Source organism: Streptomyces sp. NBC_00385 (genome assembly GCF_035917155.1).
Taxonomy (GTDB): domain Bacteria; phylum Actinomycetota; class Actinomycetes; order Streptomycetales; family Streptomycetaceae; genus Streptomyces; species Streptomyces poriferorum.
This window is the reverse complement of the sequence record NZ_CP107951.1, coordinates 7,460,493-7,575,177: the sequence shown is the minus strand read 5'-3', so window position 1 is coordinate 7,575,177 and position 114,685 is coordinate 7,460,493. Positions and strand designations below refer to the sequence as shown.

Annotated in this window: 97 protein-coding genes, 3 rRNA genes, 2 pseudogenes and 1 riboswitch (2 of these 103 only partly in view); of the genes and pseudogenes, 33 read left to right on the top strand and 69 right to left on the bottom strand. The window is 70.2% G+C overall.

The features are described from left to right. Both OG959_RS33765 and OG959_RS33760 read right to left on the bottom strand, forming a co-directional pair. Positions 1-776, bottom strand: the 5' portion of a protein-coding gene (locus OG959_RS33765; protein WP_326664577.1) for an SDR family NAD(P)-dependent oxidoreductase. It extends 19 nt beyond the left edge of the window; the window shows 776 of its 795 coding nt (coding positions 1-776); the start codon lies at positions 774-776; its stop codon lies off the left edge, out of view. 105 nt (positions 777-881) lie between these two features. Further along, positions 882-2,447, bottom strand: coding sequence for an FAD-dependent oxidoreductase (locus OG959_RS33760; RefSeq protein WP_326664575.1), 1,566 nt, complete (start codon positions 2,445-2,447; stop codon positions 882-884). Positions 2,448-2,623: 176 nt separating this feature from the next. Between OG959_RS33760 and OG959_RS33755 the strand changes: the two genes are divergently transcribed. Then, positions 2,624-3,235 carry a TetR family transcriptional regulator gene (locus OG959_RS33755; protein WP_326664573.1) on the top strand — a complete coding sequence of 204 codons (612 nt, stop codon included), beginning with the start codon at positions 2,624-2,626 and terminating at the stop codon, positions 3,233-3,235. Between the two features lie 39 nt (positions 3,236-3,274). Here the strand turns inward: OG959_RS33755 and OG959_RS33750 are convergent, their stop codons facing one another. The 15 genes from OG959_RS33750 to OG959_RS33680 all read right to left on the bottom strand — a co-directional run bounded on the left by OG959_RS33750 (position 3,275) and on the right by OG959_RS33680 (position 19,304). Beyond that, a complete protein-coding gene (locus OG959_RS33750) occupies positions 3,275-4,216 on the bottom strand; it encodes a 3-oxoacyl-ACP reductase (protein ID WP_326664571.1) in 942 nt (313 codons plus the stop codon). Between the two features lie 98 nt (positions 4,217-4,314). Next, positions 4,315-5,130: a 2-keto-4-pentenoate hydratase gene (locus tag OG959_RS33745; RefSeq protein WP_326664570.1), complete on the bottom strand. Its 816-nt coding sequence runs from the start codon at positions 5,128-5,130 to the stop codon at positions 4,315-4,317. Beyond that, on the bottom strand, positions 5,123-5,980 hold the full coding sequence (locus OG959_RS33740; RefSeq protein WP_326664568.1) for a MaoC/PaaZ C-terminal domain-containing protein: 858 nt from the start codon (positions 5,978-5,980) through the stop codon (positions 5,123-5,125). Before OG959_RS33740 ends, OG959_RS33745 begins: the two co-directional genes overlap by 8 nt. Next, a complete protein-coding gene (locus OG959_RS33735) occupies positions 5,977-7,158 on the bottom strand; it encodes a lipid-transfer protein (protein WP_326664566.1) in 1,182 nt (393 codons plus the stop codon). Before OG959_RS33735 ends, OG959_RS33740 begins: the two co-directional genes overlap by 4 nt. Continuing rightward, complete coding sequence (locus tag OG959_RS33730) at positions 7,155-7,601, bottom strand: MaoC family dehydratase (RefSeq protein WP_326664565.1); 447 nt, start codon at positions 7,599-7,601, stop codon at positions 7,155-7,157. Before OG959_RS33730 ends, OG959_RS33735 begins: the two co-directional genes overlap by 4 nt. After that, positions 7,598-8,716 (bottom strand): acyl-CoA dehydrogenase family protein, encoded by a 1,119-nt coding sequence (locus OG959_RS33725; RefSeq protein ID WP_326664563.1) that lies wholly within the window; start codon positions 8,714-8,716, stop codon positions 7,598-7,600. Before OG959_RS33725 ends, OG959_RS33730 begins: the two co-directional genes overlap by 4 nt. Then, complete coding sequence (locus OG959_RS33720) at positions 8,716-9,684, bottom strand: bifunctional MaoC family dehydratase N-terminal/OB-fold nucleic acid binding domain-containing protein (protein ID WP_326664561.1); 969 nt, start codon at positions 9,682-9,684, stop codon at positions 8,716-8,718. Before OG959_RS33720 ends, OG959_RS33725 begins: the two co-directional genes overlap by 1 nt. Continuing rightward, positions 9,681-10,847, bottom strand: coding sequence for an acyl-CoA dehydrogenase family protein (locus OG959_RS33715; protein ID WP_326664559.1), 1,167 nt, complete (start codon positions 10,845-10,847; stop codon positions 9,681-9,683). The genes OG959_RS33720 and OG959_RS33715 overlap by 4 nt, the downstream gene beginning before the upstream one ends. Before the next feature lie 43 nt (positions 10,848-10,890). After that, positions 10,891-12,546, bottom strand: a complete 1,656-nt coding sequence (locus tag OG959_RS33710; RefSeq protein ID WP_326664557.1) for an AMP-binding protein — start codon at positions 12,544-12,546, stop codon at positions 10,891-10,893. Positions 12,547-12,753: 207 nt separating this feature from the next. Next, a complete protein-coding gene (locus OG959_RS33705; RefSeq protein WP_326664556.1) occupies positions 12,754-13,515 on the bottom strand; it encodes an SDR family NAD(P)-dependent oxidoreductase in 762 nt (253 codons plus the stop codon). 13 nt (positions 13,516-13,528) lie between these two features. Beyond that, complete coding sequence (locus OG959_RS33700) at positions 13,529-14,176, bottom strand: PaaI family thioesterase (RefSeq protein ID WP_326664554.1); 648 nt, start codon at positions 14,174-14,176, stop codon at positions 13,529-13,531. Continuing rightward, the gene (locus tag OG959_RS33695) at positions 14,173-15,063 is read right to left on the bottom strand and encodes a MaoC/PaaZ C-terminal domain-containing protein (protein WP_326664553.1); all 891 of its coding nucleotides are present in this window, start codon (positions 15,061-15,063) and stop codon (positions 14,173-14,175) included. Before OG959_RS33695 ends, OG959_RS33700 begins: the two co-directional genes overlap by 4 nt. A gap of 2 nt (positions 15,064-15,065) precedes the next feature. Continuing rightward, positions 15,066-17,252 carry an acyl-CoA dehydrogenase gene (locus tag OG959_RS33690; RefSeq protein ID WP_326664552.1) on the bottom strand — a complete coding sequence of 729 codons (2,187 nt, stop codon included), beginning with the start codon at positions 17,250-17,252 and terminating at the stop codon, positions 15,066-15,068. A gap of 10 nt (positions 17,253-17,262) precedes the next feature. After that, positions 17,263-18,423, bottom strand: a complete 1,161-nt coding sequence (locus OG959_RS33685) for a steroid 3-ketoacyl-CoA thiolase (RefSeq protein ID WP_326664551.1) — start codon at positions 18,421-18,423, stop codon at positions 17,263-17,265. Positions 18,424-18,557: 134 nt separating this feature from the next. Then, the gene (locus OG959_RS33680) at positions 18,558-19,304 is read right to left on the bottom strand and encodes an SDR family NAD(P)-dependent oxidoreductase (protein ID WP_326664550.1); all 747 of its coding nucleotides are present in this window, start codon (positions 19,302-19,304) and stop codon (positions 18,558-18,560) included. Between the two features lie 218 nt (positions 19,305-19,522). Here OG959_RS33680 and OG959_RS33675 point away from each other — a divergent pair, with 218 nt between their 5' ends. Both OG959_RS33675 and OG959_RS33670 read left to right on the top strand, forming a co-directional pair. Continuing rightward, a complete protein-coding gene (locus tag OG959_RS33675) occupies positions 19,523-20,686 on the top strand; it encodes a Rieske 2Fe-2S domain-containing protein (RefSeq protein ID WP_326664549.1) in 1,164 nt (387 codons plus the stop codon). Further along, on the top strand, positions 20,686-20,940 hold the full coding sequence (locus OG959_RS33670; protein ID WP_326664547.1) for a ferredoxin: 255 nt from the start codon (positions 20,686-20,688) through the stop codon (positions 20,938-20,940). Before OG959_RS33675 ends, OG959_RS33670 begins: the two co-directional genes overlap by 1 nt. Positions 20,941-21,014: 74 nt before the next feature. Here OG959_RS33670 and OG959_RS33665 read toward each other — a convergent pair whose 3' ends face one another. From OG959_RS33665 to OG959_RS33630, 8 genes are read right to left on the bottom strand one after another with little or no spacing between them, the layout of a single operon-like run. Then, positions 21,015-22,496, bottom strand: coding sequence for an FAD-dependent oxidoreductase (locus OG959_RS33665; protein WP_326664545.1), 1,482 nt, complete (start codon positions 22,494-22,496; stop codon positions 21,015-21,017). Next, a complete protein-coding gene (locus tag OG959_RS33660; protein ID WP_326664543.1) occupies positions 22,493-23,410 on the bottom strand; it encodes a VOC family protein in 918 nt (305 codons plus the stop codon). The genes OG959_RS33665 and OG959_RS33660 overlap by 4 nt, the downstream gene beginning before the upstream one ends. Before the next feature lie 41 nt (positions 23,411-23,451). Beyond that, positions 23,452-24,636 (bottom strand): acyl-CoA dehydrogenase family protein, encoded by a 1,185-nt coding sequence (locus OG959_RS33655; protein WP_326664541.1) that lies wholly within the window; start codon positions 24,634-24,636, stop codon positions 23,452-23,454. 8 nt (positions 24,637-24,644) lie between these two features. Continuing rightward, positions 24,645-25,700: a 4-hydroxy-2-oxovalerate aldolase gene (gene dmpG / locus OG959_RS33650; RefSeq protein ID WP_326664539.1), complete on the bottom strand. Its 1,056-nt coding sequence runs from the start codon at positions 25,698-25,700 to the stop codon at positions 24,645-24,647. A gap of 28 nt (positions 25,701-25,728) precedes the next feature. Then, entirely contained in the window at positions 25,729-26,637 is a 909-nt protein-coding gene (locus tag OG959_RS33645) for an acetaldehyde dehydrogenase (acetylating) (RefSeq protein ID WP_326664537.1), read from the bottom strand. A 57-nt stretch (positions 26,638-26,694) separates the two neighbouring features. Further along, positions 26,695-27,729: a ferredoxin--NADP reductase gene (locus OG959_RS33640; RefSeq protein WP_326664535.1), complete on the bottom strand. Its 1,035-nt coding sequence runs from the start codon at positions 27,727-27,729 to the stop codon at positions 26,695-26,697. Continuing rightward, on the bottom strand, positions 27,726-29,423 hold the full coding sequence (locus OG959_RS33635; RefSeq protein WP_326664534.1) for an FAD-binding protein: 1,698 nt from the start codon (positions 29,421-29,423) through the stop codon (positions 27,726-27,728). Before OG959_RS33635 ends, OG959_RS33640 begins: the two co-directional genes overlap by 4 nt. Next, positions 29,420-30,289, bottom strand: a complete 870-nt coding sequence (locus tag OG959_RS33630) for an alpha/beta fold hydrolase (RefSeq protein WP_326664533.1) — start codon at positions 30,287-30,289, stop codon at positions 29,420-29,422. The genes OG959_RS33635 and OG959_RS33630 overlap by 4 nt, the downstream gene beginning before the upstream one ends. 318 nt (positions 30,290-30,607) lie before the next feature. On the opposite strand from OG959_RS33630, the gene OG959_RS33625 reads away from it, so the two are divergent. After that, a complete protein-coding gene (locus OG959_RS33625; protein WP_326664531.1) occupies positions 30,608-31,171 on the top strand; it encodes a flavin reductase family protein in 564 nt (187 codons plus the stop codon). A gap of 60 nt (positions 31,172-31,231) precedes the next feature. Here the strand turns inward: OG959_RS33625 and OG959_RS33620 are convergent, their stop codons facing one another. After that, positions 31,232-32,062: an IclR family transcriptional regulator gene (locus tag OG959_RS33620; protein WP_442805763.1), complete on the bottom strand. Its 831-nt coding sequence runs from the start codon at positions 32,060-32,062 to the stop codon at positions 31,232-31,234. Between the two features lie 248 nt (positions 32,063-32,310). Here OG959_RS33620 and OG959_RS33615 point away from each other — a divergent pair, with 248 nt between their 5' ends. The 4 genes from OG959_RS33615 (at position 32,311) to OG959_RS33600 (ending at position 37,561) form a co-directional block, all read left to right on the top strand. Then, complete coding sequence (locus OG959_RS33615; RefSeq protein ID WP_326664527.1) at positions 32,311-32,919, top strand: acyl-CoA-like ligand-binding transcription factor; 609 nt, start codon at positions 32,311-32,313, stop codon at positions 32,917-32,919. Between the two features lie 138 nt (positions 32,920-33,057). Further along, on the top strand, positions 33,058-34,665 hold the full coding sequence (locus OG959_RS33610; protein WP_326664525.1) for an MDR family MFS transporter: 1,608 nt from the start codon (positions 33,058-33,060) through the stop codon (positions 34,663-34,665). 200 nt (positions 34,666-34,865) lie between these two features. Then, on the top strand, positions 34,866-37,031 hold the full coding sequence (locus OG959_RS33605) for a S9 family peptidase (protein WP_326664523.1): 2,166 nt from the start codon (positions 34,866-34,868) through the stop codon (positions 37,029-37,031). Between the two features lie 74 nt (positions 37,032-37,105). Beyond that, positions 37,106-37,561, top strand: coding sequence for a Rieske (2Fe-2S) protein (locus OG959_RS33600; RefSeq protein ID WP_326664521.1), 456 nt, complete (start codon positions 37,106-37,108; stop codon positions 37,559-37,561). 21 nt (positions 37,562-37,582) lie between these two features. Here OG959_RS33600 and OG959_RS33595 read toward each other — a convergent pair whose 3' ends face one another. Further along, a complete protein-coding gene (locus OG959_RS33595) occupies positions 37,583-38,233 on the bottom strand; it encodes a cysteine hydrolase (RefSeq protein ID WP_326664519.1) in 651 nt (216 codons plus the stop codon). Positions 38,234-38,346: 113 nt separating this feature from the next. On the opposite strand from OG959_RS33595, the gene OG959_RS33590 reads away from it, so the two are divergent. Continuing rightward, complete coding sequence (locus OG959_RS33590; RefSeq protein WP_326664517.1) at positions 38,347-38,814, top strand: pyridoxamine 5'-phosphate oxidase family protein; 468 nt, start codon at positions 38,347-38,349, stop codon at positions 38,812-38,814. 9 nt (positions 38,815-38,823) lie between these two features. On the opposite strand, the gene OG959_RS33585 is transcribed toward OG959_RS33590, so the two are convergent. Further along, a complete protein-coding gene (locus OG959_RS33585; protein WP_326664515.1) occupies positions 38,824-39,744 on the bottom strand; it encodes a LysR family transcriptional regulator in 921 nt (306 codons plus the stop codon). 74 nt (positions 39,745-39,818) lie between these two features. Between OG959_RS33585 and OG959_RS33580 the strand changes: the two genes are divergently transcribed. Continuing rightward, positions 39,819-40,841 carry a DMT family transporter gene (locus tag OG959_RS33580; protein WP_326664513.1) on the top strand — a complete coding sequence of 341 codons (1,023 nt, stop codon included), beginning with the start codon at positions 39,819-39,821 and terminating at the stop codon, positions 40,839-40,841. Position 40,842: 1 nt separating this feature from the next. On the opposite strand, the gene OG959_RS33575 is transcribed toward OG959_RS33580, so the two are convergent. Then, a complete protein-coding gene (locus OG959_RS33575) occupies positions 40,843-42,174 on the bottom strand; it encodes an aminotransferase class I/II-fold pyridoxal phosphate-dependent enzyme (protein ID WP_326664511.1) in 1,332 nt (443 codons plus the stop codon). A 35-nt stretch (positions 42,175-42,209) separates the two neighbouring features. On the opposite strand from OG959_RS33575, the gene OG959_RS33570 reads away from it, so the two are divergent. Continuing rightward, positions 42,210-42,905 (top strand): pyridoxamine 5'-phosphate oxidase family protein, encoded by a 696-nt coding sequence (locus OG959_RS33570; protein ID WP_326664509.1) that lies wholly within the window; start codon positions 42,210-42,212, stop codon positions 42,903-42,905. Positions 42,906-42,965: 60 nt separating this feature from the next. Here the strand turns inward: OG959_RS33570 and OG959_RS33565 are convergent, their stop codons facing one another. From OG959_RS33565 to OG959_RS33555, 3 genes are all read right to left on the bottom strand, one after another. Then, positions 42,966-43,922 (bottom strand): DMT family transporter, encoded by a 957-nt coding sequence (locus OG959_RS33565; protein WP_326664507.1) that lies wholly within the window; start codon positions 43,920-43,922, stop codon positions 42,966-42,968. A gap of 157 nt (positions 43,923-44,079) precedes the next feature. After that, positions 44,080-45,129, bottom strand: a complete 1,050-nt coding sequence (locus OG959_RS33560; RefSeq protein ID WP_326664505.1) for an EamA family transporter — start codon at positions 45,127-45,129, stop codon at positions 44,080-44,082. 99 nt (positions 45,130-45,228) lie between these two features. After that, the gene (locus tag OG959_RS33555) at positions 45,229-45,762 is read right to left on the bottom strand and encodes a Clp protease N-terminal domain-containing protein (protein ID WP_326664503.1); all 534 of its coding nucleotides are present in this window, start codon (positions 45,760-45,762) and stop codon (positions 45,229-45,231) included. A gap of 244 nt (positions 45,763-46,006) precedes the next feature. Here OG959_RS33555 and OG959_RS33550 point away from each other — a divergent pair, with 244 nt between their 5' ends. Then, positions 46,007-46,219, top strand: a complete 213-nt coding sequence (locus tag OG959_RS33550) for a hypothetical protein (RefSeq protein ID WP_326664501.1) — start codon at positions 46,007-46,009, stop codon at positions 46,217-46,219. A 61-nt stretch (positions 46,220-46,280) separates the two neighbouring features. Beyond that, the gene (locus OG959_RS33545; protein WP_326664499.1) at positions 46,281-46,712 is read left to right on the top strand and encodes a type II toxin-antitoxin system Rv0910 family toxin; all 432 of its coding nucleotides are present in this window, start codon (positions 46,281-46,283) and stop codon (positions 46,710-46,712) included. Between the two features lie 105 nt (positions 46,713-46,817). Here OG959_RS33545 and OG959_RS33540 read toward each other — a convergent pair whose 3' ends face one another. Next, entirely contained in the window at positions 46,818-47,456 is a 639-nt protein-coding gene (locus OG959_RS33540; RefSeq protein ID WP_326664497.1) for a PadR family transcriptional regulator, read from the bottom strand. 1,014 nt (positions 47,457-48,470) lie between these two features. Here OG959_RS33540 and OG959_RS33535 point away from each other — a divergent pair. From OG959_RS33535 to OG959_RS33525, 3 genes are all read left to right on the top strand, one after another. Then, a complete protein-coding gene (locus OG959_RS33535) occupies positions 48,471-49,322 on the top strand; it encodes a class I SAM-dependent methyltransferase (protein WP_326664495.1) in 852 nt (283 codons plus the stop codon). Positions 49,323-49,429: 107 nt separating this feature from the next. After that, a complete protein-coding gene (locus OG959_RS33530) occupies positions 49,430-50,491 on the top strand; it encodes a phosphotransferase (protein WP_326664493.1) in 1,062 nt (353 codons plus the stop codon). Positions 50,492-50,621: 130 nt separating this feature from the next. Then, entirely contained in the window at positions 50,622-51,443 is an 822-nt protein-coding gene (locus OG959_RS33525) for a PhzF family phenazine biosynthesis protein (RefSeq protein ID WP_326664491.1), read from the top strand. Between the two features lie 119 nt (positions 51,444-51,562). On the opposite strand, the gene OG959_RS33520 is transcribed toward OG959_RS33525, so the two are convergent. Next, on the bottom strand, positions 51,563-52,342 hold the full coding sequence (locus OG959_RS33520) for a CPBP family intramembrane glutamic endopeptidase (protein WP_326664489.1): 780 nt from the start codon (positions 52,340-52,342) through the stop codon (positions 51,563-51,565). A 184-nt stretch (positions 52,343-52,526) separates the two neighbouring features. On the opposite strand from OG959_RS33520, the gene OG959_RS33515 reads away from it, so the two are divergent. Then, complete coding sequence (locus OG959_RS33515) at positions 52,527-54,314, top strand: substrate-binding and VWA domain-containing protein (protein ID WP_326664487.1); 1,788 nt, start codon at positions 52,527-52,529, stop codon at positions 54,312-54,314. A 111-nt stretch (positions 54,315-54,425) separates the two neighbouring features. Here the strand turns inward: OG959_RS33515 and OG959_RS33510 are convergent, their stop codons facing one another. Further along, positions 54,426-55,931, bottom strand: coding sequence for a glutamate-cysteine ligase family protein (locus tag OG959_RS33510; RefSeq protein ID WP_326664485.1), 1,506 nt, complete (start codon positions 55,929-55,931; stop codon positions 54,426-54,428). Positions 55,932-56,412: 481 nt separating this feature from the next. Between OG959_RS33510 and OG959_RS33505 the strand changes: the two genes are divergently transcribed. Together OG959_RS33505 and OG959_RS33500 are read left to right on the top strand one after the other, a co-directional pair. Next, complete coding sequence (locus OG959_RS33505) at positions 56,413-57,006, top strand: hypothetical protein (RefSeq protein ID WP_326664483.1); 594 nt, start codon at positions 56,413-56,415, stop codon at positions 57,004-57,006. A gap of 322 nt (positions 57,007-57,328) precedes the next feature. Continuing rightward, entirely contained in the window at positions 57,329-57,535 is a 207-nt protein-coding gene (locus OG959_RS33500; protein WP_148015119.1) for a DUF5999 family protein, read from the top strand. An 82-nt stretch (positions 57,536-57,617) separates the two neighbouring features. On the opposite strand, the gene gcvP is transcribed toward OG959_RS33500, so the two are convergent. Continuing rightward, positions 57,618-60,503 (bottom strand): aminomethyl-transferring glycine dehydrogenase, encoded by a 2,886-nt coding sequence (gene gcvP, locus OG959_RS33495; protein WP_326664480.1) that lies wholly within the window; start codon positions 60,501-60,503, stop codon positions 57,618-57,620. 193 nt (positions 60,504-60,696) lie between these two features. After that, a riboswitch (glycine riboswitch) is annotated at positions 60,697-60,794 on the bottom strand. A 113-nt stretch (positions 60,795-60,907) separates the two neighbouring features. Here gcvP and OG959_RS33490 point away from each other — a divergent pair. After that, on the top strand, positions 60,908-61,279 hold the full coding sequence (locus OG959_RS33490; protein WP_326664478.1) for a PRC-barrel domain-containing protein: 372 nt from the start codon (positions 60,908-60,910) through the stop codon (positions 61,277-61,279). On the opposite strand, the gene OG959_RS33485 is transcribed toward OG959_RS33490, so the two are convergent. The 13 genes from OG959_RS33485 to OG959_RS33425 form a co-directional block, all read right to left on the bottom strand. Further along, complete coding sequence (locus OG959_RS33485) at positions 61,201-62,664, bottom strand: DNA polymerase IV (protein WP_326664477.1); 1,464 nt, start codon at positions 62,662-62,664, stop codon at positions 61,201-61,203. The genes OG959_RS33490 and OG959_RS33485 overlap by 79 nt on opposite strands. A gap of 93 nt (positions 62,665-62,757) precedes the next feature. Further along, positions 62,758-63,375: a MerR family transcriptional regulator gene (locus OG959_RS33480; protein ID WP_326664475.1), complete on the bottom strand. Its 618-nt coding sequence runs from the start codon at positions 63,373-63,375 to the stop codon at positions 62,758-62,760. A 167-nt stretch (positions 63,376-63,542) separates the two neighbouring features. Further along, positions 63,543-64,016, bottom strand: coding sequence for a bifunctional nuclease family protein (locus OG959_RS33475; protein WP_006123076.1), 474 nt, complete (start codon positions 64,014-64,016; stop codon positions 63,543-63,545). A gap of 53 nt (positions 64,017-64,069) precedes the next feature. Continuing rightward, a complete protein-coding gene (ftsR, locus tag OG959_RS33470) occupies positions 64,070-64,813 on the bottom strand; it encodes a transcriptional regulator FtsR (protein WP_326664473.1) in 744 nt (247 codons plus the stop codon). A 41-nt stretch (positions 64,814-64,854) separates the two neighbouring features. Continuing rightward, positions 64,855-65,643 carry an FHA domain-containing protein gene (locus tag OG959_RS33465; protein WP_326664471.1) on the bottom strand — a complete coding sequence of 263 codons (789 nt, stop codon included), beginning with the start codon at positions 65,641-65,643 and terminating at the stop codon, positions 64,855-64,857. Positions 65,644-65,833: 190 nt separating this feature from the next. Continuing rightward, positions 65,834-66,622 (bottom strand): DUF881 domain-containing protein, encoded by a 789-nt coding sequence (locus tag OG959_RS33460; protein WP_326664469.1) that lies wholly within the window; start codon positions 66,620-66,622, stop codon positions 65,834-65,836. Between the two features lie 5 nt (positions 66,623-66,627). Then, positions 66,628-66,960 (bottom strand): small basic family protein, encoded by a 333-nt coding sequence (locus OG959_RS33455; RefSeq protein ID WP_003970459.1) that lies wholly within the window; start codon positions 66,958-66,960, stop codon positions 66,628-66,630. Next, entirely contained in the window at positions 66,957-67,880 is a 924-nt protein-coding gene (locus OG959_RS33450) for a DUF881 domain-containing protein (RefSeq protein ID WP_326664467.1), read from the bottom strand. Before OG959_RS33450 ends, OG959_RS33455 begins: the two co-directional genes overlap by 4 nt. Before the next feature lie 153 nt (positions 67,881-68,033). Continuing rightward, a complete protein-coding gene (locus tag OG959_RS33445; RefSeq protein ID WP_326664466.1) occupies positions 68,034-70,529 on the bottom strand; it encodes a mannose-1-phosphate guanyltransferase in 2,496 nt (831 codons plus the stop codon). A 113-nt stretch (positions 70,530-70,642) separates the two neighbouring features. Further along, the gene (locus OG959_RS33440; protein ID WP_266776362.1) at positions 70,643-71,251 is read right to left on the bottom strand and encodes a CDP-alcohol phosphatidyltransferase family protein; all 609 of its coding nucleotides are present in this window, start codon (positions 71,249-71,251) and stop codon (positions 70,643-70,645) included. Positions 71,252-71,399: 148 nt separating this feature from the next. Continuing rightward, positions 71,400-71,516, bottom strand: a 5S ribosomal RNA gene (gene rrf, locus OG959_RS33435). Between the two features lie 79 nt (positions 71,517-71,595). Beyond that, a 23S ribosomal RNA gene (locus OG959_RS33430) occupies positions 71,596-74,720 on the bottom strand. Positions 74,721-75,021: 301 nt separating this feature from the next. Continuing rightward, positions 75,022-76,547 (bottom strand): 16S ribosomal RNA (locus OG959_RS33425). The 16S, 23S and 5S rRNA genes sit together here, the layout of an rRNA operon. A 701-nt stretch (positions 76,548-77,248) precedes the next feature. Here OG959_RS33425 and OG959_RS33420 point away from each other — a divergent pair. Both OG959_RS33420 and ptsP read left to right on the top strand, forming a co-directional pair. Then, positions 77,249-77,698 (top strand): PTS sugar transporter subunit IIA, encoded by a 450-nt coding sequence (locus OG959_RS33420; protein WP_326664463.1) that lies wholly within the window; start codon positions 77,249-77,251, stop codon positions 77,696-77,698. A gap of 76 nt (positions 77,699-77,774) precedes the next feature. Further along, a complete protein-coding gene (gene ptsP, locus OG959_RS33415; RefSeq protein ID WP_326664462.1) occupies positions 77,775-79,445 on the top strand; it encodes a phosphoenolpyruvate--protein phosphotransferase in 1,671 nt (556 codons plus the stop codon). 77 nt (positions 79,446-79,522) lie between these two features. On the opposite strand, the gene OG959_RS33410 is transcribed toward ptsP, so the two are convergent. Further along, entirely contained in the window at positions 79,523-80,440 is a 918-nt protein-coding gene (locus tag OG959_RS33410) for a hypothetical protein (RefSeq protein ID WP_326664461.1), read from the bottom strand. A 67-nt stretch (positions 80,441-80,507) separates the two neighbouring features. Beyond that, complete coding sequence (locus OG959_RS33405) at positions 80,508-82,484, bottom strand: acetoacetate--CoA ligase (protein ID WP_326664460.1); 1,977 nt, start codon at positions 82,482-82,484, stop codon at positions 80,508-80,510. A 250-nt stretch (positions 82,485-82,734) separates the two neighbouring features. On the opposite strand from OG959_RS33405, the gene OG959_RS33400 reads away from it, so the two are divergent. After that, positions 82,735-85,086: a glycoside hydrolase family 31 protein gene (locus OG959_RS33400; RefSeq protein ID WP_326664459.1), complete on the top strand. Its 2,352-nt coding sequence runs from the start codon at positions 82,735-82,737 to the stop codon at positions 85,084-85,086. A gap of 16 nt (positions 85,087-85,102) precedes the next feature. Here the strand turns inward: OG959_RS33400 and OG959_RS33395 are convergent, their stop codons facing one another. Continuing rightward, positions 85,103-85,627: an NUDIX domain-containing protein gene (locus OG959_RS33395; RefSeq protein WP_326666786.1), complete on the bottom strand. Its 525-nt coding sequence runs from the start codon at positions 85,625-85,627 to the stop codon at positions 85,103-85,105. Between the two features lie 87 nt (positions 85,628-85,714). On the opposite strand from OG959_RS33395, the gene OG959_RS33390 reads away from it, so the two are divergent. Together OG959_RS33390 and OG959_RS33385 are read left to right on the top strand one after the other, a co-directional pair. Then, on the top strand, positions 85,715-86,521 hold the full coding sequence (locus OG959_RS33390) for a M15 family metallopeptidase (RefSeq protein WP_326664458.1): 807 nt from the start codon (positions 85,715-85,717) through the stop codon (positions 86,519-86,521). Between the two features lie 129 nt (positions 86,522-86,650). Then, positions 86,651-86,845 (top strand): annotated as a pseudogene (locus tag OG959_RS33385) (Mpo1-like protein); the annotation flags it as partial. Positions 86,846-87,007: 162 nt separating this feature from the next. Here OG959_RS33385 and OG959_RS33380 read toward each other — a convergent pair. After that, a complete protein-coding gene (locus tag OG959_RS33380; RefSeq protein ID WP_326664457.1) occupies positions 87,008-87,235 on the bottom strand; it encodes a hypothetical protein in 228 nt (75 codons plus the stop codon). Positions 87,236-87,384: 149 nt separating this feature from the next. Between OG959_RS33380 and OG959_RS33375 the strand changes: the two genes are divergently transcribed. After that, on the top strand, positions 87,385-87,654 hold the full coding sequence (locus tag OG959_RS33375) for a GntR family transcriptional regulator (protein WP_326664456.1): 270 nt from the start codon (positions 87,385-87,387) through the stop codon (positions 87,652-87,654). Positions 87,655-87,938: 284 nt separating this feature from the next. On the opposite strand, the gene OG959_RS33370 is transcribed toward OG959_RS33375, so the two are convergent. The 6 genes from OG959_RS33370 to OG959_RS33350 all read right to left on the bottom strand — a co-directional run bounded on the left by OG959_RS33370 (position 87,939) and on the right by OG959_RS33350 (position 94,781). Next, positions 87,939-92,687, bottom strand: coding sequence for a peptidoglycan DD-metalloendopeptidase family protein (locus tag OG959_RS33370; RefSeq protein ID WP_326664455.1), 4,749 nt, complete (start codon positions 92,685-92,687; stop codon positions 87,939-87,941). Next, positions 92,674-92,949 (bottom strand): hypothetical protein, encoded by a 276-nt coding sequence (locus tag OG959_RS33365; RefSeq protein WP_326664454.1) that lies wholly within the window; start codon positions 92,947-92,949, stop codon positions 92,674-92,676. Before OG959_RS33365 ends, OG959_RS33370 begins: the two co-directional genes overlap by 14 nt. 78 nt (positions 92,950-93,027) lie before the next feature. Beyond that, positions 93,028-93,303, bottom strand: coding sequence for a hypothetical protein (locus OG959_RS33360; RefSeq protein WP_326664453.1), 276 nt, complete (start codon positions 93,301-93,303; stop codon positions 93,028-93,030). A gap of 377 nt (positions 93,304-93,680) precedes the next feature. Next, the gene (locus tag OG959_RS33355; RefSeq protein WP_326664452.1) at positions 93,681-93,890 is read right to left on the bottom strand and encodes a hypothetical protein; all 210 of its coding nucleotides are present in this window, start codon (positions 93,888-93,890) and stop codon (positions 93,681-93,683) included. A gap of 74 nt (positions 93,891-93,964) precedes the next feature. Further along, the gene (locus OG959_RS38780) at positions 93,965-94,423 is read right to left on the bottom strand and encodes a phage terminase small subunit (protein WP_442805681.1); all 459 of its coding nucleotides are present in this window, start codon (positions 94,421-94,423) and stop codon (positions 93,965-93,967) included. 25 nt (positions 94,424-94,448) lie between these two features. Continuing rightward, positions 94,449-94,781, bottom strand: coding sequence for an HNH endonuclease (locus tag OG959_RS33350; protein WP_326664451.1), 333 nt, complete (start codon positions 94,779-94,781; stop codon positions 94,449-94,451). A 212-nt stretch (positions 94,782-94,993) separates the two neighbouring features. Here OG959_RS33350 and OG959_RS33345 point away from each other — a divergent pair, with 212 nt between their 5' ends. Continuing rightward, positions 94,994-95,209, top strand: a complete 216-nt coding sequence (locus OG959_RS33345) for a hypothetical protein (RefSeq protein WP_326664449.1) — start codon at positions 94,994-94,996, stop codon at positions 95,207-95,209. A 39-nt stretch (positions 95,210-95,248) separates the two neighbouring features. On the opposite strand, the gene OG959_RS33340 is transcribed toward OG959_RS33345, so the two are convergent. The 5 genes from OG959_RS33340 to OG959_RS33320 form a co-directional block, all read right to left on the bottom strand. Then, positions 95,249-95,488 carry a hypothetical protein gene (locus OG959_RS33340; RefSeq protein ID WP_326664447.1) on the bottom strand — a complete coding sequence of 80 codons (240 nt, stop codon included), beginning with the start codon at positions 95,486-95,488 and terminating at the stop codon, positions 95,249-95,251. Further along, positions 95,485-95,865, bottom strand: a complete 381-nt coding sequence (locus OG959_RS33335) for a hypothetical protein (protein ID WP_326664445.1) — start codon at positions 95,863-95,865, stop codon at positions 95,485-95,487. Before OG959_RS33335 ends, OG959_RS33340 begins: the two co-directional genes overlap by 4 nt. 11 nt (positions 95,866-95,876) lie before the next feature. After that, positions 95,877-96,758 carry a hypothetical protein gene (locus OG959_RS33330; protein WP_326664443.1) on the bottom strand — a complete coding sequence of 294 codons (882 nt, stop codon included), beginning with the start codon at positions 96,756-96,758 and terminating at the stop codon, positions 95,877-95,879. Positions 96,759-98,175: 1,417 nt separating this feature from the next. After that, entirely contained in the window at positions 98,176-98,742 is a 567-nt protein-coding gene (locus OG959_RS33325) for a hypothetical protein (protein ID WP_326664441.1), read from the bottom strand. Between the two features lie 108 nt (positions 98,743-98,850). Beyond that, positions 98,851-100,401 carry a recombinase family protein gene (locus tag OG959_RS33320; RefSeq protein ID WP_326664440.1) on the bottom strand — a complete coding sequence of 517 codons (1,551 nt, stop codon included), beginning with the start codon at positions 100,399-100,401 and terminating at the stop codon, positions 98,851-98,853. A 48-nt stretch (positions 100,402-100,449) separates the two neighbouring features. Here OG959_RS33320 and OG959_RS33315 point away from each other — a divergent pair. The 5 genes and pseudogenes from OG959_RS33315 to glpK form a co-directional block, all read left to right on the top strand. Then, positions 100,450-100,614: pseudogene (locus OG959_RS33315) on the top strand (Mpo1-like protein); the annotation flags it as partial. A gap of 48 nt (positions 100,615-100,662) precedes the next feature. Then, the gene (locus OG959_RS33310; RefSeq protein WP_326664438.1) at positions 100,663-101,142 is read left to right on the top strand and encodes a Zn-ribbon domain-containing OB-fold protein; all 480 of its coding nucleotides are present in this window, start codon (positions 100,663-100,665) and stop codon (positions 101,140-101,142) included. Beyond that, positions 101,139-102,329 (top strand): lipid-transfer protein, encoded by a 1,191-nt coding sequence (locus tag OG959_RS33305; RefSeq protein WP_326664436.1) that lies wholly within the window; start codon positions 101,139-101,141, stop codon positions 102,327-102,329. The genes OG959_RS33310 and OG959_RS33305 overlap by 4 nt, the downstream gene beginning before the upstream one ends. 225 nt (positions 102,330-102,554) lie before the next feature. Further along, positions 102,555-103,316: an MIP/aquaporin family protein gene (locus OG959_RS33300; protein WP_219568144.1), complete on the top strand. Its 762-nt coding sequence runs from the start codon at positions 102,555-102,557 to the stop codon at positions 103,314-103,316. Positions 103,317-103,353: 37 nt separating this feature from the next. Beyond that, positions 103,354-104,853 (top strand): glycerol kinase GlpK, encoded by a 1,500-nt coding sequence (glpK, locus tag OG959_RS33295; RefSeq protein WP_326664434.1) that lies wholly within the window; start codon positions 103,354-103,356, stop codon positions 104,851-104,853. Between the two features lie 119 nt (positions 104,854-104,972). Here glpK and OG959_RS33290 read toward each other — a convergent pair whose 3' ends face one another. Genes OG959_RS33290 through OG959_RS33275 form a run of 4 tightly spaced genes read right to left on the bottom strand, consistent with a single transcriptional unit; the run spans position 104,973 to position 109,340 of the window. Continuing rightward, positions 104,973-105,578 (bottom strand): GTP-binding protein, encoded by a 606-nt coding sequence (locus OG959_RS33290; protein WP_148016379.1) that lies wholly within the window; start codon positions 105,576-105,578, stop codon positions 104,973-104,975. Further along, a complete protein-coding gene (locus OG959_RS33285) occupies positions 105,559-105,981 on the bottom strand; it encodes a DUF742 domain-containing protein (protein WP_326664433.1) in 423 nt (140 codons plus the stop codon). Before OG959_RS33285 ends, OG959_RS33290 begins: the two co-directional genes overlap by 20 nt. A gap of 9 nt (positions 105,982-105,990) precedes the next feature. Next, complete coding sequence (locus OG959_RS33280) at positions 105,991-106,434, bottom strand: roadblock/LC7 domain-containing protein (RefSeq protein WP_326664432.1); 444 nt, start codon at positions 106,432-106,434, stop codon at positions 105,991-105,993. After that, positions 106,431-109,340 (bottom strand): sensor histidine kinase, encoded by a 2,910-nt coding sequence (locus OG959_RS33275; RefSeq protein WP_326664431.1) that lies wholly within the window; start codon positions 109,338-109,340, stop codon positions 106,431-106,433. The genes OG959_RS33280 and OG959_RS33275 overlap by 4 nt, the downstream gene beginning before the upstream one ends. Positions 109,341-109,743: 403 nt before the next feature. Here OG959_RS33275 and OG959_RS33270 point away from each other — a divergent pair, with 403 nt between their 5' ends. Further along, a complete protein-coding gene (locus OG959_RS33270) occupies positions 109,744-110,238 on the top strand; it encodes a hypothetical protein (protein ID WP_326664430.1) in 495 nt (164 codons plus the stop codon). Positions 110,239-110,382: 144 nt separating this feature from the next. On the opposite strand, the gene OG959_RS33265 is transcribed toward OG959_RS33270, so the two are convergent. Beyond that, positions 110,383-114,685: the 3' portion of a hypothetical protein gene (locus OG959_RS33265; RefSeq protein ID WP_326664429.1), read on the bottom strand. It continues 497 nt past the right edge of the window; 4,303 of the gene's 4,800 nt are visible here — the last part of the coding sequence; the start codon falls outside the window, past its right edge; it ends in the stop codon at positions 110,383-110,385.

Sequence of the window (114,685 nt, the reverse complement as noted above, 5' to 3'; positions counted from 1 at the left end):
ATCTTCTTGGAGGCCTCGTGTGCGGCGAGGGCGAGTTCGGCCCGGGGGAAGCCGCTGCGCTTCTCGGCGGCCGCCGCATTGCCGCCGGCCACCAGAACGGGGCCGTCGGCGAGGTGTTCCAGCCCTTCCCGGGCGACGTCGTCCGGTTCCGCGACCCGCAGACCGGGCAGGTCCATACGCAGCCCGGCGCGCTCCATCGCGGGGGTCCGGGTCACTCCGAGGACGAGTTCCAGGACGTGCACACCGTGCGGCCGCAGTTCCAGCCACAGACCCTCGGCGAAGACCCGGCTGAAGGCCTTGGCCGCCGAGTAGATGCTGATCTGCGCCTGACCCAGGTATCCGGAGAGCGAGCCGACCAGCATGATGCCGCCCCGGCCGCGCTCCTTCATCAGGGCGCCGAAGTGGTGGGTGAGGGCCAGTTGCGCGGTGATGTTGAGGTCGAGGACGCCCTGGACGCGGGCCAGGTCGCCGGTGACGAACTCGTGGCCGTAGCTGTTGGCTCCCGCGTTGAAGATCAGCAGACCGACCTCGAGACCGTCGGTGACCGCACGGACCGCGGCGAGGGCCCCGGGGTCGAGCAGGTCCAGTTCGAGTGTGCGCACCTCGACGCCCTTGGCGCGCACCTTCTCGGCGGTCTCGTTCAGGGGGCCCGGCTTGCGGGCGATCAGCACCAGGTTGATCCCGGCGTCCGCGAGCCGGCCGGCGAACGAGGCGCCGACCCCCTCGGAACCGCCGGCGACGACCGCCCAGGGCCCGTACACGTTCTTGTCGGTCATCGAGTACCTCTCTTGTCCTGGCCGCCGCGGTGCCGCGACCGTAAGGCGCCCCGCCGGGGCGCGCCCCGGGCATCCCACTGGCCGGGATGCCCGGGTCCGGGCCGCTCAGACGGCGTCGCCGGGCTGCCCTGCCATGTGCCGGACGGCCAGGGATGCGAAGACCATGGCGGTGCCGATGGGGATACCGGGGCCGGGATAGACGCCACCGGTGAACGAGGCGCTGGTGTTCCCGGCGGCGTACAGGCCGGCCAGCGGGCGGCCGTCGGTGTCCAGGACGCGGGCGTCCACGTCCGTGCGCAGACCGCCCTTGGTGCCGAGGTCGGCGAGGACCACCCGGGCCGCGTAGTACGGCGGCCGGTCGAGCGGGACCAGGCACGGGTTGGGTCCGGGGGCGTTCTTCCTGTCGGCGAAGAACAGGTCGTACGGGTCCTCGCCGCGGTGGTGGTCCTCGTCGGTCCCCGCCGCCGCGAAGGCGTTGAACCGGCCGACGGTGTCCGCCAGGGTGTCGGACTCCACGCCGATGAGCGAGGCGAGCTCCGGCAGCGATTCCGCCCGGACCCAGGTGCCGGCCGCCAGATGGTCCGCCGGGTCGGCGGGAGGGACCGTGATGGCGGGCAGGGCGCCGCCCTCGCGGGAGTCGAAGATCAGGTGGACGGGTGCGTCCGAGCCCGCGTGGGCGGCGATGGCACGGCCCATGCGGTCGTACGGCAGTGACTCGTTGGCGAACCGCCGGCCCGAGCCGTCCACCATCAGGCCGCCGCGCAGACCGAGGGTGAACGCGGCCGAGCCGTCCGGCAGTTCGGTCCCCGGGCACCACCAGGCCTCGCCCATGAGGCCGGTGGCGGCACCGGCCGCGAGGGCGGCGCGCAGCAGCTCGCCGGTGTTGGTGCCGCGGGGCGCCATGCTCCGGGCGGCCCCGCCGGGCAATCTGTGCTCGGTGCGCAGGGCGTCGTCGCCCTCGAAGCCGCCGGCGGCCAGCAGCACGCCGCGGCGGGCCCTGATCCGGACCGTGCCGTGCGGGGTGCGTGCTTCGACGCCGGTGACCCGGCCGTCCTCGGTGACGAGAGCGGTGACGTGGTGCTCGGTGCGGACGAGCGCGTTTCCGGTGCGGGTGGCGGCGAGCAGGAGGCGTCCGATCAGGGCGCGGCCCGCGGTCAGCGGCGCGCCGGCGGGGTGCCCCCGGCCCGCACGGTCCCGGTCGATCGCCGGACGGACCAGGGGCAGGAGCGCGCCGAGCAGCTCCGGGTCCAGGTCCAGCGGAACGAAGGAGCGCCCGGCGCCCATCCGGCCGGGGGCGGCCACGTAGTCGGGGAAGGCGCGCCACTCGAACTCGATCGCCGGATCGCGTTCGAGCCGGCTCACCAGTTCGGGGGCGTGGCGCAGGAAGGCGGTCCTGCGGGGCGCTTCGGCGTCTGCGGTGAGCGCGCGCAGATAGGTGTCGGCCGCTTCGGTGGAGTCGCCGAGCCCGGCGCGTTCCTGCACCTGGGTCCCGGGCAGCCAGCAGGCGGCTCCTGAGTAGGCTGAGGTGCCGCCGAGCAGCGCCGTCCGTTCCAGTACGACGGTGTCGAGGCCGTCGCCCGCGGCCACCAGGGCCCCGGTCATCGCTCCCGCCCCGGATCCGACGACGATCACGTCGTGGGTGGCGTCCCAGTCCTGCCGGCCGTCCTGCATGGGATGACCCCTCCTGCCGCTCGGTGGTGTGCGTCCTCAGCAGACCCGTTCGGGGCCGGGATTCGCGGGTCCGGTCCCGCTGAGCGGTACGGCGGCGCGAGCGCACCTGACGCGTGGCCGGGCCCGGCGTATTGTCTGTGCAGCTGTAGACACCACCGAGCTCCGGGAGAGAGTGCGTGCCCAGAATCGCCGAGGCCAGGGCCGGGGCCGAGCCCAGTTCGCCCCGGCAGCGCGCACGCCGTCAGAGCATCCTGAAGGTGGCGGCGGACATCGCCGCCACGACGGGTCTCGAACGGGTGCAGATGCAGGAGGTCGCCAAGTCGGCCGGCGTCGCCATCGCCACCCTGTACCGGTACTTCCCGTCGAAGACCCATCTGTTCACCGCGCTGATGGCCGACCAGATCGAGGGATTCGCGGCCCGGGTGCCCGATCGCCCGGCAGGCACCTCGCCCGAGGACGCCGTCTTCGAGACGCTGGGCAGCGCGACGCGCAATCTGCTGCGCAGGCCGGCCCTCGCCACGGCGATGATCCAGTCGGCCAACGCGGCCCGTGCCTCGACGGTCCCGGACCTGGCGCGGATCGACTCGGGGTTCATCGATCTGCTGGTGCGGGCCTGGGGCGTGGAGGAGCCCACGGATCACCACATCACCCGTCTGCGGCTGCTGGTCCTGCTCTGGTACGGGGTGCTGCAGTCACGGCTCAACGAGCGGCTCACCCCGCAGGAGGCCGACGCCGATCTGCGGATGGCCTGCCACCTCCTGCTCGCCCCGGAGACGGACGCCGGCTGACCCGCCTCGCCGGCGGGGCCGGCCGGGCGCGCCCGCGGTTCAGCGGGTCTGCTGCGTCCCCGTCGTATCGAGTGCGGCGACGCCGTAGGCGGCGTAGGTCCGGTGCGGGTCGCGGCCGCGGAAGTACCCCGTCAGCTGCTCGTCGAGTTCGGCCGGTGTGAAGGTGCCGTCCGCTGCGGTGAACTTCTGCTCCACGGTGGGCGGGGCGAGCAGCGCGACCATGTCGCCGTAAACGACGAAGACCTGCCCGTTGATCTCGTCGGCGGCCGGTGATGCCAGGTGCCCGACGAGGGTGGCGACGCGCTCGGGGGCCATGATGTCGAGGCCTCCCGGTGCGGTCGCGCCCTCGCCGAAGGCCTCGGCCGTCATAGCGGTGCGGGCCCGGGGGCAGATCGCGTTGGCGCGTACGCCGTAGCGGGCCAGGCCCTGCGCGGTGGCGAGGGTCAGCGCGGTGATGCCCGCCTTGGCGGCGGAGTAGTTCGGCTGGCCGGGGGACCCGAACAGGAAGGCCTCGGACGAGGTGTTGACCACGCGCCCGTAGACCGGGGCGCCGGAGGCCTTGCTCGCCGCGCGCCAGTGGACGGCCGCGGCGCGGGAGACCGCGGCGTGCCCCTTGAGGTGGATCCGCAGGACGTCGTCCCAGTCCGACTCGGTGAGGTTGAACAGCATCCTGTCGCGGAGGACGCCCGCGTTGTTGACGACGATGTCGAGGCTGCCGAAGCTCTCCACGGCGGCCTCGACCAGCCGGTCGCCCATGGACCATTCCCCGACGTCTCCGGTCACCGCCACGGCCCCGGTGCCGAGCGACTTGATCTCCGCTGCCACGTCGTCGGCCGCCGGGCCGATGTCGTTCACCACCACGTTGGCACCGAGCGCCGCGAGTGCCAGTGCCTCGGCGCGGCCGAGCCCCGCTCCTGCACCGGTGACGACGGCGGTGCGCCCCTGAAGGGTCTTCGCCGAGGGGGTGTGCGTCGCGCTCATGCTGCCTCATTCCGTGTTCCGTCGATCCGCTGGATACGCGGGCGCACCCCGGGGAACTGCCGCCGGGGTGCGCCACACACAGAAAACTAGTATTGATTTCAGTTCTTGGCCGGGACGTGTCCCGTTGAGTGGGCGAAGGCGACGGAGACGGACCCGAGACCCTCGAAGTCGGCCCGGTAGGTCTCCCCGGGCCGCACGTCGACGGCCTTGGTGCACGACCCCGGCAGGATCACGTGACCGGCCTCCAGCCGCACCCCGAAGGACGCGACCTTGCGGGCCAGCCAGGCCACGGCCTCGGTGGGGTCCCCGAGCACCGCGCTGGTGTTGCCCCGCGCGATCTCCTCACCGTCCCGGTGCAGGACCGCCTCGATGCCGGCCGGGTTCAGGTCGGCCGGCCGCACCCGGGCCGAGCCGAGGACCACCCCGGCGGACGACGCGTTGTCGGCGATGGTGTCGGCGAGCCCGATCCGCCAGTCCTTGATCCGGCTGTCGATGAGTTCGAGGCTCGGGACGATGTACTCGGTGGCTGCCAGGACGTCCTCGGTGGTGCACTCCTCCCCCGGCAGACTCCGGCCGAGTACGTAGCCGATCTCGACCTCGATCCGGGGGTAGCAGTAGCGGTCCGCCTCGACGGGGGTCTCCTCGGTCAGCACCATGTCGGAGAGCAGATGGCCGTAGTCCGGCTCGTCGACGCCCATCATCCGCTGCATGACCTTCGAGGAGAGGCCGACCTTGTGCCCCCGGACGGTGCGTCCCCCGGCCAGTTGGCGGCGGATGTTGATCAGCTGGATCTCGTAGGCGTCGCTCGCGTCGATGTCCGGCCAGGTGGTGGTGAGCGGCTCCACGGGGCTGCGGTCGCACTGTGCGGCCCACAGCAGCGCGGCGGCCTCGGCGCGCCGGTCGGGTTCAGGCATCGGGGTTCTCCGTCCGGTCGGGGGTGGTGGTACGGAATCGGGCCCGGCCGCCGGTGAGCACCGCACGGCCGTCATGGGCCGTCGCCTCGAAGCGCGCTCCACGGTGGCCCGGACTTTCGCCGCCCGGCGCGTCGGCCCAGCCGGCCAGAGCGAGCCGGTCGCCGGGGAAGGCCGGTGCGGCGAACCGGGCTTCCAGTTCCACCAGTTCGGCCGGGTGCGCGCCGAGGGTGCCGGCCAGGGGCAGCAGGCTCGCGGCGAGCGTGCACAGCCCGTGCAGGAACGGCCGGTCCATCCCGGCCGCCTTCGCCGCTTCGGGGTCGATGTGCATGGCGTGCCGGTCGCCGAGCAGTCGATAGAGGGCCGCCTGCCGGGCGTGCGTGAAGACGGTGAGGGCGTGTTCGGCCGGCCGGTCCGGGCGGCGCGGGGCGGACGGGCCGCGTGCGCCGCCGAAGCCTCCGCAGCCCGGCGCGAAGATCGACCAGGTGGCGGTGAAGCGTTCGCAGGACACCTCGACGTCGAAGACGGCGGCGGCACCCTTGTCCCGGACGCCCGCGACCCGGGCCGTCGTGGTCAGCTCGCCGGCCGGCTCCAACGGGCCGTGTACGAGAAGGTGCTGGCCGCCGTGCACGGCCGTGGTGACATCGAAGGCCCCCAGCGCACCGAGCGCGTCGGGCGCCCACTGGGCCAGGGTCAGCGCGAAGGTGGGCAGCACCCGCAGCCGCTCCTCGTACACGAGGTCGAGCCGGTCGGCGGGGGCGCCGACCGCGAGCGCGTACAGGATCGCGTCCCGCTCGGTCCAGGAGACGGTACGGGTGCCGAGTTCACGGCCCTCCCACGGCGACGCGGTCATCGTTCGGCTCCCAGGATCAGACCGCTGGTGGGTACCCCGGTGCCGGCGGTGACCATGACGTGGTCGGCCTTGTCCGGCTGGTTCACCGAAGTGCCGCGGACCAGCCTGACCCCTTCGGCGACGCCGTTCATGCCGTGCAGATACGCCTCGCCGAGCTGCCCGCCATGGGTGTTGAAGGGCAGCCGGCCGCCGAGTTCCAGGTGGCCGTCGGCGATGAAGTCCTTCGCCTCCCCCGGCTTGCAGAAGCCGAGTTCCTCCAGTTGCGGAAGGACCAGTGGGGTGAAGTGGTCGTAGAGCACGGCCGCGTCGATATCGTCCGGCCCGAGACCGCTCTGCTCGTACAACTGCCGTCCGACCAGCCCCATTTCGGGGATTCCCGTGATCGTCGGCCGGTAGTAGCTGGTCATCATGTGCTGGTCGGCCCCCAGCCCCTGGGCCGCGGAGCGGATCACCGCGGGCGGGTGCGGCAGGTCGCGCGCGCGTTCCGCGGAGACGATCACCAGGGCCTGGCCGCCGTCGGTCTCCTGGCAGCAGTCCAGCAGCCGCAGCGGTTCGGCGATCCAGCGGGAGTCCCGGTGGTCCTGGAGGGTGATGGGACGGCCGTGGAACCAGGCGGCCGGATTGTTGGCCGCGTGCTTGCGGTCGACGACGGCGACCCGGCCGAAGTCGTCCGTGGTGGCGCCGAATTCATGCAGATAGCGGCGGGCGAACATCGCCACCCACTGGGCCGGGGTGCTCAGTCCGAAGGGGGTCATCCACGCGTATGCCGCCCGGTCCGCGGTGGTGTCCATGGGGCGGGCGGCCTGACCGAGCCCGTAGCGCTCGCCGGATCGTTCGTTGAACGCCCGGTAGCAGACCACCACGTCCGCGACCCCGGTGGCCACGGCCATGGCCGCCTGCTGCACGGTGGCGCAGCCGGCTCCGCCGCCGTACCCGATGCGGGAGAAGAACGTCAGGTCGCCCATGCCCGTGTTGCGCGCCACGTGGTTCTCGGCGTTGGTCTCCGCGGTGAAGGTGACAAGACCGTCCACGTCGGACGGTTTCAGGCCCGCGTCCGCGACAGCGGCGAGCACCGCCTCGCAGGCGAGCCGGAGTTCGCTGCGGCCGGAGTTCTTGGAGAACTCGGTGGCACCGATCCCGGCCACGGCCGCGGCACCCGACAGCGGTACGACGCTCATCGGTCCTCCCCCGGAAGCTGCACCGAGACGCTCCCGGTGACATGGGCACCCAGGCTGTTGGCGCCCGTGACCGCGATCTCGACGCGGCGGTCGGCGTCCGACTTCGCGGTCACCGTTCCGGTGAGCACCATCGTGTCGCCGGGGTGGTTGGGGGCGCCGAGCCTGATCCGGATGGCCTTGACCACCGAGGCGGGCCCGGCCCAGCCGGTCACGAACCGGTCGACGAGGCCGTTGCTGGTCAGGATGTTCATGAAGATGTCCTTGGAGCCGCGTTCCCGGGCCAGTTCGGGGTCGTGGTGGACGTCCTGGTAGTCGCGGCTCGCCAGGGCGGTGGCGACGATCAGGGTGCGGGTGACCGGGACCGGCAGCTCGGGGAGTACGTCGCCCACGGCCACCGACGCGTAGGTACGGGAGTGCGGGAGGGCGGGAGGGGCCGCGGTCACGAGCTCACCGCCGCGTCGGCGAGGAGGGCTCCGAGACGTTCCAGGTCGGCGCCCGCGCCGCCCAGGGTGGTGGAGATCTGCTTGCCCCACAGGAAGTGCCGGTGCACCGGGTAGTCGATGTCGACGCCGATGCCTCCGTGCACGTGCTGGACCCGGTGCACGGTGTTCAGACCCCCTTCGGTGGCCCACCACTTGGCGACCAGCGCGGCCCGGTCGGCGCAGGCCGCGTCGAAGGGTTCGGCCGTCGCGTCGACGGCCTGCCAGAGGGTGACCCGCATCGCCTCGATGTCGATGTAGCAGTCGGCGAGCTGGTGCTGAACGGCCTGGAACGTGGCGAGCGGACGCCCGAACTGCTCCCGTTCGCGCAGATGCCCGGCCGCGTGGCCCAGCGCGCCCTCGGCCACGCCGGTCTGGACGGCGGCCAGGGCGATGAAGGCGGTCCGCACGAGGTGCGCGGCGGCCCCGTCACCGGGCGTGCCGACGAGCTCCGCCGGGGCGTCGTGCAGCGTGAGGTGGGCGCTCATGTCGTGGCTGGTCGTCTCCGCGTACTCCCGGCTCACGCCCGGGGCGTCCGAGGCGACGAGGAAGACGCCCGGCCCGGCCCCCGTCGAAGCGGTCACCAGGACATGGCGCGCACCGGCGGGAGCGGGGACCACGGCCTTGACCCCGGTCACGCACCACCCCGGTCCGTCGGCGACCGCGGCCGTGCGGGGCGTCAGGGGCTCGGCGGCACCGAACTCCTCCAGGGCGACGGTCAGCCGGCCGGTGCCGTTCATGAGGTCCGGCAGCAGCCGCGACCGCTGCGCCCCGGTGCCGTACGCCGCGACGGTGAGCGCGCCGGTCAGCGCGGGCCACAACGGCAAGGGGGCCACGCACCGGCCCTGTTCCTCCAGGAGGACGCAGAGGCCCGCCGTCCCGAGGCCGGCTCCACCGTCCTGTTCGGGCAGGACCGCCGCGAGCAGCCCGGCCGTGACGAGGTCCGCCCACAGCGGTTCGTCGACGCGGCTGGCCGAGGTCTCCACCTCGCGCAGCCGCTCGGGCGTGACGCGGTCGGCGAAGATCTCGCGGGCCAGGTCGCGGACCGCTTCGAGCTCTTCTCCCAGGGAGAAATCCATCAGGGCGCCTCCGTCGGGGCGGGCCGGAACACCGGCAGGGTCAGGTCGGGGTCGGCGTCCAGCCAGTCGAGGACGACGGGCATGCCGACGGTGACCTCGTCGGGGGCGATGCCGGTCAGGTTGGTGATGAGGCGTGTGCCTTCGGCGAGTTCGACGACGGCGACGAGGTACGGCGAGTCGAACGCGGGGTGCCGCGGATGGTGGTTCACGACGAAGCTGTAGACGTGACCGCGCCCGCCGGCCTCGACCGTGTCCCACTCCAGGGAGCCGCACTCGGGGCAGCACGGCCCCGGAGGATGACGCGGCACGGAGCACGCGGCACAGCGCTGGACGAGCAGCCGGTGCTGCCGCGCGCCCTCGAAGAAGAAGGCGTTGTCCCGGTTGACGGCGGGGCGCGGGCGCAGGGCAGGGGCGGGGGACACGGCCTTCGCCGGCACGGGCCGGAATCTCAGGGTTCGCCAGCGCTGCGTCGCGACCGTCTCGCCGTGCTGATCGGTATAGGTCTTCAGGGTGGTGACGAACCGTCCGGTACCGAGCCCGGTCCTCTTCTCCGCCGAGACCGACTCGACACTCTCGCGTACGGCGATGTGGTCCCCCGGCGTCAGCTCCCGCAGGAACGTGAACTCGGAGTCGGTGGCCACCACGGAGGTGTAGCCGCCCTCGTCGAGGAGGGCGACGAGCTCGTCGAAACCACCCGGCCCCCCGGGCTGCGGGGCGGCCGTGGCCGCGTATCCGCGCATCGTCCAGGCCTGGACCATCGACGCGGGTGCGACGACCCCCGCGCGGCCGGTGGCGCGGGCCGCTTCGACGTCGGTGTACACCGGGTTGGTGTCGCCCATCGCCTCGGCCCAGTGCCGGATCATCGGCTGGTTGACCGGGTCCTGCGCCGGTGTGGGAGGCCGCAGTTCGCGCCCGGTGAACGCCCGCAGCCGCTCCTCGTACCCCGGCTGCCGGCCGTACCCGGTCATGCGCCACGCCCCTTGCGCGGCAGCCCGAGTCCCTGGGTCGCGACCATGTCGCGCAGGATCTCGTTGACGCCGCCGCCGAAGGTGTTCACGATGCCCTGCCGGGAGAGCTGTTCGACCTGCCCGGCGAGGGCGGCGCCCGGCGACTCGGGCCGGATGCGGCCGGCGGCGCCGAGGATCTGGGTCAGCCCGCGCTGGACGGCGATATGGGTCTCGGTTCCGTAGGCCTTGGCGGCTCCCGCGTCGGCTCCGGTGAGGGCGTCGCGCGCGACGGCGGACGTCATCTTCCAGTTCATCAGCCGCATCGCCTCCAGCCGGGCGTATGTGCGCGCGAACTCCTGCCGCACCCATGGAATGTCGGCGGTGCCGTTCTCCCGGGCCCACTCAAGGACCCGTTCCCACAGCTGGATCATGCGGCCGCCGAGTGCGGCGAGGCCGATGCGTTCGTGGTTCAGCTGAGCGGTGATCAGCCGCCATCCGCCGTCCACGCCGCCGACCACGTCGGTGGCGGGTACGCGCACCCCGCTGTAGTACGTCGCGGTGACGACCAGACCGCCGACGGTCCGGATGGGGCTCCAGGAGAAGCCCTCGTCGGCGGTGGGCACGATCAGGATGGAGATGCCCTTGTGCTTGGGGGCGTCCGGATCGGTGCGGGCGGCGAGCCACACGTAGTCGGCGGTGTTGGCGCCACTGGTGAAGATCTTGCTGCCGTCGACGACGTACGTGTCGCCGTCCCGGACCGCGCGGGTGGTCAGCGAGGCCAGGTCGGTGCCCGCCGCGGGCTCGGTGTAGCCGATCGCGAAGACGATGTCGCCGGAGAGGATGCCGGGCAGGAACCGCTTGCGGTGCTCCTCGGAGCCGTAGGCCATCAGGGTCGGGCCGACGGTGTTGACCGTGACGAACGGGAAGGGCAGACCGGCCCGTTGGACCTCGTCGAAGAAGACGTACTGGTCCTCCACCGACCGGCCCTGGCCGCCGTACTCGGTGGGCCAGCCGATGCCGAGCCAGCCGTCGGAACCGAGCCTCTTGACGACCTCCCGGAAGCGGTCGCCGCCCACGCCCTCCTCGCCGACGCGACGGCGTTCGTCCTCGGGCATCATGCCCGCGAAGTACGCCCGAAGTTCCCGCCGCAGCTCCTGGTGCGCGGCGCTCTCGCGCAGTTGCATGTGTGGTTCTCCTCGCTCGGTGCCGCTGAAGTCTGTCGCCGCGTCAGGGGAGGAATCGAGCACGCCCGTTGGCCAGGAACTCCGCGCGCAGCGCGGCCTTGTCCCCGCCGGTCATCGGCGCGTACGCGGGCCGGCCCCGGCCCGCCCAGCGGTACACCGGGTCGTCGGTGCGCCAGCCGTCGAGCTGCATCTCCTTCTTGCGCAGCTTGTTGGAGCCGGTGGTCGGCAGCGCGTGGGAGACACGGACGAAGCGGGGGGTTCCCTTGGTCCCCAGGTCCTCCTGGCGCTCCAGGAAGCCGGGCAGGTCCAGGTCCTCGAAGCGGGCGTCCTCGGCGATCTCGACGGCGGCCATCACCTGGTCGCCGGAGCGCGGGTCGGGTACGCCGAACACTCCGGCGGCCACGACACCGGGGTGCCTGCGCAGGACGCGTTCGGTGAGCAGGGCCGAGATGTTCTCACCGTCGACACGGATCCAGTCGCCGGAGCGGCCCGCGAAGTAGAAGTAGCCGGCTTCGTCCACGTATCCGAGGTCGCCGGTCCAGTACCAGCCGTGGCGGACGCGTTCGGCGTTCGCGGCCTCGTTCTTGTAGTAGCCCTCGAATCGGGCGGCGCCCTCGGTGTCGACGATCTCCCCGATGGCCTCCTCCGGGTTGCGCACCCGGCCGTAGGCGTCGAGTACGGCGGGCGGGCAGGTGGTCCGGTCCGCGGGGTGCACGATCCGGACGCCGTCCCGGGCGGGCATGCCGAGCGCACCCGTGGGCGCGTCGGGGACCCGCTTGAGCATGCCGGCGCCCTCGCTGGAGCCGTAGCCCTCGACGAGACGGCAGCCGAAGCGGTCCAGGAAGCGGGCCGCGTCCTCCGGGGAGGCCTCGGTGCCGAAGGCGTGGGTGAGCCGGTTGTCGGCGTCGGCCGGGGTCTCGGGGCGGGCCAGGATGTAGCCGATCGCCTTGCCGACGTAGGTGAAGAAGGTGGCCCCGAAGTGGGTCACGTCGGGGAGGAATCCGGAGGCGGAGAACTTGCGGGTGAGGGCGATCGTGGCGCCGGCACTGAGTGCGGGGGCCCACAGCGCCATCAGCGCGTTGCCGTGGAAGAGCGGCATCGGGCAGTAGCAGGTGTCCTCGCGGGTGATGTCGTACTTGGCGCTGTTGGAGGCGCCGAGCGCGGCGAGCCGGCCCTGTGAGCAGAGCGCCGCCTTGGACGTGCCGGTCGTGCCGGAGGTCAGGAGCAGCAGCATCCGCGTGGCGGCGGTGAGCTCGGCGTCCGGGGCGGGCAGCCGGGGGTGCGCGGCGAGGCGCTCCCCGTACTCCGGTGTGTCGACGACGAGGAAGCGGTCCGGGTCGACGCCGATGTCCAGTCCGTCGAGCAGGGCGGCGCCCGCCCGGTCGGTGATGATCACCTGGCAGTCGGTGTGCCGCACCTCCCGTTCCAGTTCGGCGCCGCGGCGGGTGGGGTTGATGCCGACGACGGCCGCGCCCGCGAGGGCCGCGGCTCCCAGCCAGAACACGTACTCGGGTTCGTTGTCCAGGAGTACGCCGATGTGGAACGGTCCGTCGGTCCGCAGTTTCCGGGCCCAGGCGGCGCGGGCCGCGCTCTCCTCGACGACCTCTCCCCAGGTCCAGCTCCGTTCACGGGTCAGCAGGCCCGGGTGGTCGTCCCCGGCCCTGGCGAGCAGCAGGTCGGCAATCGTCTCGTGTGGCAACGTCGGTCCCTCTCACCCGGTGGCCGGGTCTGCCGGTGTCGGTACGGGGGCGGGTCGCACGGCGCGTCCCGTGGCGGGGGCGGCGCGTCCCGTGGTGGCGGGGGCGCGTTCGGTGGTGATCGTGGCGCCCGGCGTGGCGACGCTAGCCGCGGGCGGGACGGCCCGGTCCGGGCCGTCCCGCTGACCGGGAGGGCCGTCCCCGCCCGGTCAGCCGAAGTTGGCCTGGCCCCCGTCGAGGGGCACGGTGGCGCCCGTCAGATAGCGGGCGTCCGGGCCGCACAGCATCGCCACGGCCCGGCCGATGTCCTGTTCGCAGTCGCCCACGTACCCGAGCGGGATGGACGCGCAGAACTCGGCGGCCTCCTCCGGGTGGGCGGCCTGCCAGCCCGCGTAGGCGGGCGAGACGGCGTGCGGGGCGATCGCGTTGACCCGGATGCCGTCGCGGCCCCATTCGTTGGCGGCGGTCCTGGTCAGCGAGCGCAGCGCGGACTTGGCCGCCGCGTAGGCCCCGTACGTGCTCAGGTCCCAGCGGACCATGGCGGACGTGACGAGGTTGATGACCGAGCCGCCACCGTCGCGCTTCAGATACGGATGCGCGGCCTTCATGAAGGCGAACGCCGCGAACGGGGCGCTGTTGAAGCCCCGTTGGAACTCCTCGTCGCTCAGCGAGAGGAGTGGTCCGTAGCAGCCGGAGTAGGCGTTGTTGACCAGGATGTCGAGCGAGCCGAAGCGCTCGGCGACGTCCTCCACCACGGGCGGGATGCGGTCCGTTTCGAGTACGTCGAGGACGAACGGCTCGGCCCTCGCCCCCCGCTCGCGCAGCAGTTCACAGGTCGTCTCCAGCTTCGCCGCGGTCCGTCCGAGGACGGCCACCGAGGCTCCTTCGGAGGCGAGGGCCAGGGCGATGCCCTGGCCGACGCCCTGGCCGGCGCCGGTGATGACCGCGACTCTCCCTTCGAGGTTCCCCATGGCTCTGCCCTCCTCAACTCGGCCTGGGAAGCTGCTTGTTGATGAACAGGCCTTCCGCGGTGACGCAGGTACGGCCGCCGGCCCGGATCTCGCCGACCGTACGGATCCGCGAACCCTCCACCGAGACCTGGCGCCCGATGACCGTCAGCGGCTCGAACAGCGGGGTGGGCCGCAGATAGCGCAGGGTCAGTTCCGCGGTCATCCCGGACGGGCCGCCCCAGTGGTTGGCCACTCCCAGCGTGTGGTCGAGGAGCAGCGCCGAGATCCCGCCGTGCACATGGCCGGGCGGGCCCTGGTAGGGCAGGTCGAGCGTGACGACGCCTTCGACGGAGCCGTCCTCCTTGCCGTGCAGGTGCAGCGGGGGTGCGAGGGCGTTCTCGGGGCCGGTGACGGGGTCGTGCCGGGTGACGCCCTCGCCGCGCCACATCCCGGCGAGGCGGTCCTCCATGGAGGGTGCCTTCGCGGTGAGCCCGTCGGCGACGGCGTCGAGGCGGGCGGCGATCTCGTTCATGTCGGCGCCGGTGGCGTCGCCCGCGCGCAGCAGGGCGGTGACCACCCGGCGGGCCGCGGCGACCGCCATGTCGACGCCGTCCTTGTGCGGTTCGGCGACCAGACGGGGGCCGGTGACCGGTGCGGTGCCCTCCTCGCGGGCGCTGCTCATGCCGTCACCGTCGCCGTGGCGTGGGTGAGCACGGGCGCGGCGTCGCGCTCGGGGCAGCCGGCGTGCAGGACGAGACGCTGCGTCCCGTCCTCGGCCGGTTCCTCACGCCATACGGAGGTGGTGAGGGACTCGCCGGGGACGAGGGGGCCGGCGAAGCGCACGGTGAGGCCGGTGAGCCGGGTGACGTCGCCGTCGAGGAGGCCGTCGACGAGGGCCTTGCAGACGAGGCCGTACGAGGCGAGCCCGTGCAGGATCGGCCGGTCGAAGCCCGCCGCCCGCGCGAAGTCCGGGTCGGCGTGGAGCGGGTTGAGGTCACCGTTGAGCCGGTACCACAGGGCCTGCTGGGGAGTGGTGGTGGAGGTGAGCACGGTGTCGGCGGGGCGGGCCGGCGCCGCCCACTCCTCCGCCGGGCCGGGCTCTCCGCCGAAGCCGCCCGCGCCGCGCGCCCAGATGCGGGTGGTGGACGTCCACAGCGGCTCGCCGTCGGGGCCCGTGGCGGCGGACTCCAGGACGATGAGGGCGGCCCTGCCCTTGTCCCACAGCTCGGCGACGCGCGAGGTGAGCGTCGCGGTGCCCGAGGCCGGCAGCGGCCGGTGGACCTCCAGGCCCTGGCCGGCGTGGAGCACGGCCCTCAGGTCGATGTCGACGCCGGGCAGGTGGAGGCCCGGCGGGTCCGCCTCGCCGGCCGAGACGCCGGAGCCGGCCACCATCGCGAAGGTGGGCAGCACGCCGAGACCGTTCTCGTAGGTGAGGTGCAGCTCGGGCCCGGTGGCCGCGTCGGCACCGGCGCCCAGGCTCAGGTGGTACAGGAGCACATCACGGGTGGTCCAGTGGATCTCGCGGACGGACGGGTCCGCGGTCAGCGCCTTGTCGCGGTCGATGGACATGGTCAGCCTCTCTCGGTGGGCTCGGGGTCGCGGGGCAGGCCGAGCATGCGCTCGCCGATGATGTTCAGCTGGATCTCCGTCGTGCCGCCGGCGATGGACAGACAGCGGGCGTTGAGGAACTGCCAGGTGGGGTCCAGGCGTTCGCCCTCGCCGGTGAGCGCGGCGGCGCCCTGCCACTCCATGCAGGTCTCCCAGACCCGCTGCTGGTGTTCGACGCCGAGCAGTTTGGCGACGGACGCCTCGGCGCCGGGCTGCTGCCCGGAGACGGTGCGCAGTGTGGTGCGCAGGGCGAGGACGCCACCGGTCTGGGCGTCGCAGAGGTGGCCGCCGAGCGTGGTGAGCTGTTCGTCGTCGAGGCCGTCCGACGCGGCGGCGATCTCCAGCAGGGCCTCGGCGCCGGAGCCGACCGAGTCGTGGGAGAGGGCGACGCGTTCGTTGGCGAGCGTGGTCCGGGCGAGCTTCCAGCCGGCGCCCGGGGCACCGACGAGCAACTCGTCGGGGATGAACACCCCGTCGAGGAAGACCTCGTTGAACTCGGCGTCGCCGGTGATCTGCCGAAGCGGCCGGATGTCGATCCCGGGGCTCTTCATGTCGAGGAGGAAGTAGGAGATGCCCTTGTGCTTGGGCACGTCGGCGTCGGTTCGGGCGAGCAGGACACCCCAGCCGGCGAGGTGGGCCATGGACGACCACACCTTCTGCCCGGTGATCCGCCAGCCGCCGTCCATCTTCTCGGCGCGGGTGGTGAGCCCGGCGAGGTCGGATCCCGCGCCCGGTTCACTGAACAGCTGGCACCAGACGATGTCGCCGCGCAGGCTCGGCGCGAGGAAGCGTTCCTGCTGAACCGTGTCGCCGTGGGCGATGAGCGTGGGCACCACCCAGCCACCGATGATCATGTCGACGGGGGTGAGGGCGGCGGCCTGGAGCTCCTCGGCGATGACGAGCTGGTCCACCGGTCCTGCGCCCTTGCCCCAGGGGGCCGGCAGGTGGGGCGCGGTGTAGCCGTGGTCGGCGAGGTGGGTGAGTCGGTCCTTTCCGTCCAGGGCCGCGGCGTGCCGCAGTTCGGCGCGGATGTCCTCGCGTACGCCTTCGGCCTCGGCCGGCAGCTCCACGCTCAGGGTGCGGCGGGTGCCGTCCAGGGTGAGACGGGCGACGCGGCGGCGCCAGGCGGCGGCCGGGCCCAGCGCGATCCGGAGGGTCTGGGCGCGACGCAGCGCGAGGTGCGCGTCGTGCTCCCAGGTGAAGCCGATGCCGCCGAGCACCTGGATGCAGTCCTTGGCGACGGAGAATCCCGCGTCGACAGCGACCGCCGCGGCGACCGCGGCGGCCAGCGAGGCCTCCGGCCGGTCCACGACATCGTGCGCGCGGGCGGCGTCCCAGGCACAGGCACGGGCCTGTTCGGCCTGCGCCAGCATGCGGGCGCAGCGGTGCTTGACGCCCTGGAACTGGCCGATGCGCCGGCCGAACTGCTCCCGTACTCCCGCGTATTGTGCGGCGGTGGTCACGCAACGGTCGGCGAGGCCGGCGGATTCCGCGGCGAAGAGCGTCGCGGCGAGGTCCCGCGGCACCCGAGGGTCGAGGTCCAGCAGGTCGACGGCGGGGACCGGAACCGACCGTACGGTCACGCGGGACGAGCGGCGGGTGAGGTCGTGACTGCGGACGTCGGTGGTTTCCGCGGCGGCCCGGGGTAGCACCAACCAGGTGGTCCGGCCCTCGTCGGACGCGGGCAGCACGAACACGTCGGCGAGCTGTCCGCCGATGACGAGGTCCGAGGTTCCGGTGACGGTGACGGTGCCGTCGGCGGCGCGGGTCAGGGCGAGGGTGCCGGGCGCGAGGCCCACCGCGCCCAGGGTGGTACCGGCGGCGAGCGCGGCGAGGTGCGTCCGGTGTCCGGCGGCGTGCAGGACGGCGGAGGCGAGCGTCGTCGGCAGGAACGGTCCGGGCGCTGTCGCCCGGCCCAGCTCCTCGGTGACGACGGCGAGTTCGACGAGGCCGTACCCGGCGCCGCCGTCCTCCTCCGGCAGATGCAGCCCGAGCAGGCCCTGGCCCGCCAGGCCGCTCCAGTGGGCGGGCAGGGTCTCCTTGTCGGCGTCGGCCGCCGCGCGGAGGATGTCCTCGGTGATGTGCCGGCCGGCGAAGGCGCGTACGGCGTCGCGCAGGTCGAGGTGCTCCTGGGTGAGTCCGATGGTCATGGCGCGCCCCTCAGATGCGTTCGATGACGGTGGCGGTCGCGTGCGCTCCACCGGCACACATGGTGATCAGCGCGGTGGACTTCCCGGTCCGCTCCAGTTCGTACAGGGCCTGGGTGATGAGGCGGGCCCCGGTGGAGCCGACGGCGTGACCGAGCGCGATGGCGCCGCCGTTGACGTTGACCTTGTCCATGTCCGCCTTGTGGACCTGGGCCCAGGAGAGGACGACGGAGGCGAAGGCCTCGTTGATCTCGACGAGGTCGATGTCGGCGAGGCTCATCCCGGCGGTGCGCAGGACCCTCTCGGTCGCGGCCACGGGTCCGTCGAGGTGGTAGTACGGGTCGGAACCGACCATGGCGGAGGCCACGATCCGGGCGCGGGGGCGCAGACCCTCGCGGGCGGCGCGCTCCCGGCTCATCATCAGGACGGCGGCGGCTCCGTCGCTGATCTGGGAGGAGTTCCCTGCGGTGTGGATGCCGTCGGGGAGCACGGGCCGCAGGGCGGCCAGCGCCTCGGGGGTGGTGTCGCGCAGCCCCTGGTCCCGGCTGACGCGCGCGGTCTCGCCGGTGGGCCCCCCGGCTCCCACGACGGGGGCCTGGACGTCGATGATCTGCCCGTCGAAGCGGCCCTCGGCCCAGGCGCGGGCGGCCTTCTGCTGGGAGGCGAGGCCGAGGGCGTCCGCGTCGGCCCGGGTGATGCCGCGGTTGCGGGCGATGCGCTCGGCGGCGGTGAACTGGTCAGGCATGTCCAGCGTCCAGCCCTCCGGGGCCGGGGAGCCGTTGTCCGGGGTGAGCGCGGCACCGAGGAAGACCCGGCTCATGGACTCGACACCGCAGCCGATGCCGGCCTCGATGGCGCCGGCGGCGATCAGCCCCGCGACCAGGTGTACGGCCTGCTGGGACGATCCACAGGCGCAGTCGACCGAGGTGCATGCGGTGGTGTACGGCAGTCCGGCGTGCAGCCAGGCGTTGCGGGTGACGTTGTTGGACTGCTCACCGGCCTGGGTGACACAGCCGCCGATGACCTGTTCCACGGTGCCGGGGGCGACACCGGCCCGCTCCAGCAGCCCCTTCTGTGCGAGCCCGAGAAGCTCCGCCGGGTGGAGTCCGGACAGGACACCGCGGCGCCGGCCGACCGGTGTCCGCGCGGCTTCGACGATGACGGCCTCGGTCATGGCTCTCCGTAAGGGTGTGAGGGGCCCGTTGGGCCGGGACACTGATGAACCGAAAACTAGAATTCATTCTCGAAACAAGCAAGGGGCAGTCCCGCTCAGTGGCCCGGCCCTTCCATGGGCCGGCCTCCTCCGCGTCAGATGTGGGATCCGCCGTCGGCCCGCAGCTCCGCCCCGGTGAGGTAGGCCGCGTCCCGCGAGGCGGCGAAGGCGATCACCCCGGCGATCTGCTCGGGCCGCGCGGCACCGAACGGTGCGCGGATCCGGGCGTAGTACGAGGTGTCGAGGTCCGGCGGCAGCACGTGCGGGCCGGCCAGGGGCGTGGCGACGGTGCCGGGCGACACGGGCACGACCCGGATGCCGCGGTGGGCGACCTCGGCGGCCAGGGACAGCGAGAAGCCGAGGACCGCACCCTTGGAGGCGGCGTACGCGGTCATGTACGGATTCCCGTGCGCCGCCGCCGACGACGCCACGTTGACGATGACACCGGAGCCGTCCGGGAGATGGCGCAGCGCCTCCCGGCAGAACAGGGCCGTACCCACCGTGTTGACCGCGAAGAGCCGCTCCATGTCGGCCACCGTCAGCCGGTCGATGGGTGTCGTCCGGTGGATCCCCGCCACGTTGACCAGGACGTCGAGGCCCCCGAGGCCTTCGGCCGCGGCCCGTACGCTCTCGACCACCGCGTCCTCGTCGGCGACGTCGGCCACCCGGGTCACGATCCGCCCCGGCCCGTCCGCCGCCGCCGCGGTGTCCGCCAGTCCTTCCCGCGACATGTCGACGGCGAACACGACCGCGCCTTCGGACACCAGGCGCAGCGCGGTCGCCCGCCCGATACCCGATCCCGCTCCGGTGAGCAGGACCTTCACACCGTCGAATCGGTTCATCACGGGCTCCTCGGCTGTGTCGTGCGGTGCAGGGACGGGCGGACCGTACTGGCGGCCGACAGCACCACGGAGCCCCGGTCCCACCGACCGGGACCGGCCCGCCGGCCGGCACCCGGAACGCCGGTTCCGGTCAGTGGGACTCCTCCGGCCGGGCACCGGGGAGCGGGCCTACCGTCCGGGAACCTGGAAACCATGCGTCCTTAAGGGGATGAGAGAACGTGAGCGCAGTCGAGTCAGCACCCGACGACGTCAGGGCCATCGAAGCCGCAGCGGCACCCACGCGCTTCGCACGCGGCTGGCACTGCCTCGGCCTGTCGGAGAAGTACCGGGACGGAAAGCCGCACCCGGTCCGGGCGTTCGGCCAGAAGCTCGTGGTGTTCCAGGCGGGCGACGGCACGCTCAGCGTGCTGGACGCCTACTGCCGGCACATGGGCGGTGACCTCTCGCAGGGCACCGTCAAGGGCGACGAGGTCGCCTGCCCGTTCCACGACTGGCGCTGGGGCGGCGACGGCCGCTGCAAGCAGATCCCGTACTCCAAGCGGGTGCCGCTGCGGGCCCGCACGGCGTCCTGGCCCACACTGGACCAGGACGGCATGCTCTTCGTCTGGAACGACCCCGAGGGCAATCCCCCGCCCGCCGATGTGGTCATCCCCCGGATCGAGGGCGCGACGAGCGACGAGTGGACCGACTGGCTCTGGTACGAGACCACCATCGACGCCAACTGCCGTGAAGTCGTCGACAACGTGGTGGACATGGCCCACTTCTTCTATGTCCACTACTCCTTCCCTACGTTCTTCAAGAACGTCTTCGAGGGTCACACCGCCACCCAGCACATGCGCGCGACGGGCCGACCCGACGCCCGCCCCCAGGAGCAGGACGGCAAGCCGAAGACCACCGGCAGCAACTCGCTGGCCGCGTACCACGGCCCGTCCTTCATGATCGACGACCTGACCTACCACTACGACACCGGTGACCAGCAGTCGGTACTGATCAACTGTCACTACCCGGTCGACGCCAACCGGTTCGTCCTCCAGTACGGCATCATCGTCAAGCGCTCGCCGTCGATGAAGGGCAACGCGGCAGACGAACTGGCGGCTGGCATGGCGCAGTTCATCAAGCTCGGATTCGAGCAGGACATCCAGATCTGGCAGAACAAGGCCCGGATCGACAACCCGCTGCTCTGCGAGGAGGACGGGCCCGTCTACCAACTCCGCCGTTGGTACGAGCAGTTCTACGTGGACGTGGCCGACGTCAGGCCGGAGATGACCGACCGGTTCGAGTTCGAGCTGGACACCACGCGGCCCGTCGAGGCGTGGCAGAAGGAGGTCGAGGCCAACCTCGCCCGCAAGGCCGCCGCTGCCGCCGAGGGCCGGCCGGTCTGATGCGGGTCGACAACCGCCTCGCCGACGGCGCCCCGATGCGCCCCCTGGCGTGCGACCGGTGCGCGGCGCAGGTGCTCGTACGCAAGAGCAGCTGGCAGCAGACGAGTGTGCAGTGGAACAGCGGCGCGATGGCCCTCTGCGCGGAGCGCGAGGGAGCCGGACCGGCCTTCGAGGGCTGCGGGTCACTGCGCGACACGATCCGCGAGACCGCGCTGCGGGGCACGATCGGGCTCGTGGACGGCGGCGACGTCTGAACCCGGCACGCGTCGGCGCGCAGAGGAGGCCGGGTTCGCGCCCGCAGCGCGCACCCGGCCTCCTCTGCGCGCGCTCAGCCGCCGCCCGCCGCGGCAACACCGGCCCGCCGCCCGAAGAACGTGCCGTCGCCGAGGGACGTGCCGCTGACGTATCCCTCGCCGTGGATGCCGGAGGCGGCCCGCCCCGCGGCGTACAGCCCGGGGACCGGATCACCGGACACGTCGAGCACCGCACCGTCCACGGTGGTGTGCAGCCCGCCCAGGGTGAACCCGGCGGCGCCCGTCCCGGCGCCCGCGCCGGGCCGCCCTCCCCGGTGGAATCCGGCCCTCGGGTCGACCGCCGCGAACGGGCCCTTCAACGGCCTGAGCCAGCGCGGGTCCTTGTGGAAGTACGGGTCCCGCCCTTTCGCCGCATACGTGTTGTAGGCGCCGACGGTGGACTCCAGGGCGCCCTGCGGCATCCCGAGTTCGGCCTCCAGTTCCGCCAGGGTCTCCGTGACGAACCGGGGCACCACGCCCCAGCGCTCGGGCTCCGGAATCGACTCGTAGCCCTCCTCGTCGATGATCACCCAGTAGGGGGCGGGCTGCGTCAGCACGGCGGCCACGCTGAACAGGCCGGGGTACACGTCCTCGTTGATGAAGCGCCGGCCGTGGGCGTTGACCAGCATGCCCCGGGTGACCATCGCCGGCAGCGCGGTCAGCGCCAGTTCGACCACACCCATCCGCCGGGTGGCGGCGCCGAGCGCGGCGGCCATCCGGATGCCGCTGCCGTCGTCAAGACCGTCGCTGACCTTGCCGTGGCCGATGAGGTGCGGGGCGTGGTCGGCGAGCATCTCCTCGTTGTCGGCGAACCCGCCGGTGGTCAGCACGACGCCCTTGCGGGCCCGGACGGCGAGGTCCCGGCCGTGCCGGCGTGCGGTGACCCCGACGACCCGGCCGCCGTCGTCCACGATCAGTGCCGTGGCCAGGGTGTCGGCCTGTACGGCGGCCCCCGCTTCCTGCGCCGCGGCGACCAGCTTCTCCATCACCAGCCAGCCGCCGAAGGCGTCGGTCGCGCAGCGGTGGCCGCGCGGCGCCGGGCGGGCGATCTCGTTGTACGGCCAGGCGTTCTCGCCCAGCCACATCAGCCCGTCCTTGGTGGTCGGCATCCAGGTCGGCGCGTCCCACAGGGCCGGCTCGAAGGTCAGCCCGCGGTCCACGAACCACTGGAAGTGCGCGGCACTGCCCTCGCAGTACAGGCGCAGCTTCTCCTGGTCGGCGTGCGGCCCGAGCGCGGCGTCGAGATAGGCGAACATGTCGTCCGCGCTGTCCTCGAAACCGCACGCCTGCTGGACCGGGGTCCCGCCACCGAGATACAGCTCACCGCCGGACAGCGCCGAGGACCCGCCGGGGCCCCCGGCCCGTTCCAGTACGAGGACGTCGGCGCCCGCCGCCGCGGCCTCGTACGCCGCGGCGGCTCCGGCGCATCCGAAGCCGACGACCAGCACGTCGGTCTCCGCGTCGTAGTGGCCGACGGTACCGGCGGGCACCGGTGTGACCGGCCGGGTGGCTCTCATGCGGCCGTCCCGGGCGGGGTGAACGCCGCCAGGGGTTCGGAGCCGGACCAGTCGTGGCCCCAGTAGCTGTCGGCGGTGATCTCCTCGGCGGTGTAGTGCGCCTCGTCGACGCGCATCCCGTCGTATCCGTACTCGAGGTCCCAGCCGCCCGGCGCGCGTACGTAGAACGACACCATCTTGTCGTTGGTGTGCCGGCCCAGCGTCGAGGAGAGCGAGAAGCCCTGCTTGCCCACGTTGTCGAGGGCGCGGCCGACCGCGTCCAGGCTGTCGACCTCGACCATCAGGTGCACGAGGCCGGGCGCCTCGCCGTGCGGGGCGGGGCAGACGGCGAGGCTGTGGTGGCGTTCGTTGACCCCCATGAAACGCACCCGGCGCGGCGAGCCGCCGCCGAGCCGCATCGAGCCGCGGGGCAGGAAGCCGAGCACCTCGGTGTAGAAGGCGATCGTCTCGTCGGGGCCGGTGGTGGGCAGGACGATGTGTCCCATCCCCTGACCGCCGGTGACGAACCGCTGGCCGAGCTTGGAGACCACGGGACTGTGGTCGAGGACCGGGGCGAAGAACACCTCGACGGGCACGCCCGCCGGATCCTCGAAGGTGATGCCCTCCTCGACGCCCCGGTCATCGGCCTCCTCACGGCTGAGCGGCTTCACTCCCGTACCGGAAGCCTCGACGGCGCGGCCGACGGCGGCGAGCGCGAACTGGTCCCGCACCTCCCAGCCGACCGACAGCACCCGGTCGGTTTCGCCGGGCAGGACGGCGAGCCGGGAGCGGCGCTCGTCCATGCGCAGGTACAGGCCGTCGGGGTCCGGCCCGGAGCCTTCGGCGAAGCCGAGGGCGTCCACGGCGAGTTCGCGCCAGCGCCCGATGTCAGTGGACTGGACCCGGAGATAGCCGAGTCCGCGGATCTGTGTCATGAGTGTTCCTCTCTGAACCGGTCTGCCGTCGGTCGAAGGCGTCAGATCATCGAGCGCATCGGGCCGTGCGGAGGTTCGATGCCGATCTCGGTGAGGGCGGAGGCGTGGAAGACGGATCCCGGCACATGGATGGCGTGCGTGAGACCCACGTGCGCGTCGCGCCAGAAGCGCTGGATCGGGTTGTCCAGCCGCATCGCGTTGCCGCCGGAGCGGGCGACGATCTCGTCGACGGCGCGGACGGCCCGCCAGGCGGCAGCCGCCTGGGTGCGCCGGCCGACGGCACGGCGCTCGAAGCTGATCTCCTGGCCGGCCGCGACCGCGTCGTGGATCCGGCAGATGTTGTCCAGCAGCGCCGAGCGGGCCGCCGCGATCTCGGCCGCCGCCTCGCTGATGGCGTACAGGACGTACGGGTCGTCCTTCACGGCCTGGCCGGTGATCTGCACCCGGCCGCGCTGGTAGTCGAGGTGGTGCGCGAGGGCGCCCTCGCAGATGCCGATCACGGCGGCGGTGATGCCGAGCGGGAACGCTGCGGAGAACGGCAGCCGGTAGGCGGGGTTGGTCAGCCCGGACTCGGCGGCCAGGGAACCGTCGACGACCTTGGCGTACTCGATCACGCGGTAGTCGGGTACGAACGCGTCCTTGACGATGACGTCCTTGCTGCCGGTGCCGCGGAGCCCGACGACGTCCCAGGAGTCCTCGACGATCTCGTAGTCGGCGCGGGGCAGGATGACGTGCACGGACTGCGGCGGGTTGAGCCGGTTGCCGTCCGCGTCGGCGAGGAAGCCGCCGAGGAAGATCCAGCGGCAGTGGTCGGTGCCGGAGGAGAACTGCCACCGGCCGTTGAAGACGTAGCCGCCGTCGACGGGACGCAGCACGCCCATCGGCGCGTACGGGGAGGCGATCCAGGTGTCGGGGTCCTCGCCCCAGATCTCCTCCTGGACCCGCGGGTCGGCCATCGCCATCTCCCACGGGTGGACACCGACGACACCGGTGACCCAGCCGGTCGCCCCGTCCAGGGCGGCGATCCTCATGACGGTCTCGGCGAACTCGCGCGGATGCAGTTCGAGGCCGCCGTACGTCTTCGGCTGGAGCATGCGCATCGCCCCGACGTCCCGGAGGATCTTCGCCGCCTGGTCGTCGAGCCGGCCGAGCGCCTCGTTGGCGGGTCCGAGCGCGCGGATCTCGTCGGCGCGTGCCTCGACTGCTTCGAGTACGGGATTGGACATGGCTGTTCTCACTTCCCCGAGGAGTGCTGGGCGGTCCCGGTCCGGTTCTTCGCCGCGAGGGCGACCGCGATCTCGATGAGCTGGTCCTCCTGGCCCCCGACGAGCTTGCGGCGGCCCGCCTCCATGAGGATCTCGGCGCCGGAGACCCGGTAGGTGGCGGCCTGGCGGGCGGCGTGCTTCAGGAAGCTGGAGTAGACACCCGCGTAACCCATCGTCAGCGACAGCCGGTCGAGGAGGCACTCGCCGTCCATGACGGGCCGGACGACGTCCTCGGCCGCGTCGATGATCTTCAGTACGTCGATGCCGGTACGGATCCCCAGCTTCTCGGCGACGGCCGCGAAGCCCTCGACGGGTGTGTTGCCCGCGCCCGCGCCGAAGCGGCGGGTGGAACCGTCGATCTGCTGGGCCCCGGCGCGGACGGCGAGGACCGAGTTGGCGACGCCGAGGCCGAGGTTCTCGTGGCCGTGGAAGCCGACCTGGGCGTCGTCGCCGAGCTCGGCGACCAGGGCGGCGATCCGGTCGCTGGTCTGTTCCATGATGAGGGCGCCGGCGGAGTCGACGACGTACACGCACTGGCAGCCCGCGTCGGCCATGATGCGGGCCTGCCGGGCCAGCACCTCGGGCGGCCGGCTGTGCGACATCATGAGGAACCCGACGGTCTCCAGGCCGAGTTCGCGGGCCAGGCCGAAGTGCTGGACGGAGATGTCGGCCTCGGTGCAGTGGGTGGCGATCCGGCAGATCGCGGCGCCGTTGTCCGCGGCCTCGCGGATGTCGTCCTGGAGGCCGAGCCCCGGCAGCATCAGGAAGGCGATCTTCGCCCGGCGGGCGGTCTTCACCGCGGCCTTGATGAGCTCCTGCTCCGGGGTGTGGCTGAAGCCGTAGTTGAAGGAGGACCCGCCGAGGCCGTCCCCGTGCGTGACCTCGATGACGGGCACGCCCGCGTCGTCGAGTGCGCCGACGATGGAGGTGACGTGCTCGACGGTGAACTGGTGCTGCTTGGCGTGCGATCCGTCCCTGAGGGACGAGTCGGTGACCCGGATGTCCAGGTCGGAGCTGTAGGGCATGGCTCGTGTACTCCTCGGTGAGCGGCGGTCAGGCGCCGGCGCGGCGGGCGGTGATCCGCTGGGCGAAGCCCTCGCCGACCCTGGTGGCGGCGGCGGTCATGATGTCGAGGTTTCCGGAGTACGGCGGCAAGAAGTCGCCCGCGCCCTCCACCTCGATGAAGACCGCGACGCGGGCGAGTCCGCCGCTGACCGCGGTCTCCCCGTCGAACTGCGGCTCGGCCCGCAGCCGGTAGCCGGGGACGTACCCGGCGACCTCGGCGACGGTCTCCCGGATCGACGCGGTGACCGCGTCCCGGTCCACACCGGCGGGGACGGCGCAGAAGACGGTGTCCTGCATCAGCATCGGCGGTTCGGCCGGGTTGAGGATGATGATGGCCTTGCCCTTGGCGGCGCCGCCGATCGTCTCGATGCCCCGGCCGGTGGTGAGGGTGAACTCGTCGATGTTGGCGCGGGTGCCGGGCCCGGCCGACGGTGAGGCGACGCTCGCGACGATCTCCGCGTAGGCCACCTCGGTGACCCGGGAGACGGCGTGCACGATCGGGATGGTGGCCTGGCCGCCGCAGGTGATGAGGGAGACGTTGGGCGCGTCGAGGTGCTCACCGAGGTTGACGGCCGGCACGACCGCCGGGCCGATAGCGGCGGGGGTCAGGTCGATGGCCTGGATGCCGAGCCGGGCGTACTTGGGGGCGTTGGCCCGGTGGACGTACGCGGACGTGGCCTCGAAGACCAGGTCCGGCCGCTCCTGGCCGGCCAGCAGCGCGTCGACGCCGTCGGCGCTCGCGTGCAGGCCGTGGTCGGCCGCGCGCTTGAGGCCGGGGCTCTGCTCGTCGATGCCGATCATCCAGCGCGGCTCGATGTCGGGCGAGCGCAGGAGTTTGTACATCAGGTCGGTGCCGATATTGCCGGATCCGACGATCGCGGCGGTCGCCTTGGTCACGGTTCGAACCTCATCCGGGTCGAGTGGGAACGGAGAACAGGGGCGGGAGGGGGCGGCTCAGCCGTCGTAGGTGGCCTTCAGCCGGTCGCTGAGCGGGCGCGCCTGGCAGGCGAGGATCAGACCGTCGGCGAGGTCGGCGGCGTCCAGGACCTCGTTGCGTTCCATGGCCACCTCGCCCTCGGTCAGGACACAGGCGCAGGCGCTGCAACTGCCTTCCCGGCAGGAGTACGGCGCGTCGATTCCGGCGGCGAGCAGCACGTCGAGCAGCGGCGTGTTCCGGGGCCAGTAGACGGTGTGGCTCACCCCGTCCAGCTCCACCTCGGCCGTGCTGACGGGCCCGGTGTCCGGCTCCGGTACGGGGCCGCGTTCCGCGAACGGGTCGCCGGTCAGTGAGGTGAAGCGCTCCACGGTGATCCGGCCGGGCGGTACGCCCAGGTCGGTGAGCGCGCCGGCCGCCAGGTCCATGAAAGGGCCGGGCCCGCACACGAAGGCGGGGTGCCCGGCGTACGGGCGGGCCAGCGCGCGCAGGCCGGATGCGGTGGGCCGGCCCTGGACGGACTCCAGCCAGTGCAGGACGGTGAGCCGGTCTCCGTACTCCCTTGCCAGATCGGCCAGTTCGTCGCGGAAGATGACGGACTGCTCGTCGCGGTTGGCGTAGAGGAGGGTGACCGCGCCGTTTCCCGCGTGCAGGGCGGACGCGAGGATCGACATCACGGGGGTGATGCCGCTGCCCGCGGCCAGGAGCAGGAAGTCGCCGTCGAGGGAGTCCGGGGTGAAGGTGCCCGCGGGCCGCAGCACCTCCAGGGTGTCGCCCTCGGTGACGTGGTCGCAGATCCAGTGGGAGGCGTACCCGCCCGCCGTGCGCTTGACGGTCACCTTCAGCTGCTCGTCACGCACCGGGGAGCTGCACAGCGAATAGCAGCGGGCCGCTCCGCCCGGACGCTCGGAGGGCACCCGGACGGTGAGGAACTGGCCTGGCCGGTACGCGAACCGGGCCCGCTCCCCGTCCGCCGGCTCCAGGACCAGCGAGTGCGCGTCGGCCGTCTCCCGGATCACCTTGACCACGCGCACGGTCAGCGACGCCGGGCTCATGGGGCGCCTCCGGCGGCCCCGGCCCCCGTGCGGGTGACGGCGGCCGCGTGCCGGGCCGCGAGGTAGCCGAACACGATGGCGGGGCCGATGGTCGCGCCGGGGCCGGCGTACTCGTTGCCCATGACGGCCGCGGAGGTGTTGCCGGTGGCGTACAGCCCGGCGACGGCCGAGCCGTCCTCGCGCAGCACGCGGCTGTTCTCGTCGCAGACGAGGCCGCCCTTGGTGCCGAGGTCGCCGACCTCGATGCGGATCGCGTAGTAGGGGGCCTTGTCGAGCTCGTCGAGGTTGGGGTTCTTCATCGTCGGGTCGCCGTAGTAGCGGTCGTAGGCGCTGTCGCCGCGGCCGAAGTCGGTGTCCTTGCCGGTACGGGCGAAGCCGTTGAACCGTTCGACGGTCCCGGTGAGGGCGTCCGCCGGGACGTCGATGCTCCGGGCGAGGCCGGCGAGGGTGTCTGCGCGGTGCACGGTGCCGTTCTCGTAGAACGCCTTGGGGAAGGGCATGCCGGGGAGGATCTGTGCGAACGGGTACCGGGCGCGGGCCTTGGCGTCCATGACGAACCAGGCGGTGGTGTGCCCGCCTTCGAGCTGGTCGTGGACGAAGTTGACGTAGGGAGAGGACTCGTTGGTGAACCGCCTTCCGTCGGAGGAGACGATGACCGACGGCGGGATGCACCGCTCGGAGACCAGCGGGATCGTCGCTCCGGAGGGATGGTGCACGGACGGCATCCACCAGGCGTCGTCCATGAAGTCGAGCGCGGCGCCGAGTGCCTGGCCGGCGAGGATGCCGTCGCCGACGTTCTCTACGGCTCCGGCACTGTGGTTGTCGCGGCCGCCCTCGGGCAGGTACTTCTCGCGCATCTCCCGGTTGTGGTCGAACCCGCCGGTGGCGAGGAGCACGCCGTGCCGGGCGCCGACGCGTACCGCCTTGCCGTCGCGGGTGACGACGACACCGGTGACCGTGCCCTGTGCGTCGGTGACGAGTTCGGTCATCGGGCTGCGCAGCCACACCGGTACGCCGGCTTCCTTGAGCGCCATCCGCATCCGCGCCACGAGCGCCCGGCCCCCGGTCGCCATGTGGCGCCGGCGGACCATGTTGGACGAGACGCGCCAGGCGGCGATCACGGAGGCCCAGCGTCCGCGCCAGGTCCGCTTGACCATGGCGAGGTCGCGGTAGTCCTTGGCGGTGATCCAGAGTCCGAGGGGGCCCTTGAGGCTGTTGGGCCGCTGGTGCTTCTCGTCCTCGCCGAGATTGCGGGTGTCGAAGGGCAGCGCCTCGACGGACCGGCCGCGCGGACGGCCCCCGTCGTACTCGGGGTGGTAGTCGGCGTAGCCCTTGACCCAGAAGAACCGCATCCAGCGGCTCTTCTCCAGCAGCTCCATCGCGGCGGGGCCCTGGTCGACGAAGGCGTCGAGGCGGGCGGCGGGGACCCGGTTCTCGGTGAGCAGGTCGAGGTAGCGGCGTACGGACGCACGGCTGTCGTCGTGCCCCTTGGCCTTCAGCGTGGGGTTGTTGGGGATCCAGATGCCGCCTCCGGAGATGCCGGTCGTTCCTCCGTACATCGCCCCCTTCTCGACGACGACGGTGCTCAGTCCGCTGTCGGCCGCGGTCAGGGCTGCGGCCATGCCGCCTCCGCCGCTGCCGACGACGACGAAGTCGAACTCCTCGTCCCAGGCGCCCTGGGCCGCGGCGCTCACGCCGCGTCCTTACGGGTGAGGAAGGCGAGAACCGCGCTCTCCCAGGCAGCCTTCTGCTCGATCATCACCCAGTGCCCGCAGTCCGGGAACACGTGCAGTTCCGCGTCGGGAATGGTGCGCATCGGCACGATCGACATGTCGACGGGGCTCACCCGGTCGTCGCGCCCCCAGGTGAGCAGGGTCTTCGCGCGGAGCCGGTGGAGCATGGCCCAGTAGGGCGCCGCGTCGGACGCGGCGGCCGCGGCGGACCCTGCCGCGAACGCCTCGCTTCCGTACATCAGGCGGGCACTGGCGAGCGTGTCCGGGTCGGTGGCCTGCGCCCACCGCTCCTCGATGAGCTCCTCGGTCACCAGGGAACGGTCGTACACCATCGAGTTCAGCCAGCGGACCAGGCCCTCGCGGGACGGCGCGTCGGTGAACTCGGAGAGCAGCTTGATGCCTTCGCCGGGCCCGGGGCTGAACAGGTTCCGGCCGATTCCGCCGATCGTCACGAGGCGGCGCACCCGGTCGGGGTGGGCGAGCGCGAACTGCGTGCCGATGATGCCGCCCATCGAGTTGCCGATGATGTCGACCTCCTGGAGCCCGAGCCCGTCGAGGAACCGGGTCACGGACGAGGCCGCCGTCGCCATGGGGTGGCCGTCGGCCGGGTCGCTGACCCCGAAGCCGGGGAACTCCAGGACCAGGCAGCGGAAGTGTTCGGCGAACGCCCCGAGGTTGTGCCGGTAGTTGCGCCAGCCGGTGACCCCGGGGCCGGATCCGTGCAACAACAGCAGGGGCGGGCCGTCCCCGGCCTCGTGATAGCGCAACACGCCCTGTTCGGTGGCGAGTTCACGCAGTGTGGAGTCATGGCTCAGCGCCGTCATCATCCCTGCCTCGGTTGGCCTCTGTGTCCGGTGGACCTGGTGACCCGGTGTGCCGGCCAGGGTGGTGGTCCCTCCGGGCGGCCATGGGTGCCGGGTGATCGGTTCCTGGACGGTAGCCACGGCCCGCCGGGCCACGCGGCGGGCGTCTCGGTGAGCGGGATGCGTACGGCGGCCGGGGTACGGGCGGCCTGCGGCGGCCCACGGCCCGGGGCCGTTCCACTCATCGGGAACTGCCCCCCGGCGCTTCGGCCGCTGTCCTACTTTCGGCCCCCTGCCCGGTCCCGGGCACACCACCGCCCCGTCCCCGTCGAGGTGAACCCGATGACCGCAGAGCCCCTGTCCGCGCCCGAGGCATGCGAGGAGACCGAGCCGACCCCTGCCCGGATGCGGCGCACCATGGGCACCTTCGCATCCGGGGTCACCGTGGTGACGGGGACCGACCGGGACGGAGTTCCCGCCGGCTTCGCGTGCCAGTCCTTCGCGTCGGTGTCGCTGGAACCTGCCCTGGTCCTGTTCTGCGCGGACCACCGGGGGCGGGCCTGGCCGAGGATCCGGGAGGCGGGCCGGTTCACGGTGAACATCCTCACCGAGGAGCAGACCGATCTGTGCGGCCGGTTCGGTTCGAGCAAGGGCCGCAAGTTCGAAGGGCTGGACTGGGAGGTGTCCCGCTGGGGTACGCCGTCCCTGCCCGGCGTCCTGACCCGGGTGCACGCCGATGTGTACGACGTGCACGGCGCGGGTGACCACGATGTGGTGGTGGGCCGGGTCCTGGCCCTGGAGACCGTGTCCGAGCGGCAGCCGATGCTCTTCTTCCGTGGCGGCTTCGGGGTCGCAAGCCCTGCTGCGCCCCCCGTCCCGTGGGGCTGGGGCGACCACTGGGGGTGAGAGAGGGCGGGCCCCGGCCGTATACGTCGCCTGCGCGGGGGCCCTCCGACTGCGCGCGGGCTACTGCCAGTCTCCGTACTGCTCCACCGCGAGCAGCCGGTCCATGGCCTGCGGGGACCACGTCTCCTCCGGCACCGCGGCGGGCCTGCGCGCGCCCCTGACCGGCGTCTCCGGCTCGGGGAACAGCTCGCGCGACACCTGCCGTGCCGCGTCCACGACCAGGGGTGCCACCTTCTCCAGCGGGGACCAGGCGTCTCCCACCAGCGAGATCGCGGCGATCGGCCCCTCGGGGCCGCGGACGGCGGCGGCGACACAGGCGATGTCCGGGAAGCACTCACCGCGTTCGAAGGCGAGGCCGTGGCGGCGCCGGATGCGGTTGAGTTCCTGGTGCAGGGTGCCGATGTCGGCGATGGTGCGGTGCGTCAGACGGCCGATGGACTCGGCGGCCCTGGCCTCGACGTCCTCCGGTTCGAGCCAGGCCAGCATGGCCTTGCCGAGCGCGGTCGAGTGGGCCGGCGCCCGGCCGCCCACGCGGGAGGGCACGGCAGCGGCGAAGCGGCCGCCCACCTTGTCGAGGTAGTGCACCTCCGCCCCGTCCAGGACGGCCAGGTGGACCACCAGGCCGGTCTTGATCTGCAGGTCGTGCAGCCTGGCCGCCGCGGCCTCCCGGATCCTGCCGTGCGTACCGTCCCCGCCGCCGAGGCCGAGAGCGCGGCGGCCGAGTCCGTAACCGAGGGCGGTGTGCTCGAGCCAGCGCAGCCGTACCAGCTGGTCGAGGATCCGGTGCGCCGTCGACCTGGGCAGCTGCGTGGAGCGAGCCACTTCCTCCAGCGAGAGCCGGGCCGCCCTGCCCTCGAAGACGTCCATGATCAGAGTCATGCGCTCGACCATCGACGGTGGCAGCTCGCGACGAACCGGTGTCTGCACATGGGGAGCGTCTTGGACAGCCGTCATGGGTGCCTCCAGCCACAGACTGAAATGAATTCTTGTTTTCCGGAATGTAACAGCGCCCCCCGAGCCCAGTGAAGAGATGCGCACCGCCTCTTTTGCCCGCACTCACTCCGGTGGCCGACGGGCCGCCCCGGAACGGGCGCTTTCAAATTTTGCCCAGCACGCAAAATTGCATAGCATGCACCTTCATGAGTGCCGACGACCACGCCTCCCTCGGGCTGCGCGAACGCAAGAAGCGCGCGACACGCGACGCCCTTGCCGACATGGCCCTGCGCATGGCCGCGGCCCGTGGGATCGAGCACGTGACCGTGGAAGCGGTCACCGACGCGGTCGGCGTCTCCGTACGCACGTTCTTCAACTACTTCCCGTGCCTGGAGGACGCGATCACCCGCCCGGGACACGAGAGCGCCGAGCGGACCCGTCGGGCCGTGCTGAACGCGCCGGAGCACCTCACCGCACTCGAAGCCCTCAGCGAGGCGCTCGCCCAGGAGCTCGCCCAGGTCGAGGAGGACCACGAACGCTGGGAACTCCAGATGGCGGTGCTCAGGACGAGCCCTTCCCTGCTCCCGGGGTTCCTGGCCGCCCAGGGCGCCGACGAGCGCGCCCTGGTCGCCGTCCTGGCCGAGCGTCTGGGCCAGGACCCCGAGACGGATCTCCAGCCCCGCCTGCTCGCACATGTGGCGATCGCCGCCGTGCGCGCCACCGTCGAGGTGTGGGTGGCCTCCGGCCGCACCCGCACCTTCCAGAGCCTGTACCGCGAGGCGTTCGCCTCACTGGCGACCGGCCTGAAGACCTGAGGACACGAAGTCCCGAAGGCGCGAAGGCCGTCACCGGTCACCGCAGATCCACGCCCCGCAGATCCATGCCCGCAGATCCACGCCCCACCGAACCAGTCACCACAGAACCAGTCACCAGAAAATGAGGAACGTCAGCCGATGACCGCTGCCGTCACACCCGAAGCCGGTACCGCCGGCGCGCCCGAGGGGGCCGCGCCCGGCATGACGCGCCGCCAGATACTCCAGGCCATGTCCGGCCTGATGGCGGGCATGTTCGTGGCCATCCTGGCCTCCACCGTGGTCTCCAACGCCCTGCCCAGGATCATCTCCGACCTGAACGGCAGCCAGTCCGCCTACACCTGGGTCGTCACGGCCGAACTCCTCGCCATGACGGCGACCGTCCCGATCTGGGGCAAGCTGTCCGACCTCTACGACAAGAAGCTGCTCATCCAGCTCTCGCTGTCGATGTTCGTCGTCGGCTCACTCGTCGCAGGCTTCTCGCACAGCGTCGGGCTGCTCATCGTGAGCCGCGTCGTGCAGGGCATCGGCGCGGGCGGTCTCACCGCACTCGCCCAGGTCGTGATGGCCGCGATCATCCCGCCGCGTGAACTCGGCCGCTACTCCGGCATCTTCGGCGCCGTGTTCGCCGTCGGCACCGTCGCGGGCCCGCTCATCGGAGGTGTGCTCGTGGACACCTCATGGCTGGGCTGGCGCTGGTGCTTCTTCATCGGGGTGCCGTTCGCGCTGCTGGCCATCGTGCTGCTCCAGCTGACGCTGAAACTTCCCACGGTCCGACGGGAAGTGAAGATCGACTATCTCGGCGCCGTGCTCATCATGAGCGGTGTCAGCGCCCTGCTGCTGTGGGTGACCCTCGCGGGCAACCAGTTCGACTGGGCGTCGTGGCAGACCGCCGCACTCGTCACCGGCGGAGTGGTCCTGCTGGCCACCGCGGTCCTGGTCGAGTCCAGGGTCCAGGAGCCGATCATCCCGCTGACCATCTTCCGCAACCGCACCGTGGCACTGACGACGGTGGCGAGCCTCCTCGTCGGCGTCGCCATGTTCGGCGGCACGGTGTTCCTCTCGCAGTACTTCCAGATCTCGCTCGGCAAGACGCCGACCGTCGCGGGCCTCATGAGCCTGCCGATGATCCTCGGTCTGATGGTCTCCACGACCGTCGCCGGCCAGATCATCTCCTCCCGGGGCAAGTGGAAGGGCTTCCTGATCGCGGGCGGCATCATCATGACGGCGGGCATGGGCCTGTTGTCCACGATCGGCGCGGACTCCTCGTTCGGCGTGCTCAGCCTCTACATGGTCGTGCTCGGCGTCGGCGTCGGCATGCTGATGCAGAACCTGGTGCTGGCCGCCCAGAACGACGTACCCGCTTCGGAGCTCGGTGCGGCCACCTCGGTGCTCTCGTTCTTCCGCAGCCTCGGCGGCGCGATCGGTACGAGTGCGCTGGGCGCGGTACTCGGCCACCGGGTGGCCCAGGAGATGGAGAAGGGCTTCGGCGGGGCCGCGGACAACGGGGGTGCCGGACACAGCGTTCCCGACCTCAGCACGCTCCCCGAACCGGCCCGCCAGGTGGTCGAGCACGCGTACGGCGTCGCGACCGCCGATGTCTTCCTGATCGGCGCCCCCTTCGCGCTCCTCGCGCTGGTCGCCGTGCTGTTCATCAAGGAGAAGCCGCTCAAGACGCAGAGCGGCATGGAGCGCCTCGCGGAGGAGAGCGCCGCGGCCGCGAAGTCCGCCGCAGCCCCGACGCACTGATCACCGATCACTGATCACTGATCACCGGGTCACCGGGTCACCGAGCCCCGCATCGCACGCACCTGTCGCGTGTCGGTGCGGGGCTTCGTCGCGACAGGGCGGGATTCCGCAGGGCTCCTGCCCCGCCGGAGCGGAACCTCGCACCGTATGCGGGTGGACCGGGATGGATCGAGCGTATTTCCACCTGTCATGGTGTCGCCATGAATCCCCCCTACGGCGCGACCGTCGGCGCGCCCGCGACGGCCGCGGAACGCTTCCCGCTCCAGTTCGCCCGCACCCGGCGCTTCTCGCTCGGCGTGCCCCGGCAGTTCACCGTCTCCCCCGACGGCCAGCGCGTGCTGTTCCTCCGGGGCACCTCGGGCACCGATCCCGTGAGCAGACTCTGGCTGTACGAGGACGGTGCGGAGCGGCTCCTGGCCGATCCTCTCGGGCCCGGCTTCGCGGGCGGCGCCCCGGGCGAGGCGCCGCCCGAGGAAAGGGACCGGCGGGAACGGGCCCGTGAGACGTCCTCGGGGGTGGTGTCCTACGCCACCGACTCCGCCGCGCGACTGGTGGCCTTCGCCCTCCAGGGAGTCCTCTGGGTGCTGCGTACCGAGGGCGGCGCCCCGCTCCGCATCGCGACGGCCGGACCGGTCGTCGATCCGCGCCCTTCCCCCGACGGCTCCCTGATCGCGTACGTGTCCCGGGGCGCGCTGCGGACCGTACGGGCGGACGGGACCGAAGACCGCCCGCTGGCCGGACCGGACGGCGAGCACGTGACGTACGGGCTGCCCGACTACGTCGCTCAGGAGTCGATCGGACGTTCACGCGGCTACTGGTGGTCGCCCCGCGGTGATGCGCTCCTGGTCGCCCGGGTGGACACGGCACAGGTCCGCAAGCGCTACATCGCCGATCCAGCGAACCCGGAGCGACCGCCCCGTGTGGTGGCCTATCCGGCCGCGGGCACGGCGAACGCCGAGGTCTCGCTGCATCTGATGCGCGTGTCCGGCGAGCGGACCGAGGTCCGCCTGCCCGGGGAGGCCGGCGAGGGACACCCCGAAGACGTGTGGACGGACCGGGCGTTCGAGTACGTCGTGGCGGCGGGCTGGGACGACCACGGGCCGCTCGTCACCGTACAGACACGGGACCAGCGGTCGGTCCACGTCCTGGAGGTGGACGAGGCGTCCGGCGCGGCGCGCACCTCGCACCGGACCCATGACCCCGCCTGGGTGGCCCTGCGCCCGGGCACACCGTCGCGTCTGGGCTCCGGAGCGCTCGTCGTTCCCGCGCGGCCGGGCGGCGACACCCAGGGGCTGGACATCGGCGGTGTCACGACACCGCCGGGCCTTCAGGTCCGCGAGGTGATCGGCACGGCGAACGGGCGGGTGTTCTTCACGGCGGGCGAGGAACCGACCGAGATCCATGTCTGGTCGTACGCCCGCGACGATCCCGACGACGGTTTCGTACGGGTCAGCGGCGCACCCGGCGTCCACACGGCGGCCGTCGGAGGACCGACGGTGGTCCTGGACAGCAGGACGCCGGACGGCCATACGGTGACGGTGCTGCGCGCCGGGGTGCCGACGGGCTCCGTCGCGGTCCTGGTCGAGGAACCCCTCGTCACCCCGCGGCCGCTGGCCCTGAGTCTGGGCGAGCGGGACCTGCGCAGCAGGCTCTACCTGCCCTCCTGGCACCGGCAGGGCGACGGTCCGCTGCCGGTGCTGCTCAGTCCCTACGCGGGACACGGCATGCAGGTCGTCCTGGAGGTGCGGGCCTGGTGGGTCGCGGTCGCCCAGTGGTTCGCCGAGCAGGGGTTCGCCGTGCTGGTCACCGATGGACGGGGCACCCCAGGGCGTGGTGAGGCGTGGGAGAAGTCGGTGCACGGCGACCGCCTCACGGCCGTCCTGGAGGACCAGATCGACGCCTTGCACGCGGCGGCTGCCCGTTACCCGGACCTCGACCTGACCCGGGTGGCGATGCGCGGCTGGTCGTTCAGCGGGTACCTGGCGGCGGCGGCCGTGCTGAGGCACCCGGAGGTCTTCCACGCGGCGGTGGCGGGTGCGGCCCCTGCCGACCGGCGGCTCTACGACACCCATTGGGAGGAACGCTTCCTGGGTCACCCGGACGTGCGGCCCGAGAACTACACCCGCAATTCGCTCCTGGAAGAGGCGGCGGCACTGACCCGGCCGCTCATGCTCGTGCACGGTCTTGCCGATGACAATGTGGCCGTGGCGCACACGCTGCGGCTCTCCGCAGCGCTGCTCGCGGCGGGCAGGCCGCACACGGTTCTGCCGCTGTCGGGCGCCGGCCATCTGGTCGGCCAGGAGCAGACCGCGAGCAACCTGTTGCTGCTGGAGCGGGACTTCCTGAGGAAGTCCCTGGACCTTTGAACACGGATCACCGGCTGCCCGTACCCCTGGACGAAGCGTCGGATCCATGAACACCGCAGAGAGGGAGCGCCCGTATGAGCGCATCGCAGGACCACGAGGCCCGTATCGGGCGCCGGACCGTCGTCACGGCGGCCGGCGCCGTCTCGGTGGCTGCCGTACTGACCGCGTGCGGCAGCTCGAAGGAGTCGTCCGGATCCGATGCCGTCAAGCAGACCAACGGCAGCGGGGCCGCGAGCGGGGGCGCCGTTCTCGCGAAGACCACCGACATCCCGGAGGGCGGTGGCGCGATCTTCAAGGACGAGGGGGTCGTGGTCACCCAGCCCACGGCCGGTGAGTTCAAGGCGTTCTCCTCGAAGTGCACGCACGCGGGATGCACCGTCTCGACCGTGTCCGACGGCACCATCAACTGCCCGTGTCACGGCAGCAGGTTCGACGTGGCGACGGGCGACGTCAAGGCGGGTCCTGCCACCACACCGCTGCCCGCCACCGAGATCACGGTCGAGGGCGACTCGATCAGCCTGGCGTCGTAGCCCGGCCGCCCTGCCGTCGCCTCACTTCCTTTCCCTGGTACGACCGCTCAGCCAGCAGCCGAGGAGCTCGTCGGTCGTGGTCACGGTGGCGACCAGGGCGAGGGTGTTGCGGATCAGCGCGGGGGTGTAGTCGGCGGGCACCCCCGCGATGGCGTCGGACGGCACCACCGCGGTGTAGCCGAGGTTCACCGCGTCGAAGACCGCGTTGGGAATGGCCACGTTCGCCGATACGCCGGTGACGACGAGGGTCCGGCAGCCGAAGTTGCGGAGCAGGGCGTCCACGTCGGTGCCCGCTATCGGCGACAGCCCGTGCAGCCGGCGGACGACGAGGTCCTGGTCCGCCACCTCGATCGGCTCGGCGATCCGTACCGCCGTGCTGCCGGAGTGCTGCTGTACGGGGAGGCGGCCCGCGGCACGGAAGAGACGGGCGTTGCTGTTGGCGCCCCGGCCGTCCGGTCGGCGTTCGGCCACCGCGTGCAGGACCTGGACGCCCGCCTCATGGGCGGCGGAGACCAGCCGGGCGACGTTGTGCAGGGCCCCGGACGACCTGGCCTCCTTGGCCAGCTCCGGCAGCGCGCTGCCGGGGCCCACCACACCCTGCTGGCACTCCACCGTCAGCAGCACGGTGGTCGCCGGATCGGTCTGTTCGGCTAGCTGTTCCCTGCTCGGCACGGCTGCCCCTCTCGACGAACGGAACGGGCGCGCGAGGCTAACCTCCATTGCGTGATGAAGGAAGAGGCCCCATGATTCCTGACACACAGTCAGCTAACAGAAGGGGGCTTCCCATGGCCGTCAGTCAGCGGCGGGGTCGCCGGATCATGATGACGGACGAGGAGCGCGACGCCTACCTCGCCGACCAGCGCACCTGCCGGGTCGCCACCGTCGGCTCGGACGGCCGGCCGCACGTCGGCGCGCTCTGGTTCTGCTGGGACGGCACGTCGCTCTGGCTCTACTCCATCACCCGGAGCCTGCGCTGGTCGCACCTGAGCCACGACCCGAGGCTCTCCGTCGTCGTCGATGACGGAGTGGAGTACGGAGAGCTGCGCGGCATCGAGCTCTCGGGCGAGGCCGTCTTCGTCGGCGAGGCACCGCGCACCGGCGAGGCCTGCCCCGAACTCACCGTTCCCGAGAAGCTGTTCGCGGCGAAGTACTTCGGCATGGAGACGATGCCGCACGACGGCCGGCACGCCTGGATGCGGCTCACACCCGACGCCGTCACGTCCTGGGACTTCGGCAAGCTGGCCGGCCCGTGAGCACAGGGCTCAGAGGTCCCTCAGCGGATCGTCCAGCTCCCGCCCCGCCTCCCGCAACGCCGCGACCGCCGCTCTGATCGACGGGCGCCGGTCCGCGTCCGTCCGCCACACCGCGTGGACGTGCCGTCGCATCTTCTGCCGCACCGGAACCAGCCGCACCCCGTCGGGCACCGGCCCGCGGCCCAGCCGGGGCGCCACGCAGACGCCCATTCCCGCTGCGATCAGGGCGAGTTGGGTGTGGTGCTCGCCGGCGAGGTGGGCGATGCGCGGTTCGATCCCCTTGGAGCGGAGGGTGAACATCAGCCAGTCGTAACAGAACTCGCCCTCGGGCCACGACACCCAGTCGTCGTCGGCGAAGTCCTCCAGGTCGACCTTGTCGCGCTCCGCGAGCGGATGACCGGCCGGCATGGCGATGTCCGGCGCGTCGTCGAGCAGTCGCTCGCGGGCGAGGCCGCCCGGAACCGGCAGCCGCTTGTTGCTCCAGTCCAGCACCACGGCGAGATCGATGTCGCCCCTCAGTACGGCACGGATCCCGTCCTCGGGTTCCAGCTCCAGCGTACGGACCCGCAGTTCGGGATGGCCGGCGCGCAGGGCGACGAGCGTCGACGGGAAGAGCCCGCGCGCGGCGGTGGGAAACGCGCCCAGCCGGATCTCGCCCACCACCTCGCCGCGCTGGGCCTCGATGTCGGACTGGGCGAGTTCGACCTGCGAGAGGATCCGGGCCGCGTGGTCGGCGAGCAGCTGTCCCGCGTCTGTGAGCCGGATCCCGCGCCCGTTCCTGGCCAGCAGCTGCTGCCCCACCTCCCGCTCCAGCTTCGCCATCTGCTGGGAGACGGCGGACGTGGTGACGTGCAGCCCCTCGGCGGCGGCACTCACCGAACCGAGCCGGGCCAGGGCATCCAGGGTGCGCAGCCGCTCCAAGTTCAACATGTAAGCAATGCTACGCGGACACTCGCACAAAGTCTCACTTGTGCTACGAGATTGCTTTCGTCATCGTTGACCTCATGAGCGCACCGCCCGCGCCGGGGACCCCGGCCACCGTGACCCCGGGAATCAAGCAGACCGCAGCGGCGTCACCCCTCGCCGGTCCGGCGGCCCCCGCCGGCAGGCCCGCGCTGGACTGGCGGCTGCGCTTCGCGGCGCTCTCGCTCATCTGGGGCTTCAGCTTCCTCCTGATCAAGGTCGGGACCCATGGCTACGCACCGTTCCAGGTCACGCTCGGGCGGCTCCTGTCGGGGACCGCGGTCCTGGCCGTGGCCATGGCGGTGAAGCGGGAGCGACTGCCGCGCACCGCCCGGACCTGGGGCCATCTGGCCGTTGCCGCCTTCCTCCTCAACGCCCTGCCGTTCTCCCTGTTCGCGTACGCGGAACTGACCATCCCGTCGACCCTGGCCGGCATCTGCAACGCGACCTCACCGCTGTGGGGCATGGCGCTCTCCCTGGTCGCCCTGTCCGAGGACCGCCCGACCCGACGCCGCGTCGCAGGTCTCGGGCTCGGCTTTCTCGGCGTACTGACCGTGCTGGGCGCGTGGCAGGGCTTCTCCGGTCTGGACCTCGGCGGTACGGCGATGGCGCTCCTGGCCTCACTGAGCTATCCCGTCGGCTGGATCTACGTCCGCCGTACGCTGGCGGGCAGCGGTTCGTCCGCCCTTTCCCTCACCGGCAGCCAGCTCTTCCTCGGCACGGCGCAGCTCGCGCTGGTGACCCCGCTGTTCACCCCGGCACCGGACGGCTTCCCGCTGTGGCCCACCCTGTCCGTGGTCGCCCTCGGGGCGCTGGGAACGGGGCTCGCCGTACTGCTCCAGTACGGCCTGGTCACCGAGGTCGGCCCGACGACCGCGCAGATGGTCACCTACTTCATCCCGGTGATCGCCACCGCCGCCGGAGTCGCCGTGCTCGGCGAGCAGCTCAGCTGGAACACCCCGGTCGGCGCCCTCGTCGTCCTGACGGGTGCCGCGCTGACCCAGAGCAGGCCCCGCACCACCCGAGCGACGGCTCCGGGGCCGCGACGCCCGAGTCGGTCGTAGCTCAGCCGTAGCTCAGCGGGTCGGCGGGCCCCGCCGCCGCGGCCACGGCGTCCGCGAGCGGCGCGATGTCGGCGTCGGTGAGCGGCGACACGGTGAGCCGGATCCCCTGTGGCGCCGTCATCCGGAAGCGGGCGCCGGGCGCCACCGCCCAGCCCGCGTGCAGCAGCCGCGCCACGGCACCCGTCTCGTCGCTGACGGGGACCCACACGTTCATCCCGCTGCGTCCGTGCGCCTCGATGCCCCGGTCCTCCAGGGCCCGGACGAGCGCGTCCCGGCGACGGGCGTACGACCGGGCCACCTCACGGGTGTCGACCGCGCCCGTGGTCCACAGGTGCACCACCGCCCGCTGCAGCAGCCGGCTGACCCAGCCGGGTCCCAGCCGCTGCCGGCCCGAGACCCGGTCGGCGGTGACGGCGTCCCCGGTGAACACGGCGACCCGCAGGTCCGGCCCGTACGCCTTGGCGACGGAACGCACGAACGCCCAGCGGTCCGTGACACCCGCCAGGGGGTGCAGCGGCAGGTCGACGATGGCGTGCCCGTGGTCGTCCTCGATCAGGAGCACTCCGCGGTACCCGGCGAGGACCGCCCGCAGTTCGGCCGCGCGCCCGGCACCGATCGCCGCTCCGGTCGGATTCTGCGCCCGGTCGGTGATGACGACCGCGCGTGCACCAGCCCCGAGCGCCGCGTCGAGGGCGTCGGGCAGCGGGCCGTCGTCGTCGACCGCTACGGGGACCGGGCGCATGCCCAGCGCCGGGACGAGATCCAGGAGACCGCCCCAGCCGGGGTCCTCGACCGCGACCGCGTCACCGGGCCTGAGGTGCGCGACCAGCACCCTTTCGATGGCGTCCAGCGAGCCGGAGGTCGCGATCACCGGCCCGGCCGGTACGCCGTCCGCGTCGAACCCGGCGCGCGCCAGGGCGGCGAACTCCGGGTCCACGGAAGCCTGCGCGTACATCCCCGGCGCCCGCGCGTACGCCTCGGCGACCGAGGCGAAGGCCTCCCCGAGGGCGGGCAGCAGCGCCGGGTCGGGGTTCCCCTGCCCCAGGTCCCGCACACCCGGCGGCGCCTCGACCCGCACCGACCCGCGCGCGGTGCTCGCCGGCCGCGGCCGGACCCTGCTGCCCCTGCGCCCGGCCGTCTCGATCACGCCGCGCTCCCGCAGGGTGCGGTAGGCGGCTGCCACCGTATTGGGGTTCACCCCCAGCCGGCTCGCCAACTCCCTCATGGGAGGCAGCACTTGCCCGGGCGTCAGCTCACCCGAACCGACCGCCCGCTCCACACTGGCGGCAATTTCCGATGCACGCCGCCCACTGATCCGATACTCTCCTAGCACAAAAATCATTATGCACTAGTGCAATGGAGTACGCAATGCCGGAGACCGCACCCCAGCAGACCACGGCCCCGGGCCCCGCGACCGCTTACGACGCGACCGGACGCACGGTCCCGACCCGTTCCCGGGAGCGGGCCTCCTACGACCGGGAACAGGTCCACTCGATACTCGACGAGGCGTACGTCTGCCACCTCGGCTTCGTACGGGACGGCGCACCCGTCGTCCTTCCCACGCTCTTCGGCCGGGTCGGCGAGCGCCTCTACGTACACGGCTCGACCGGCTCCCGCCCGCTGCGGGCGGCGGACGGGAGCGACGAGGGGCTGGCCGTGTGTCTGACGGTGACGCATGTCGACGGGCTGGTGCTGGCCCGTTCCGCCTTCCACCACTCGCTCAACTACCGTTCCGTGGTCGTCCACGGCATGGCGCACACGGTGACCGACCCCGAGGAGCGGCGCGTCGCCCTCGACGCGATCGTCGAACAGGTCGTGCCCGGGCGGTCCAAGGACTCCCGGCCCGCCGACGACAAGGAGCTGGCGGCCACCGCCGTGATCCGGCTGGACCTGCGGGAGGTCTCAGCCAAGATCCGGACCGGTGGCCCCAACGACGACGCTCGCGACCTCGCGCTCCCCCACTGGGCCGGTGTCGTCCCCCTCGCGCCCGGCTACGCCACACCCGTTCCCGCGGACGACCTCGATCCCTCGATCGCCGTCCCGGAGTATCTGAAGGCGCTCTGACGGAGCCGCCCGGGTGCGGGGCCGCACTACGGCCCCGCACCGCCCCGCCACCTCGGTGGTTCACACCGGGACGGCCGCCTCCCGGCGGGCGTTCGCCGCGCCGCGCGTCTCGGCGAGGGCCAGCCCGACCACCGCCGTGAGCAGCAGCAGCGTCCCGGCGACCGTGGCCGGCGTGAGCTGCTCGTGGAGCACGACGACAGCGATGACCGCCGCGCTGACCGGTTCGAGCAGCATGATCACCGACACGGTGGCGGCCCGCACCACCGCGGCGCCCGCGAAGTACAGCGCGTAGGCGAGGGCGGTCGGGATCGCCGCGACGTACACGAGCAGGGTCACCACCTGCGCCAGGTGCTCGGTGTGCGGGACGAGGCCCTCGCCGGCCGCCATCGGCAGCAGCGCGACCGCGGCGATTCCGAACGCCCAGGCACTGGTCGCGAGCGCGTCACCGCCGCCACCGTCCCGCCCGAGCCAACGGGTGAGCAGGGTGATGGCGGCGTAGCCCGCTGCGGAGAGCAGGGCCAGCGCGATCCCGGCAGGCCGCACCGTGCCCGCATCGCCGCCGAGCACCAGGACGGCGAGACCGGTCAGCGCTCCGGCGACCGCGGCGATGCCGCCGAGCCCGAGCCGCTCCCCCATCGTGAGCCGGGCGCCGACCGCGATGAGGACAGGGCCCGCGCCGAGCGTGACCACGGTGCCGACCGCGAGGCCGGTGGCCTGGACGGCGGCGAAGTACGCGGTCTGGAAAACGGTGAGGCCGATACCGGTACCGACGATGCGCAGCAGTCGCCGGCGCCCGGACTCGGCGACGGCCACCGTCCGGCCGGGCCGCAGCGCGAGCGCGGCGAGCAGGAGCAGGAGGCCGCCCGCACAGCGCCAGAACGACAGGGCGAGAGGGCCGAGATCGCTGGCCCCGAAGAGCAGCGAGGCGGCGGCACCGGCCGTGCCCCAGGCCACTCCGGCGATGATCAGATAGCAAAGGCTCCGCCCGACGGGCAGGCCGGAAGCAGGGTTCGACACGTGACTTCTCCAGGGAAGAACGGGGAGGTGGTCGCTCGGCTCCGCACGCGGGCAGCGACGAACCGCTCGGGGACTGCCCGAGCCCGGTCTTCGTCTGAGTGGCTGCCCGCGCTAGGCGGCAGGCGGCGGAAGTACGGTCAAACGCATGATCGCCACCTTAGGAGGCGGCACGTCCGGCGGGCAACTCCCCCTCGGCCGCCGCCCGCTCCGCGCCCGGCCCCGAGGCGCCCGACCCCGAGGCAACGGGCCCCGAGGCGACGGGCCCCGAGGCGACGGGCCCCGAGGGCGCCTTGGGCGTGGACGACTGCGCGATGAGGGCGCCGGTCAGGACGAGCGCACCGCCGATGAGCTGCGGCGCGGCCAGGTGTTCCCCGAGCAGCACCCACGCCAGCACGGTGGCGATGACGGCTTCCAGGCAGGCGACGACACCCGCCACCGCGGGTGACAGCAGCCGCACCGAGATCACACCGGTGACATACGCGATGACGGTGGCCAGCAGCACGATCCACACGAGGAGCAGCCAGGCGGGCACCTCCGTGCCGTTCATCGCGGTGTCGCCGCCGAGCACGGACCAGTCCATGCCCCACGGGCGCGCCACGACGGTCAGGACGGCGGCTCCGATCAGCAGCCCGTAGGCGATGACACCGACCGGATGCGGCGGCTCGGCGCCGTCCGCCGCATCCGCGCTCCCCTGGTCGGAGAGGACGAAGTAGCCGACCTGGCAGCAGGCCGCACCGAGCGCGAGCAGCAGTCCGAAGGCGTCGAAGCTCAGCCCGGACCACACCTCGACCACACAGGCCAGACCGCCGACCGCGAGGACGACGCCGACGGCGGCCGCCCGGGTCACCGGGCGGCGCTGGACGAAGCGCACCCAGCCGAGGACCAGCGCCGGGGCCAGGTACTCGACGAGCAGGGCGACGCCCACCGGAATACGGGAGATCGCGGCGAAGTAGCAGGCCTGGACACCCGCGACGGCGAGGAGTCCGAATCCCAGCAGCAGCACGGGGCGGCTGCGGACCAGATCCCGATGGCGCCAGGCCACGGGCAGCATGACGAGCGCGGCGCCCGCCACCCTGAGCCACACCACGTGGAGCGGGTCCAGGCCCGCCTCGATGAGCGGCTTGGCCGCCACTCCGGAACCACCGAACGCGAAGGCCGAGGCAAGGGCGAGTCCCAGGCCGGCGCTTCTTCCCTGAGACGCGTGCATCGGCACATCATGACAGCCGGCGTCAGGAGCGTCACCCCCGTGACGCCTGACTTGGGTAACACTCCGATGTCAACGGCGCCCCTGACACGCCGGGGGCTGTCACACCTGGCCGGACGCCTCCACGATGCGGTCCGCGAGCAGCGCCGGGTCGACGCCCGCCCGCGCCAGCACCTTGACGGCCCGGCACTCCAGGTCCGCGGCCAGTGCGGCGAGCAGGTCGAGTCCGCCGGCCCTCTCGCGCCCGTACGCCTTCGCCCGGCGGGCGGCGTCCGCCATCGCGGACGCCGCTGAGGGCGACCACCCTTCGGCACCCGCGTCGGCCACCACCGGGACCGCACCCGAGTCCTCCACCGCACCCTGCCAGCGAAGCCCGTATCCGATGCTGCGCTGGACGAGGTAGCCGAGCACCCTGGCCAGCTGAGGGCCGCCGTCGAAGGCCGTACGGACGGCGGGGTCCGACTCGATGAGGGAATGCAGCAGATGAGCCGTATCGATCTGCCGATCACCGTCACGCAGGGCGCGCCTGCGCGCGCTCGTCACCACGGCGGCCAGCTCGTCGGTGAGTCCGGCGTCGTACTCAGCGCGGTGGTTCGGTGCGGGCTGCTGAGGGATCCGCGGGGTCGGGTTCTGCACACTTCCACCCCATCAGCCCGTATCGGCCGCGGCGTCCCCGGAGAGTCCCATTGCCGCATCCCACCCGAGTTGGGCACAGAGGAGCGAGACCTCCTCCTTACGGATGAGATCGGGCCGTTCCGGGGCCGGATTCCCGCAAACGGAGCGCGCCGCCTTGCCTCACGCTCCCGGAGCAACCGGAAGCCTCCCCGCACACGTCTCTCACGCCGGAACACCAAGACGGCCGCGGGAGGGGGTGCCGGAGGTGAGCTGGCTCGTCTCGCTGCCGGCACTCGACGGGCGCGACTACGTCTACCGGGTGCACGCGCCGTCCGACGCGCTGCGCGCGGATCTCTTCTGGGCGGCGTTCCACTGCCACGACGACGGACCGCATCCACGCGCCTGCGACCGGTTCGACGCGGCCCGGATCTGGCGGACCGGAACCGGTCCAACAGATCTGACGCTTCATCAGTATTGAATGTTATCGCCGCTGCGGCTACGTTCCGCGACACCGTAACCCGTCGAGAAGGGGTGGTCGCATGGCCGAAGTCAGTGCAGAAGCGCGTATCGCAGCACCGGCCGGCAAGGTCTGGGCCCAGCTGACCGACTTCAGCACGTACGGGGAGTGGAACGCCACCCACACCAGCTTCCCCAAGGGCAGCCCGGCCGACCTCGTACTGGCGGGCACGTACGAGGAGAACATGAAGCTGATGGGATTCCCCGCCGAGGTGACCTGGACGGTGTCGGAACTGGAGGACGGCCGACTGCTGACCACCACGGGGAAGGGGCCGATGGGTGTCAACCTCAGGATGAGCTACGTGCTCACGCCGGACGGGGACGCCACCACGATCCGCATCGACGGCGAGTTCACCGGGGCGGCGGTCTCCCTGATGGCCGGCAAGCTGAAGGACTCGGCCACCGCGGCCCTCATCGAGTCACTGCGCAAACTGGACGGACTGATCGTCACCTGACCCCGCACGGCACGGCCGCCACCCCACCCGTACACACCGAAGGGCCCCGCGGCAGCACCACGGGGCCCTTCGGCACATCCCTCCCCACCTCACTCACCGTCCGGCTCAGTGCTCGTCGGCGAGGATGAGGTAGAGCTTCTTCCGGGCGTCGTTGATCACCGCCAGCGCCTTCTCGCGCTGGTCGGGCGAGCCGGTCTTCCAGACCTGGCCGAACGCCTCCATCATCCCGAAACCGGCCTGCCGGACCTCGTTGAGGCTGTCCCAGTCGACGCCGCGGCCGGCTTCCTCCCAGGGCGCGTCGGCCCCCGACTCCGCTTCGGTACGACCGGCGTCGGTGAGGGTGAACAGCTTCTTGCCACCCTCGCTCGCACTGACGATCAGCCCCTCGTCCTCCAGCAGCTGCAGGGTCGGGTACACCGAGCCCGGGCTGGGCCGCCAGGCCCCGCCGCTGCGCTCGCCGATCTCCTGGATCATCTCGTAGCCGTGCATCGGCCGGTCCTTCAGCAGCGCGAGGATCGACGCACGCACGTCACCGCGGCGCGCCCTCCCCCGGCCGCCACCGCGACCCCGCCCTCCGCCGAACGGGCCGCCACCGAAGGGGCCGCCGCCGAACGGCGGGCCGAACTGCCCGAAGGCGGCGCGGCGCCCCTCGAAGTCGCCCCGCTCGTACTCACCGGGACCGAAGGGGCCGCGCCCCTGACCGTGCCCACGACCGTGTCCGTGCTCATGTCCATGTGAACGCATGACCGTTCTCCTTCTCTCATTGATCTCTTATCTATCGCTGTACTGTCGCGATGCGTCAACGATATATCGGAACCGGTCGCTTGACAAACCCCTGCGCAGAACCCGTGCCCTGTGACGGCGAATCTCGTTCGATTGCCACTGAACCTTGACCACCGGCATGTTCCTGCCACCGGCTGCCGGCGAAGCCGACTTCGGGCACCCACGCGTCCGGCTCGGCGGTGACCCGCCGGTCCCGAGCCCACGGGGCCACAAGGCCGCACGGGGAACTGCCGGTCCTCGCACCGGGCGAGGTCATACGGATCGACTCCACCCCGCTGGACGTGCCGGTCCTCCTCGACAACGGCGTCACCGGCAGAGTCGAGCTCACCGCCGTGATCGATGTCGGGACCAGGACGCCGACCGCGGCGGTGCTGCGGCCGACCACGAGAGCCGTGGCCGCCGGCGTGCTGCCGGCCCGCATCCACCGCGACCCCCACGACGTCTCCCGGATCTGGGTACGCAACCATCGCGGTGACAACGAGTGGGTCCCGGCCACCTGGAAACACCTGAACCGGGCACCGGCCCCTTCGGTGACCTGGCCTGGGACCATGCCGGCCACCAGCTGCCCCGCGCCACCGAGGCGGAGATCGCCGACGCGGTCGCGGCCCTGCTCACCCGGGCCCACAGCGGACCGAAGACCGAGCAGGGACCAGGGTCCGGCAAGCTCGACCGGCGGGTGGTGGCGGCCCGCACCAAAGCCGCAGGTCCCGTCGTCCCCATGTCCGTTGCCGGTCCTCAGAACCAGCCCGGACAGCGTTATCGCCCGTGTCCATCCGCCTGCCGAAGGGCCAAATATCTCAAACCTGAATAAAAGTGGCTGAACGAAGCAGACCCGGCTGATCCAACCGGACCACGCATCTGCCCCGTCTGCGACGGCCCGATGTTCTCGGCAGCACGCCGGACATGCTCAGACCGATGCCGCCAGAAGGCATACCGGCAGCGGAAGGCCCAACCGGCCCCGCCTAGGCTGGCGCGGTGACTGATGAGCAGAAGCGGGTGCAGCCGTCGGGAGTGTGGGCCACGGCGGTGGGGGTGGCCAGGGTGCGGGCCCTGGAGACCGAGCGGGAGAACGCGCTGTTCCGCGACCCACTGGCACAGGCCTTCGCCACCGCCGGTGGCCTATGGCCCTCCTCACCGCCGCTGCCCGATGACGAGGTTGCGCGCCGCCGTCGCCTGGCCGTGTCGCTCTCCATCGTCATCAGGACGAAGTTCCTCGACGACCTGTTGCGGCAGGCCTCCGCGTCCGGGGTCCGGCAGGTCGTGCTGCTCGGCGCCGGCATGGACAGCCGGGCCTTCCGGATCGACTGGCCCGAGGACACCCGGCTGTTCGAGGTCGACACCGCCGCGCCACTGGACTTCAAGGCTTCGGTGCTGCGCCAGGAGCGGGCCGTCGCACGCTGCGAGCGGATCACCGTCGCGGTGGATCTGCGTGAGGACTGGCCGGCCGCGCTGGCCGCCGCAGGGCACGACCCGGCGGCGCCGACCGCGTGGATCGGCGAAGGACTGCTGATCTATCTGCCCGAGGACGCGGTGGAGCTGCTGCTGGCCCGGATCAGCGCGCAGTCGGCAGCCGGCAGCCGGATGGGGCTGACGTTGGGCTCGCGCGGCGTGATCGAGCGCTTCGGCGCGGACGCCGTGCCGGGATCGGCGGCGTCCATGTGGGTCTCGGAGATGCCCGACGACCCGGTGGGCTGGCTGGCCGGGCACGGCTGGGAGGCCGACAGCCACACCCTGCGCGAGCGCGCTGCCGCCTACGGCCGCCCGATCAGCACCCCGCCGCAGCGCGAGGAGCGGCCCGGCGGGCTGATCTCGGCGGTCCGCCGGTAGAGCGCCTCCCGGCGGTCAAACCTCAGTGGCGGTTCACTGTCACAGGACAACTCGCTCCGGCGGCCGCCAGGACAGCCGCGTGCCCGGCGACGGCTACGCTCGTCGGCATGCCGAACCGTGTTCCGTTCAACGAGGCACTGCTCTCGACCGTGGGCACGCCCCAGCAGACCGAGCTCCTGGACAGCAGTCCGCGGTCGCGCGTGTGGCGGGTGCGGCTGACCGACGGACGGCTGGTGATCGTCAAACAGATCACCGGCGCCGGGGACGCGAGGGCCGACGCGGACACGCGCTTCGCGCGGGAGGCCGCCGGGCTGCGCCTGGCGGGAAGGGCCTCCGGGCGGCCCGCCGTGGCCCCCGCGGTGCTCGCCACGGACCTGCCCTCGCGGGTGCTGGTCCTCGAGCACCTGGAGGACCTCGGCAGGACGGACGACTGGATGCCGGGATACGCCGAGTCGCTCGCCCGCCTGCACGCCCTGACCGGCCCCGCCGACGCGGGCGCGCTACCGGCCTCGTCGGGGCCCACGGCCACCGACGCGGAGTCCTTCCTCACCCTGGCCGGGGCGCTCGACGTGCCCGTACCGGCCACGGTTCCCGATGAACTGGCGGGCCTCCTGGAGCGGTTGGACCCCACCCCGCACCATGCACTGCTGCACGGCGACCCCTGCCCCGGCAACGATCTGCGCACCGCCGACGGCGTCCGCTTCGTCGACTTCGAGCGGGCCTCGCTCGGCAACGGCCTGACCGAACTCGCCTACTTCCGCATCGGCTTCCCCACCTGCTGGTGCGCGATGTCGGTCACCGCGGCCCCGCTCACGGAGGTCGAGGACGTCTACCGGACCACCTGGCGCGGCCTCACCGGGACGGACGTGGCGGGCGACCTCGCCGACGCCTGCGCGGGCTGGCTGATCCAGGGCGACGCGCTCGTCGAGCGGGCCCACCGCGGAACGGCCGACCAGTTCGCACGGGTACCCGCCGAGGACTTCGAGTGGGGCTACGTCTCGGCCCGTGAGCGGCTCGTCCACCGCCTCGGCGTGGTCGCCGGCCTGACCCGCGACCACGATCACCTGCACTCCCTCGGCCGCCTCAGCTCCGCCCTGGCCGGCCGCCTGCTCGAACGCTGGCCGACGCTGCGCCCGCTGCCCGCACAGGACGCCCGCCCTTGGTACTAGGCCGCGCCCACCGGCTCACGCCCGACGGGAACGGCCTGACAGAGCGTCCACCGCAGGGACAGGTCATTCCGAGCCGCCGACCCGGAATTGGCCTTGGCCGGCGGCCTCGCCGCGTCCCTACCGTCGGACCATGAGGATTCGTATCGTCGACGCGTTCACCGACCGCCCCTTCTCCGGCAACCCCGCAGGTGTCCTGCTCCTGGGCCCGGAGGGCTTCCCCGATGACAGCCGTCTCCAGCAGATCGCCTCGGAGCTGAACCTCTCCGAGACCGCGTTCGCCCATCCGCTGCCGCCGGGCGGCACCGCCGACTGGGCGCTGCGCTGGTTCACCCCGTCCACCGAGGTCGACATGTGTGGCCACGCCACCCTGGCCACGGCCCACGTCCTGCACACCACCTCGACCGCGAGCGGCACGGTGCGCTTCGCCGCCCGGTGCGGGGTCCTCACCTCGACCGCGGACCCGGACGGCTCGATCGCACTCGATTTCCCGACCGCCGCCCTGACCCCCGAAGTCCCGCCGGCCGGACTGGCCGCCGCCCTCGGCGCGGAGCCCGTATCCGTGCACGACACGGGCCCGCACATCGGCGATCTCCTCGTGGAACTGGCCGACGAGGCGACCGTACGGGGCCTCTCACCGGACTTCGCGGCGCTGACCGCCCACTCACGGCGCGGTGTCATCGCGACGGCCGCCGCCGCCTCACCGGACTGCGGCTACGACTTCGTGTCCCGCGGCTTCTTCCCCGCCGTGGGCATCGACGAGGATCCGGTGACGGGCAGCGCCCACACCGCCCTCGCGCCGTTCTGGTCGGCCCGGCTCGGCCGCGACGAACTGACCGGCCTCCAGGCGTCCGCCCGATCGGGTCTGGTCCACACGTCGCTGCGCGGGGACCGCACCCTGCTGACAGGCAGTGCCGTGACGGTCGTGGACGGCGAGCTGCTCGTCACCCTGTGACGGCGATGGACGACGCGAGGGGTGTGCGGACGTCCCGCACACTCCTCGCCCCACACACCCCGGACCTCCCACACACCCCGGACCTCCCGCACACCCCTGACCCCCCACCCGCCCCGGCCTCACGGGGTCGGCAGCCAGTCCACCTTCCCGGCGAGCAGCGCGTACCCGACGAACGCACCGATGTCGAGCAGGGCATGCGCGGCGACCAGCGGCCCCACGCGCTGCCAGCGGCGGTACAGCAGCACGAAGACGACGCCCATCACCATGTTGCCGATGAAGCCGCCGATTCCCTGGTACAGGTGGTACGAGCCGCGCAGGACCGAACTCGCCGCCAGCGCGGCCATCGGGGTCCACCCCAACTGCCCCAGCCGGCGCAGCAGATACCCGACGACGATCACTTCCTCCACCACGGAGTTCTGGATCGCCGACAGGATGAGCACCGGGAACTTCCACCACACGTCGGGCAGCGACTCGGGGACGACCGTGAGGTTGAAACCGGCGGTGCGGGCGACCAGATAGAAGGCCAGGCCCGCACTGCCGATCCCCGCCGCCACCAGCGTCCCGCGCCCGATGTCCGACCACGGCCCGGAGCGGTCGAAGCCGATGGCGCGCAGCCCCGCCCCCTCCCTGATCAGCAGATGCGCCACCAGGGCGACCGGCACCAGCGCCGTCGTGATACCGAAGAGCTGCCAGGCGAGATCCAGCCATGGGCGCCCCGGCGCGTAGGAGCTGTTGAGCGTGGCCGCCTGATCCTTCAAACCCCCTGGTTTCGTCAAGGATCCGACAAAACTGATCAGGGCAGACACTCCGCTGGCCCCCAGCGAGAGAGCCAGAACCAACACCGTTTCGGACCGCAAGATCCGTCGTGACACGGCCTCCTGGGGAAAAGATTCAGCCACACGCCCCGCCTCCACCTGTACACCTGCCCTCAGTTGTGCATTCACGTCCCATGCCGCTCCCCGCCCCGCTAGGGTCTCGAATACAGGTACGAAGATCATGCGCGACAGGCCGGGGGACGAGCACCATTGCCGATGGTGTGGTCCCCCTTTTCCTTGTTCATCCTCAAGGAGGGGCACCACCGACATGGGACGTCACAGCTTGCCGGACGACTACGCCACGGATGGAAGCGGGGACCGTCCACCGCGCCGCCGTCGTACCGTAGCCATCGCCACCATGCTCGTTCTCGCCGTGGCAGCGGGAACGGCGGTCGCGGCCCAGGGCGGCCTGCTGTCGTTCTCGAAGTCCTGCGAGGACACCGCCGTGCACCTGTCCATGATGACCTCGCCGGACATCGCCCCCGCCGTGCGTGCCGTCGCCGACAAGGCACGCAAGGACAACCTGAGATCCGACGGTCACTGCGTGGACGTGGACGTGGTGGCCCGCGACTCGTACAAGGTCGCGGACGCCCTCGCCCGCGGCACCCGGGCACCGGATTACCAGATGTGGCTCCCCGACTCCGACCTCTGGCTGAACCGGGCCAAGGGCCTGGGAGACGCCATCCCGATCACTCCGGGCGACTCCGTCGCCTCGTCACCCGTCACGCTCGCGATGGTGCCCTCCGCGGCCAAATCCCTCGGCTGGCCCGAGAAGAAGTACTCCTGGGCCGAACTGACGGCCGCGGCCATGGAGTCCGACAAGGTACGCCTGGGCTCGGCCGACCCCGCACGCAGCGCCACGGGCCTGCTGGCGCTGACGAGCATCGGGATCTCCTCCGACAAACTGGGCGGGGACAGCGACACGAGGGCCGCGGCCACGGCCAAGCTGCTCGCCCAGCGGATGTCGGACGGCGACACCCAGGTCGTGGAGACCCTGCCCCAGGACAGTTCCGGAGCGGAACAGGGAAATCCGGCCCGGAACCAGGCGGTGCTCCTCTCCGAGCAGGCCGCGTTCGCCCACAACGCCGAGTCGACGGGCGGCAGCAAGCTCGACCTCTTCTACCCGAAGGACGGCGCTCCGCTCCTCAACTACCCGTTCACCCTGGTCAACGAGGAGGAGCAGACGACGGACGAGAGCCGGGCCGCGCTGCGCTTCATGACGCTGCTGTCCGAGGACGCCTCCCAGCTCACGCTGCAGGAGCACGGCTTCCGGACCGTCGACGGCACCGCGGACGAGACACTGGTCGCCTCGGCCGGCGGCAAGTCGCCCCAGCCGTACGCCACATCGCCGGGGGCCGCCCCCTCGGACGAGACGCTGCAGGAGACGCTCGGCATGTGGACGATCACCGTCCAGAGCGCACGGCTCACCACGGTCGTCGACGCCTCGGGGTCGATGGCCACGATCGTCCCGGGCCGCAACCAGTCGCGGATGGACGTCACCAAGGCGTCCCTGATCCAGGCTCTCAACCAGTTCACGCCGAACGACGAGATCGGTCTCTGGGAGTTCGCCACCACGCTCGACGGCGACAAGGACTACCGCCGACTGGTGGAGACCAGCCGGCTCGGCGACGCGGCCAAGGGCGGGGGCACGCACCGTGACAAGCTCGCTGCGGCGTTCTCCTCGCTCAAGCCCGTGCCCGACGGGGCCACGGGCCTCTACGACACCGCGCTGGCCGCTTACAAGGAGGCGCAGCGTACGTACGTGAAGGGCAAGTTCAACGCCGTCGTGATCCTCACCGACGGCTCGAACCAGGACGACCGCTCCATCTCGCGCTCCGCCCTGATCGCCGAGCTCAAGAAGATCACCGACCCGGACCGCCCGGTTCCGCTGCTCGCCATCGCGGTCGGCCCCGACGCCGACCGCGAAGAGGTGAACGAGATAGCGAAGGTGACCGGTGGCGGCGGCTATCAGGTCAGCGACCCGGCGGAGATCCAGGCGGTGATCCTGCAGGCCGTCATGACCGCGGGGCAGAGCGGTGGCGGCGCCGGGGAGTAGCGCCTGCTCCGCGCCCGCCCGGGGCACGGGCCGGGGCGACGGACGGGGCCGCGGCCGCCCGGTCCATCACGGGGGCCGGGGCGGACCGGGCGGCCGCGGCCCGGCCCCGTCTCACCGTGCGGGGAGGTCCACCGGCCAGGTGTGGACGGGCTCGCCGGCCTGCATCAGTTCGGCGTACCTCCGGGTCATGGCGGCAAGCGCCTCGGCCCGCCCCAGCCCCGCCTCCCTCGCCCGGTGATACGTGTCGGCCTGCCAGGACGCGCCGTTCGTCCGCCGCCTGCAACGCTCCTCGATGATGCCGAGGTAGTGGTCCCGGTCGGCGGGCTCGATGTTCCAGGCGTCGAGACCGGCGGCGGCCAGGGGCAGCAGTTCGTCCCGCACCAGCTTGACCGCCGGCACCCGGGTCAGTCCGCCTGAGCGGCCGGGCCTGGGCCAGAGCAGCTCGGCGTCGATGCCCTGGCGGCAGGCGGTCTCGAAGTTCTCGGCCGCGGCGGTGAAGGGCATCCTGGTCCACACCGGCCGGGATTCCTCCGCGAGCGCCCGTACGAGTCCGTAATAGAGCGCGGTGTTGGCGATCACGTCGGCGACGGTCGGTCCCGCGGGGAGGACCCGGTTCTCCACCCTCAGGTGCGGGACGCCGCCCGCCAGGCCGTAGACCGGGCGGTTCCACCGGTAGACCGTGCCGTTGTGCAGGACGAGTTCCTGCAGCCCGGGCACTCCTCCCTCGTCGAGGACCCGCAGGGGATCCTCCTCGTCGCAGATCGGCAGCAGCGGGGGAAAGTAGCGGAGGTTCTCCTCGAAGAGCTCGTAGGCCGAGTCGACCCACCGCTCGCCGAACCATGTCCTCGGCCGCACCCCCTGGTTCTGGAGTTCCGGCGGCCTGGTGTCCGTCGCCTGCTGGAAGAGCGGCGGCCTCGACTCCCTCCACAGTTCCCGGCCGAACAGGAAGGGGGAGTTGGCGCCCAGGGCCACCTGGACCGCCGCGACGGCCTGGGCCGCGTTCCACACGTCGGCGAAGCGTTCCGGAGTCACCTGCAGATGGAGCTGCACCGAGGTGCAGGCGGCCTCCGGCGTGATCGAGCCCGAGGTGCAGACCAGTCGCTCCACACCCTCGATATCGAGGGAGAAATCCTCGCCTCGCGCCGCCACCATTTGATCGTTCAGCAGCGCGTAGCGGTCGACATCGGAGAGGTTGGACCGGACCATGTCCTCGCGTCCGAGGGTGGGAAGTATTCCGATCATCATGATCCCGGCATCGACCTCGGCAGCCTTCCGGTCGGCATATCCGAGACCGGTCCTCAGCTCTTCGGCCAGTTGATCGAGAACACGGCCTGAAAGATTATGTGGAACTATGTTCACTTCGAGATTGAACATCCCCAGTTCCGTCTGGAAATCACGGCTGGCGATGCGATCCAGAACCTGCCCATTCAACATCTTCGGCATACCGTCGGCGCCGGCCAGATTCAGTTCGATCTCCATGCCCATGAGGTTGCGCGGCCGGTCGAACCTCCGCTCCGCCAGGAGCCTCCCCAGCCCCTCCAGGCACTGGTGGAGCTTCCTCCGGTACTTCTGCCGATCGGACAGGTCAAAGGCGCCCGCAACGACCTTCTCCCCCATCGAAGTATCCCTCCTCGAGTGGGCAGCCCGCGGCCCAGGCCGCTCGCGTCACGGTCGATAATGCCCAGACAGCGAGATCCATAACGCCCCGCAGACGCCGTGCACCCGCTAATCTGATGACTGAGGCCCGGGGCACATTCACTCGGCATGACGCAGTGCGCAGATTCCCTGGACGGCGCGCAGGGAAAGCACCGACACGTTTCAGCCTACCGCGGCGCGGGAAAAACCCGAGGCGGTGGCTGCGCCGCTCACACCGAATCAGCATAATCTCCGCATAATTAAGACCGGATACCGCCTTGTCGGCAATAGCCGTGGCGGCTAGTGGAAACACCGCGTGAACACGTGTCGTATAAACTCCGCGGACGAGGCAGAGAGTTGACGCACCGGCCCAGTCACCGGCCTCCTCTGGCCCCGCACGCCGACAGCGCCGTCTGCACCCGCCCACGCTCCACCGTGTCTCCGAAGTGAGAGGCGACCCACTATGCCGCTGCATGTACCCCCGGCTCCCGCGCCCGCTCTGCGCAGCGTTCTCGCGGCGCTCGGTTCACCGACCGCGGTCCGCGAGGCCCGCACCCCCGCCCTGCGGTCCGCCCAGGGACCGCTGAGCCCCGAACACCCGCTCCCCGTCCATGTGCTGGACCGCATCGGCCGGGACGGGCCGGCGCCCACGACCCGGCTCACCGGATGGCGCTTCCTGATCCGCAGTACGGAGCGGGCCGTCGCCGCGGCGGACACGATGCTCACCCCGGACGGCTGGGCCTTCTCGCACTTCTTCGAAGGCCCGTACATCGCCTCGACCGAACTCGCCCTGCGCCATGCGGAAGCGGCGGCGACGCCGTACCAGCCGAGGCTGCTGTCCATTCCCGAGCTGTACATGCTGGCGCTGTGGCTGCACGGGGACACCGGGGCCGACGCGTCCGGCGGATCCCCCGCCCCGGCCGATCTGCTGGTACCGCTGGCTCCCGCCCCACCGGGCATCGCGGCACACCGTCCGCACCGGGTCGCCGATCTGCTCCCCGTGATCACCACCCGTATCGCACCCGGCCCCGGCCCCCTCCTCGGCTCCCCCGCCTGAGCCCCGGCTCCCCCACTTGATGGCACTGTGCCCCGCCACCGGATCCGGTGGCGGGGCACAGTGCCATCAAGTGGGGGCCACACCTGCCCATCCGGACTAGCCCCATCCGGCCACCCCGAACCACCCGAAGTGACAGTGCAGTTGCCCTGAACCGTCCGGGCGGGTGATGCGTCCTCAGAGGAGTGGAAGCGCTGCTGCGAAATCCCTGCGGATCGACGTCCGTGGGGCAACACTGGGACCGGACCGATCGATACGGGGGGCGGCCATGAACACCTCTTCAAGCCGCAGGACACTCAACTCAACGCAGCGAAAGAACCCAGCCATGTGTCAGCACCAGCCAGCCTGCCCGACAGCCGACTCCGCCGACCGGGAAGCCGCCCGTCTCGTGGCGCACCACCCGGAACAGGGCTGGAGCCTGCTGTGCAACGGCGTCCTGCTCTTCGAGGACACCGGTGAGCTGCTTCCGGACGGGCAGATCATCGCCCCGCACCGGCCGCTGGGAACAGGCCGGGTGGTGAAGGCGGCCTGAACGGCCGCACGAAAGGGGCCGGCCCGGAGAGTTCTCCGCACCGGCCCCCACGCGTGTCCGCGTCACGCCCTGTGATCAGGCGTCAGTTGTCGTACTCCTCCAGCGGCGGGCAGGAGCAGACGAGGTTGCGGTCACCGAACGCGCCGTCGATCCGGCGCACCGGCGGCCAGTACTTGTCGGCGGCCGAGACCCCGGCGGGGAAGACGGCCACCTCGCGGCTGTAGCCGTGCTCCCACTCACCGCCCAGCGCGGCCGCGGTGTGCGGGGCGTTGCCCAGCGGGTTGTCGCCCGCGCTCCACTCGCCCGAGGCGACCTTCTCGATCTCACCGCGAATGGCGATCATGGTGTCGCAGAACCGGTCCAGCTCCGCGAGGTCCTCGCTCTCGGTCGGCTCGATCATGAGCGTGCCCGCGACGGGGAACGACATGGTCGGCGAGTGGAAGCCGTAGTCGATGAGGCGCTTGGCGACATCGTCGATGCTGACGCCGGTCGCCTTGGAGATGGGCCGCAGATCCACGATGCACTCGTGCGCCACCAGTCCCGCCGGGCCGTTGTACAGGATCGGGTAGTGCGGCTCCAGCCGCTTGGCGATGTAGTTGGCCGCGAGTACGGCGACCTGCGTCGCACGCTTCAGGCCCTCGCCCCCCATCAGGCGTACGTACGCCCACGAGATCGGCAGGATGCCGGCCGAGCCCCACGGAGCGGCCGAGATCGGTCCCACACCGGTCTCCGGACCGGCGGCGGGCTGCAGCGGGTGGTTCGGGAGGTACGGCGCCAGGTGCGCGCGCACCCCGACGGGACCGACGCCGGGACCGCCGCCGCCGTGCGGGATGCAGAAGGTCTTGTGCAGGTTCAGGTGCGAGACGTCGCCGCCGAAGTGTCCCGGCTTGGCGAGGCCCACCAGCGCGTTGAGGTTGGCACCGTCGACGTACACCTGACCGCCGGCGTCGTGCACCTCGGCGCAGATGTCGGCGACGTGCTCCTCGAAGACGCCGTGCGTGGACGGGTAGGTGATCATCAGCACGGCGAGCTCGTCGCGGTACTGCGCGATCTTGGCGCGCAGGTCCTCGATGTCGACCTCGCCGTCGTCGGCGGTCTTCACCACGACGACCTTCATCCCGGCCATCACGGCGCTGGCGGCGTTGGTGCCGTGCGCGGAGGACGGGATCAGACAGACGGTCCGGCCCTCGTCTCCGTTGGCACGGTGGTACGCGCGCACGGCCAGAAGCCCCGCGAACTCGCCCTGTGAGCCGGCGTTCGGCTGGATGGACACCGCGTCGTAACCGGTGACCTCGGCCAGGCGCTCCTCCAGCTCGCGGATGAGCGTCAGGAAGCCCTCGGCCTGCTCAGCCGGTGCGAACGGGTGCATCGCGCCGAACTCGGGCCAGGTGATCGACTCCATCTCGGCGGTCGCGTTCAGCTTCATGGTGCAGGAACCGAGCGGGATCATGCCGCGGTCCAGCGCGTAGTCGCGGTCGGCGAGCTTGCGCAGGTAGCGCAGCATCGCGGTCTCGGAGCGGTGCTGGTGGAAGACCGGGTGGGTCAGGAACGCGTCGGTGCGCAGCAGTCCTTCGGGCAGCGCGTCGGCGGTCGCGGCGTCCAGCGCCTCGATGTCGCCCTCGGCACCGAAGGCCGCCCAGACGGCCGCGATCTGCGCGCGGGTGGTGGTCTCGTCGCAGGCGAGAGAGACGAGGTCGCCATCGACGAGCCGCAGGTTCACACCGCGCTCACGGGCGTCGGCGACGACCGCGGAGGCCTTGCCCGGAACCCGGACGGTGAGCGTGTCGAAGTGGGCACCGGTCACCACGTCGACACCGGCGGCCCGCAGGCCCTCGGCCAGGATGGCCGCGTAACGGTGGGTGCGCCGGGCGATCGTCCGGAGCCCGTCGGGACCGTGGTAGACGGCGTACATGCCGGCCATCACGGCGAGCAGCACCTGCGCGGTGCAGATGTTGCTGGTGGCCTTCTCCCGGCGGATGTGCTGCTCGCGGGTCTGCAGGGCCAGCCGGTACGCCTTGTTGCCGTCCGCGTCCACGGAGACACCGACGAGACGGCCCGGGAGGCTGCGCGCGAACTTCTCGCGCACCGCCATGAAGCCGGCGTGCGGTCCGCCGAAGCCCATCGGCACACCGAAGCGCTGCGTGGTGCCGACGGCGATGTCCGCGCCCAGGTCCCCGGGGGACGTGAGCAGGGTGAGGGCGAGCAGATCGGCGGCCACGGTGACGATCGCGCCGAGCTCGTGGGCCTGCTCGATGACGGGCTTGATGTCCCTCACGGCTCCGGAGGCGCCCGGGTACTGCAGCAGCACGCCGAAGACGCCGCGCTCGGCGAGCTCGGCGGGGATGCCGTCGGTGAGGTCGGCGACGACGACCTCGACGCCGGTCGGCTCAGCGCGGGTCTCGATGACGGCGACGGTCTGCGGGAGGGTGTCCGCGTCGACCAGGAAGACGCCGTTCCTGACCTTGCCGACGCGCCGGGCCAGTGCCATGGCCTCGGCCGCGGCGGTGCCCTCGTCGAGCAGCGAGGCACCGGAGGTGGGCAGCCCGGTGAGCTCGGCGACCATCGTCTGGAAGTTCAGGAGGGCTTCGAGGCGCCCCTGGGAGATCTCGGGCTGGTACGGCGTGTAGGCCGTGTACCAGGCGGGGTTCTCCATCACGTTGCGGAGGATCACCGGCGGGGTGAACGTGCCGTAGTAGCCGAGCCCGATCATCGGGGCCAGGACCTGGTTGCGGTCGGCGAGCAGACGCAGCTCGGCGAGGACCTCGGCCTCGGTCCGGGCGGCCGGCAGGTTCAGGGCCTCGGCGCTCCTGATCACATCGGGCACCGCGGCGGCGGTGAGCTCGTCGAGCGAGCCGTAACCGACCTGGGCGAGCATCTTCGCCTGTGCCTCGGCATCGGGACCGATGTGGCGCTGCTCGAACGGGATTCCCTGTTCCAGCTGGGAGAGCGAAGTGCGACGGGGGGTCATGATGGAGGCCTCCTGGTCTGTCACGACCTGCGAGGGGCACCACGGCGCGGGGTGCCCGAACGGCCTCCCCCTCTGTCATCTCAACCTGAGAGCTTCACCGGTGCCCACGGGGCGCACCGGCTTTCACCGTCGGTGAGGAAGGGTTCCGGCCCGGCCGTGGCCGTGCGCAACCCTTCCTGCTTTCCAGAGTGACCTCGTCCGTGCGGTACGGGGGCCTGAGAGATTCCGGGGAGGATTTGCTCCTTCGGCGCCCTCCGGTTTTCCTCCGGAGGACTCTCCCGCACGGGGTCAGCAGCCATGGCCAGCGTACCAGCGGGGTATGCGAGGGAAATCTCGAGTGGCCGACGCCACGGATCTGCACTTCTGTAGTGCCTGTGGAGCAGCCACGACCAGTGGGAGGGACCGTGCAGACCGACATCGATCCGCGCAGCCTGATCGGCCGCAAGGCGTTCGACCGCAAGGGCACCAAGATCGGAACCGTGGACGAGGTGTATCTCGACGACGCGACGGGCGTGCCCGAATGGGCGGCCGTGCGCACCGGACTGTTCAGCCGGGACGCCTTCGTCCCGCTGGAGCCCAGCGAATTCGTCGAGGACACGCTGCGCATCCCCTTCGACCGTGCCCTGATCAAGGACGCACCCGACTTCGGGGTCGGCCGCCATCTCTCGCCGGACCAGGAGCTCCAGCTCTACCGGCACTACGGTCTGGACTCGGCGGCGCCCGCCGAGAGCGCTCCGGACCGTGACTTCGGCAAGCTGGCCGGCCAGGACGAGTAGTCCACCGGGTTCCGCACGAGCGGCAGCGGATCGGCCGGCTGCAGTTCCGGATCATCGATACGGAACGTACGGACCCGGCCGGGCGCCGATTCCGGTTCCTCGAACCGCACCGTCACCCGCCCGACCCCGCTCCCCTGCACCCAGCCGTGGCCGTAGGTCCCGTGGCGTACGTCGTGCCCGGCCGGCCAGCGCCGCGCGGCGAGCTGCTCCGGGCTCTCGTGTGCGGGTTCCTCGCTCTCCGGCCCTCCGTCGTCCGCAGCGGCGTGCCCGCCCGGCTCCGCGGTGTCCGGGAGCTCTGCGGCCATCCGCTCACCGGCTGCCTGGGCGAACAGGTCCTCCTGGGTGAAGTCGGCGAGGCCGGTGACGCCGACGCCGAGCAGCCGGACGCCCCCGGTCGTGTCCACGGCCTCCAGGAGCCGCGCAGCGGCCTCTCTGACGACCGAGGGGTCGTCCGTGGGCCCGCGGAGCGTCTCCGAGCGGGTGAGGGTGGAGAAGTCGTAACGCCGCACCTTCAGCACCACCGTGCGTCCTGACCGTCCGGCGGCCCTCAGCCGGTGGACGCAGCGGTCGGCGAGTCGCTCCACCTCGGTCCGCACCCGGACCCGGTCGTGGAGATCCGTGTCGAAGGTGTCCTCGACGGAGACCGATTTGGCGTCGCGCTCGGCGACCACCGGCCGGTCGTCGTATCCGGACGCCATGCGGTGCAGGGAGCTGCCGTGCGCCTTGCCCAGCAGCCGTACGAGCTCCGCCTCGCCCGCCTCGGCGAGGTCGTTGACGGTGGTCATTCCGGCGCGGCGCAGGTGGTCCGCGGTGGCGGGGCCGACGCCGGGCAGGGTGCGCACCGGCATGGGCGCCAGCAGCGCCCGCTCCGTGCCCGGCTCTATCAGCAGGATCCCGTTGGGCTTCGCCTCCTCGGAGGCGATCTTCGCCAGCATCTTGGAGCCCGCGAGGCCGACGGAGCCGCTGAGCCCCGTGACCGCCTCGATCGCCCCGCGCAGCTGCTCGCCGATCTCCATGGCCGAGGCCGTGTCGTCCGCCGTCCCGCCCGCCTCCAGGTCGACGAAGGCCTCGTCGAGGCTGAGTGGCTCCACCAGGGGCGAGAGGCGGCCCAGCAGCTCCATGACCTGGTCGCTCACGGTCCGGTAGAGCGTGAAGCGCGGCACCAGATAGGCCGCGTTCGGCGCCAGCCGTCTGGCCTGCGCCATCGGCATCGCCGAATGCACCCCGAAACGACGCGCCTCGTAGGAGGCGGTGGCCACGACTCCCCGGGGGCCGAGGCCGCCCACCACGACCGGCTTACCGCGCAGGCTCGGCTTCGCCGCCTGCTCCGCGGAAGCGTAGAAGGCATCCATGTCCAGATGCAGGATGGTGGGCGCGGCTCTCACATCAATCGATGGTGCCCTACGGCACTGACAGTCGCCCTGTCACAGAGGCCGGCGCACCCCGGTTTCCCGGGGCGCGGCCGCCCTCCCACCCGGTCAGCCCGCCCGGTTGCGGCGGCGGGCCAGCTCGTCGGTGGGGTTGTTGCCGATCAGCGTCTCGCCGGTGTCCACACGCTCACCGTGCAGCTGAGAGAGCGCGGCGTCCACGTCCCGCCACACCACCCCGACAGCGATGCCGAAGACGCCCTGACCCCCTTGGAGCAGCTCGACGACCTCCGCGGGCGAGGAGCACTCGTACACGGTCGCTCCGTCACTCATCAGCGTCATGCGCTCGAGGTCCTGAAAACCGCGGGCCCTCAGGTGCTGCACCGTGGTGCGGATGTTCTGAAGGGCGACCCCGGTGTCGAGGAAACGCTTCACGATCTTCAGCAGGACGACGTCCCGGAAGCTGTAGAGCCGCTGTGTGCCCGACCCGTAGGCCGGGCGGACGCTCGGCTCCACCAGGCCCGTGCGGGCCCAGTAGTCGAGCTGCCGGTAGGTGATCCCCGCTGCCGCGCATGCCGTCGGCCCTCGGTAACCGATCTCGTCGGCCGATTTCACGCCGTCCCCCGCCACCGCATCCGGCGCAGCCGGTTGCCTGATGGTGTGGCCGGCTGTACTCCCCTGCTGCGGATACGGCCCACCCACTGCCGTACCGTCGCCGCTGCTTCTCACGCCGACCTCCGTCCTTGACCTGCCCACTCGAAGGTAGGCAGTCACCCGGGGTGCGTCAACGATCGCCACACTCGGCACGCCGAGTGATAATCACCCTGAGGGTGGTTTCCCGTGACTCACAACCGGGAAAGGCTTGTCGGATGCGCTGGCGGAGCCCCCTTGGGACGTCACTGACTGTTCGTACCGAAGTCCTCCGGCGAGATCTGGTCGAGGAACTCGCGGAACTTCTCCACCTCGTCCTCCTGCTCGTCGGGAATCGCGATTCCCGCATCGTCGAGCACCCCGTCACTGCCGTAGATCGGCGTGCCGGTGCGCAGGGCGAGCGCTATGGCGTCGGAAGGCCGCGCGCTCACTTCGACTCCACTGGCGAAGACCAGCTCCGCGTAGAAGACCCCTTCTCGCAGATCCGTGATCCGGACCTCGGTGAGCTCCTGGCCCACGGCCTCGAGCACATCCTTGAAGAGATCATGGGTCAGCGGCCTGGCCGGAGCCATGCCCTGCTGGGCGAAGGCGATCGCGGTCGCCTCACCAGGACCGATCCAAATGGGGAGGTACCGGTCGCCTCCCACTTCACGCAGGAGCACGATCGGTTGGTTGGAGGGCATTTCCACCCGGACACCCACAACGTCGAGCTCGTTCACACAGCAACCCTAGGACGTGCTCGGCAGGTTTGGGTAGTCGGGCCCCACCTCGATCAGTGGAGACGGATCTGCAGAGCGCTCTGGACGAGGGCCGAATGCAGCCGCACGGACAGCTCGGCGAGCTCCTTCGCGGTGGCTTCCGCATGTGCTCTGGTCTGCGGATTCCGGTGCCGGCGCAGGGGTGCGACGACCTGTTCGATCAGCCCGGCCTCCCGGTCGGCGGCCCCTCGCATCGCTCGCAGATGACGCGGTTCGAGACCGAATCGCCCCAGATCCGCCACAAGCCTGGCGATGGTGACCGTCGCGGCGTCGTAGCCGCCCTCCCCCGACGGCGCGACCAGACCGTACGACTCCCAGGCATCGAGGTCGCTCTCGGTGACCTCCGCGGCCGCGAGGAGCTCGGCACGGCCGATACGGGCAGCGGTGGCCCGGACGGACGCGCCGCTCCAGCTGTGGCCGGCCGTATCAGGCTCACCACCCGGAGCCGGCAGGGTCACCTGCTCGCCCCGGGCGAGGGCGTCCAGGTGCTCCCGGATGACCCGCAGCGGAAGATAGTGGTCCCGCTGCATCCGGAGGACCTGAGCCAGCCGCTCGACGTCGTCAGGACGGAACTTCCGGTAACCGGAAGGGGTCCGCTGCGGCTCGACGAGCCCCTCGGCCTCCAGAAAGCGGATCTTGGAGATGGTGACTTCGGGGAACTCGTCCCGCAGCTGCAGGAGCACCGTGCCGATGCTCATCGGGCGGTCGTCGGCGGTGGCGGTGCCGTGTCCGGCACCGCCCGTCGGTGTTCTCAGCATGGACCTTCCTGGGGGTTCCCCCGACGGGGTCGGGGGCCGGGTCAGATGCCGCGCTGGCTTGCGTAGAAGACCAGCCGGTACTTGCCGATCTGCACTTCGTCGCCGTTGGACAGCGCGACGGAGTCGATGCGCTCACGATTGACGTAGGTGCCGTTGAGGCTGCCCACGTCCCCCACGGTGAAGCTGCCGTCGGTGCTCCGGCGGAACTCCACGTGACGACGCGAAACCGTCACGTCGTCGAGGAAGATGTCGCTCTGCGGATGGCGGCCGGCCGTGGTCAGCTCGCTGTCCAGGAGGAAACGGCTGCCGGAGTTCGGCCCCCGGCGCACCACCAGGAGCGCCGAGCCGAGCGGCAGGGCGTCCACGGCTGCCTGCGCCTCGGGCGAGAGCGACGGTACCGATGTCTGTCCCGTCGCCTCCGCCTCGTAGGCCTCCAGGCCCGAGATGGAGATGGTCGACGTCGTCTCCGAGGCCCGCTCCGGAACACCGCCCCGCAGCGGCGCACCGCAGTTGGAACAGAACCGGCTGGCCTCGGCATTACGGTGACCGCACCTCGTACAGACCGGCATGGACGAAGCCTCCTGCCTCGGGGCGAACCCTCCACCCGTACTTGAGGTTGACGGTTCTCCGAAACCTATGCGGCCGGGACCGGCAGGGTCAACAGACGACGCGCCGGAACCACCCGAATTGTCACCCCCCGCGCCTGCCACCTGATCGCGGAAGAGCGGGCGCTCGCCGCCCTGCTCCTCCGTCTGGCCATGGCGCGGTGCGCGATGGCGTGCGGCTTCATCGCGAGCGCTCTTGCCGAACAACTTCCCAAACAACTTCACGGGCGATTCCCCTTGACCGAAACAGACCCGCCCGTGGGGCAGGACGAACCCTGAATGAACACACCTGCCGACCCGGACATCTTCACAACGTCCGTATCCACTCGACAGTTTCCACCACGCACCACCATTACGATGCGGCGACCCCCCGCAACCTCCTGCCCGAGTCCCCCGGCACCCACACGTCCCGGGTTCACTGGGTCGACGACCGAGAGTAGTCAGGCCGCTCCGCCGGTCGCAAGGCGTCGATGACGATGTCGTCGGACCGTGCCACGTGCACTGTGGCCTGCTCCTTCTCCAGAGTCTGCACCACACCGCCGGGGATGTTCAGCGCCGGTTCCAGATCCTGCGGCTTGCCGATGACCGTGAAGACGTACGGAGCGGTGATCTTGCGGTCGTCGACCTCCACGGCACCTCCGTCCCCGGAGAAGTACGTATTGGCCACCACCCGCACGCCGTTGACCTCGATGGCCTCGGCGCCGGCCGCCCGGAGCTCCTGGAGGGCGTCGAGCAGCATGTCGGCCTGCACCGCGTCGGCGGGGTCGTTGATCGAGAGGGTGATTCCGGGGCCGTGCACCGCCACCGTACCCGCGAGGATACCGAGTTGGCGCTCCTTCTCCACCGTCTGCTTCCGCGCCTCTTCCGCCTGGTCCGAGCTGTTCTCCAGCTCCGTGCGCTGGTCGACGAGGCGCTGCTTCTCGTCCTCCAGCCGCTGCGTACGGTCGTCCACCTCGTCGAGGATGCGCACCAGGTCCTCCTGACGGGCGCCGCGCAACGCGCTGTTGTCGCTGTTCGACCGCACCTGGATGGCAAGCCCCAGGCCGAGGACGAACAGCAGTACCGCGACGATGAGTTGGGCCCGCGTGACCCGGGGCGGCCAGATTCCCGCGATCAGCCGCTGGCGCCCGGTCAGCCCCTCGGGAGCCGGCTCGGCCTGCCCGCCGGGCTCGTCGTGTTCCTCGTTGAATGCGTCGTTGCTCATCGGCGTCACGCCCGGAAGACGTGCCGGCGGATCGCGGCGGCGTTGGAGAAGATCCGGATGCCGAGGACGACGACCACGCCGGTGGAGAGCTGCGCACCGACGCCCAGCTTGTCGCCCAGGAAGACGATCAGTGCGGCCACGACCACGTTCGAGAGGAACGAGACCACGAAGACCTTGTCCACGAAGATCCCGTCGAGCATGGCCCGCAGACCACCGAAGACGGCGTCGAGGGCGGCAACCACCGCGATCGGGAGGTAGGGCTCGACCACCGCCGGCACTTCGGGCCGGACCAACAGTCCGACCACGACTCCCACGACGAGGCCCAGTACGGCGATCACGATGTGCCCTTCCCTGTGTCTGCCGCACCACTGCCGGTGTCTGCGGCCTTGTAAGGCTCTGCTGTCCGTACGGTCAGGCTCGGCGCGGCCGGAAGGCTCACCTTGTCCTGGACGGAGATGCTGGTCCGGATGTCGAAGGTGTCCTTGAGCGCCTGCAGGTACTGGCCGTCGGCACTGTCCTGGAAGGCGGCGGCGAGCTTCTTCCCGTCCCCCACCGCGAGCACCGTGTACGGCGGCACCAGCGGCTTGTTGTCGACCAGTATGGCGTCGCCCGCGGCGCGGATCGCCGACAGGGCCGTCAGACGCTGTCCGTTGATGGCGATCGCTTCGGCACCGGACTGCCACAGGCCGTTGACGACCCGCTGCATGTCCCGGTCGCGCACCCGCCCCGTGTCGGAGAAACCGCTGCTTTCGCGCGGTCCGCCACCGCCCTGGTCGGTGTCCTTCGCGTCGTCGACGACGAGCTTCACCCCGGGGCCCTGCACCGGTGTCGCCCCGGAGAGCAGCGCCACCAGTTCGGCCTGGTCACCGCCGTGCTCCTCCAGCGCCTTGCGCTGCCGCCTGCCCACGTCGCCGCGGATCTCCTCCACCTGCGCCTCAAGGGTGTCGGCCGCGGACGTCTCCCCGTCGATCCGGTCGATGAGCTCCTCGCGCTCCTTGGCCAGGACCGGCGCGGCGACCCGCGCCTGCGCGGCGCCGAGCGTCACGACCAGGGCCGCCAGCACCAGGCACGCCGCGAAGCCGAGCTTCGCCTTGACGGTCCGGGGCATCCCCGTACGCCCGTCCGCCTTGCGACGGGCCGATGCCTCGGCGTATCCGTCGTCCAGGCTGTGGTCCATCACATTGGTCAGCAGCGACATGGACGCGTCGGGGCGCGGCGGCGGCGAGGTGGTACTCCGATCGGGGGGCTGCTGCGACATGCCGCACATCGTCGCATGTCGCGGCGGCTACCACCGAATGGCCCCACCGTTGCGTGGAAAGCGGCCGGGTGGATCCCTCAGCCGCACGGTGAGAGCCGGGCAGGGTCCGGAGGCCGGGGCGGCGCCTGACGCCCTCCCCGGCCTCCGTTCACCTCACTGACCTGCGCTGTCGACGATCGCGGACCATTCGTCCAGGAGCGCCTGGGCAGAGGCGTCGTCCGGCCCTTCCGCCCACAGATGCGTGACGGCTTCGGCCCGGTCCGGCAGCACCATCACCCAGCGCCCGTCCGTCTCGACGACCCGTACACCATCCGTCGTGTCGACGTTGCGGTCCCCCGCGGCCTCGACCACCCGGCGCATCACCAGTCCCTTGACGGCCCACGGGGTCGCCAGATCGCGCCGCAGCACGTGGGCGCGCGGAATGCGCGCGTCGATCTGGCTGAGGGTGAGCTGCGTCCTGGCCACCAGTCCGATGAGGCGCACGAACGCGGCGGAGCCGTCGAAGACGCTGCTGAACTCGGGAACGATGAAGCCCCCACGTCCGTCTCCACCGAAGATGGTGCCTTCCTCCCGCCCCACCCGGGTCAGGTCGTCGGGCGAGGTCGTCGTCCACTCCACCTGGGTGCCGTGGTACGCGGCGACCTGCTCGGCCACACGGGTCGTGGTCACGGGCAGCGCCACCCGGCCGCTCCGACGCTCCGCGGCCACGAGGTCGAGCATGACCAGCAGAGCTCGGTCGTCCTCCACGATCCGGCCTCGCTCGTCGACCAGCGAAAGCCGTTCACCCACCGGGTCGAACCGGACGCCGAACGCCGCCCTCGCCGAGGAGACGATCTCCCCGAGCCGCACCAGCCCCGACCGCCGGGTCTCGGCCGACTCGGTCGGCCTGGACTCGTCGAGTCCGGGGTTGATGGTCAGCGCATCCACACCGAGCCGCCCCAGCAGGCTGGGCAGCACCAGCCCCGCACTGCCGTTGGACGCGTCGACGACCACCTTGAGCCCGGCGTCGGAGATCCCCGCGGTGTCCACGTTCCGCAGGAGGGATCCCGTGTACGAGTCGAACACGCTGGACGGGAAGTGGAGGTCACCGATCTCACCGGGGAAGGCACGGCGGTATTCCTGCCGGGCGTAGACCCGGTCCAGCTTGCGTTGCCGAGCCTGGGAGAGGTCCGCTCCCCGTTCGTCGAAGAACATGATGTCGACGGAGTCGGGCACACCCGGCGAGGTGCGGATCATGATGCCGCCGGCACTGCCGCGTGCGGTCTGCTGGCGGGCCACGGGCAGCGGAACGTTCTCGAGGTCCCGGACATCGATGGCGCTGGCCTGAAGGGCCGAGATGACCGCGCGCTTCAGCGCCCGGGCACCGCGGGAGTGGTCACGTGCGGTGGTGACCGTGGAGCCCTTCTTGAGCGTCGTCGCATAGGCTCCGGCGAGCCTCACGGCCAGCTCCGGCGTGATCTCGACGTTCAGGATTCCGGAAACGCCTCGCGCGCCGAAGAGGTGCGCCTGTCCACGCGACTCCCAGATCACCGAGGTGTTGACGAACGCGCCGGCCTCGATGGTCTTGAACGGGTAGACGCGGACGTTGCCCTGGATGATCGACTCCTCGCCGACCAGGCACTCGTCGCCGATGACCGCGCCGTCCTCGATCCGGGCGGCACGCATGATGTCGGTGTTCTTGCCGATCACGCAGCCGCGCAGGTTGCTGTGATCACCGATGTACACGTTGTCGTGCACCACGGCCTTGTGGAGGAAGGCGCCGCTCTTCACGACGACGTTCGACCCGATGACCGTGTGCTCGCGGATCTCCACCCCGGCCTCGACCTTGGCGTAGTCCCCGATGTACAGGGGCCCCCGCAGCACCGCGTCCGGGTGCACATCGGCACCTTCGGCCACCCATACGCCTGGGGAGATCTCGAAGCCGTCGATCTCGACGTCGACCTTGCGTTCGAGTACGTCCGCCTGGGCCTTCACATAGCTCTCGTGCGTGCCTACGTCCTCCCAGTAGCCCTCGGCGACATAGCCGTAGATGGGCTTCCCTTCCTTCATGAGCTGTGGGAAGACATCGCCGGACCAGTCGACGGAGACGTCGGCCTCGACGTAGTTGAAGACCTCGGGCTCCATGACGTAAATGCCGGTGTTGACGGTGTCCGAGAAGACCTGGCCCCAGGTGGGCTTCTCCAGGAAGCGTTCGACCTGACCCGCTTCGTCCACGATGGTGATACCGAATTCGAGGGGATTCGGCACACGGGTGAGACAGACCGTGACCAGCCCGCCCTTTTCCTTGTGGAAGGCGATGAGGTCGGTGAGGTCGAAGTCGGTGAGCGCGTCGCCGGAAATCACGAGGAAGGTGTCGTCCTTCAACGCCTCTTCGGCATTCTTCACACTGCCTGCGGTGCCGAGCGGTTTCTCCTCGTTTGCGTAGCTGAGCTCCATCCCGAGCTCTTCGCCGTCTCCGAAGTAGTTCTTCACGAGCGAGGCAAGGAATTGGACGGTCACGACCGTCTCATTGAGCCCGTGCCGTTTGAGCAGGCGAAGCACATGCTCCATGATCGGCCGATTGGCTACGGGCAGGAGCGGCTTGGGCATGCTTGAGGTCATGGGGCGAAGGCGAGTGCCTTCACCACCTGCCATCACGACGGCCTTCATGTCGGAAACGTCCTCCTTGAAGAGACGACGGTCTAGCCGACTTCGCCCGCCAGGGCAGCATCTGTGTCATCAGCCGCGGGCCGGCCACGTTGCGCGGCACCGCATCAACGAGCTCAATCGGCTACTGCATCCGCCTTGACCAGCCGGCGGACCTGAACCACGTAGAGGATCCCTGCCCACCAGTAGAGCGTTGTACCCCATCCTGCGAACGCCCATCCGAAAACAGTGGCCAGCGATGCCAGCCAACCACTTCCGTCGCTGAGCAGCAACAAGGGAAATGCGTACATCAGGTTGAACGTGGCCGCCTTCCCCAGGAAGTTCACCTGGGGTGGCGGATAGCCGTGACGGCGCAGGATTCCCACCATCACGAGAAGCATGAGTTCACGGGCGAGGAGCGCGGCGGTGAGCCACAGCGGAAGGATCTCCCGCCAGGTCAGGCCGACGAGCGTGGAAAGAATGTAGAGACGGTCGGCAGCCGGGTCAAGCAGCCGTCCGAGGCTGCTGATCTGGTTCCAGCGACGCGCGAGCTTACCGTCGAGGTAGTCACTCACACCGCTGAACATCAGGACCAGCAGCGCCCAGCCGTCGCTCTGGGGGCCGCCGAACTCGGGGCGGAGAATCAGCCACAGGAAGACGGGTACGCCAACGAGGCGAGCCATGCTGAGGATGTTGGGGATGGTGAGTACCCGGTCCGTCTGAACGCGAGTCTCCTGGACCTCCACCCGGGGGCCTCCTGTGAAGAACGTGCCAATGATGCCCCCTGACCCTACCCTCAGCCCTGGCCGGCGCGTGCACAGGGGTGTCAGAAGGGTCGGCAGAACGCAGAAAAGCCCCGTGCCACAAGGGCACGGGGCTTAACTATCAAAAGGAGTTCGGCGGCGTCCTACTCTCCCACAGGGTCCCCCCTGCAGTACCATCGGCGCTGAAAGGCTTAGCTTCCGGGTTCGGAATGTAACCGGGCGTTTCCCTAACGCAATGACCACCGAAACACTATGAAATTAACCAACACCGGAACAAAACACGGCCGTTCGTTATTTCAGAACTAACACAGTGGACGCGAGCAACTGAGGACAAGCCCTCGGCCTATTAGTACCAGTCAGCTCCACCCGTTACCGGGCTTCCACATCTGGCCTATCAACCCAGTCGTCTACTGGGAGCCTTAACCCTTCAAGAGGGTGGGAATACTCATCTCGAAGCAGGCTTCCCGCTTAGATGCTTTCAGCGGTTATCCTTTCCGAACGTAGCCAACCAGCCATGCCCTTGGCAGGACAACTGGCACACCAGAGGTTCGTCCGTCCCGGTCCTCTCGTACTAGGGACAGCCCTTCTCAATATTCCTACGCGCACAGCGGATAGGGACCGAACTGTCTCACGACGTTCTAAACCCAGCTCGCGTACCGCTTTAATGGGCGAACAGCCCAACCCTTGGGACCGACTCCAGCCCCAGGATGCGACGAGCCGACATCGAGGTGCCAAACCATCCCGTCGATATGGACTCTTGGGGAAGATCAGCCTGTTATCCCCGGGGTACCTTTTATCCGTTGAGCGACAGCGCTTCCACAAGCCACTGCCGGATCACTAGTCCCGACTTTCGTCCCTGCTCGACCCGTCGGTCTCACAGTCAAGCTCCCTTGTGCACTTACACTCAACACCTGATTGCCAACCAGGCTGAGGGAACCTTTGGGCGCCTCCGTTACTCTTTAGGAGGCAACCGCCCCAGTTAAACTACCCATCAGACACTGTCCCTGATCCGGATCACGGACCCAGGTTAGACATCCAGCACGACCAGAGTGGTATTTCAACGACGACTCCACAACCACTGGCGTGGCCGCTTCAAAGTCTCCCACCTATCCTACACAAGCCGAACCGAACACCAATATCAAACTATAGTAAAGGTCCCGGGGTCTTTCCGTCCTGCTGCGCGAAACGAGCATCTTTACTCGTAGTGCAATTTCACCGGGCCTATGGTTGAGACAGTCGAGAAGTCGTTACGCCATTCGTGCAGGTCGGAACTTACCCGACAAGGAATTTCGCTACCTTAGGATGGTTATAGTTACCACCGCCGTTTACTGGCGCTTAAGTTCTCAGCTTCGCCGACCCGAAAGTCAGCTAACCGGTCCCCTTAACGTTCCAGCACCGGGCAGGCGTCAGTCCGTATACATCGCCTTACGGCTTCGCACGGACCTGTGTTTTTAGTAAACAGTCGCTTCTCGCTGGTCTCTGCGGCCACCCCCAGCTCAGGAAGCAAGTTCCCTCACCAGTGATGGCCCCCCTTCTCCCGAAGTTACGGGGGCATTTTGCCGAGTTCCTTAACCATAGTTCACCCGAACGCCTCGGTATTCTCTACCTGACCACCTGAGTCGGTTTAGGGTACGGGCCGCCATGAAACTCGCTAGAGGCTTTTCTCGACAGCATAGGATCATCCACTTCACCACAATCGGCTCGGCATCAGGTCTCAGCCTTAATGTGTGACGGATTTACCTACCACACGGCCTACACCCTTACCCCGGGACTACCACCGCCCGGGCTGGACTACCTTCCTGCGTCACCCCATCGCTTACCTAGTACAAGTCTGGTTCGTCGGCTCCACCACTACCCTCAACTCCGAAGAGATCGGGCCGGCTTCACGGACTTAGCATCGCCTGATTCAGTATTGGGCGTTTCAAAGCGGGTACCGGAATATCAACCGGTTGTCCATCGACTACGCCTGTCGGCCTCGCCTTAGGTCCCGACTTACCCTGGGCAGATCAGCTTGACCCAGGAACCCTTAGTCAATCGGCGCACACGTTTCTCACGTGTGTATCGCTACTCATGCCTGCATTCTCACTCGTGAACCGTCCACAACTCGCTTCCGCGGCTGCTTCACCCGGCACACGACGCTCCCCTACCCATCCACACAGGCGTTGGCCCTATATGTGTGAATGACACGACTTCGGCGGTACGCTTGAGCCCCGCTACATTGTCGGCGCGGAATCACTTGACCAGTGAGCTATTACGCACTCTTTCAAGGGTGGCTGCTTCTAAGCCAACCTCCTGGTTGTCTCTGCGACTCCACATCCTTTCCCACTTAGCGTACGCTTAGGGGCCTTAGTCGATGCTCTGGGCTGTTTCCCTCTCGACCATGGAGCTTATCCCCCACAGTCTCACTGCCGTGCTCTCACTTACCGGCATTCGGAGTTTGGCTAAGGTCAGTAACCCGGTAGGGCCCATCGCCTATCCAGTGCTCTACCTCCGGCAAGAAACACACGACGCTGCACCTAAATGCATTTCGGGGAGAACCAGCTATCACGGAGTTTGATTGGCCTTTCACCCCTAACCACAGGTCATCCCCCAGGTTTTCAACCCTGGTGGGTTCGGTCCTCCACGAAGTCTTACCTCCGCTTCAACCTGCCCATGGCTAGATCACTCCGCTTCGGGTCTTGAGCGCGCTACTAAATCGCCCTATTCGGACTCGCTTTCGCTACGGCTTCCCCACACGGGTTAACCTCGCAACACACCGCAAACTCGCAGGCTCATTCTTCAAAAGGCACGCAGTCACGACTGCATGTGCAAGCACACACAGCGACGCTCCCACGGCTTGTAGGCACACGGTTTCAGGTACTATTTCACTCCGCTCCCGCGGTACTTTTCACCATTCCCTCACGGTACTATCCGCTATCGGTCACCAGGGAATATTTAGGCTTAACGGGTGGTCCCGCCAGATTCACACGGGATTTCTCGGGCCCCGTGCTACTTGGGTGTCTCTTAAACGAGCCGTTGATGTTTCAGCTACGGGGGTCTTACCCTCTACGCCGGACCTTTCGCATGTCCTTCGCCTACATCAACGGTTTCTGACTCGTCTCACGGCCGGCAGACCATGAAAAAGAGATCCCACAACCCCGCATGCGCAACCCCTGCCGGGTATCACACGCATACGGTTTGGCCTGATCCAGTTTCGCTCGCCACTACTCCCGGAATCACGGTTGTTTTCTCTTCCTGAGGGTACTGAGATGTTTCACTTCCCCTCGTTCCCTCCACACTGCCTATGTGTTCAGCAGCGGGTGACAGCCCATGACGACTGCCGGGTTTCCCCATTCGGAAACCCCCGGATCAAAGCTTGGTTGACAGCTCCCCGGGGACTATCGTGGCCTCCCACGTCCTTCATCGGTTCCTGGTGCCAAGGCATCCACCGTGCGCCCTTAAAAACTTGGCCACAGATGCTCGCGTCCACTGTGCAGTTCTCAAACAACGACCAGCCACCCATCACCCCGCTCCGAAGAACGAGTTCACTGGGGCCGGCAACCGAAGGACAGACTCAAATGAGCCCGTACCTTCAGATACCCAACAGCGTGCCCGACCCGATCAACCCGTTCCCGTTTTCCACGCCGAAGCAGTACTAACGAAACCGTGCTCATCGTGCCGAATAGTCAACGTTCCACCCTTGAGCAACCACCGTCGAACATTTGCCGACGAAATGGTCTCTGGATTCCTTGCGGAATCTAGATGCTCCTTAGAAAGGAGGTGATCCAGCCGCACCTTCCGGTACGGCTACCTTGTTACGACTTCGTCCCAATCGCCAGTCCCACCTTCGACAGCTCCCTCCCACAAGGGGTTGGGCCACCGGCTTCGGGTGTTACCGACTTTCGTGACGTGACGGGCGGTGTGTACAAGGCCCGGGAACGTATTCACCGCAGCAATGCTGATCTGCGATTACTAGCAACTCCGACTTCATGGGGTCGAGTTGCAGACCCCAATCCGAACTGAGACCGGCTTTTTGAGATTCGCTCCGCCTCGCGGCATCGCAGCTCATTGTACCGGCCATTGTAGCACGTGTGCAGCCCAAGACATAAGGGGCATGATGACTTGACGTCGTCCCCACCTTCCTCCGAGTTGACCCCGGCAGTCTCCTGTGAGTCCCCATCACCCCGAAGGGCATGCTGGCAACACAGAACAAGGGTTGCGCTCGTTGCGGGACTTAACCCAACATCTCACGACACGAGCTGACGACAGCCATGCACCACCTGTCACCCGACCACAAGGGGGGCCGTATCTCTACGGCTTTCCGGGCGATGTCAAGCCTTGGTAAGGTTCTTCGCGTTGCGTCGAATTAAGCCACATGCTCCGCTGCTTGTGCGGGCCCCCGTCAATTCCTTTGAGTTTTAGCCTTGCGGCCGTACTCCCCAGGCGGGGAACTTAATGCGTTAGCTGCGGCACCGACGACGTGGAATGTCGCCAACACCTAGTTCCCAACGTTTACGGCGTGGACTACCAGGGTATCTAATCCTGTTCGCTCCCCACGCTTTCGCTCCTCAGCGTCAGTAATGGCCCAGAGATCCGCCTTCGCCACCGGTGTTCCTCCTGATATCTGCGCATTTCACCGCTACACCAGGAATTCCGATCTCCCCTACCACACTCTAGCCTGCCCGTATCGACTGCAGACCCGGGGTTAAGCCCCGGGCTTTCACAACCGACGCAACAAGCCGCCTACGAGCTCTTTACGCCCAATAATTCCGGACAACGCTTGCGCCCTACGTATTACCGCGGCTGCTGGCACGTAGTTAGCCGGCGCTTCTTCTGCAGGTACCGTCACTTTCGCTTCTTCCCTGCTGAAAGAGGTTTACAACCCGAAGGCCGTCATCCCTCACGCGGCGTCGCTGCATCAGGCTTTCGCCCATTGTGCAATATTCCCCACTGCTGCCTCCCGTAGGAGTCTGGGCCGTGTCTCAGTCCCAGTGTGGCCGGTCGCCCTCTCAGGCCGGCTACCCGTCGTCGCCTTGGTAGGCCATTACCCCACCAACTAGCTGATAGGCCGCGGGCTCATCCTTCACCGCCGGAGCTTTTAACCTTCCCCCATGAGAGAGAAAGTATTATCCGGTATTAGACCCCGTTTCCAGGGCTTGTCCCAGAGTGAAGGGCAGATTGCCCACGTGTTACTCACCCGTTCGCCACTAATCCACCCCGAAAGGCTTCATCGTTCGACTTGCATGTGTTAAGCACGCCGCCAGCGTTCGTCCTGAGCCAGGATCAAACTCTCCGTGAATGTTTTCCCGTAATCGGGTAGACACCACGAGAGCGGAACAACCGAGTCGGAATAGGACCGGTCGTTCGCTATGTCCTCGCTGTGTGCATTGCCTACCAAGCCGGTAAAGGCCTGGCAGGACTTTCAAAGGAACCTCGAACCTGCCGAAACAGGTCGGGGTATCAACATATCTGGCGTTGACTTTTGGCACGCTGTTGAGTTCTCAAGGAACGGACGCTTCCTTCGTACTCACCCTCAGAACATTTTCTGGGGCTTTCCTCCGGGCGCTTCCCTTCGGTCTTGCGTTTCCGACTCTATCAGACTCTTTCGTGTCCGATTCCCGGTCGAAGCGGGCCTTGCATTTCTCACCTTTAAGGAATTCGCTTTCGCGTTTCCCTTTCCGGCGAGCCAGACACTATCAGGCCTTTCCGCACCCACTGACCGGCCCCCCGCAAACATGCGGCTGCCCGATATCGGGTTAGGGTCTGGGCTTGATAGTCGCCGCCGACCCCCGACTCAATGTCGCGTTGGGGCCAGGCAGGAGTACGACAGTACAGGCTGCCCGGGAGTCGAGGCAAATCGTTGCCGGTACACACCTAGGTCCTCGAACCACCAGGACTCGGGCGGAACCGGGACTTCTTATGACTTACGCTGCTGAGCAGTACGCCGTCCTCCGACCAGCCGCGGCGGCGCCATTGAAGCTCCACTCTGGGAGGCTCCCCATGACCACTGTGACGTCCCCTCTTGCCGGACGTGCCATCGGGCTCGCTGCGGTACCCGACCCGGTCTTCTCCGGTGCGATGGTGGGTCCCGGCACCGCCATCGATCCCCTGCGCGAGCCGTCCGAGGCCGTCTCGCCCGTCGACGGGATCGTCGTCTCCCTTCACCCGCACGCCTTCGTGGTCGTGGACAGCGAGGGGCACGGGGTACTGACTCACCTCGGCATCGACACGGTCCAGCTCAACGGCGAGGGCTTCGAGCTGCTCGTGAACAAGGGCGACACCGTCACGCGTGGCCAGGGCGTCGTCCGGTGGGACCCGGTCGCCGTCGAGGCGGCCGGTAAGTCGCCGGTGTGCCCCGTCGTGGCACTTGAGGCAACGGCCGATTCGCTGTCCGACGTCATCGAGGACGGCGACGTGAAGGTCGGCGACACACTGTTCGGCTGGCAGTAACGCGTTCGGCGCAGTGAGAGCCGACTGGATATCCACCGCGGGGGCTTCGGCCGCCGCACAACCGGAGACGGGTGCAATGCAGACAACGCTGCGAGGCGTAGGCGTGAGCCACGGTGTGGCGATCGGCGAGGTACGGCACATGGGCACAGCGGTGCTCGAACCGCCGGCCAAGCAGATTCCGGCCGAGGAGGCCGAGCGCGAGCAGGGGCGGGCCCGGCAGGCCGTGGAGGCAGTGGCGGCCGACCTCATCGCGCGCGGCAACCTGGCCGGGGGCGAGGCCCAGCACGTGCTGGAGGCCCAGGCCATGATGGCCCAGGACCCCGAACTCATGGCCGATGTGGACCGGCGTATCGCTGTCGGCAGTACCGCCGAACGCGGTGTGTACGACGCGTTCGCCTCGTACCGCGCACTGCTCGCCGGTGCCGGTGAGTACCTGGCCGGCCGCGTCGCCGACCTCGACGACGTACGCAACCGCATCGTGGCCCGCCTGCTCGGCGTGCCCATGCCGGGTGTGCCGGACAGCGACGAGCCGTACGTGCTGATCGCGCGTGATCTGGCACCGGCGGACACGGCGCTGCTCGACCCCACTCTGGTTCTCGGCTTCGTCACCGAGGAGGGCGGGCCGACCAGCCACAGCGCGATCCTGGCGCGGGCGCTCGGTGTGCCCGCCATCGTGGCGCTCCCGGGCGCCGGCGAGCTGGCCGAGGGAACCCTGATCGCCGTGGACGGCAGCACCGGCGAGATCTTCGTCGAGCCGAGTGCCGAGAAGCGGGCGGAGCTGGAGAGTTCCGCCGCCGCGCGCAAGGCGGCGCTGTCGGCATCGACCGGTCCCGGCGCGACCTCCGACGGGCACAAGGTGCCGCTGCTCGCCAATGTCGGCGGGCCCGGCGACGTGCCGGCGGCACTGGAGGCGGGCGCGGAGGGTGTCGGTCTCTTCCGTACCGAGTTCCTCTTCCTGGACGACAGCAAGCAGGCGCCGTCCGAGGAGAAGCAGATCACCGCGTACCGCGCGGTGCTGGAGGCCTTCCCCGAGGGCCGGGTCGTGGTGCGGGTGCTGGATGCCGGGGCGGACAAGCCCCTGGACTTCCTGACTCCGGCCGACGAGCCGAACCCGGCGCTCGGCGTGCGCGGGCTGCGCAGCCTGCTGGATCACCCGGACGTGCTGCAGACGCAGCTGACCGCTCTGTCGAAGGCGGCCGAGGGGCTTCCTGTCTACCTCGAGGTCATGGCTCCCATGGTCGCGGACCGTGCGGATGCCAAGGCCTTCGCCGACGCGTGCCGTGCGGCCGGGCTGCAGGCGAAGTTCGGTGCGATGGTCGAGATCCCGTCGGCCGCGCTGCGGGCGCGCTCGGTGCTGCAGGAGGTGGAGTTCCTGTCGCTGGGCACCAACGACCTGGCGCAGTACACCTTCGCCGCTGACCGTCAGGTGGGTGCGGTGTCCCGCCTCCAGGACCCGTGGCAGCCCGCGCTGCTGGATCTGGTCGCGATGTCGGCCGATGCCGCCAAGGCCGAGGGCAAGAGCTGCGGTGTCTGTGGTGAGGCCGCCTCCGATCCGCTGCTCGCCTGTGTGCTGACCGGTCTGGGTGTGACGTCGCTGTCGATGGGTGCCGCGTCCATTCCCTACGTACGCAGCACCCTGGCGAAGTACACGCTGGCCCAGTGCGAGCGTGCCGCGTCGGCCGCGCGTGCGGCGGACTCCGCCGAGGAAGCGCGCGTTGCCGCGCAGGCGGTGCTGTCGGGCGAGTAGGACCACGCGCAGACCCCAGGGTCATGTGAGGGGTGAGAAGGGGCTTCCCGCCGGTGGCGGGGAGCCCCTTCCGGCTGTCAGCGGTGCGCCTCCGGTTCGTCGGCACCGATGTCGAAGCCTGCGCAGTACTCCACACCTGATTCGGGCGCGACGGGGTCACCGGTGTCGGCGTCGGTGCAGTAGGCGCTGAACACCTCCCCCGCGGTGAGCGGGACGAGGCTGCCGCCGGTGAGGCGCCAGCCGTGGACCCGGTCGGCGGCCCCCGGAGCGCTGGTCCGCAGGACGACTCCCCCATGGCTGTCGAGCGCGATGCCGACGGCCAGTACGGTCACGAATTCGGCGCCTTCCGCCGAGTCGAGGTGCGCGGGGCCGGTGCTGTCGCGCTCGGTGTGCAGGGCGGCGAGCAGTTGTTCGTTCTCCGTGGGCGTGCTGCAGACCAGGTGGTGGGTGCCGGGACCGGCCGCCTCCAGGGTGCGCAGCAGCAGATGGGACGCGCGGTCGAAGGCGGCGCGGCCGATGTCCTGTCCGCAGTCCGCGCAGTCCCCGAGCCCGGACAGGAGCATCGTGGCGTACTCCCACGTGGCCTGGCGGACCGCCCGGGCCACGAGGAGCGGGATCAGGGTGTCGATGGGTTGTCCGGTGTAGGCGACGGTCGCGCCGCAGGCCGCGATCTCCGCCGTGAACCGGCTGCGGCCGGCCGGGGTGTCGGGTGCGATTCCTGATTCGGCGCAGAACTCCGCGTACTCCTCCGGGTCGAAGAGGGCGACCGTTGTGTGCATGCCCTGTGCGGCGAGCGTCCGGAGCAGGCCCTCCACCTGCCGCAGGTAGACGGTGTGGTCGTCGAAGGTGAAGGTGCGGTAGCGCCGCATCGCCGCGAAGTCCTGCTCATCGGTCAGGAGGCCGATGGTGGTCGGTGCTTCGCGGCGCAGCGTGCGTCGCATCGTGCTGCCGGTCCGGCCGCGGACGGTGGCCCGGTTGTTCCTGGTCTGCGCCATGATTCCCCCAGTGCGCTGTCGAACATTGCTCACTCAGCGTAATCACGGGCACTGACAGTGGCCTCGCTCAGCGGCGCTTGCGGGCCAGCTCCTCGTAGAAATGGAGGAGTTCCAGGTTGTCGATCGAGCCGGGGTTGACCGCCTTGGCCAGGGCGGTTCCCTGGAGCAGGCGTTTGACCGGAACCTCGATGCGCTTGCCCGTGAGGGTGTGCGGGATGCCGGGGACCTCGATGACCTCGTCGGGGACGTGGCGCGGGGAGAGGTTCTCGCGGATGGTCCGCTTGACGCTGTCGCGAAGGTCGTCGTCGAGTGCGGCGCCTTCGGCGAGGTGGACGAACAGGGGCATCCAGTAGCCGCCGTCGGGCTCCTCCAGTCCGATGACGAGGGACTCACGGATCTCGGGGAGGCGCTCGACGGCTTCGTAGATGTCCGCGGATCCCATGCGGACGCCCTGGCGGTTGAGGGTGGAGTCGGAGCGGCCGTGGATGACGACGGATCCGCGGTCGGTGATCGTGATCCAGTCCCCGTGCCGCCAGGTGCCCGGGTACGTCTCGAAGTAGCTCTCGCGGTAGCGGCTGCCGTCGGGGTCGTTCCAGAAGCGGATCGGCATGGACGGCATGGGCTTCGTGACGACGAGTTCGCCGACCTCTCCGGTCAGGGGTTCGCCCGCGGGGTCCCAGGACTGGAGGTCCGTGCCGAGGCACGCGGCCTGGAGTTCGCCGATGTGGACGGGGAGGGTGGGGACCGCTCCGGCGAAGCAGCTGCAGACGTCGGTGCCGCCGCTGACGGAGGCGATCCACAGGTCGTCAGCCACTTCGTCGTGGAGCCAGCGGAATCCGTCGGGCGGGAGCGGGGAGCCGGTGGTGGCGACGCACTGGATGCGGGAGAGGTCGAAGTCCCGCCCCGGGTGGATGGCGGCCTTGCGGCAGGCCATGACGTACGCGGCGGAGGTGCCGAAGAGGGTGGCGCCCGTCTGTTCGGCGACGCGCCACTGGGCGCTGACGTCCGGGTAGCCGGGGCTTCCGTCGTACAGCACCAGGGTCGTGCCGGTGAGGAGGCCGGAGACGAGGAAGTTCCACATCATCCAGCCGGTGGAGGTGTACCAGAAGAAGCGGTCCTCCGGGCCGAGGTCGCAGTGCAGGCCGATCTGCTTGAAGTGTTCGAGCAGGATGCCGCCCTGGGACTGGACGATGGCCTTGGGGAGGCCGGTGGTGCCGGAGGAGTAGAGGACCCACAGCGGGTGGCCGAAGGGGACCTGTTCGAATACCGGCTCGGTGTCCGCGGCGGTGAGGGCGGACCAGTCGAGGGCGCCTTCGGGTGCGTCGGTGCCGAGCAGCGGGATGTGGACGACGGCGCGCAGGGTGGGCAGTTCGCGGCGCAGTTCGGCGACGGTGTCCGCGCGGTGGTGTTCCTTGCCGCCGTAGCGGTAGCCGTCGACGGTGAACAGGACGACGGGTTCGACCTGCTGGAAGCGGTCGAGGACGCTGCGGGCGCCGAAGTCGGGGGCGCAGGAGGTCCAGACGCCGCCGACGGCCGCGGTGGCGAGGAAGGCGACGACCGCCTGCGGGATGTTGGGGAGGTAGCCGCTGACCCGGTCGCCGGGGGTGACGCCGAGGGCGCGGAGTTCGGCGGCGAGCGAGCCGACCTGACGGCGCAGCGAGGACCAGGAGACGGGGACCTGGGTGTGGGTCTCGTCGACGTGGAGAAGTGCGGGGGCGTCGGCGCGAAGGGGGTCCTCGGAGGTGCGCAGCGCGTGCTCGGCGTAGTTGAGTGTGGCGCCGGGGAACCATGCGGCGCCTGGCATGGCGCGGTCGCCGATGACGGTCTCGTACGGGGTGGAGAAGCGGACGTCGAACCATTCGGCGACGGCCTTCCAGAAGGTGTCGAGCTCGTCGACCGACCAGCGGTGCAGGCTCGCGTAGCCGCCCTCGGCCGGTGCTCCGTGCCGCTCGGCCGCCCAGCTCTGGAAGCGGGTGACGGCCGCGGCCGCGATGCGGTCCGGACCGGGCTGCCACAGGGGGGCTTCGTGCGCTGCTGAGGTCATGGGGCGGCTCCCTGGCTGTACGGGTACGCGGTGTGTGCGTGTGTCGCGCGCACGGGCTGGGGTGTGCGCGTGAGGCGGCTCCACGGACGATGCCATGTGATCGTCTTTCGCACCAGGGTCACCCGGCCATGGCCGCGCTGCCCGGTATGTGGTGCGGCCACACCTCTTCCCGGCCGTCCGCCGCCGGCCATGGGTGAACGGAAGTTGAACAGAACCCGTTCCCGGATCAGCGAGTGGCAGGGTGAGCTGCATGGACGGTCGTGACCTGGTGCGCTCGGTGAAGTTGGTCGGTTCGAAGCAGGGGCTGCGTACGGTGCGCTCGGCGTGGCGGCGGGCGCGGGCGGACGCGCGGGCGTTGCCTGCGCGCGGCCCGGAACGGGCGCGGGTGCCGGGGGCCGTGGTGGGAGCGGAGCCGGAGGCGGGCGGCGGTGTGGTGAGGTTCGCCCGTTCGGAGCTGCGCATCCGTGTGGCGGTGGGCGGGGCGGTCTTCTGGGGGTGGGACGGGGCGGAGCCCGTACCGTCCTACGCGCTGCCGGGGTCCGCTCCCGACGCCGATCCCCGGGCGGTGCTGGAGCCGGACAAGGACGGCGGCTGGCAGGTGGTCTCGGAGCGGCTGACGGTGGTGGTGTCGCGGCACGGTGCGGTGGAGTTGCGGACCCCGGGCGGGGTGGTGCTGAGGCGGGAGCTGCCGCCCCGGTGGTGGGAGCCGGTGGCGGGTGGGCCCGTGCGGTGGGTGCAGCGGTCCGAGGTCCCGGCGGACGCGCGGTTCTTCGGGCTGGGCGGGCGGGCCGCGGGCCCACGGCTCAGGGACGGTGTGTACGGGCTGTGGAACACCGATCCGGGCGGACGGTTCGGGCCCGGGGACGATCCGCTGTATCTGACGATGCCGGTGCAGATGGTGGTGTCGGACGCGGGGACGCATCTGGTGTTCCACGACAACTCCTGGGCGGGGCGGGTGGCGCTGCGCGAGGGCGAGGAGGGGGCGGGCTCCGGCCACGACCGGCCGGGCACGTCCGAGGTGCGTGTCGACGGGGGGCCGCTGCGCTGCTGGGTGGTGGTCGGGACGCCGGCCCGGGTGCTCCAGGCGTGGTCGGCGCTGACGGGCGCTCCGGCGGTGCCTCCGTCGTGGGCGCTGGGTCCGCAGCATGCGCGCTGGGGGTTCGGGAGCGAGTGGGAGGTGCGCCGGGTTGTCGCGGGGTACCGGGAGCGGGAACTGCCGCTGTCGGTGCTCCATCTCGACATCGACCACTTCGACGCGCACCGGGTGTTCACGGTGGACCGCGAGCGGTTCCCCGATCTGCCGGGGCTGGCGAAGGAGTTGCGCGAGGACGGGGTGCGGCTGGTGTCGATCGTGGACCCGGCGGTGGCGGCGGTGCCGGGGAACGCGGTCTTCGACACCGGGGCCGCGGTGGGGACTTCGGGTGCGTTCGTCCGGGACGCGCGCGGGCGGACGGTGCGCGGGGAGGTGTGGCCGGGTGAGTGCGTGTATCCGGACTTCACCGATCCGCAGGTGCGCGCGTGGTGGGGCGGGCTGTACGAGGAGCGCCTCGCGCAGGGGTTCTCCGGTGTCTGGCACGACATGAACGAGCCGGTGTCGTTCGCGGCGTTCGGTGAGCCGACACTGCCCCGTTCGTCCCGGCACGCGCTGGAGGGGCGCGGCGGCGATCACCGGGAGGCCCACAACGTGTACGGCCTCGCGATGGCGCGTGCCGGGTACGAGGGCCTGCTCCGGCTGCGGCCGGACGAGCGGCCCTTCCTGTTCTCGCGGTCAGGCTGGGCCGGGATGCAGCGGTACGGGGGGACCTGGTCCGGTGATGTGACGACCGGGTGGCCGGGGCTGCGGGCCTCGCTGGCGCTGGTGCTGGGTCTCGGGCTGTGCGGGGTGCCGTATTCGGGGCCGGATGTGGGCGGCTTCGACGGCTCGCCGTCGCCCGAGCTGTATCTGAGGTGGTTCCAGCTGGGGGCCTACCTTCCGCTGTTCCGTACGCACGCGGCGATCGACGCGGGGCGCCGGGAGCCGTGGGAGTTCGGGCCGAGGGTGCTCGACGGGGCGCGGGAGGTGCTGGTGGAACGGGAGCGGCTGCGCCCGTACTGGGTGACGCTGGCCCACCTGGCCCGGCTGACCGGGGCCCCGTATGTGCGTCCGCTGTGGTGGGCGGCGCCCGGCGACCGGGCGCTGCGGGAGTGCGAGGACGCGTTCCTGCTGGGTGACGCGCTGCTGGTGGCTCCGGTGCTGGAGCCGGGCGCCGAGGAGCGGTCGGTGCGGCTGCCGGCGGGGCGCTGGTACGACACGGTGAGCGGTGCGGTGTACGAGGGGCCGGGGCAGGTGGTGGTCGGCGCGCCGCTGTCGCGCGTGCCGGTGCTGGCGCGGGCGGGTGCGGTGATTCCGGTGCGGGGTGCGGGCGGCGGACTGGAACTGGAGGTCTGGGCTCCGGCGGAGGGTGCGGGCGGGGGCGGCTCGGTGGTCCGTGACGGGGGTGACGGCTGGGCCCCGGTGGTGGTGGAGCGGTACACGACCCGGCTCGTGGGCGGGCGGGTCGTGGTGGAGCGGGACGGTGAGGAGGGGCTGGTGGACTGTCCGGTCCGGGTTCGGGGGCTCTGAGCCGCACGGAGCGCGGTCAGCGGTAGCGGCCGGCGAACCAGGCGCGGACCGCCTCGGTATGGAGGGGGAAGGCGAGCGCCTCGGGGCTCCGCAGTACTCGGTATCCGGAGGTCTCGTCGGTCGGCGCGGACGGCGGGAGCGCGGCGGCCGGCCGTGCGGGGAGCAGCCCGAACAGGAGGAGGTGGCCGTCGGGGTCGCTGAGGGCGTCGGCGAGGCGGACGTCGTCGCGGTCCGCCTCGATGCCGGTCTCCTCGCGGAGTTCGCGTACGACCGCGTGTTTCCAGTCCTCGTCGTGGTCGATGAAGCCGCCGGGGAGGGCGGTACCGCCGAGGCAGGGTTCGATGGTGCGGGTGATGACGACGAGTCCGGTGCGGTCGTCGCCGGTGCCCTCGTCGCCGGTGACGGGAAGCAGGGCGACGGCGACCGGCAGCGGGTTGCGGTAGGCGGTGGCTCCGCAGACGGCGCAGACGCGGGGCCAGGCACCGGGGTGCGCAAGCGCGGTGTACGGCGCTCCGCAACTGCCGCAGTGGGAGTCCTTCACGGGTTTCTCCGGTTTCCTCGTCACGGCCACGCGCGGACTGTATCCGATCGCCCGCCCGGGACGGCCGGACTAGTGGACGATGTGCTCATGACAGGTATCCGTTCCGTTTTCCGCGTCCTCGCAGCGACCGCCGCCACGCTGCTCGCCGTCACCGCCGCCGCCCCCGCGGCGCAGGCGAAGCCCGAGCCGAAGGCTCCCGGGGAGTTCGTCGCCCTGCGCACGGTCGATCCCACGATCATCCAGGAGATGCGCTACCCCACCGGGCACGACTTCATGGGTGTACCGGTGGACGGGTACCGCCAGCCGCTGTGCATCCTGACCCGGCCGGCGGCCCAGGCCCTGCACCGGGCCCAGGTCCGGCTGCTGGCCCAGGGGTACTCGCTGAAGGTGTACGACTGCTACCGGCCGCAACGGGCCGTCGACCACTTCGTGCGGTGGGCGAAGGATCTCGACGACGAGACGATGAAGAGCGAGTTCTATCCGCAGGTCGACAAGACCCGCCTGTTCGCGGACGGTTACATCGCCGAGAAGTCCGGACACAGCCGGGGCAGCACGGTGGACCTGACCCTGGTGCGGCTGCCGGCCCTGCCGACCAGGCCGTACCGTCCGGGCGAGAAGCTGGTGCCGTGCTACGCCCCGCAGGCCGAACGCTTTCCGGACAACTCTGTTGATATGGGCACTGGATTCGACTGCTTCGACACGCTCTCGCACACCGACGACCCGCGGATCCAGGGCGTGCAGCGCGCCAACCGCCAGTTCCTCAAGAAGACGCTCACCGACGCCGGATTCGTGAACCTCGCCGAGGAGTGGTGGCACTACACCTTCAAGCCGGAGCTCTTTCCGGACACCTACTTCGACTTCCCGGTGGCCCGCAGGTCCGTCGCCGGCCACTGAGGCGCCGCGTCCCGGAAGGAGAAACGAGCGGGCGGCTGGGACCACCCCCGTGGGTCCCGGCCGCCCGCTCTTCTTCTCGGACGCGGATCGGCCGTATCCGGTTGCCGATCCAGCCATTACGGTGCCCGTATGTCACAGCAGACGTTCGATTCGTACGAAGAGTTCTGGCCCTACTACGTCGCGATGCACTCCCGGGCCGCGACCCGCTGGGTCCATCTCACCGGCACCCTGACCGGTCTCGCGATCACCGCCTACGGACTGGCGCGCGGCCGCAAGCGCTACGCGGCCGCGCTGCCGCTGATCGGGTACGGGACCGCCTGGCCGGTGCGTGGCAAGAGTCGAATCAAAAAACTTGCGACATGAAGAAGCCCCGCCACTCTGGGGGTGAGTGACGGGGCTTCGGCTGAGCGGCGGGGCTGGCTGTCGACCTCGTCCGCCGCTCTCCGTGCGCTGCGAGTCGGCTAGCAGCGCGCGGGGCTTGTGGGGTCACATGGCGGGCGCTCTGCGCTCGTCCTTACGCCTGTGCTCGTTGATCTCTGCGGCGATGCGGCTGCACTCCGCGCGGTCGAAGCTCGTTGACGCCGGCTCCGACACCGCCAGCCATTCCTTCAGCAGCGCGCTGCACACGTCGCACTTCGGGTAGGGCCGGGGCGTAATGGACTTGAGAGGGTCCGTGAGGTGGACCTCGTGAGGCAGTTGGTTACGATTGGGCACGTCGACGCTCCTCGAAAGCGTGGGCCACGCCCCGGGACCGGTCGCACGGTCGCCGGGGTGCTTTGTGCCCATGGTAGCGCCTTGTATCGCAACGTACAGAGACGTATCCGGTGGGAGCGCGACGAGACGCGCCGCATAGCGTAATGATCATGAGCGCGCAGCCTGACGACGAGATTGACCCCGGTGCCCCACTGACGCCGTACCGTCAGCTGGCGGAGATCCTCCGGGCGCGCATCGCGCGTGGAGACTGGGCTCCTGGCCGGCGTATGGCCAGTGAGACGCAGCTCGTTCAGCAGTACGGACTTGCTCGCAGCACCGTGCGCCGCGCTATCGCCGTGCTCGTCGAGGATGGGGACGTGTTCGTCGTCCCGCAGCGTGGCACCTTCGTGGCGGAAGCGTCGGCCGACGAGACTTCGTAACCGGGGAGCGTCAGAGCCAACCGGCGCTTCGCATGCGCGTCCTCCACGAGACGCCGTGCGACGGCTTGCAGAACACCCGGGGCCGTCCCGCTCCCGGGGCCTGCTGGATCTCCGCTCCGCACTGCGGGCAGGCGGTGTGCTGACGCTTCGCTGACTGACCAAGCATGGTGATCCCTTTCAATGTCTGGGAGCCCCCGGATCCGCCATGTCGGCTCGCTCCGGGGGCAGTTGGGGGAATGCGTGAGGGCTGCTCCGCCATGCCGGCAGAGCAGCCCCTGTGTGCGTTAGATGTACCGGCCGGCCTCGATAGCCGCGCCGGTCTCTGCGTCGCGAACCGTCATGCGCGCGTCGACAATGTCCGTGATCTCACGGTCGCCAACCCACACGTGGTTCTCCACGGTGAAGTTGGGTGGGCCACCACGTCCGCCTCCGCCCTGCGCAGCCTCGCGGAAGAGGTTCCGGCTGTCGTGGTTGCTCATGACCTGCGTCGGCGTGAGGCCGTACGCCAGCTCAGGGCCGTTCTCGCCGACCAGCGACCATTCGCCGACGGGCGGGAATCCGCCGCCTGCGTAGCCTCCAACCCTCCCGTACGCCTTACCCAGGTTGCCGTAGGCAGCCTTCGCGTAGCGCATGGAGGAGTAGACGTTCGCCAGGGGGTCGATGCTGACCCCGTTCAGGAACGGGCCCTTCTTCAGCATGGAGCCTGCGTAGGACTGGAACGTCGGCCGGATGACCTGCATGAGGCCCGTCGACGGGTAGCCGGAGCGGGCGTTGGTGTCCCAGTTGTTGACCGCCCGCGGGTTACCGCCAGACTCCTGCTGCATGCGCGCCAGCGTCACGTTCGCGTACGACGAGGGGTTGCCCGTCAGGCGTAGTGCCTGGTTGACCACTCCGCGCCAGCGCTGGACGCCAGAGCCGACACTGCCGCCTCCACCGCCACCCGTCAGGTACTGCATCGGGTCGACGGTGCGGCCTCCGAGACGCGCCTCCAGGTGGAGGTGAGGACCGGTGACGTTGCCCGTTGCGCCCACTCGGCCGATTACCTGACCCTGCTTCACGTTGTCGCCAGCGTGCATCAGGATCTTGCTCATGTGCGCGTACATCGACGACAGCCCGCCACCGTGGTTGAGCATGGCGTGGATTCCGTAGGGGCCGCCTGACGTCGCCTGCGACACCTTGCCGTCAGCAACCGCCTTGATGGCTGTACCGACGGCCGCCGGGAAGTCCAGCCCAGTGTGATGCCCGGAGGACCACAGGGAGCCGGACTTACCGAAGCGAGTGCCGAAGGGGGCGTCCACAGGCTTGATCCAGGAGCCGCCCCCGCCTTCACCTCCTCCGCCGAAGCCGAGGAGGTCCATAGCCTTGTCCTTCATGCTCGTGAGCATTTCGGTAGGCATCTTGGCGACGGACTTTGCCCACGGGTTCGTCAGGTAGGGCTTCATCTGACTGGCGACCAACTTCTTCGCCTTGTCGGACAATTTCGTCGGGTCGAGGAAGTCCGCGGCGCCGCTGAGGAAGTCTCCAGCGTCTCCGGCCTTGTCCTTGACCCAGTCGACGATGCCACCGTCCTTGAACGCCGGCATGCCGTTCGAGATCGCACGCTGAACGCCGCCAATTCCGCCGGAGCGGGCAGCCGCATTCCACTCGTTGATCTTGTCGGCACCGACGGCCCGCGTCCACTCGGGGCGCATGATCGCCTCACCGCCACCTACGGCTACAACACGATCGTCACGGCCCGGGGAATAGCCGGACATGATGCCGCCGGTCGCGAAGCCGTCAAGTTCAACCGGGTTCAGCTTGCCGGCCCCGGTTACCTTCGCTACGCCGTTCCACAGGGGCAAAATCCCTTTGTTGTAAACGTGGTCGATGATGAACTTGACGGGCTTCTTCGCGATGTCCTTCAGCGCGTCCCACTGAAGCTTGATGCCTTCCTTCGCCAGCTTGAACGCCTTAACGACGAGGTCGACGCCATCCTTGATGAGGTCGAACGAGGGCTTGATTCCCTTGTCCCACAGCCACTTCGCCCTGTCGGCGATCCACCCGAAAACGGGCTTGATGGCGTTGGTCCAGAGCCACTTTGCTGCAGACCCGAAGGCGTCAAGCGCCTTTCGCGACTCGGTAAATACCGGCCTGATCGCCGTCTCCCAAAGCCACTTGGCCAGACCAGCGATGAATCCGAACGCCGGCTTGATCGCCTTGTTCCACAGCCACATCGCTCCGTCGCCGATGGCCTTGAACGTGGGACCGAATGCCTTATCCCACAACCACTTCGCCACCGCCCCAGTCGCCTTGATGGCGAGCATGATGGGGAGCAGGACAATGACCGTCAGCAGCGTGAAGAGGAACTGTGCGGCCGTCGCAATGGCGTCGAAGGCAGGCTTGAATGCGTTGATCCAGAGCCACATAGCCACGCTGCCCACGAACTGCATTGCGGTCCAGATGGCGGTGAACGTGGGCTTCAGGATGACGTTCCACAGGAACAGAGTTCCGGTCGTGATTCCCGCCCATGCCGCATCAACGGCCGTTCTGAACCAGTCACACCGAGTGTAGGCGAGCACGAATCCCGCAACGAGCAGCCCAACGACGATAAGCACGGCGCGGATGATCGGGAGGATTCCCGTTGCGCTCAGAACGGTGCCAAACCCCGCCGTTGCGATGGTGGAGAGCAACATGACCGACTGGTAAACGGCCATCGCCGCGGAGAACGCCACCATGCCGAGCGCAATGGCTTTCTGCGCGGCCCACATAGCCCAAAGGGCCTGCACCAACTCGGGGTTGTTCGTCGCCAGCGACGAAATGGCCTTGAAGACGGGCCCTACGATGGCCATCATCGCTGTTGACAGCGGCGCTGCGGCCTTCGAGACGTCGAGAGCAGCCGTCAGAACGTCGCCGATAAACGACGCGAGACCTGGCGCCGTATCCTTGACGTACTGGAGGAACTTCTCGAACTTGGGCGACCCCTTCAGGCTGGATCCCCACTTGGCGAAACGCCCGGTGATACTGTCAGACTTCTTCGCAATACCATTCATGTGCGGCAAGAACGCGTCGATTACGCCGGCCATGCCCTTGATGACGTTGCCGAACGCGACGCCGAATCCCACAACGGCGGGCTCAACACTCTTTTTCAGATCCTGCTTGAAAGACACCCAGAACGGCGTCTTCAGCTGGGCTGACGCCTTGTCCATGAGGGTCTGAATTCCCGCGGCTGCACCGAGAACAAGCGGCGTCAGACCGGGCAGGGTTGCCTTCGCGGAATTCACCCCGCGGGTGAAGATGGGGAGGACGTGAGGCTGTAGCGACGTCGACCACGCCTTGAACGCGGAGGTGAGTCCGTTGGATCCCGCAACGGCGTTGAAGAGGTCCCGTCCCGCAGGCGTCAACTTCGCGAGTGCCTTGCGGTACTCCTCCGCCTTCGTCGTGGCGGTGCCCGTGGCCGTCGACGAGGACAGCTGAGCGGACGCCAAACCGCGCTGAGCGCTGGCCACGGAATCGGCTGCGGACACCTGCGCATCGGCAGAGGCGCGTACAGCGTCGGCCACCTTCACCTGCGCGTCCGCGACGCTGCGTGCTCCGTCGCGCTGAGCCTTCGCGGCAGCCTCGTGAGCCTTCGCGAGCGCCTCCGTCTGGTCCGCGACGGTGCGCTGAGCCTCGCCTACGCGATCCGTTGCGGCCTTCACGGCGTCGCTGCCGTCGACGCCGGCCTTGCGCTGCGCCTCCGCGGACTTCTTCAAGTCCTCGTAGTTCTGCGCCTGCTCCTTGGCGCCCTGGCGGGCACGGTCAAGGGCAAGCTGTGCGGCTTCCTGCTGAAGCTTCGTCGCCTTCGGATCCGCCATGACGGCATTGAGATCCTCTTGTGCCTGAGCCACGCGCAACGTGGCTTCACGCTGGTCCAGGGCCCCGTCAGTCAGCTGGTCGTTCAGCGCCTTGAGCTGCTGTGCGGCGTCAGCACGTGCGCGGGTGAGATCCTGCTCTGCCTGCCGTGCCGTTCGCTGAGCGTCGACGAGGGACTGTTCCGCCCGGCGTACTCCGTCGGCCGCTGCCTCGCGCTGCTCGCCGGCCCGCTCCGCTGCGTCCGCGACGGCCCGCTGAGCCTGCGCGACGGCCCGTTCCGCGGCCTCTATGGTCTTGGCTGCGTTCCGGTGGGCTGAAGCCAACTGCGACTGCGCGCTTGCTAGTTGGATGGCTTTGGAGGCCGCTTGCGACGCCGTTGCGGCGCTTCGGCTCGTGGCGTTCGTCGCCTCGTCCTCCGCGGCCGTCTTCAGTCGGATCACTTCCGTGACGCTCTTCACGGCAGGGATGGCGGCCAGAGCCAGGGCTCCGACTCCCGCGCCGGCTGCGGCAGCCATCGTCACGACGGCACCGAGACCCGCGGCAAGCGCGGGACCAAGCGGGATCGCTGCGAGTGCCGCAACCTGGATCCCGAGTGACATCAGGGCCGATGACGCCTGCGAGGTGTCGACGCGGACCGGGATGCGGATGTCCTTTGCATCAATGGCTGCGATCTCCGCCCGGATGGCTGCCAGGGCCGCACGCGCGGTCGCCGTGTCAGCCCTCACGTTGACGTCCATGTGCGTCGCTCCGAGGCGCTCCAGCTCTGCGGAGATACGGACGATTTCGCGTTCGGCGTCCACGGCGCTCACATCAACGCCCACAGTCTTGTTCCGCAGCGTCTCCATGCGCGCCCGGAGCCGTGCCAGGTCCGCGTTAAAGCCAGTGTCCCCAAGCCTGACGTCGGCCTTGGGGAGGGCCTTGAACGCAACTTCGAGCTTGCGGCGGATGGAACGGGCGAATGCACCGCCAGCGTCGTCGCCCTGCCGGCCAGCGGCGACTACTCCAGCCTTCCCGCCCTGGTTGATGGCCTGCGGGATGGAGATGACGATGTTGCGAGAGATCGCCTCGCCCATACGTCGTCCGGCTTCCTCCCCCACCTTGTCGGCGACGGGAAGAACCATCGCCTTGAGCTTGGTATGGAACTGCGGGATGACTGGTACGACGTCGACCGCAGCGCCACCAACAATGTCAAGATCCGGCACGGCTGGTCACCCCCAAGAGGGGGCCGACGTCGGTTGGGTCCTGACGTGCACTCAGGATCTCCGCGACATCGCGCAGGTTGCCGTACAGGGCGTCGACTTCCGCCGTCCGCTCCAGGGCGTTCAGACCCCGACGCAGCCACTCATAGTCCGCACAAGCATCGCTGCAATACGTCGCAGGAAGCGGCATGTCGGCGACGAGGACAAGCGCTACGGACCACCCGCACCCGTCACGGGCGCAGATGTCGTCTTCGGTGGTTCTCATGGGCCCTCCGGAGGGCATAGGAATGGCCCTGGAGCGTCCTCCAGGGCCGTGAGGGGAGCTGCTTGCGCTAGGAGCCGGTCAGTGGCGCCGGGGGCGCCGTACGGGCCGCTTCATGGCTGCCGTCAGGTCGGTGCTGAAGACGCCGGGTACGTTGACGAAGGACGAGGCGCGGTTGTTCAACTCGGCCTCCAGGCGCGCCAGTTCGGCGCGCTCCACGTCAGCTTCAGCGCCCGATGCATCCGCCACGATGCGCCTTCGCTTGAGCCAGATGTGACAGTGCTTGCCGCAGGTGCGCGAGTCAGGTGCGGCGTCGAACGGGCAGCCCTGGCGGCTGCAACGTCGAAACGGGGGCATGGCTCCTCCATGGACATACCTAGGTAAAGGAATGGCAAAGCAAGGAAGATGTTCACTGCTTTGCTTTGGTTTGCTATGAAACGGTTACAGTCGTACCCACCTGCATCTATCGCTATTAGCGTCCGCGACGACTGCAACCGGATCGCGCGTCATCGACTCCCGCCTAGCGCGCACGATCCATCGCGCGGAGCCCGGCCGGAGGGGCGCTGGACGGGCCTCCAGGGGCGGGAAAAGGGCTCCAGGGAGCCCCCTAGGTCGAGCGCCAACCGGTTGCCGGATCGCGCGTCCCAGCATGCTTACGGGCGCCGTGATGGTGATCAAGGGATCACCCCCTGGGGTTGATCATGAGATCGTTGCAGGTCAGAGCCTTGCAACCATCAAGCGAGCGTCGGCCGGCTCTCACCCGCGACGCCACGAGCCACGCAGCCGAACGCCTGCATGAGCGTGAGTCCGCGCTCGTCGGCCCACGCTGCTCGCGCTCGTCGCCAGCGGTTCCACGCAACGACGTCACGATGTCCGTCGGCCAGCGCGTCGTCAGCGTCGGTCAGCCACTCGTCTACGTAGCACTGCACAAGCAGTGTCGGCACGACGGACGAGGCACCTTGGCCAGGCACTGCCGATGCCTGCGCCCTACGCGCTAGCTGTGCTGCCTTGCGTGCGCTCATGCGGTGAGCCGAGCACGACGTTCGTTGATGTCCAGACTGTGCGTGGTGGGTACGGTGTGCAGCTCAGCCGTGCCCGTACCCTCTCGCTCCAGCTCCCATCCCAGTGTCTTCAGCCCTGCGGGGCTGAGACCAAGGTGGTCTGCGTAATAGCGTGCCTCTGCTGCCAGGCCGGCAGTCACACGGCCAGCGAAGGCGTCGCATGTGATGCGTACGAACAGCGCGACCATGGGCACGAACGATTCGTTCCACTGGGTGGCCTGGCCGCTCTCCCATAGCTCTGCCCACATGTCCTTCTCGGGCTGCGTCCACTCACGCCCTGTCGGCATGTCCGGGGCTGGTAGATCGCATCCTTCGAGCGGGAGCACGACAGGGCCTGTCGCTCGCCGTGCTCCCCTCCCGCGGTACTCACGGCTTCCGGGGTTGGAGAGATCGCGCCTTGGTCCAGGGGCAACCATCGGGGCCCCTCCTTCCGTTGTCGGCTCAGTCGTCCAACGCGGGGTGCGTCGACGGCTTGCGGTGGACGCTCTTGCGCGTCAGGGCTGCGGCTGTGCCGCCTTCGCTACTGCTCTTCGCCCGATGATGGAACGGACACAGAAGCTGGAGATTTTCCAGAAGGTCGGACCCTCCGAGGCTGTGCGGGATCACGTGATCCACGTCTGTCCCGGGGAGTTCGCAGCGTCGGCCGTCGCTATAGAGCGCGGTGCACACGCCTCCGTCTCGTCGGATCACGCGGCGTCGTAGGCGCTCCCACCCGCGGGGCAGGCTCTCGCGCCTTGACGACCCCGCCCACGGCTTGCGCGGTTGAGTTGGCATGGCTTCCGTCCTTGGCTGTGTGGGACGCAGCCCACTTGACGCCACGTCACGTTCATGGAATGATGCATGCGCACCGGGGCAGTAATCCGGACGCCACCACGGGCGTGGACCCACGTGGATGCCTTCACACAGAAGGCAAGCTTGCAGTCGTTTGACTCGCAACGGAGTGCGCCCTTTTCAGGGCCTCCGCCGCGTAGGCGAAGGGTCCACCCATGTCTGTACCTCTTTTTGCGTTCCTTGCCATGTCTCCGCAGGCGTTTGCCCTGGTTATGGCTGCCGTTGTGCTCGTCGTTTTCGCGCTCTGCGGGACGTTCCTCCTGGCGCTCCACATCAGCGGCGTCCGAAGCGTCAAGGGCACCGACAAGGCTGCGGCGATTCGGGCCATTGGCGACGCAGTGAAGTCGTTCCCGTTCTGGCGTAGGAAGTAGTACCCGCCCCCGCGGCTTGTGTCGCGGGGGCAAGCTTTGTCAGCCCTGGCCGATGGCCGCGATGGCGTCGAGACGCACCGTGTACGCCTTCGTTGACACGGTGACGGTGAGCGCGTTCGGGTAGTACTTGGTGGCCTGCGGGCCGTCGGCCAGCGCGTACGAGAGCGTTCCCGTCAGGGCCTTGCCGCTCAGCAGCTCCACCACAACGGCCGTGCCGTTCAGTTCGATTGCGCGGTTCTTGATGGCCTGCGTGTACTCGTCGAAGAGAAGGGTCGTCATCGCTGGTGCTCCGTGGTGTAGGTGGGCTCGGTGTAGGGGTTGCGAGTGCTCGTCGGCAGGGGCCTGCGCTCCGGGCGGTTGCCGTTCTCGTCAAGGCCGTGCTTCGCGCGGTATGCGGCTACGCCAGCGTTGACGGTCCCTGCGGTGCCCTGGACGTCAGGGCCACGGGCGCCGCCGGAACGGGGCACCTGCGGAGCGGGGTTGGCTGCGGACAGTTCCGACGCGAGCGAGGTTGCGTCAGCGGTGAGGGCTGCCTCGTCGGCGCCCTGGAGCCGCGCGCTCTGTTCGACGGTCAGGCCGGCGGCCAGGCCGGCTCGAAGCTTGGCCAGCTCCAGAACGGGGCCCGTCAGGGGCTCCGTGATGATCTCTTCGGGCATGTTGGTACCTCTCAGTAGCTGCGCTGGGCGCGGGACTTGGCCACGCGCTCGCTCTCATAGGTGCTGCGCGGGTTGGCGGGCTGTGCCACGGGGCGGTTGGGGACGACCATCGGACTGATGTCCACGGGCCGCACGCCGTCAGACACGGAGTGGCGCCCGTCGAAGGCGTCCTGCGCGGCCATCACGTCGTCCACGGACTCAGGGATGTACGCCGTGCCCATCTGGGTGATCCAAACGAGGTGGTCCAGGTCGTACGCCTGCGACTTCATGACGTCGATCTGATGCGCGGGGGTGTCGTCGTTGATGCCCTGGACGTCACCGTGCCCGCTGACTTTCGCGCGGGCGTGCAGGCTCGTCGGGCCGGTGATTTCTCCCTGACTCAGCGCTGACCACTGAGCCTCGCGGATGCCCGCCAGCACGGCGACGAGGGGGCGCAGCTTGGTGTACGCCTCCGCGGTCGCTCCGCCAGCCGTCAGGGCCTCGTCAGCGGTGCGAGTAGCCCCCAGCGCACCGACGTGCTTCTCTGCCTCTGCCAGGAGGTCGGCAAGCTGCGTGCCGAGAGCTGCCAGGATTTCGGTTCGGAACGCCTCACGGAGCCCTCTGAGCGTCGAACCGTCGACGTACGTCCGGTTCATCGCCAGGAGCTTCGCGCGGACCGCATGGGCGCCCACAGCGCGCGCGTACGCCGCCTGTGCACGCTCTTCGACGTCAGCCGGCCAGGCGCCGGAAACGATGTACTCCGCCACCGCCTCGTCAGCTACGCGCTGCGCTTCGATCTCCGGTGCGTCGACCGCGGGAAGAGTGCTGAGCAGCTCTTCGACGCGCTGCTTGCGCACGAAGTGCTCCGCGATGTCTGGGACTGCCGCGTGTGCGGCGTCAAGTTGGGCGTTCATGGTTGCCTCTCGTCGGACATGAAGAACGGGCCCGCCGTGTCGGCAAAGGCCCGTGGAATGGAAGGTCTGTGGGGTCGTCAGGCGGCCTCGTAGCGGCCCGTCGACTCGAAGTACGCCCGCCGCTCCGCGCGGCGCTCACGGACGCGCCTGGCGCGCTCCGGGGCCTCCAGGCGGTAGGCCACCCGGTTTGCCTCGTTGCGGCAATCGGAACACTTGCGGGTATGGCCGTCGGCACAGAGTGCGTCCCGGTGGAAGTTCTCGCCGTTCACGACCAGCGTGCGGAAGCATGCTGGGCACTGCCTACGCGGCGGGTTCGGCACGTCGATGTATCGCATCGGTCTCCTTGGGTTCGGTCGGTCCGACGACCCTTCGTTCGGTCAATTGCGGGAAAAAGAGAAGCGCCACCCGGAGGCAGCGCTTCGAAAGGTCTGACAGCCCCGGCGGGAGCTCGTCGACGAGCGAGCGGAGGAGAGTTCGCTTCACGTCGACGGCTCAACCGCCGGGACCGGTGCACCCCACCCCGGGAGAGGCGCCAGGGGGATGCAGCTTGCACACGGGACCGGACCAACGCCCAAGAGGCTGCCGACGCCGGTCCCGCGGTTTGTGGGGCTACAACTCTCTGTAACCATGGGGCATAGGCGCTCTCGCGCGCGATTAAAGCCCCTCTCGTTAGTGGTTATGTGGTGCATGTTTCGCGACGAGGGGGTATGCGCAAAGTGCCGAAACGTGCTCCGACCTGCAAATATCGACGTTTCATCCCGATCCGAGCCGCCAGGCTCTATTACACAACCGTGACCTTGATCCCGCATGGTGAGACATTGGATCTTGGTTGGGGCGCTTCAGGCCTCGATGGGGCCCCACGTGCCGGCTGTGCACTCTTCGTCCGACCCGCCTCGTCGCCCACCTCCGCAGGGTCGAAGCCCTGGAAGGCCCCTCAGAGGCTCTAGCGCGCCCCCGGGGCCTCCTGGATACCGACTAGCACCTACAGGGCGCCCCACGGGCCTCCAGCGGCTTCCTGGACGTCGATGCGGCTCCGCCCCCACCCCACTCGTCATTCGACGTCGACGAGGGGCTAAAAGGGGGCGCGAGACAGTTTGGCCAGAATGGACAAACTAACTGGCATTTCTCAGTCTCTCTTAACACACGTTAGAGAGAGTTGAAGTAAGGGGTTAGTTTGTCATTTTGGCTCCAAACGGGCCCGATTCGACCTCTCGGGGCGGAGGATTGTGACCCACGCCACAGAGGGTCCCCTAACTCATACGCTTGTCTACGCTCACCTGAGCGCGGAACGTCGCTCTCCGCTTCGTCTGGCAGCCGGCGGAGAGGGCGGAGGACGTCGACGAGGCGCGCCCCCGAACGCACGGGAGGGCCCGACCGGCGAACCGGCGGGCCCACGTCCGTGTGACAGAGGGTGACGTCAGGCGGTGACGCCCAGCAGCAGGAGCGGCTTACTGTCGTCCTCCGGGATGTTGAGCGGGGAGGGCTTCAGTGCCTTCATGATCGACGCGCACCCACCGGTGCACAGCGGGACCCATCCGCCGTCGACGTAGACCGGCTCGATGTCCCGCTCGTCGACCTCGCCGCAACGAGCGCAGCCAAGGGAGTCACCCGTGCAGGCCGGGCAGAACAGATCTCCGTTCTCGTCCCGCACGGCAGCGATCGTCAGGTACGCGGCACAGCCGTCGCACGGGGCGTCGTCGCTTCCCTTCTGCTTGTAAACCACGGGCACGTCGTACAGCGCAGCTTCGGCCTCCAGGATCATGGCCGTCCCGATGACCGACTCCGCGTCGTGCAGCGCCGGCCCGCAGACGACGACTGCCGCGAAGTTGCGGACGTCGATGTCGGCCGTAGTGCCGATGATGGTGGGGAAGCCCAGCTGGTCCGTGACGTCGGAGGCGACCATGAGCAGGTCTGCCCGCTCGTCCTCGGTTGCGACGGGGCCGACGACAAGCAAGGTGTTCGCGAAGATAGAGGTGTGTGCCATGATGCTTTCTCCTCATTCAGGTGAGGAACGGCCCTGGCCTACTCCGTCCAAAGATGAAGCCAGGGCCGCCCCATGTCTGGTAGGCGGGGGCCTACCAGGGGTTGCGCACTACTCAGATTCTTCCCGCTCGATGGCGTCCAGAGATTCCTTCTCGGGATCGCCGTGGCTTCCGATGACGAAGTCCACGCGCGATACGTCCAACTTCGTTACGCGGCCTCCTCGTCCCTTCGACGGCTTGACCATGACCCGGGCCCCGGCGTCGATGAGCAGTCGCCGACGGCCGGCCGTGTCTGCGGCGTCCCACATCTGTCCGTACGTCTTGCCCGTGCTCACAACTTCTTCCCGGGCTTCAACGAATGGTGTGGTCTCCAGCTCTGCGGCTCTGGCCTCTAGTGCGTCAGCCGTTTCCTGCCACATCTGACGACCAGCGGCAGACTTGAAGCGCGCACGCTCCCCCATGTGGGCCCGCAGTTCTGACGTAACCTCTGCCAGTTCAGGTCCGGGATCGTAGCCGGAGTGGCGGATGACCCGCGTCACTGGCCATGAGCCGATACGCGCTAGGAACTGCTCCACGGCCCATTCGTCCAGCCAGTCCGCCCGGATCGACGCCTTAGCCTCACACTTCCGCCCACGCGCCAGCGCCCGGCAGCCGTAGACGATGGTCTTTCCGCTGTTGGCGCTGTACATGTACATGCGGCCATCGCAGGTGTCGCAGTGGGCGACACCGAGAAGCAGCGCGTTCGTGTCTTTCCTCTCCCGACGCTCCGGAGCTGCCAACTCCGCCAACGCCGCCTTCACTCGCTCATGTTGGTCCCGCTCCACGATTGGCGGACCCGCCAGGATAGGGCGTCCCTTCCCGTCGCGTACCGGCTTGCCCTGGTGCACGTGGTAGCCGAGAAGCGTGGGGGACGAGGCGACGCTCTTTACCGTGGTACCAACCCACGCACGGCCCCGCGGCACCTTCCCGCGTCTGACGTCGTCGTGGTCGCGCGGGGTCAGTACGCCTGCTTCGTTCAGCTCCATGGCGATGCTGTGCGGCTGCGCTCCGTCAAGGATGTCAGCCATCATCTGCTCCAGGACTGCAACGGCCGACGGATCGGGGACGAGCGTCAACCCCGGCGCTCCGTCACGCGCAACTGGACGATAGCCATACGGCGGGATCCCACCCGCCCAACGTCCCTGCGCCCGAAGCGTCGCACGTGCTCCAGACACGCGTTCTGCGATTGCTTGCGCCTCCATCTGCGCGGCCCACGCGAGCAGCCGTACGACGATGTCGGACACTCCAAGCGCTGACGACATGTCCAGGTCGAGTGTCCCGCCTGCACCCTCCGCGAAGATGATCCGCTTGCGGTGCTCCTTAGCCCACCGCGTCAGATCCTCCATGTCTGCCAGCGACCGGACCGCGCGATCAAGCCGCCACCAGATGATCACGTCGTACTCGTCTGGGCGACGGAGCCAGTCACCAAGCTCCGGCCGCTCGAACGGCGTGGTCTTGGTGGCGGAGACGTCCAGGTCGGTTGCGTACCCGACGACACGTGCCCCGATGCGTGCCGCCTGTCCCTCGCCGGCTTCCCGCTGCCTCAGCGGCGAGGTCGTAACGTCCGTCATGTCGCTGAGGCGAACCGCGATTAGGGCTCTGATCTGTGCATATTCAGCCATGCCTACACCTCCCCTCGTTGAGTTCGTTTGGTACGACACTCAAGGTATACGGGATGGCCCGCCCATTTCCTGATCGAGAAGAACAACCCGGCCACGTTCGGTCATCCGGCCTGGTCGCTGCGCGGTGACGCGCAGATGATCGGGATGATGCTGGCCGGCCGCGACCACGAGCTCGCGGAGACCGCTGCCAAGTGGCTCGCCGACAACAGCTGACCGTGGCACACTTCTGACGTTCCGTCAGATCCAGTGCCGGGAGGGGCTTTGCCACGCAAGCGCATACCTGTGGTGGCCGGGTGGTTCACCGAGGACGGTACGGAGGAGGACTTCCGGCTGCTGGGCACCCGCTGCCCGCTCTGCTCGTCGGTCTTCTTCCCGCCGCAGAAGGGGCTCTGCCGCAATCCGGGCTGTACGGGCGGCGAGCTCGCCGAGGTGCCGCTGTCCCGGCACGGCACGGTCTGGTCGTACACCGACGGCCGCTACCGGCCGCCCGCGCCCTATCTCTCGGATCCGGAGGTGCCCTGGGAGCCGTACACGCTGGTGGCGGTGGAGCTGGCGGCCGAGCGGATGGTCGTGCTCGGGCAGGCCGCGCCCGGGGTGGGCGTGGAGGATCTCGCGGTCGGGATGACGGTGGAGGCCGTGCCGGGAGTGATGGACGCCGGCCCGGGTGACGGCGACGGCGCGGTGCGGACCACCTGGCACTGGCGGCCGGTCGCCGCCGGCTCCGCGGGGGGCGCGGCATGAGCGGGGATGTGGCGGTCCTCGGGGCCGGCATGCACCCCTGGGGCAAATGGGGCCGCGGTTTCGTGGAGTACGGCACGGTGGCGGCCCGCGGCGCGCTGGCGGACGCGGGCATCGAGTGGCGGGACGTGCAGTCGGTGGTCGGCGCCGACACCGTGCGCGGCGGCTATCCGGGGTACGTGGCCGGGGCGACGTTCGCCCAGGCGCTCGGCTGGCAGGGCGCCCGCGTGACCAGCGTGTACGCGGCCTGCGCGTCGGGCGCCCAGGCGGTGAACACCGCCAGGGCGCAGATCCTGGCCGGCATGGCGGACGTGGTGCTCGTGGTGGGCGCGGACGCGGCCCCCAAGGGCTTCTTCGCGCCGGCGGGTGGCGAGCGGCCGGACGATCCGGACTGGCTGAGGTTCCGGGTGCTCGGTGCGACCAATCCCGCGTACTTCGCGCTGTACGCCCGCCGCCGGATGGCGCTGCACGGCGACACTCCGGACGACTTCGCGCTGGTCAAGGTGAAGAACGCCGCGGCCGGCGCACTGAACCCGAACGCTCGCTACCGGGCAGCGGTGAGCGCGGAACAGGTCGCGGCCTCCGCGGTCGTCGCCGATCCGCTGCGGCTGCTGGACATCTGCGCCACCTCCGACGGCGCGGCGGCCCTGGTGCTGTCCAGCATGGACTTCGCCCGGCGCCACGGGGCGTCGGACCCGGTCCGCATCCGTGCCGTGTCGACCGTGACGCCCACGTACCCGAAAGCGGTGCTCGACCTGCCGGACATCGCCACGGACTCCGCGGTGGCCGTGGAACCCTCCCCCATGAGTTTCCGGGGCTCGATCGCCCGGGCCGCGTACGAGGAGGCGGGCATCGGACCCGGAGACCTGTCCCTGGCGGAGGTGTACGACCTCTCCACGGCGCTGGAACTGGAGTGGTACGAGGACATCGGACTGTGCGCTCCCGGCGAGGGCGCGGCGCTCGTACGCTCCGGGGCGACGGCGCTCGGCGGACGCATCCCGGTGAACCCGAGCGGCGGGCTCGCCTCCTTCGGCGAGGCGGTGCCGGCCCAGGCCATCGCGCAGGTCTGCGAACTGACCTGGCAGCTGCGCGGCACGGCGGGGGAACGCCAGATTCCGGGCGCGCGGGCCGGGATCACCGCGAACCAGGGCCTGTTCGGTCATGGCTCCGCGGTCGTCGCAGTGCGTTGAGATGCCATCCGTGGCCACCAACAGCGTTTGTTGTCAGTCTTCTTGACGACCCATCATGCACGGAGAACACTCCATTCCCAGCCGATGCCGTCCTCCCACACGGCGGCGGCCGGCTGATCCCACGCTCGTCACGGTCGCCGGGCGGGGCACGGATTCTCCCTGCCCTCGGCCTCCGCAGCCATGGAAGCGCCCGGCGCAACCCGCCGGACAACCACTGGGAGCGCCATGAGCAATGGAGACATCTTCACCGGGGAAGTCCTCGGAACGGCCATCCTCATCCTCTTCGGCGCGGGCGTCTGCGCCGCCGTCACCCTCCACCACTCGAAGGCCAGAGCCGCGGGCTGGGTCGTCATCGCCTTCGGATGGGGCTTCGGGGTACTGGCCGGGGCCTACACGTCCGCCCCGTTGTCGGGCGGCCATCTCAACCCGGCCGTGACCGTCGGCATCGCCGTCGACACCGGCGAGTGGGACAAGGTCCCGCTCTACATCGCGGGCCAGCTGACGGGCGCCGTCATCGGCGCGGTGCTGGCCTGGCTGACGTACTACGCGCAGTTCCGCGCCAACGCCGACAAGGAGACGTCCGGCCCCACGCTCGGCATCTTCGCGACCGCTCCGGAGATCCGGAATCCGGTGGCCAACCTCGTCACCGAGATCATCGCCACGGCCGCCCTGGTCCTGCCGATCCTGGCCTTCGGGAAGAACGCGGGCATCGGGATCGGCCCGGTCGCGGGGTCGGAGGCCGGGATCTACGGCTCCGGCATCTCGGTTCTCCTGGTGTCCCTGCTCGTGGTGGGCATCGGGCTCTCGCTCGGCGGCCCCACCGGGTACGCCATCAACCCGGCCCGTGACCTCGGTCCGCGGCTGGTGCATGCGCTGCTTCCGATACCGAACAAGGGTACGTCCGACTGGAGTTACGCCTGGATACCGGTCGTGGGACCGCTCCTGGGCGGTCTGCTGGGCGGTGTCGTGTTCAACGCCGCGTTCTGAGGCCTCGGCCACAAGCACCCGATGGACAAGGGGAGTCATGACGATCAGGTATGTCGCCGCCATCGACCAGGGCACCACCTCCAGCCGTTGCATCATCTTCGACCAGGACGGCGCCGTCGTCGCCGTCGACCAGCGCGAGCACCGGCAGATCTTCCCCCGGCCCGGCTGGGTGGAGCACGACGCCTCCGAGATCTGGACCACCGTGCAGGCCGTCGTCGCCGGTGCCCTGGACCGGGCCGGGTTGCGGGCGGACCGGCTCACCGCGCTCGGCATCACCAACCAGCGCGAGACGACGGTGCTGTGGGACCGGGCCACCGGGGTCCCCGTCCACCACGCGATCGTCTGGCAGGACACCCGTACCGCGGCCCTGTGCCACGAACTCGGCGGCACCGACGGGCAGGACCGGTTCCGCGCCACCACGGGTCTTCCGCTGGCCAGCTACTTCTCCGGCCCCAAGGCGGCCTGGCTGCTGGACCACGTACCCGGGCTGCGCGAGCGGGCCGAGCGCGGCGAGATCGCCTTCGGCACGATGGACTCCTGGCTGATCTGGAACCTCACGGGCGGCACGGCGGGCGGCGTCCACGTCACGGACGTGACCAACGCGTCGCGCACCATGCTGATGGACCTGGAGACGCTCCGGTGGGACCCGGCGGTCCTGGCCGCGATGAACATCCCGGAGGCGGTGCTCCCGGAGATCAGGTCGTCGTCCGAGGTGTACGGAACGGCCGTGGGAGCGCTGGCCGGAGTGCCGGTGGCCTCCGCCCTGGGAGACCAGCAGGCCGCGGTGTTCGGACAGGCCTGCTACGACCCGGGCACGGCCAAGAACACGTACGGCACCGGCAGCTTCCTGCTGCTCAACACCGGGAACCGCCCCGTGCCGTCCAAGAACGGGCTGATCACCACCCTCGGCTACCGGATCGGTGACGAGCCGCCCGTCTACTGCCTGGAGGGGTCGATCGCGATCACCGGGGCGCTCGTGCAGTGGTTCCGCGACCAGCTCGGGATCATCGGGAGCGCGGCGGAGATCGAGACCCTCGCCGCGAGCGTGGAGGACAACGGCGGGGCGTACATCGTGCCCGCGTTCTCCGGGCTGTTCGCCCCCTACTGGCGTTCCGACGCCCGGGGTGTGATCACCGGCCTGACCGGCTACGTCACCAAAGCGCATCTGGCACGGGCCGTCCTGGAGGCGACCAGCTGGCAGACACGTGAGGTCGTCGACGCGATGTACCAGGACTCCGGGGTGCCGATCACGACGCTCAAGGTGGACGGCGGCATGACGGCCAACCATCTGCTGATGCAGCACCAGGCGGACGTGCTGGGCGTGCCGGTGATCCGCCCGAAGATCTCGGAGACCACCTGCCTGGGCGCGGCGTACGCGGCGGGGCTGGCGACCGGGGTGTGGTCGGGGCTCGACGAGCTCAAGACGCACTGGCAGCGCGATGTGGAGTGGCAGCCGCGGATGGAACCGGAGGACCGCGAACGCGAGTACGGCAACTGGCGCAAGGCGGTGGAGCGGAGTTTCGGCTGGCAGGAGTAGCGGAGGACTCCGCTCCCCCGCCGCCCTTGGACGCGCGGCCCGTACCCTCGTCGGCGGGGGTACGGGCCGCGTTACGCCGGCCGGACCCCGCGAGCCCGGCCTGATCCAAACGAGAGGCCCTACGTGGTGACTGGCTCCCGGAGCCGGTCCACCCGGGCGACCGCGTGTTCGACGACGGCCACCAGGACGTCCCGTACGGACGACCGGTCCCGGGCGTCGCACATGAGTACCGGCACCTGTGGATCCAGGTCCAGCGCCGCCTGCACCGTCTCGGTGGGGAACCGGTCGGCGCCCTCGAAGCAGTTGACGGCGACGGCGAACGGGATCTCGCGGCGCTCGAAGTAGTCGACCGCCGCGAAACAGTCCTCCAGACGGCGGGTGTCCGCGAGGACGACCGCCCCCAGCGCGCCCTGGGCGAGTTCGTCCCAGAGGAACCAGAAGCGGTCCTGTCCGGGGGTTCCGAAGAGGTACAGCACGAGGTCCTCGCGCAGCGTGATCCGCCCGAAGTCCATCGCCACCGTGGTCGTGGTCTTCGCCTCGACACCGTCCAGGTCGTCCACCGGACGTCCCGCCTCGCTCAGCCTCTCCTCCGTACGCAGCGGTCTGATCTCGCTGACCGCCCCCACCAGGGTCGTCTTGCCCACTCCGAAGCCGCCCGCCACCAGGATTTTCAGGGTAACGGGCTCAACGGGCCGCCTGTTGCGGCTAGAGCGCCCGAAGGCCATTGATCACCTCGCGAAGAATGTTCACGTCCGGCAGCTCGGCCGGCGGAACGGGACGGGTTACGTGCACCAGCTCGTCCTCGACGAGATCGCCGACCAGGACCCGGACCACCCCGACGGGGAGGTCCAGACCGGCGGCGAGCTCGGCGATCGACTGGGGCATCTCACTGCAGAGTTCGATGATCTCCACATGTTCCGGGGAGAGCATCTGGTCCCTGCCGGGGTCGTCGGCCGCGGGTTCGGGCATGACGATCGCGATCAGGTCGAGGCGGTGACGGGACGCGCTGCTGGTGCGTCCTCTCGTCATCGCGTACGGGCGGACCACCGGCCCCGCGTCGGCGTCGTACCAGCGCGAGGACTGAGGGTCGCCGGGGTTCCCGGGGGTGCGGGAGGTGTCGGCGCTCATCCCGTCCACTCACCCTCCGGAGGACAGACCGGTCGTCCTGGGCGCGTTGGCCAGGTGGGCCCCCACACGCTTGACCATCAGTGTCATCTCGTACGCCACCTGCCCGACGTCCGAGTCGGAGTCGGCCAGAACGGCGAGACAGCTGCCGTCACCGGCCGCCGTGACGAACAGGAACGCCTCGTCGAGTTCGACGACGGTCTGCCGGACCCGGCCCGCGTCGAAGTGGCGGCCGACGCCCTTCGCGAGGCTGTGGAATCCTGAGGCGACGGCCGCCATGTGCTCGCCGTCCTCCCGGGTCAGGTCCTTGGACGCGCCGGTGGGAAGGCCGTCGCTGGAGAGCACCAGCGCCTTGCGGATGCTGGCGACGCGCTCGACGAGTTCGTCGAGGAGCCAGTTGAGTTCACCCGACCCCTGACGTGCGGAGTTGAGTGCTGCGGCGTTCGGTGCGGTCATGGACCGTCCCCTCCCGGAGTGGTTCCTTGTGCTGTATCGCCGGGGCCGGTCCCGTCCTCGGCGTTCTGCATGCGCCCGCGCTGCCAGCCGCGCTGGAGCGAGGCCATGCGGTCGCGTACCTCGTCGGCGTCCCGCTCGATGTCCTCGACGCTCTCCACCGGATCCGGGCCGGTCACGCCCGAGCCCTCGCGCAGTTGCGGGGCGAGGCTGGCCTGACGGACCCGGCGGGGCAGCCCGCCCACGGTGTCGGCCTCGGGCGACGAGGACGGGACGGCTGATGTGGACGACCGTGGAGCGGGCACCGAAGGCGCGGGGCGCGGGACTTCGGCGGGCCCGGTCGACGTCCGCGAGCCCGTGGACCGCCGGGGTTCGGCGGAGCGGCGCCGGTCCTGGTGCGGAACGGGGCCGGTGGACCGGGGCCGCGCCGAGGTGTGCGCGGGCTCCGGATCGCCGGTCGTGGGGTGGGAGCGGCTGCTCTCGTCGACGCGGACGCCTCGGTCCGTGACCAGGGTCGGCGGCTTGCGGCGGGGCAGCGGGCGCGTGCCGTCGGGGCGCAGGGCCCGTACGCCGTCCGGCTCCGTCGTCCGGTCGGCCGCCTGCTGGTGCTGCTCGCGGTCGGTTTCGCGCCGGAACTCGCGGGCGCGGAAGATGCCGCCACGTTCGCTTTCTGTGTCGTCCAGGTCGGAGACCCCGTCGAGGGCGGGGTCGGTGCCCCGGCCGGTGACGGCTTCGAGGAGCGGGTCACGGTCGAATTCCAGGGACGCGACCGGTCCTTCGAGCTCGACCGGGCCGTCCAGCAGGGCCGGGTCCATCAGCCCGCTGGGAACCGGTGAGAGGCTGCCCGGCCGTTCCTGCGGGCGGTCCTGGGGCCGTTCCTGGGACCGGGCGGCGGCGATGCTGCGGTCCGGTGTGCCCGGCCCGCCGTTCTCCTTCGGACCGCTGCCGGGCCTGCTGCTGGCAATGGCCTTCTCCGACCTGCGGTCGAGACGGAATCCGGTGCCGTGCGAGTCCGGGGCGTCGGTGAGCAGCGCCGCCGGGATGAAGACGACCGCGGTGGTGCCTCCGTACGGGGAGGTCTGGAGCGAGACGCGGACGTTCTGCCGCTGGGCGAGCCGGCTGACGACGAAGAGGCCGAGCCGGTCGGTGTCGGACAGTTCGAACTCGGGGGTTTCCGCCAGCCGGAGATTGGCGTCCAGCAGCACTTCGGGGGGCATCCCCAGGCCGCGGTCGTGGATTTCGAGGGTGAAGCCGTTGGCGACCTGTTCGCCGTGCACCTGGACCGCCGTGTGCGGGGGCGAGAACACCGTGGCGTTCTCCAGGAGTTCGGCGATGAGATGGGTGAGGTCGGCGACTGCGGGGCCGCCCACTCCGATCCGCGGGAGGCGGCGGACCTCGATCCGCTCGTAGTCCTCCACCTCGGCGACGGCGGCCCGCACCACGTCCATGAGCTGGATGGGCTTGCGCCACTGCCGGGAGGGCGCGGCTCCGGAGAGGATCACCAGCCCCTCGGCGTGGCGCCGCATCCGGGTGGTGAGGTGGTCGAGGCGGAACAGGTCGGCGAGTTCGTCGGTGTTCTCGGTGCGGCGCTCCATCGTGTCCAGGAGCGTCAGCTGGCGGTGCAGCAGCACCTGGTTGCGGCGGGCGAGGTTGACGAAGACCTCGGAGACGCCGCGCCGCATGTCCGCCTGTTTGACGGCCGCCTCGACCGCGGCGCGCTGCAACGTGTTGAGCGCCTGCCCGACCTGGCCGATCTCGTCCCGTTCGTACTGGAGGTGCGGGGACTCGGTCTCGACGTCGATGTGCTCGCCCGCGGCGAGGCGGCGCATCACGCTCGGCAGCCGCACCCCGGAGACCTCGTGGGCGTCCTTGCGCAGCCGGGAGAGGTCGCGGACGAGCTCGCGGCCGATGCGTACGGACACGAAGACGGAGACGAGCAGGGCCAGGAATCCGAGTACGCCGGCGACGCCCGCCTTGATCAGGACGCCGTAGCCGGCGGGCTTGCCCCGGTCCTGGAAGCGGTTGTTCATCTCGGTCGAGTCGTTGGCCAGCCGGTCCAGGACCGGTGGCGCGACCTCCTGCCAGCGGGCGGCGTCCACGGCACGGGAGTCGCGGGTGGGGCCCTGAGCGATCAGTTTGTTCTCGGCGGTGCGCAGCGGTTCGCTGTCGGGGCCCGACCAGTACTGCTCCACGCGCCGCCGCTCGGACGCGGGCAGGACCTGGAGGTTGATCTCGTACAGCAGTCCCCGGTTGGCCACGAGGTCGGAGATCTGCCGGAGTTCGGGGGCGGTGAACCGCCCTGCCAGAAGTCCGGAGGCGACCAGCGCGTCTTCCCTGGAGAGCATCTCGCGGGCGCGCGAGACACCGGCCAGCGCCCGGACCTGCTTGTCCATGGACACGTTCTCCATCGTGTGGAGTCCGGTCAGGAAGCGGTAGCAGGGGTCGATGAGACGGTTGTAGTAGTCCATCGCCCTGGCCCGGCCGATGGTGCGCCGGTCGACGGAGTCGCGGAGGGCGTCGAGTTCGTCGACCGCTCCGAGGATCGAGCTGAGCTGGGTCTCCGCGTCGGGGCGCAGTGCGTCGCGGATGTCCTTCTGCTGCGCGCTCGAGGTCACGCGCTCCACGACCCGGTCGGTGACCGCGCGCTGTGTGCGCAGGACCGGAAGGGCGTCGGAGGCCCTCGGGTCGGCGAGGAAGACGAGGGTCTGCCGGCGCTCGTTCTGCACGGCCCTGACGGTGTCCTCCAGGGGGTGACCGACCTTCTCCACGACGGTGCTGGCACTCAGCAGCTCGCCGGCCTCGCGTCCGGTCAGATAGGTGGCGAAGCCCCAGAGTGCGGTGAGGGAGACGAGCGGCACCAGAAGCAACGCCACGATCTTCCTGCGGATGGACTTTCCGCGAAAGCGCATGGCCTCCCCCAGCTCGGCCCCGCAGGGCGGGGATGGTGTTCCGTCAACAAACGGCGCGAGCCTACTACCGACACACAGACAACTCGAAGGCGTGTCCGGACGATTTTCGGCCGCCTTACTGGGAGTTGACCATGAGTTGTCCCGGTATTCCTGGAGATGAAATTCGCGAATGCGACAGAAGACGCCGATCAGAGCGGCATATTCCTCCCCCCGCCGGTTGGCTGGAACTCTTCGTTCCGTGCCGATCCGGGGGAATCTTCACCATCCGGCACTCGTCTGTCTGTACGGGGGCAGGAGAGCTGCAGGAGTGCACTGGGGCAGGACGGGACGGTCCGTCCGCGTAGAAAGGGTGCATGCGGGGCAGCAACCCTGAAGTCGGACAGCGGTGGGGAGTTGAAAGTCGTTGGACACGCAGGAGCGTTACGGAGCGGTGGAGGTGCCACCGGCCCGGACGGCGAAGGAGGCGAGCACCGCGGCTTCGGCGACGCGGGGCGGGCCGGAGGAGCCGCGGCAACCGCTCTGGGTCGAGGAGCCGGCCACACGCCGGCGGATGCCGGACCCCGTACGCAGGGCCGCCGTGCGGGCCGTCATCATCACGTCGCTGACCCTGATCCAGGCGATGGTCGCGTTCCTGGCCTCGCTGACCGGTTCGTGGCTGGCCTTCCCGATGGTGCTCAGCAGCGTGGGCAGCACGGTGGTCGCGACATGGTCGGTGCTGGACGTGTGGGTCACCCGGCAGGTGTGGAATCAGCGCAACGGCGTGGTGTCGGTGCCCAGCAGTTCGGCCCGGCGGCTTCGCCGCGAGCGGCGCAGGGCCAGACGGGCGGCGCGGACCGCCCAGCGGGACGCGGCGCGGATACGACGACGGGAGACGGGTCGCGGCCTCTCCCGGGCCTGACCCGCGCCCGGCTCCTCCCGTCTGCGGAGCTCACTCGTGACCAGCCCCTCCCGTCTGCGGGGACGACTCGTGACAGGTCCCTTCCACCTGCGGGGCGACTCGTGACCAGCACCTCCCGCCTGCGGGGCTGTGCAGAGGTTCGCCCTACGGGGCTGTGTCGACGCTCGCCGCCGTGCGGGGTTCGCCCTCGGTCCGGGCCGCCGGTACGTCCGGCGCCGGCGCGGACCGCTTGAACATGCGGGTGGCGGTGATCTCTCCGTGCACCGTCTCGGTGCCCGGGTCCTGCTGGGGCAGTCCGGGGCGCAGATGCTCCTCGACGCTGATGTACTTCAGTCCGGCCCTCAGGTCGGCGTCATTGCGCAACCTGATCACCAGCGGGAACTCGGCCAGCGCCGTCGTATCGAAAAGGCCCGTGGTGTAGAGCAGCTGGACGCCCAACGCATCCGAGACCGCACGCTGGAGCTCCAGCAGATACGTGGCGTTGGCGCGGCCGATGGGGTTGTCGAGGAACAGCGTCCCGGCATGGCGGTGCTGATGCCGGTCGCGGCCCCGGTCGTTGCTGCGCAGGGCGGCCATCGTGCAGTACAGGGCGATGGCGGCCGTGAGCAGCTGTCCGCCGGAGAAGACGTCGCCCATCTGTCCGACCGGCACCCGCTCGGCGCGCAGCACCGCGTCCGGCTTGAGGATCTCGACGGCGATGCCGCGGGGCTCCAGCGCCGCCTGCACGCCGCGCAGCAGCAGGGACATCCCGTCGCGTCGCAGGTCGGAGTTCTTCTTCAGCGCCGCCTTGGTGGCCTCGTCGATGACTTCGCCGAGCCGTTCGGTGAGCGTGGCCTGGTCGGGTTCCTCGAAGCGGATACGGAGGAACTCCTGGCCGGACCACTCCCCCAGGCCTTCGGGGAGCCGGGAGAGCCGCTGGGCGGAACGGAGCGTGGTCAGCGCGGAGTCCACCAGGCCGCGCAGCCGGTCGACGATGGAATCCCGGTTGCGCTCCAGCTGGGCCAGCTCGTCGGTGAGGACCCGCAGCCGGGGGGCGAACGCCGTCGCCCACTTCTGCGCGTGCTCGGGCAGGGCCGTGGCCGGGAGTTCGCGGATCTGCTGGCGGGCCGGGGTGCGGACCTGTTCGTAGCGGGTGGCGTTGGCGTGCCGGACGAGTACGTCGCTCGCCTCCCGTACGGCCGCTTCCGCGGTGGAGAGGTCGGTGGCGCAGCCGCGCAGTGACCGGCGGGCCTCCGCCGCGGACTGCCGGGCCTCCTCCAGGCTGCCGGGGTACGGCTCGGGGGTCTCGGGGTCCTCTTCGGCGCCGTGGTCCCGCAGGAGGTCACGCAGCAGGGCCGCGGTCTCGTCGAAGCCGCCTGCCGAGTCCTCCGCGGTGCGATGGGCGTGGAGGAGCTCGGCGTGGGCGGCGCGGGCGGTGTCCAGGGCGGCGGTCGCGGCCGCGAGCTCGGCCGTCGCCGTACGGAGCAGCGCCTGCGCCTGTTCGGCGTCGGCGGGAACCTGATCGCCGGCGAGTTCGGTGTGCAGGCTCTCGCCGTCGGCCGGGGCCAGCCGCTCGGCCTCGCCGCGCAGCCGGCCGAGCTGCTCGCTGGCGGCGGAGGCGCGGGTCTCCAGGAGCTGGACGAGGGACTCGGCGCGGGCCGCGGCGGCCTGCCGGGAGGGCCCGTCGGCGCCGTCCGTGCTTTCCAGGAGCTGGGCGGCCCGGGTGCGGACCTTGTTGGTGAGCCGGTCGAGTTCGGCGAGCGCGGCGCTCTCGTCGCTCTCCGCGCGCGCCTGCTCGGCGCGCAGGTCGGCGCCGACGCCGACCTTCTCGTACAGCTGGGACGCGGCCCGGTAGGCCTCGCGCAGGGCGGGCAGGGTGTGCCGCGGGGCACCCGGCTCCGGCTCGGGGAGGTGTTCGGGGGCTCCGGCGATCTCGGCCCGCTCGGCGCGCAGGGCGCGGGCGGTGCGTCGGGCGTCGTCGGCCGCGCGCTGGGCGGCCCTGCGGTCCTCGTCGGCGGCGCGGGCCCGTTCGAGGCAGGCGGTGGCGCGGGCCTCGGACTCGGCCGCCTCGTCGACCAGTTCGCGCAGCTTCACCTGCCAGCCGGCCCGTTCGCGGAGCCGGAAGGCGAGTCCGGCGAGTGCGTCGGCGGCCCGGCGGGCGCGCTGGGCGGCCTCCTGGCGTTCGTCGCGGACGCGGGCGGTGTCCGCCGCCGCCTCGTCGGCCTCGGCCCGCACGGTACGGGCCTCGGCGAGAGCGGCCTCGGCCGTCACGGTGGCCGCGCGGGCGGTGCGGGCGGCTTCCGCGAGTTCGGTGAGCATGCCGGGCGGACAGTCCGCGCGCCAGGAGCCGATCCGGGCGGCCAGCGAGCGGTCCCCGGTGAGGCGGGCCGCCAGCGTGCGGATGTCCTCGTCGCGGGCCGCGGTCCGGCTCCTGAGCGCCTGCCGTTCCTCGTCGGCGGCGTGCTCGTCGTGCATCGCCGGGTTCGGCGGGACGAGGAAGACCCCGTCGGTGCCCGCGGCGGATCCGGCGGTGGGGTCCGGTACCGGGGCGAGGAGTGCGGCCGCGGTGCCCACGGCCACGGCGGAGCGCGGGAGCAGGGCGGCGGCGCCGAGCACCTCACGGGCGCGTGCGTGCGCGTCCGGGTCCGTGATGACGACGCCGTCGACGAGCTCGGGGCGGGCCGCGAGCACGGCGGCGTGATCGGCGGGGTCGACGGCCTGGGCGAGGTAGCGCCAGCCGGGCAGCGCCGGAATGCCGTGTTCGCCGAGGTATTCGACGGTGGCGAGCACATCGGGTCCCGGCGGCAGCAGGCCGCCGTCGCCGAGCGCGCCCAGGATGCGGGAGTCGTCGGCCGCCGCGGTGCGCAGTTCGAACAGGCGTCGCTCGGCTGCGGCCACGCCTTGGTCGAGGAGGTCCCGCAGTTCCTCCGCGTTGCGGTCGAACTCGTCTGCCGTGAGGGGCTGTTCGGCGGGCCTGGGCTGTGCGGTGGTGGCGGTCCGGGTTCCATGAGCGGCCGGTTCGGCGCCGTCCGCGGCGGCCCCGGGCTCGTGTCCCTCTTCGTGCTGCCGGTCCTCGGCACCGTCCGGCGTGCTCTGCCGGGGCCGGGGAACGCCGCCGGCGGTGGGCAGGCCCAGGAGGTCGGCGAGGCGGTGTTCGGCGGCGATGGACTCGGCGGCCCTGAGCTCGGCCTCGTAGATCTGTTCCGCGGCGCGTGCGCCGTCGGCGGCGCGGGCGGCGGCGAGTTCGGCCCGGCTCTCGTCGGCGGCGGCCTGCCGGGACCGGTCCGCCGCGGCCCCCGCCGCGTCGCGGGCGGCGTCCCAGGAGGCCACCGCGGAGTGTTCGGCGTCGTTCGCGGCGAGCGCGGCGCGGGCCGGGTCCGCGTTGGGTGCGGTGTCATCGAGCCAGCCCGCCCGGACGGCTTCGGCGGTCTCCTGCTCCACCTCGGCGAGGCGCTGGCGCAGATGGCCGGCCTCGCTGCGGGCGCGCTGGGCCTCGGTGGCTGCGGTGGTGGCGTCCCGGTGGGCGGCCTCGCCCGCGGTCTGCAGGATGTCGGAGCGCTCCTCCTCCTCGTTGGCCACGTTCTCGCCCGCTTCGGCGGCGGTGTGCAGGGCCCGTACGAGATCGGCGGCGGCGGTGGCGCGGGCGGCCAGGGCCGGTGCGGCATCACGCTCGGCCTCGCGGATGGCGACGGCCACGCGGGCGGAGCGGTCTGCGGCGGCGCGGTGGCGGAGCACGGCCTCGGCGGCCTGCCAGGCGGAGTGCAGGGTACGGGCGTCAGCCAGTTCGCGGCGCTGGGAGGCGGCGCTCTTCTCGGCGGCGGTGAGGGCCAGGGAGGCGTGCCGGTAAGCGAGTTCGGCGGCGATGAGGGCACTGCGGCTGCGCGTCTCCTCGGCACCGGTGACGGTGTGGGCCGCGCCGGTGACCTGCTGGGCGAGCTCCCCGGTCCGGCCTCGCTCCAGACCGGCGCGGGCGGAGAGCCGGCGGGCCAGAGTGCGGGTGCGGCGCTCGGCACCGGCGTGGATGTCGCGAGTCCTGGCCCGCGCTTCGGCGCCCTCCACGATGCGGCCGAGCAGGTCGACGGAGCCTGCGGTGAAGTCGCGCTCGGCCGTGAGTTCGGCGCGGCGACCCAGCTTGTTGCCGAAGCCGCTGACGAGGTCGGCGAGTCCGTCGGTGTCACGGGTGTCGGTGACTGCGCGCAGCAGCAGGTCGGTGAAGTCGGAGTCCTTCTTCACCGCGAAGAGGCCGGCCGCCTCGCCCTCGTCGGCGTTCATCTCGCGCTGGTAGCGGAAGAGTTCGGGGTCCAGGCCCAGCTCGCCGAGGTGCTCGTTCCAGCGGTCGTGGATCTCTTCCCAGTGCACGTCGAGGTGCTGGTAGAACTTGCCCGCCTCGGTGAGCGCGTCGCGGAAGCCCTTCATGGTGCGGCGCCTGCCGCGCGCTCCGGAGACGCCGTCGGCCGGGCGGCCGACC

What these genes read in the sequence shown, in the direction of transcription:
- OG959_RS33725 (WP_326664563.1), bottom strand. Translation starts at nt 8,716, where the DNA reads ATGGATTTCTCCCTGGGAGAAGAGCTCGAAGCGGTCCGCGACCTGGCC.
- OG959_RS33585 (WP_326664515.1), bottom strand. Translation starts at nt 39,744, where the DNA reads ATGTTGAACTTGGAGCGGCTGCGCACCCTGGATGCCCTGGCCCGGCTC.
- OG959_RS33300 (WP_219568144.1), top strand. Translation starts at nt 102,555, where the DNA reads ATGAGCAATGGAGACATCTTCACCGGGGAAGTCCTCGGAACGGCCATC.
- OG959_RS33600 (WP_326664521.1), top strand. Translation starts at nt 37,106, where the DNA reads ATGAGCGCATCGCAGGACCACGAGGCCCGTATCGGGCGCCGGACCGTC.
- OG959_RS33560 (WP_326664505.1), bottom strand. Translation starts at nt 45,129, where the DNA reads ATGCACGCGTCTCAGGGAAGAAGCGCCGGCCTGGGACTCGCCCTTGCC.
- dmpG (WP_326664539.1), bottom strand. Translation starts at nt 25,700, where the DNA reads ATGCCCTACAGCTCCGACCTGGACATCCGGGTCACCGACTCGTCCCTC.
- OG959_RS33720 (WP_326664561.1), bottom strand. Translation starts at nt 9,684, where the DNA reads ATGACCGGGTACGGCCGGCAGCCGGGGTACGAGGAGCGGCTGCGGGCG.
- OG959_RS33660 (WP_326664543.1), bottom strand. Translation starts at nt 23,410, where the DNA reads ATGACACAGATCCGCGGACTCGGCTATCTCCGGGTCCAGTCCACTGAC.
- OG959_RS33330 (WP_326664443.1), bottom strand. Translation starts at nt 96,758, where the DNA reads ATGAACGCCCAACTTGACGCCGCACACGCGGCAGTCCCAGACATCGCG.
- ptsP (WP_326664462.1), top strand. Translation starts at nt 77,775, where the DNA reads ATGCAGACAACGCTGCGAGGCGTAGGCGTGAGCCACGGTGTGGCGATC.
- OG959_RS33745 (WP_326664570.1), bottom strand. Translation starts at nt 5,130, where the DNA reads ATGCCTGAACCCGACCGGCGCGCCGAGGCCGCCGCGCTGCTGTGGGCC.
- OG959_RS33405 (WP_326664460.1), bottom strand. Translation starts at nt 82,484, where the DNA reads ATGACCTCAGCAGCGCACGAAGCCCCCCTGTGGCAGCCCGGTCCGGAC.
- OG959_RS33625 (WP_326664531.1), top strand. Translation starts at nt 30,608, where the DNA reads ATGACCGCAGAGCCCCTGTCCGCGCCCGAGGCATGCGAGGAGACCGAG.
- OG959_RS33760 (WP_326664575.1), bottom strand. Translation starts at nt 2,447, where the DNA reads ATGCAGGACGGCCGGCAGGACTGGGACGCCACCCACGACGTGATCGTC.
- OG959_RS33340 (WP_326664447.1), bottom strand. Translation starts at nt 95,488, where the DNA reads ATGACGACCCTTCTCTTCGACGAGTACACGCAGGCCATCAAGAACCGC.
- OG959_RS33390 (WP_326664458.1), top strand. Translation starts at nt 85,715, where the DNA reads ATGACAGGTATCCGTTCCGTTTTCCGCGTCCTCGCAGCGACCGCCGCC.
- ftsR (WP_326664473.1), bottom strand. Translation starts at nt 64,813, where the DNA reads ATGCTGAGAACACCGACGGGCGGTGCCGGACACGGCACCGCCACCGCC.
- OG959_RS33360 (WP_326664453.1), bottom strand. Translation starts at nt 93,303, where the DNA reads ATGCCCCCGTTTCGACGTTGCAGCCGCCAGGGCTGCCCGTTCGACGCC.
- OG959_RS33680 (WP_326664550.1), bottom strand. Translation starts at nt 19,304, where the DNA reads ATGAACCGATTCGACGGTGTGAAGGTCCTGCTCACCGGAGCGGGATCG.
- OG959_RS33525 (WP_326664491.1), top strand. Translation starts at nt 50,622, where the DNA reads ATGAGGATTCGTATCGTCGACGCGTTCACCGACCGCCCCTTCTCCGGC.
- OG959_RS33410 (WP_326664461.1), bottom strand. Translation starts at nt 80,440, where the DNA reads ATGGCGCAGACCAGGAACAACCGGGCCACCGTCCGCGGCCGGACCGGC.
- OG959_RS33445 (WP_326664466.1), bottom strand. Translation starts at nt 70,529, where the DNA reads ATGAAGGCCGTCGTGATGGCAGGTGGTGAAGGCACTCGCCTTCGCCCC.
- OG959_RS33500 (WP_148015119.1), top strand. Translation starts at nt 57,329, where the DNA reads ATGTGTCAGCACCAGCCAGCCTGCCCGACAGCCGACTCCGCCGACCGG.
- OG959_RS33275 (WP_326664431.1), bottom strand. Translation starts at nt 109,340, where the DNA reads ATGCGCTTTCGCGGAAAGTCCATCCGCAGGAAGATCGTGGCGTTGCTT.
- OG959_RS38780 (WP_442805681.1), bottom strand. Translation starts at nt 94,423, where the DNA reads ATGGTTGCCCCTGGACCAAGGCGCGATCTCTCCAACCCCGGAAGCCGT.
- OG959_RS33580 (WP_326664513.1), top strand. Translation starts at nt 39,819, where the DNA reads ATGAGCGCACCGCCCGCGCCGGGGACCCCGGCCACCGTGACCCCGGGA.
- OG959_RS33685 (WP_326664551.1), bottom strand. Translation starts at nt 18,423, where the DNA reads ATGACCGAGGCCGTCATCGTCGAAGCCGCGCGGACACCGGTCGGCCGG.
- OG959_RS33280 (WP_326664432.1), bottom strand. Translation starts at nt 106,434, where the DNA reads ATGACCGCACCGAACGCCGCAGCACTCAACTCCGCACGTCAGGGGTCG.
- OG959_RS33740 (WP_326664568.1), bottom strand. Translation starts at nt 5,980, where the DNA reads ATGACCGCGTCGCCGTGGGAGGGCCGTGAACTCGGCACCCGTACCGTC.
- OG959_RS33545 (WP_326664499.1), top strand. Translation starts at nt 46,281, where the DNA reads ATGGCCGAAGTCAGTGCAGAAGCGCGTATCGCAGCACCGGCCGGCAAG.
- gcvP (WP_326664480.1), bottom strand. Translation starts at nt 60,503, where the DNA reads ATGACCCCCCGTCGCACTTCGCTCTCCCAGCTGGAACAGGGAATCCCG.
- OG959_RS33630 (WP_326664533.1), bottom strand. Translation starts at nt 30,289, where the DNA reads ATGATGACGGCGCTGAGCCATGACTCCACACTGCGTGAACTCGCCACC.
- OG959_RS33640 (WP_326664535.1), bottom strand. Translation starts at nt 27,729, where the DNA reads ATGAGCCCGGCGTCGCTGACCGTGCGCGTGGTCAAGGTGATCCGGGAG.
- OG959_RS33715 (WP_326664559.1), bottom strand. Translation starts at nt 10,847, where the DNA reads ATGCAACTGCGCGAGAGCGCCGCGCACCAGGAGCTGCGGCGGGAACTT.
- OG959_RS33665 (WP_326664545.1), bottom strand. Translation starts at nt 22,496, where the DNA reads ATGAGAGCCACCCGGCCGGTCACACCGGTGCCCGCCGGTACCGTCGGC.
- OG959_RS33345 (WP_326664449.1), top strand. Translation starts at nt 94,994, where the DNA reads ATGTCTGTACCTCTTTTTGCGTTCCTTGCCATGTCTCCGCAGGCGTTT.
- OG959_RS33285 (WP_326664433.1), bottom strand. Translation starts at nt 105,981, where the DNA reads ATGAGCGCCGACACCTCCCGCACCCCCGGGAACCCCGGCGACCCTCAG.
- OG959_RS33290 (WP_148016379.1), bottom strand. Translation starts at nt 105,578, where the DNA reads ATGGCCTTCGGGCGCTCTAGCCGCAACAGGCGGCCCGTTGAGCCCGTT.
- OG959_RS33450 (WP_326664467.1), bottom strand. Translation starts at nt 67,880, where the DNA reads ATGTCGCAGCAGCCCCCCGATCGGAGTACCACCTCGCCGCCGCCGCGC.
- OG959_RS33705 (WP_326664556.1), bottom strand. Translation starts at nt 13,515, where the DNA reads ATGGGGAACCTCGAAGGGAGAGTCGCGGTCATCACCGGCGCCGGCCAG.
- OG959_RS33540 (WP_326664497.1), bottom strand. Translation starts at nt 47,456, where the DNA reads ATGCGTTCACATGGACATGAGCACGGACACGGTCGTGGGCACGGTCAG.
- OG959_RS33750 (WP_326664571.1), bottom strand. Translation starts at nt 4,216, where the DNA reads ATGAGCGCGACGCACACCCCCTCGGCGAAGACCCTTCAGGGGCGCACC.
- OG959_RS33610 (WP_326664525.1), top strand. Translation starts at nt 33,058, where the DNA reads ATGACCGCTGCCGTCACACCCGAAGCCGGTACCGCCGGCGCGCCCGAG.
- OG959_RS33620 (WP_442805763.1), bottom strand. Translation starts at nt 32,062, where the DNA reads ATGGTCGAGCGCATGACTCTGATCATGGACGTCTTCGAGGGCAGGGCG.
- OG959_RS33335 (WP_326664445.1), bottom strand. Translation starts at nt 95,865, where the DNA reads ATGCCCGAAGAGATCATCACGGAGCCCCTGACGGGCCCCGTTCTGGAG.
- OG959_RS33700 (WP_326664554.1), bottom strand. Translation starts at nt 14,176, where the DNA reads ATGAGCAGCGCCCGCGAGGAGGGCACCGCACCGGTCACCGGCCCCCGT.
- OG959_RS33615 (WP_326664527.1), top strand. Translation starts at nt 32,311, where the DNA reads ATGAGTGCCGACGACCACGCCTCCCTCGGGCTGCGCGAACGCAAGAAG.
- OG959_RS33570 (WP_326664509.1), top strand. Translation starts at nt 42,210, where the DNA reads ATGCCGGAGACCGCACCCCAGCAGACCACGGCCCCGGGCCCCGCGACC.
- OG959_RS33305 (WP_326664436.1), top strand. Translation starts at nt 101,139, where the DNA reads ATGAGCGGGGATGTGGCGGTCCTCGGGGCCGGCATGCACCCCTGGGGC.
- OG959_RS33460 (WP_326664469.1), bottom strand. Translation starts at nt 66,622, where the DNA reads ATGAGCAACGACGCATTCAACGAGGAACACGACGAGCCCGGCGGGCAG.
- OG959_RS33400 (WP_326664459.1), top strand. Translation starts at nt 82,735, where the DNA reads ATGGACGGTCGTGACCTGGTGCGCTCGGTGAAGTTGGTCGGTTCGAAG.
- OG959_RS33325 (WP_326664441.1), bottom strand. Translation starts at nt 98,742, where the DNA reads ATGGCACACACCTCTATCTTCGCGAACACCTTGCTTGTCGTCGGCCCC.
- OG959_RS33735 (WP_326664566.1), bottom strand. Translation starts at nt 7,158, where the DNA reads ATGAGCGTCGTACCGCTGTCGGGTGCCGCGGCCGTGGCCGGGATCGGT.
- OG959_RS33515 (WP_326664487.1), top strand. Translation starts at nt 52,527, where the DNA reads ATGGGACGTCACAGCTTGCCGGACGACTACGCCACGGATGGAAGCGGG.
- OG959_RS33375 (WP_326664456.1), top strand. Translation starts at nt 87,385, where the DNA reads ATGAGCGCGCAGCCTGACGACGAGATTGACCCCGGTGCCCCACTGACG.
- OG959_RS33605 (WP_326664523.1), top strand. Translation starts at nt 34,866, where the DNA reads ATGAATCCCCCCTACGGCGCGACCGTCGGCGCGCCCGCGACGGCCGCG.
- OG959_RS33530 (WP_326664493.1), top strand. Translation starts at nt 49,430, where the DNA reads ATGCCGAACCGTGTTCCGTTCAACGAGGCACTGCTCTCGACCGTGGGC.
- glpK (WP_326664434.1), top strand. Translation starts at nt 103,354, where the DNA reads ATGACGATCAGGTATGTCGCCGCCATCGACCAGGGCACCACCTCCAGC.
- OG959_RS33590 (WP_326664517.1), top strand. Translation starts at nt 38,347, where the DNA reads ATGGCCGTCAGTCAGCGGCGGGGTCGCCGGATCATGATGACGGACGAG.
- OG959_RS33690 (WP_326664552.1), bottom strand. Translation starts at nt 17,252, where the DNA reads ATGACCATCGGACTCACCCAGGAGCACCTCGACCTGCGCGACGCCGTA.
- OG959_RS33350 (WP_326664451.1), bottom strand. Translation starts at nt 94,781, where the DNA reads ATGCCAACTCAACCGCGCAAGCCGTGGGCGGGGTCGTCAAGGCGCGAG.
- OG959_RS33695 (WP_326664553.1), bottom strand. Translation starts at nt 15,063, where the DNA reads ATGTCCATCGACCGCGACAAGGCGCTGACCGCGGACCCGTCCGTCCGC.
- OG959_RS33670 (WP_326664547.1), top strand. Translation starts at nt 20,686, where the DNA reads ATGCGGGTCGACAACCGCCTCGCCGACGGCGCCCCGATGCGCCCCCTG.
- OG959_RS33320 (WP_326664440.1), bottom strand. Translation starts at nt 100,401, where the DNA reads ATGGCTGAATATGCACAGATCAGAGCCCTAATCGCGGTTCGCCTCAGC.
- OG959_RS33510 (WP_326664485.1), bottom strand. Translation starts at nt 55,931, where the DNA reads ATGGGGGAGAAGGTCGTTGCGGGCGCCTTTGACCTGTCCGATCGGCAG.
- OG959_RS33655 (WP_326664541.1), bottom strand. Translation starts at nt 24,636, where the DNA reads ATGTCCAATCCCGTACTCGAAGCAGTCGAGGCACGCGCCGACGAGATC.
- OG959_RS33505 (WP_326664483.1), top strand. Translation starts at nt 56,413, where the DNA reads ATGCCGCTGCATGTACCCCCGGCTCCCGCGCCCGCTCTGCGCAGCGTT.
- OG959_RS33365 (WP_326664454.1), bottom strand. Translation starts at nt 92,949, where the DNA reads ATGAGAACCACCGAAGACGACATCTGCGCCCGTGACGGGTGCGGGTGG.
- OG959_RS33420 (WP_326664463.1), top strand. Translation starts at nt 77,249, where the DNA reads ATGACCACTGTGACGTCCCCTCTTGCCGGACGTGCCATCGGGCTCGCT.